Origin of the sequence: Hydrotalea lipotrueae (assembly GCF_019249625.1) — a bacterium.
GTDB lineage: Bacteria > Bacteroidota > Bacteroidia > Chitinophagales > Chitinophagaceae > Hydrotalea > Hydrotalea flava.
The window spans coordinates 1-115,343 of the sequence record NZ_JAESDL010000006.1 but is presented as its reverse complement, the minus strand read 5'-3'; the positions used below and the strand labels follow the sequence as shown (position 1 = coordinate 115,343).

General features: G+C 40.1%; 111 protein-coding genes (1 of these 111 running past the window's edge). 63 read left to right on the top strand and 48 right to left on the bottom strand.

The window, feature by feature from the left end:
* The 6 genes from mnmG to JK139_RS05890 all read left to right on the top strand — a co-directional run.
* Nucleotides 1-1,066, top strand: partial view of a tRNA uridine-5-carboxymethylaminomethyl(34) synthesis enzyme MnmG gene (gene mnmG, locus JK139_RS05915; RefSeq protein WP_218330800.1) — the 3' portion only. Its footprint begins 803 nt before the window's first position; only the last 1,066 of its 1,869 coding nucleotides appear in the window; its start codon lies beyond the left edge, outside the window; it ends in the stop codon at nt 1,064-1,066.
* A 37-nt stretch (nt 1,067-1,103) separates the two neighbouring features.
* Entirely contained in the window at nt 1,104-2,144 is a 1,041-nt protein-coding gene (locus tag JK139_RS05910; protein WP_074420922.1) for a proline iminopeptidase-family hydrolase, read from the top strand.
* Between the two features lie 159 nt (nt 2,145-2,303).
* Nucleotides 2,304-5,378, top strand: a complete 3,075-nt coding sequence (locus JK139_RS05905; RefSeq protein ID WP_218330799.1) for an amidohydrolase family protein — start codon at nt 2,304-2,306, stop codon at nt 5,376-5,378.
* Nucleotides 5,379-5,429: 51 nt separating this feature from the next.
* Nucleotides 5,430-6,749, top strand: a complete 1,320-nt coding sequence (locus JK139_RS05900) for an amidohydrolase family protein (RefSeq protein ID WP_218330798.1) — start codon at nt 5,430-5,432, stop codon at nt 6,747-6,749.
* Between the two features lie 99 nt (nt 6,750-6,848).
* Entirely contained in the window at nt 6,849-9,677 is a 2,829-nt protein-coding gene (gene polA, locus JK139_RS05895; protein ID WP_218330797.1) for a DNA polymerase I, read from the top strand.
* Between the two features lie 46 nt (nt 9,678-9,723).
* Nucleotides 9,724-10,371 carry a peptidylprolyl isomerase gene (locus JK139_RS05890; RefSeq protein ID WP_228733138.1) on the top strand — a complete coding sequence of 216 codons (648 nt, stop codon included), beginning with the start codon at nt 9,724-9,726 and terminating at the stop codon, nt 10,369-10,371.
* A gap of 51 nt (nt 10,372-10,422) precedes the next feature.
* On the opposite strand, the gene JK139_RS05885 is transcribed toward JK139_RS05890, so the two are convergent.
* The 5 genes from JK139_RS05885 to glk all read right to left on the bottom strand — a co-directional run bounded on the left by JK139_RS05885 (nt 10,423) and on the right by glk (nt 15,708).
* Nucleotides 10,423-10,821: a lipocalin-like domain-containing protein gene (locus JK139_RS05885; RefSeq protein WP_218330796.1), complete on the bottom strand. Its 399-nt coding sequence runs from the start codon at nt 10,819-10,821 to the stop codon at nt 10,423-10,425.
* An 11-nt stretch (nt 10,822-10,832) separates the two neighbouring features.
* A complete protein-coding gene (locus tag JK139_RS05880) occupies nt 10,833-11,339 on the bottom strand; it encodes a DUF2480 family protein (RefSeq protein WP_218330795.1) in 507 nt (168 codons plus the stop codon).
* 124 nt (nt 11,340-11,463) lie between these two features.
* Complete coding sequence (locus tag JK139_RS05875; RefSeq protein ID WP_218330794.1) at nt 11,464-13,563, bottom strand: peptidylprolyl isomerase; 2,100 nt, start codon at nt 13,561-13,563, stop codon at nt 11,464-11,466.
* A 211-nt stretch (nt 13,564-13,774) separates the two neighbouring features.
* On the bottom strand, nt 13,775-14,557 hold the full coding sequence (locus JK139_RS05870; RefSeq protein ID WP_141676770.1) for a murein L,D-transpeptidase catalytic domain family protein: 783 nt from the start codon (nt 14,555-14,557) through the stop codon (nt 13,775-13,777).
* A 107-nt stretch (nt 14,558-14,664) separates the two neighbouring features.
* Nucleotides 14,665-15,708, bottom strand: coding sequence for a glucokinase (gene glk / locus JK139_RS05865; RefSeq protein ID WP_074418085.1), 1,044 nt, complete (start codon nt 15,706-15,708; stop codon nt 14,665-14,667).
* Between the two features lie 208 nt (nt 15,709-15,916).
* Here glk and JK139_RS05860 point away from each other — a divergent pair, with 208 nt between their 5' ends.
* Together JK139_RS05860 and JK139_RS05855 are read left to right on the top strand one after the other, a co-directional pair.
* Nucleotides 15,917-18,289 (top strand): ATP-dependent helicase, encoded by a 2,373-nt coding sequence (locus tag JK139_RS05860; protein WP_228733137.1) that lies wholly within the window; start codon nt 15,917-15,919, stop codon nt 18,287-18,289.
* A 223-nt stretch (nt 18,290-18,512) separates the two neighbouring features.
* Nucleotides 18,513-19,112, top strand: coding sequence for a NifU family protein (locus tag JK139_RS05855; protein ID WP_218330793.1), 600 nt, complete (start codon nt 18,513-18,515; stop codon nt 19,110-19,112).
* A gap of 56 nt (nt 19,113-19,168) precedes the next feature.
* Here the strand turns inward: JK139_RS05855 and JK139_RS05850 are convergent, their stop codons facing one another.
* Nucleotides 19,169-20,074: a hypothetical protein gene (locus JK139_RS05850; protein WP_218330792.1), complete on the bottom strand. Its 906-nt coding sequence runs from the start codon at nt 20,072-20,074 to the stop codon at nt 19,169-19,171.
* A 75-nt stretch (nt 20,075-20,149) separates the two neighbouring features.
* Complete coding sequence (locus JK139_RS05845; RefSeq protein ID WP_074419275.1) at nt 20,150-21,289, bottom strand: AI-2E family transporter; 1,140 nt, start codon at nt 21,287-21,289, stop codon at nt 20,150-20,152.
* A gap of 547 nt (nt 21,290-21,836) precedes the next feature.
* Between JK139_RS05845 and JK139_RS05840 the strand changes: the two genes are divergently transcribed.
* The 6 genes from JK139_RS05840 to JK139_RS15845 all read left to right on the top strand — a co-directional run bounded on the left by JK139_RS05840 (nt 21,837) and on the right by JK139_RS15845 (nt 24,229).
* A complete protein-coding gene (locus tag JK139_RS05840; RefSeq protein WP_218330791.1) occupies nt 21,837-22,244 on the top strand; it encodes an IS110 family transposase in 408 nt (135 codons plus the stop codon).
* Between the two features lie 29 nt (nt 22,245-22,273).
* A complete protein-coding gene (locus JK139_RS15635; RefSeq protein WP_262900168.1) occupies nt 22,274-22,408 on the top strand; it encodes a hypothetical protein in 135 nt (44 codons plus the stop codon).
* A gap of 189 nt (nt 22,409-22,597) precedes the next feature.
* The gene (locus tag JK139_RS05835) at nt 22,598-23,170 is read left to right on the top strand and encodes a transposase (RefSeq protein ID WP_218330790.1); all 573 of its coding nucleotides are present in this window, start codon (nt 22,598-22,600) and stop codon (nt 23,168-23,170) included.
* Nucleotides 23,171-23,230: 60 nt separating this feature from the next.
* Complete coding sequence (locus JK139_RS05830) at nt 23,231-23,602, top strand: iron chaperone (protein WP_218330789.1); 372 nt, start codon at nt 23,231-23,233, stop codon at nt 23,600-23,602.
* A complete protein-coding gene (locus JK139_RS05825; RefSeq protein WP_218330788.1) occupies nt 23,599-23,886 on the top strand; it encodes a YdeI/OmpD-associated family protein in 288 nt (95 codons plus the stop codon). Before JK139_RS05830 ends, JK139_RS05825 begins: the two co-directional genes overlap by 4 nt.
* A gap of 172 nt (nt 23,887-24,058) precedes the next feature.
* Nucleotides 24,059-24,229: a DUF2200 family protein gene (locus tag JK139_RS15845; RefSeq protein WP_218330787.1), complete on the top strand. Its 171-nt coding sequence runs from the start codon at nt 24,059-24,061 to the stop codon at nt 24,227-24,229.
* A gap of 129 nt (nt 24,230-24,358) precedes the next feature.
* Here JK139_RS15845 and JK139_RS05815 read toward each other — a convergent pair whose 3' ends face one another.
* On the bottom strand, nt 24,359-25,255 hold the full coding sequence (locus JK139_RS05815) for a helix-turn-helix domain-containing protein (protein ID WP_218330786.1): 897 nt from the start codon (nt 25,253-25,255) through the stop codon (nt 24,359-24,361).
* Between the two features lie 157 nt (nt 25,256-25,412).
* Here JK139_RS05815 and JK139_RS05810 point away from each other — a divergent pair, with 157 nt between their 5' ends.
* Genes JK139_RS05810 through JK139_RS05800 form a run of 3 tightly spaced genes read left to right on the top strand, consistent with a single transcriptional unit; the run spans nt 25,413 to nt 28,234 of the window.
* Nucleotides 25,413-26,318 (top strand): MBL fold metallo-hydrolase, encoded by a 906-nt coding sequence (locus tag JK139_RS05810; RefSeq protein WP_218330785.1) that lies wholly within the window; start codon nt 25,413-25,415, stop codon nt 26,316-26,318.
* 4 nt (nt 26,319-26,322) lie between these two features.
* Nucleotides 26,323-27,186 carry a carboxymuconolactone decarboxylase family protein gene (locus JK139_RS05805; protein WP_218330784.1) on the top strand — a complete coding sequence of 288 codons (864 nt, stop codon included), beginning with the start codon at nt 26,323-26,325 and terminating at the stop codon, nt 27,184-27,186.
* Between the two features lie 37 nt (nt 27,187-27,223).
* Complete coding sequence (locus tag JK139_RS05800) at nt 27,224-28,234, top strand: aldo/keto reductase (RefSeq protein ID WP_228733136.1); 1,011 nt, start codon at nt 27,224-27,226, stop codon at nt 28,232-28,234.
* Between the two features lie 214 nt (nt 28,235-28,448).
* Here the strand turns inward: JK139_RS05800 and JK139_RS05795 are convergent, their stop codons facing one another.
* The gene (locus tag JK139_RS05795) at nt 28,449-29,420 is read right to left on the bottom strand and encodes a phytanoyl-CoA dioxygenase family protein (protein ID WP_218330783.1); all 972 of its coding nucleotides are present in this window, start codon (nt 29,418-29,420) and stop codon (nt 28,449-28,451) included.
* A gap of 199 nt (nt 29,421-29,619) precedes the next feature.
* Between JK139_RS05795 and JK139_RS05790 the strand changes: the two genes are divergently transcribed.
* Complete coding sequence (locus tag JK139_RS05790) at nt 29,620-30,468, top strand: helix-turn-helix domain-containing protein (RefSeq protein WP_218330782.1); 849 nt, start codon at nt 29,620-29,622, stop codon at nt 30,466-30,468.
* A gap of 36 nt (nt 30,469-30,504) precedes the next feature.
* Here JK139_RS05790 and moaCB read toward each other — a convergent pair whose 3' ends face one another.
* From moaCB to JK139_RS05730, 12 genes are all read right to left on the bottom strand, one after another.
* Nucleotides 30,505-31,413, bottom strand: coding sequence for a bifunctional molybdenum cofactor biosynthesis protein MoaC/MoaB (gene moaCB / locus JK139_RS05785; protein WP_074420308.1), 909 nt, complete (start codon nt 31,411-31,413; stop codon nt 30,505-30,507).
* 1 nt (nt 31,414) lies between these two features.
* Nucleotides 31,415-31,858 carry a molybdenum cofactor biosynthesis protein MoaE gene (locus tag JK139_RS05780; protein WP_074419272.1) on the bottom strand — a complete coding sequence of 148 codons (444 nt, stop codon included), beginning with the start codon at nt 31,856-31,858 and terminating at the stop codon, nt 31,415-31,417.
* Between the two features lie 3 nt (nt 31,859-31,861).
* Entirely contained in the window at nt 31,862-32,947 is a 1,086-nt protein-coding gene (locus JK139_RS05775; protein WP_074419271.1) for a HesA/MoeB/ThiF family protein, read from the bottom strand.
* A gap of 2 nt (nt 32,948-32,949) precedes the next feature.
* Nucleotides 32,950-33,177, bottom strand: a complete 228-nt coding sequence (locus JK139_RS05770) for a MoaD/ThiS family protein (RefSeq protein WP_074419270.1) — start codon at nt 33,175-33,177, stop codon at nt 32,950-32,952.
* A gap of 15 nt (nt 33,178-33,192) precedes the next feature.
* The gene (locus tag JK139_RS05765; protein WP_218330781.1) at nt 33,193-33,918 is read right to left on the bottom strand and encodes a sulfite exporter TauE/SafE family protein; all 726 of its coding nucleotides are present in this window, start codon (nt 33,916-33,918) and stop codon (nt 33,193-33,195) included.
* Between the two features lie 12 nt (nt 33,919-33,930).
* The gene (locus tag JK139_RS05760; protein WP_218330780.1) at nt 33,931-35,106 is read right to left on the bottom strand and encodes a molybdopterin molybdotransferase MoeA; all 1,176 of its coding nucleotides are present in this window, start codon (nt 35,104-35,106) and stop codon (nt 33,931-33,933) included.
* 11 nt (nt 35,107-35,117) lie between these two features.
* Nucleotides 35,118-36,107 (bottom strand): GTP 3',8-cyclase MoaA, encoded by a 990-nt coding sequence (gene moaA, locus JK139_RS05755; protein WP_228733135.1) that lies wholly within the window; start codon nt 36,105-36,107, stop codon nt 35,118-35,120.
* Nucleotides 36,088-36,699 (bottom strand): nucleotidyltransferase family protein, encoded by a 612-nt coding sequence (locus JK139_RS05750; protein ID WP_074419280.1) that lies wholly within the window; start codon nt 36,697-36,699, stop codon nt 36,088-36,090. The genes moaA and JK139_RS05750 overlap by 20 nt, the downstream gene beginning before the upstream one ends.
* Nucleotides 36,696-37,799 (bottom strand): XdhC family protein, encoded by a 1,104-nt coding sequence (locus JK139_RS05745; RefSeq protein ID WP_074418473.1) that lies wholly within the window; start codon nt 37,797-37,799, stop codon nt 36,696-36,698. Before JK139_RS05745 ends, JK139_RS05750 begins: the two co-directional genes overlap by 4 nt.
* 20 nt (nt 37,800-37,819) lie before the next feature.
* Nucleotides 37,820-38,230 carry a c-type cytochrome gene (locus tag JK139_RS05740; RefSeq protein WP_218330779.1) on the bottom strand — a complete coding sequence of 137 codons (411 nt, stop codon included), beginning with the start codon at nt 38,228-38,230 and terminating at the stop codon, nt 37,820-37,822.
* A gap of 111 nt (nt 38,231-38,341) precedes the next feature.
* Nucleotides 38,342-40,549 (bottom strand): xanthine dehydrogenase family protein molybdopterin-binding subunit, encoded by a 2,208-nt coding sequence (locus JK139_RS05735; RefSeq protein WP_218330778.1) that lies wholly within the window; start codon nt 40,547-40,549, stop codon nt 38,342-38,344.
* Nucleotides 40,550-40,568: 19 nt separating this feature from the next.
* The gene (locus tag JK139_RS05730) at nt 40,569-41,030 is read right to left on the bottom strand and encodes a (2Fe-2S)-binding protein (RefSeq protein ID WP_074418470.1); all 462 of its coding nucleotides are present in this window, start codon (nt 41,028-41,030) and stop codon (nt 40,569-40,571) included.
* 1,308 nt (nt 41,031-42,338) lie between these two features.
* On the opposite strand from JK139_RS05730, the gene JK139_RS05725 reads away from it, so the two are divergent.
* Entirely contained in the window at nt 42,339-43,022 is a 684-nt protein-coding gene (locus JK139_RS05725) for an IS982 family transposase (RefSeq protein ID WP_218330777.1), read from the top strand.
* Between the two features lie 666 nt (nt 43,023-43,688).
* On the opposite strand, the gene JK139_RS05720 is transcribed toward JK139_RS05725, so the two are convergent.
* Nucleotides 43,689-44,438 carry a hypothetical protein gene (locus JK139_RS05720; protein ID WP_157444949.1) on the bottom strand — a complete coding sequence of 250 codons (750 nt, stop codon included), beginning with the start codon at nt 44,436-44,438 and terminating at the stop codon, nt 43,689-43,691.
* Between the two features lie 4 nt (nt 44,439-44,442).
* Nucleotides 44,443-45,552, bottom strand: coding sequence for a hypothetical protein (locus tag JK139_RS05715; RefSeq protein ID WP_157444948.1), 1,110 nt, complete (start codon nt 45,550-45,552; stop codon nt 44,443-44,445).
* Nucleotides 45,553-45,738: 186 nt separating this feature from the next.
* Between JK139_RS05715 and JK139_RS05710 the strand changes: the two genes are divergently transcribed.
* Complete coding sequence (locus tag JK139_RS05710; RefSeq protein WP_054282584.1) at nt 45,739-46,287, top strand: hypothetical protein; 549 nt, start codon at nt 45,739-45,741, stop codon at nt 46,285-46,287.
* A 60-nt stretch (nt 46,288-46,347) separates the two neighbouring features.
* Nucleotides 46,348-46,752 (top strand): hypothetical protein, encoded by a 405-nt coding sequence (locus JK139_RS05705; RefSeq protein WP_157444947.1) that lies wholly within the window; start codon nt 46,348-46,350, stop codon nt 46,750-46,752.
* 236 nt (nt 46,753-46,988) lie between these two features.
* Here the strand turns inward: JK139_RS05705 and JK139_RS05700 are convergent, their stop codons facing one another.
* The 17 genes from JK139_RS05700 to JK139_RS05620 form a co-directional block, all read right to left on the bottom strand.
* Nucleotides 46,989-47,879: a PRTRC system ThiF family protein gene (locus JK139_RS05700; RefSeq protein ID WP_228733134.1), complete on the bottom strand. Its 891-nt coding sequence runs from the start codon at nt 47,877-47,879 to the stop codon at nt 46,989-46,991.
* Nucleotides 47,792-48,508 (bottom strand): PRTRC system protein B, encoded by a 717-nt coding sequence (locus JK139_RS05695; RefSeq protein ID WP_054282581.1) that lies wholly within the window; start codon nt 48,506-48,508, stop codon nt 47,792-47,794. Before JK139_RS05695 ends, JK139_RS05700 begins: the two co-directional genes overlap by 88 nt.
* Before the next feature lie 10 nt (nt 48,509-48,518).
* Entirely contained in the window at nt 48,519-49,673 is a 1,155-nt protein-coding gene (locus JK139_RS05690; protein ID WP_218330776.1) for a hypothetical protein, read from the bottom strand.
* Between the two features lie 17 nt (nt 49,674-49,690).
* A complete protein-coding gene (locus JK139_RS05685) occupies nt 49,691-49,909 on the bottom strand; it encodes a PRTRC system protein C (RefSeq protein ID WP_054282579.1) in 219 nt (72 codons plus the stop codon).
* An 18-nt stretch (nt 49,910-49,927) separates the two neighbouring features.
* Nucleotides 49,928-50,521, bottom strand: a complete 594-nt coding sequence (locus tag JK139_RS05680) for a hypothetical protein (RefSeq protein ID WP_054282578.1) — start codon at nt 50,519-50,521, stop codon at nt 49,928-49,930.
* Nucleotides 50,522-50,585: 64 nt separating this feature from the next.
* The gene (locus JK139_RS05675) at nt 50,586-50,819 is read right to left on the bottom strand and encodes a hypothetical protein (RefSeq protein ID WP_054282577.1); all 234 of its coding nucleotides are present in this window, start codon (nt 50,817-50,819) and stop codon (nt 50,586-50,588) included.
* Nucleotides 50,820-50,830: 11 nt separating this feature from the next.
* Nucleotides 50,831-51,208: a hypothetical protein gene (locus JK139_RS05670; protein WP_054282576.1), complete on the bottom strand. Its 378-nt coding sequence runs from the start codon at nt 51,206-51,208 to the stop codon at nt 50,831-50,833.
* 56 nt (nt 51,209-51,264) lie between these two features.
* Nucleotides 51,265-52,338 (bottom strand): DUF932 domain-containing protein, encoded by a 1,074-nt coding sequence (locus JK139_RS05665; RefSeq protein WP_218330775.1) that lies wholly within the window; start codon nt 52,336-52,338, stop codon nt 51,265-51,267.
* A 39-nt stretch (nt 52,339-52,377) separates the two neighbouring features.
* On the bottom strand, nt 52,378-52,767 hold the full coding sequence (locus JK139_RS05660; protein WP_054282895.1) for a single-stranded DNA-binding protein: 390 nt from the start codon (nt 52,765-52,767) through the stop codon (nt 52,378-52,380).
* Between the two features lie 451 nt (nt 52,768-53,218).
* A complete protein-coding gene (locus JK139_RS05655; protein WP_218330774.1) occupies nt 53,219-57,073 on the bottom strand; it encodes a YecA family protein in 3,855 nt (1,284 codons plus the stop codon).
* A complete protein-coding gene (locus JK139_RS05650; protein WP_218330773.1) occupies nt 57,066-59,477 on the bottom strand; it encodes an HD domain-containing protein in 2,412 nt (803 codons plus the stop codon). Before JK139_RS05650 ends, JK139_RS05655 begins: the two co-directional genes overlap by 8 nt.
* A gap of 28 nt (nt 59,478-59,505) precedes the next feature.
* A complete protein-coding gene (locus tag JK139_RS05645; RefSeq protein ID WP_218330772.1) occupies nt 59,506-62,235 on the bottom strand; it encodes a TrlF family AAA-like ATPase in 2,730 nt (909 codons plus the stop codon).
* Between the two features lie 10 nt (nt 62,236-62,245).
* Nucleotides 62,246-62,443 carry a helix-turn-helix domain-containing protein gene (locus JK139_RS05640; RefSeq protein ID WP_218330771.1) on the bottom strand — a complete coding sequence of 66 codons (198 nt, stop codon included), beginning with the start codon at nt 62,441-62,443 and terminating at the stop codon, nt 62,246-62,248.
* Nucleotides 62,444-62,532: 89 nt separating this feature from the next.
* Nucleotides 62,533-64,530 (bottom strand): conjugal transfer protein MobC, encoded by a 1,998-nt coding sequence (gene mobC, locus JK139_RS05635; RefSeq protein ID WP_218330770.1) that lies wholly within the window; start codon nt 64,528-64,530, stop codon nt 62,533-62,535.
* 11 nt (nt 64,531-64,541) lie between these two features.
* On the bottom strand, nt 64,542-65,819 hold the full coding sequence (locus tag JK139_RS05630; RefSeq protein ID WP_228733141.1) for a relaxase/mobilization nuclease domain-containing protein: 1,278 nt from the start codon (nt 65,817-65,819) through the stop codon (nt 64,542-64,544).
* Nucleotides 65,820-65,836: 17 nt separating this feature from the next.
* A complete protein-coding gene (locus tag JK139_RS05625) occupies nt 65,837-66,226 on the bottom strand; it encodes a plasmid mobilization protein (RefSeq protein WP_095836242.1) in 390 nt (129 codons plus the stop codon).
* 236 nt (nt 66,227-66,462) lie between these two features.
* Nucleotides 66,463-67,365, bottom strand: coding sequence for a toprim domain-containing protein (locus JK139_RS05620; protein WP_218330768.1), 903 nt, complete (start codon nt 67,363-67,365; stop codon nt 66,463-66,465).
* A gap of 156 nt (nt 67,366-67,521) precedes the next feature.
* Here JK139_RS05620 and JK139_RS05615 point away from each other — a divergent pair, with 156 nt between their 5' ends.
* Complete coding sequence (locus tag JK139_RS05615; protein WP_218330767.1) at nt 67,522-67,809, top strand: hypothetical protein; 288 nt, start codon at nt 67,522-67,524, stop codon at nt 67,807-67,809.
* A 387-nt stretch (nt 67,810-68,196) separates the two neighbouring features.
* Here JK139_RS05615 and JK139_RS05610 read toward each other — a convergent pair whose 3' ends face one another.
* Both JK139_RS05610 and JK139_RS05605 read right to left on the bottom strand, forming a co-directional pair.
* Nucleotides 68,197-68,862, bottom strand: coding sequence for a HEPN domain-containing protein (locus tag JK139_RS05610; RefSeq protein ID WP_218330766.1), 666 nt, complete (start codon nt 68,860-68,862; stop codon nt 68,197-68,199).
* Nucleotides 68,863-69,149: 287 nt separating this feature from the next.
* Entirely contained in the window at nt 69,150-69,596 is a 447-nt protein-coding gene (locus JK139_RS05605; RefSeq protein WP_218330765.1) for a hypothetical protein, read from the bottom strand.
* Nucleotides 69,597-69,780: 184 nt separating this feature from the next.
* Between JK139_RS05605 and JK139_RS05600 the strand changes: the two genes are divergently transcribed.
* Nucleotides 69,781-70,020, top strand: a complete 240-nt coding sequence (locus tag JK139_RS05600) for a helix-turn-helix domain-containing protein (RefSeq protein ID WP_218330764.1) — start codon at nt 69,781-69,783, stop codon at nt 70,018-70,020.
* A gap of 55 nt (nt 70,021-70,075) precedes the next feature.
* On the opposite strand, the gene JK139_RS05595 is transcribed toward JK139_RS05600, so the two are convergent.
* Nucleotides 70,076-70,291, bottom strand: a complete 216-nt coding sequence (locus tag JK139_RS05595) for a hypothetical protein (protein ID WP_218330763.1) — start codon at nt 70,289-70,291, stop codon at nt 70,076-70,078.
* Between the two features lie 509 nt (nt 70,292-70,800).
* On the opposite strand from JK139_RS05595, the gene JK139_RS05590 reads away from it, so the two are divergent.
* From JK139_RS05590 to JK139_RS05555, 10 genes are all read left to right on the top strand, one after another.
* Nucleotides 70,801-71,247 carry an HYC_CC_PP family protein gene (locus tag JK139_RS05590; protein ID WP_218330762.1) on the top strand — a complete coding sequence of 149 codons (447 nt, stop codon included), beginning with the start codon at nt 70,801-70,803 and terminating at the stop codon, nt 71,245-71,247.
* Between the two features lie 77 nt (nt 71,248-71,324).
* Nucleotides 71,325-71,798: a DUF3347 domain-containing protein gene (locus tag JK139_RS05585; protein ID WP_218330761.1), complete on the top strand. Its 474-nt coding sequence runs from the start codon at nt 71,325-71,327 to the stop codon at nt 71,796-71,798.
* A 67-nt stretch (nt 71,799-71,865) separates the two neighbouring features.
* Nucleotides 71,866-72,486, top strand: coding sequence for a DUF3347 domain-containing protein (locus tag JK139_RS05580; protein WP_218330760.1), 621 nt, complete (start codon nt 71,866-71,868; stop codon nt 72,484-72,486).
* 2 nt (nt 72,487-72,488) lie between these two features.
* Nucleotides 72,489-72,953: a heme-binding domain-containing protein gene (locus tag JK139_RS05575; protein ID WP_218330759.1), complete on the top strand. Its 465-nt coding sequence runs from the start codon at nt 72,489-72,491 to the stop codon at nt 72,951-72,953.
* A gap of 106 nt (nt 72,954-73,059) precedes the next feature.
* Nucleotides 73,060-73,185 (top strand): hypothetical protein, encoded by a 126-nt coding sequence (locus tag JK139_RS15630; protein WP_262900166.1) that lies wholly within the window; start codon nt 73,060-73,062, stop codon nt 73,183-73,185.
* Nucleotides 73,172-73,549 carry a DUF305 domain-containing protein gene (locus JK139_RS05570; RefSeq protein ID WP_218330758.1) on the top strand — a complete coding sequence of 126 codons (378 nt, stop codon included), beginning with the start codon at nt 73,172-73,174 and terminating at the stop codon, nt 73,547-73,549. Before JK139_RS15630 ends, JK139_RS05570 begins: the two co-directional genes overlap by 14 nt.
* A 35-nt stretch (nt 73,550-73,584) precedes the next feature.
* Nucleotides 73,585-75,846 carry a multicopper oxidase domain-containing protein gene (locus tag JK139_RS05565; protein ID WP_228733133.1) on the top strand — a complete coding sequence of 754 codons (2,262 nt, stop codon included), beginning with the start codon at nt 73,585-73,587 and terminating at the stop codon, nt 75,844-75,846.
* 39 nt (nt 75,847-75,885) lie between these two features.
* Nucleotides 75,886-76,224, top strand: coding sequence for a hypothetical protein (locus JK139_RS15465; RefSeq protein ID WP_228733132.1), 339 nt, complete (start codon nt 75,886-75,888; stop codon nt 76,222-76,224).
* 153 nt (nt 76,225-76,377) lie between these two features.
* Complete coding sequence (locus JK139_RS05560) at nt 76,378-76,932, top strand: hypothetical protein (RefSeq protein ID WP_218330757.1); 555 nt, start codon at nt 76,378-76,380, stop codon at nt 76,930-76,932.
* Nucleotides 76,933-77,394: 462 nt separating this feature from the next.
* Nucleotides 77,395-77,643 carry a hypothetical protein gene (locus tag JK139_RS05555; RefSeq protein WP_218330756.1) on the top strand — a complete coding sequence of 83 codons (249 nt, stop codon included), beginning with the start codon at nt 77,395-77,397 and terminating at the stop codon, nt 77,641-77,643.
* Nucleotides 77,644-77,661: 18 nt separating this feature from the next.
* Here JK139_RS05555 and JK139_RS15750 read toward each other — a convergent pair whose 3' ends face one another.
* From JK139_RS15750 to JK139_RS15745, 4 genes are all read right to left on the bottom strand, one after another.
* Complete coding sequence (locus JK139_RS15750; RefSeq protein ID WP_317196294.1) at nt 77,662-77,877, bottom strand: GDCCVxC domain-containing (seleno)protein; 216 nt, start codon at nt 77,875-77,877, stop codon at nt 77,662-77,664.
* Between the two features lie 6 nt (nt 77,878-77,883).
* Nucleotides 77,884-79,158, bottom strand: coding sequence for a mercuric transport protein MerTP (gene merTP / locus JK139_RS05550; protein WP_218330755.1), 1,275 nt, complete (start codon nt 79,156-79,158; stop codon nt 77,884-77,886).
* Nucleotides 79,155-79,532, bottom strand: coding sequence for an ArsR/SmtB family transcription factor (locus JK139_RS05545; protein ID WP_218330754.1), 378 nt, complete (start codon nt 79,530-79,532; stop codon nt 79,155-79,157). Before JK139_RS05545 ends, merTP begins: the two co-directional genes overlap by 4 nt.
* 61 nt (nt 79,533-79,593) lie before the next feature.
* Nucleotides 79,594-80,247, bottom strand: a complete 654-nt coding sequence (locus JK139_RS15745; protein ID WP_218330753.1) for a metal-dependent transcriptional regulator — start codon at nt 80,245-80,247, stop codon at nt 79,594-79,596.
* A gap of 141 nt (nt 80,248-80,388) precedes the next feature.
* On the opposite strand from JK139_RS15745, the gene JK139_RS05535 reads away from it, so the two are divergent.
* The 16 genes from JK139_RS05535 (at nt 80,389) to JK139_RS05460 (ending at nt 99,130) form a co-directional block, all read left to right on the top strand.
* Nucleotides 80,389-81,567 (top strand): di-heme oxidoredictase family protein, encoded by a 1,179-nt coding sequence (locus JK139_RS05535; RefSeq protein WP_228733131.1) that lies wholly within the window; start codon nt 80,389-80,391, stop codon nt 81,565-81,567.
* A 14-nt stretch (nt 81,568-81,581) separates the two neighbouring features.
* Entirely contained in the window at nt 81,582-82,031 is a 450-nt protein-coding gene (locus tag JK139_RS05530) for a QcrA and Rieske domain-containing protein (RefSeq protein WP_218330752.1), read from the top strand.
* On the top strand, nt 82,028-83,254 hold the full coding sequence (locus tag JK139_RS05525; protein ID WP_218330751.1) for a hypothetical protein: 1,227 nt from the start codon (nt 82,028-82,030) through the stop codon (nt 83,252-83,254). Before JK139_RS05530 ends, JK139_RS05525 begins: the two co-directional genes overlap by 4 nt.
* 280 nt (nt 83,255-83,534) lie before the next feature.
* Entirely contained in the window at nt 83,535-83,849 is a 315-nt protein-coding gene (locus JK139_RS05520) for a DUF6660 family protein (protein WP_218330750.1), read from the top strand.
* A 78-nt stretch (nt 83,850-83,927) separates the two neighbouring features.
* On the top strand, nt 83,928-84,083 hold the full coding sequence (locus JK139_RS05515; protein ID WP_218330749.1) for a hypothetical protein: 156 nt from the start codon (nt 83,928-83,930) through the stop codon (nt 84,081-84,083).
* A 13-nt stretch (nt 84,084-84,096) separates the two neighbouring features.
* Nucleotides 84,097-88,464, top strand: coding sequence for a CusA/CzcA family heavy metal efflux RND transporter (locus JK139_RS05510; protein WP_218330748.1), 4,368 nt, complete (start codon nt 84,097-84,099; stop codon nt 88,462-88,464).
* A gap of 20 nt (nt 88,465-88,484) precedes the next feature.
* The gene (locus JK139_RS05505; protein WP_218330747.1) at nt 88,485-89,696 is read left to right on the top strand and encodes an efflux RND transporter periplasmic adaptor subunit; all 1,212 of its coding nucleotides are present in this window, start codon (nt 88,485-88,487) and stop codon (nt 89,694-89,696) included.
* Nucleotides 89,697-89,791: 95 nt separating this feature from the next.
* Nucleotides 89,792-90,256, top strand: coding sequence for an MgtC/SapB family protein (locus JK139_RS05500; protein WP_218330746.1), 465 nt, complete (start codon nt 89,792-89,794; stop codon nt 90,254-90,256).
* A 28-nt stretch (nt 90,257-90,284) separates the two neighbouring features.
* A complete protein-coding gene (locus JK139_RS05495) occupies nt 90,285-90,698 on the top strand; it encodes a Fur family transcriptional regulator (protein WP_218330745.1) in 414 nt (137 codons plus the stop codon).
* 86 nt (nt 90,699-90,784) lie between these two features.
* Nucleotides 90,785-91,156, top strand: coding sequence for a four-helix bundle copper-binding protein (locus tag JK139_RS05490; RefSeq protein ID WP_218330744.1), 372 nt, complete (start codon nt 90,785-90,787; stop codon nt 91,154-91,156).
* A gap of 190 nt (nt 91,157-91,346) precedes the next feature.
* On the top strand, nt 91,347-92,228 hold the full coding sequence (locus JK139_RS05485; protein WP_218330743.1) for a cation diffusion facilitator family transporter: 882 nt from the start codon (nt 91,347-91,349) through the stop codon (nt 92,226-92,228).
* Nucleotides 92,229-92,296: 68 nt separating this feature from the next.
* Nucleotides 92,297-92,911: a hypothetical protein gene (locus tag JK139_RS05480; RefSeq protein WP_218330742.1), complete on the top strand. Its 615-nt coding sequence runs from the start codon at nt 92,297-92,299 to the stop codon at nt 92,909-92,911.
* Nucleotides 92,912-92,921: 10 nt separating this feature from the next.
* Nucleotides 92,922-94,940 carry a heavy metal translocating P-type ATPase gene (locus JK139_RS05475; RefSeq protein WP_218330741.1) on the top strand — a complete coding sequence of 673 codons (2,019 nt, stop codon included), beginning with the start codon at nt 92,922-92,924 and terminating at the stop codon, nt 94,938-94,940.
* A gap of 86 nt (nt 94,941-95,026) precedes the next feature.
* Nucleotides 95,027-95,602 (top strand): GNAT family N-acetyltransferase, encoded by a 576-nt coding sequence (locus JK139_RS05470; RefSeq protein ID WP_218330740.1) that lies wholly within the window; start codon nt 95,027-95,029, stop codon nt 95,600-95,602.
* Nucleotides 95,603-95,609: 7 nt separating this feature from the next.
* Nucleotides 95,610-97,814: an ATP-binding response regulator gene (locus tag JK139_RS05465; protein ID WP_218330739.1), complete on the top strand. Its 2,205-nt coding sequence runs from the start codon at nt 95,610-95,612 to the stop codon at nt 97,812-97,814.
* Nucleotides 97,815-97,936: 122 nt separating this feature from the next.
* Entirely contained in the window at nt 97,937-99,130 is a 1,194-nt protein-coding gene (locus JK139_RS05460; RefSeq protein ID WP_218330738.1) for a hypothetical protein, read from the top strand.
* 4 nt (nt 99,131-99,134) lie between these two features.
* On the opposite strand, the gene JK139_RS05455 is transcribed toward JK139_RS05460, so the two are convergent.
* Nucleotides 99,135-99,656, bottom strand: coding sequence for a hypothetical protein (locus JK139_RS05455; RefSeq protein WP_218330737.1), 522 nt, complete (start codon nt 99,654-99,656; stop codon nt 99,135-99,137).
* A 253-nt stretch (nt 99,657-99,909) separates the two neighbouring features.
* Here JK139_RS05455 and JK139_RS05450 point away from each other — a divergent pair, with 253 nt between their 5' ends.
* The 14 genes from JK139_RS05450 to JK139_RS05385 all read left to right on the top strand — a co-directional run bounded on the left by JK139_RS05450 (nt 99,910) and on the right by JK139_RS05385 (nt 115,299).
* A complete protein-coding gene (locus tag JK139_RS05450; RefSeq protein ID WP_054282511.1) occupies nt 99,910-100,386 on the top strand; it encodes a hypothetical protein in 477 nt (158 codons plus the stop codon).
* Nucleotides 100,387-100,574: 188 nt separating this feature from the next.
* The gene (locus tag JK139_RS05445; RefSeq protein ID WP_198315080.1) at nt 100,575-100,862 is read left to right on the top strand and encodes a DUF4134 domain-containing protein; all 288 of its coding nucleotides are present in this window, start codon (nt 100,575-100,577) and stop codon (nt 100,860-100,862) included.
* A 12-nt stretch (nt 100,863-100,874) separates the two neighbouring features.
* Nucleotides 100,875-101,303: a DUF1896 family protein gene (locus JK139_RS05440; RefSeq protein ID WP_054282509.1), complete on the top strand. Its 429-nt coding sequence runs from the start codon at nt 100,875-100,877 to the stop codon at nt 101,301-101,303.
* 35 nt (nt 101,304-101,338) lie between these two features.
* Complete coding sequence (locus tag JK139_RS05435; protein WP_218330736.1) at nt 101,339-106,879, top strand: helicase-related protein; 5,541 nt, start codon at nt 101,339-101,341, stop codon at nt 106,877-106,879.
* A 20-nt stretch (nt 106,880-106,899) separates the two neighbouring features.
* Entirely contained in the window at nt 106,900-107,229 is a 330-nt protein-coding gene (locus tag JK139_RS05430; RefSeq protein WP_054282507.1) for a DUF4133 domain-containing protein, read from the top strand.
* Nucleotides 107,226-108,041 (top strand): hypothetical protein, encoded by an 816-nt coding sequence (locus JK139_RS05425; RefSeq protein ID WP_054282506.1) that lies wholly within the window; start codon nt 107,226-107,228, stop codon nt 108,039-108,041. Before JK139_RS05430 ends, JK139_RS05425 begins: the two co-directional genes overlap by 4 nt.
* A gap of 50 nt (nt 108,042-108,091) precedes the next feature.
* Nucleotides 108,092-110,560 (top strand): TraG family conjugative transposon ATPase, encoded by a 2,469-nt coding sequence (locus JK139_RS05420; protein WP_054282505.1) that lies wholly within the window; start codon nt 108,092-108,094, stop codon nt 110,558-110,560.
* 11 nt (nt 110,561-110,571) lie between these two features.
* Entirely contained in the window at nt 110,572-110,961 is a 390-nt protein-coding gene (locus tag JK139_RS05415) for a hypothetical protein (protein WP_054282504.1), read from the top strand.
* Nucleotides 110,962-110,964: 3 nt separating this feature from the next.
* Nucleotides 110,965-111,639 carry a hypothetical protein gene (locus tag JK139_RS05410; protein WP_054282503.1) on the top strand — a complete coding sequence of 225 codons (675 nt, stop codon included), beginning with the start codon at nt 110,965-110,967 and terminating at the stop codon, nt 111,637-111,639.
* Nucleotides 111,640-111,649: 10 nt separating this feature from the next.
* A complete protein-coding gene (locus JK139_RS05405) occupies nt 111,650-112,300 on the top strand; it encodes a hypothetical protein (protein WP_218330735.1) in 651 nt (216 codons plus the stop codon).
* 143 nt (nt 112,301-112,443) lie between these two features.
* Nucleotides 112,444-112,941 carry a TerB family tellurite resistance protein gene (locus JK139_RS05400; RefSeq protein WP_228733130.1) on the top strand — a complete coding sequence of 166 codons (498 nt, stop codon included), beginning with the start codon at nt 112,444-112,446 and terminating at the stop codon, nt 112,939-112,941.
* 10 nt (nt 112,942-112,951) lie between these two features.
* Nucleotides 112,952-114,163 carry a conjugative transposon protein TraJ gene (gene traJ, locus JK139_RS05395; RefSeq protein WP_054282501.1) on the top strand — a complete coding sequence of 404 codons (1,212 nt, stop codon included), beginning with the start codon at nt 112,952-112,954 and terminating at the stop codon, nt 114,161-114,163.
* Between the two features lie 18 nt (nt 114,164-114,181).
* The gene (gene traK / locus JK139_RS05390; RefSeq protein ID WP_218330733.1) at nt 114,182-114,805 is read left to right on the top strand and encodes a conjugative transposon protein TraK; all 624 of its coding nucleotides are present in this window, start codon (nt 114,182-114,184) and stop codon (nt 114,803-114,805) included.
* 11 nt (nt 114,806-114,816) lie between these two features.
* Nucleotides 114,817-115,299, top strand: coding sequence for a hypothetical protein (locus JK139_RS05385; RefSeq protein WP_054282499.1), 483 nt, complete (start codon nt 114,817-114,819; stop codon nt 115,297-115,299).
* Nucleotides 115,300-115,343: the final 44 nt, after the last annotated feature.

Here is a 115,343-nt window from a genome sequence, read left to right as displayed (position 1 = left end):
TGAAGGTATAGGCCCAAGATATTGCCCCAGTATTGAAGACAAAATTAACCGATTTGCAGAGCGCGACAGGCACCAGCTATTTGTAGAACCCGAAGGATGGCATACGGTAGAGATCTACGTAAATGGTTTTTCTACTTCTTTACCTGAAGAAGTACAAATACAGGCACTAAAGCAGGTTCCCGGATTTGAAAACTGTAAAATATTCCGCCCAGGTTATGCCATTGAATATGATTTCTTCCCCCCTACTCAATTAACCCATTCATTAGAAACCAAAACCATACAAAACCTGTTTTTTGCCGGCCAGATCAATGGTACCACCGGTTACGAAGAAGCCGCCTGCCAGGGTATTATGGCCGGTATCAATGCCCACTTAAAAACCAAAGCCGAAGCGCCATTTATTTTAAAAAGAAGCGAAGCCTATATTGGGGTGTTAATTGATGATTTAATTAGTAAGGGCACCGAAGAACCCTACCGCATGTTTACCAGCCGCGCCGAATTTAGAACACTGCTGCGGCAGGACAATGCTGACCTGCGCCTTACCGAAATAAGTTACCGCATGGGCCTGGCTGGTCAGGAAAGAATGGACCGGGTACAACAGAAAAGAATTGCTGTAGCTCAAATTACTGAACAACTGCAACAATACAATGTAGAACCAGATACGATAAATGATTATTTAGAAAGCGTTGCCTCTGCCCCATTGAATGAAAAACAAAAAGCGGCTAAATTATTATTGCGCCCTTCGGTTAATCTTTCAGCAATGTTACAAAGCTTGCCTGAACTACAGGCTGTTTTCAACAACAAAGATGCCGACCATTTAGAGCAGGCAGAAATTCAAATAAAGTACGAACGTTATATTGCTAAAGAACAAGAACTGGTAGAAAAAATGAGCCAAATGGAAGATTTAATCATTCCGGATAGTTTTGATTACGATAGGCTGCAAGCCCTTTCCTCTGAAGCCAGACAGAAATTTAAAAAAGTAAAACCACGAACCATTGGGCAGGCCGGTAGAATTAGTGGCGTAAATCCCAGCGATATTCAAATACTCATGGTGTATATGGGCCGATAATTCCTTAATTTTAAGGTATTCATCTAAACAAACACTTATGCACAAGAAAATTTGGTTACCTGCATTATTGCTAATGCTGATGGCCGCCGGTGGTTTAATGGCCTGTCATACATCGCCTAAATCTGTTACCGTACAAGAATACTTTGCACCACAAGATTCCGGGGTACAAACCGCCGGAATTAAAATGATCCCTATTCAAACCCCTGTGGGCACTTTTCGGGTATGGACCAAACGGATTGGTAACAATTCCACCATTAAAGTATTATTGTTACATGGCGGTCCGGCTATGACGCATGAATACTTAGAATGTTTTGAAAGCTTTTTTCCCAAAGAGGGATTTGAAATGATTGAATACGATCAGTTAGGCTCTTATTACAGCGACCAGCCCACCGATAGCAGTTTATGGACACTGCCCCGCTTTGTGGAAGAAGTAGAACAGGTTAGAAAGGCATTGGGATTGAATAAAGATAATTTTTATTTGCTGGGTAATTCTTGGGGCGGCATTCTGGCTATGCAATATGCCCTGAAATACCAGCAAAACCTGAAGGGATTGATTATTTGTAACATGATGAGCAGTTGTCCGGATTACGGCAAATATGCCGATCAGGTACTGGCCAAACAAATGGATCCAAAAGTATTGGATACCATTCGTGCCATAGAAGCCCGCGGCGATTATAAAAATCCCAAATACATGCAACTGCTGTTACCCAATTTCTACAAACAGCACCTGTGCCGTTTAGCCGAATGGCCCGATCCGGTAAACCGCGCCTTTAAACATGTAAATGAAACCATTTATACCATGATGCAGGGCCCTTCAGAATTTGGCATTGCAGGCCGCTTAGCCAATTGGGATATCAAAGACCGCCTGAAAGAAATTGTCGTACCTACTTTGGTGGTAGGCGCCAAATACGATACAATGGACCCCGACCACATGAGCTGGATGAGCAAACAGGTACAACATGGCCGCTATTTGTATTGCCCCGAAGGCAGCCATTTAGCCATGTGGGATGACCAGCAACATTTTTATCCCGGCGTTATCAGCTTTATTAAAGAGGTGGACAATGGCAATCTTAAATAATATAATATTTTAATATAATTAAAAGCGAAGAGTTTTTCCCTCGCTTTTTTTATGGCGTTAACTGTAAAAATCAGGTTTATCACCGAAAAAATGATGAGCGGTTTTATTCCTAAATCAAAAATAGTAGCTTTAAACATCCTTACTTCAAAACCAAAGATTATGAGAAAAGTACAACTTCTGCTACTGGGGCTTATTATTGGCCTACTGGTACATGCACAGGAAACCTTTCCGGTAAACGGGGTAGCAGACCCCCGAACCCGAGCGTATGCGTTTATTAATGCCACCATTGTTAAAGATGCGCAAACCACCCTTAACAATGCCACTTTATTGATAAAAGAGGGCAAGATACTGGCAGTTGGCAATGCAGTAACCATACCTGATGATGCGGTAGTAGTAGATTGCAAGAACAAATACCTTTACCCTTCGTTTATAGATGTCTATACCGATTATGGCGTAACCGAACCCATCCGTCCTTCCGGCGGCTTTAATTATATGGCTCCCACCCAGTTTACTTCGAATATCAAAGGCGCTTATGGCTGGAACCAGGCCATTAAGCCACAGGTAAATGCCATTGATCAGTTTAATGCCGACGATAAAAAAGCCGAATCCTATCGGATGATGGGTTTTGGTACCGTATTAACCCATGTAAAAGATGGGATAGCCCGCGGAACCGGTACAGTGGTTACTTTAGCCAATGAGGCCGATAATTTTGTGGTAGTGAAAGAAAAAGCATCTGCCCATTATTCCTTCAGCAAAGGCAGTTCCACCCAAAGCTACCCTACCAGTTTAATGGGTTCCATAGCATTATTGCGCCAAACCTATTTAGATGCCAAATGGTATAAAAATAAACCGGCCACTGAAGGTACCAATTTGTCTTTAGAAGCCTGGAATAATATTCAGTCGTTACCACAAATATTTGAAGCAGACGATAAATGGAACGATTTACGTGCCGATAGAATTGGGGATGAATTTGGAGTACAATATATTATTAAAGGTGGTGGTAATGAATATCAGCGCATGCCCGAAATAATTGCTTCTAAAGCAACGTATATTTTACCGCTTAATTTTCCCCAGGCATTGGATGTAGAAGACCCCAACGATGCCCGCTTTGTGTCGCTGGCCGATATGAAAAACTGGGAACTGGCTCCCACCAATCCCGCTGCTTTTGAAAAAGCCAATGTGCTTTTTTGTTTAACCACCAGCGATTTAAAAGATGTAAAACAATTTATGCCCAACTTACGGAAAGCCATTGCCGATGGTCTTTCTGAAAAAACCGCATTGGAAGCATTAACCAAAATACCCGCTACCCTGCTGAATGTGTACGATAAAGTAGGCAGCTTAGATGCAGGTAAATTAGCCAACTTTATTATTACCACTGGTCCGGTATTTGATGAGAATACCAAAATAGTTGAAAACTGGATCCAGGGAAAAAACTATGCCATTAACCCTGCAGAATGGAACACCGTTAGTGGAGAATATACTTTGACGATTCATACACCCAAGGGAACACAGCAATACAATTTGTTGGTAAAAAATAGCACTACTGCACAAATACTACAAGCCGATACCGTTGGTGTGAAATTGAGCTATGATGGTAAAGCAGTAAAAATGCAATTTGCTTTGGAAGGCAATAAAAAAGCTGAAGGCGAACGCCCACACCGAACCGGACAATATTTATTAAGCGGCCTGGCACTGAAAGAAAACTGGAGTGGTACCGGAAAAGATGATATGGGCAATGCCTTTACCTGGACAGCCACCTATACCAAACCATTACCTGCAGAAACAGCCAATAACAGAAAAAGAATGCAAAGCAGACCAATGGCAAAAGTAACCTATCCGTTTGATGGTTATGGCTTTGAAGAAATGCCGAAACAACAAACCCTGCTCATTAAAAATGGTACGGTATGGACCAACGAAAAAGAAGGGGTAGTTACCAATACCGATATATTAATTAAAAATGGCAAAATATCCAAAGTGGGTAAAAATTTAAGCGACCCCTCAGCCAAAGTAATTGATGCAACCGGTATGCACGTAACACCGGGCATCATCGATGAACACTCGCATATTGCTGCTGCCTCAATTAATGAAGGCGCACAATCTGTTACTTCTGAAGTAAGAATTGGCGACAACCTGAATCCTGACGATATTAATATTTACCGCCAGTTAAGTGGTGGCGTAACTACCTCGCATATATTACATGGATCGGCCAATACCATTGGCGGCCAAACCCAATTAATTAAATTACGGTGGGGCGCCGATGATGAGCAGTTGAAGTTTGCAGGCGCTGATCCCTTTATCAAATTTGCATTGGGCGAAAACGTTAAACGCACCACATCGCCTGCCAATAACCGTTTCCCTGATACACGTATGGGGGTAGAACAGGTATTGGTAGATGCCTTTACCCGTGCATTGGATTATGAAGCTGCCATGAAAAAAGATCCTGCAGGTACCCGGAGAGATTTGGAATTAGATGCATTGGTCGAAATTCTCAATAAAAAACGATTTATCACCTGCCATTCCTATGTACAAAGCGAAATTACTTCGGCAATGCGGGTAGCAGAACGTTTTGGTTTTCGTTTCAACACCTTCACCCATATTTTAGAAGGATATAAAGTGGCCGATAAAATGAAAGCACATGGTGCCAACGCTTCTACCTTCTCTGATTGGTGGGCGTATAAAAATGAAGTAAAAGATGCCATTGCATACAATGCTTCTATTATGCATAAAGTAGGATTGAATGTTTGTATCAATTCAGATGATGCAGAAATGGCACGCCGTTTAAATCAGGAAGCAGCCAAATCAATTAAATATGGCGGCATGAGCGAAGAAGATGCTTTGAAAATGGTAACCATTAATCCCGCCAAAGCTTTACATGTAGATAACAAAGTGGGCAGTATTAAAGAAGGCAAAGATGCAGATATAGTAATTTGGTCAGCAAATCCGTTGAGCATTTATGCTTCGGCACAAAAAACCATTGTGGATGGTATTGTTTATTTTGACAGGGAAAGAGATGCACAATTGCGAAAAAAAATTCTGGAAGAGCGCAACCGCCTTATTCAGAAAATGATTGGTGAAAAAAGAAACGGCACTCCGGTAATACCGGCACAACCCAGTTGGCAATATGTATTAAGTTGTGGTGATCACGACCATCATGATGGCATGATAACAATTGATATTAGCGAAGATGATGGTATTTCATCCGCCACTTTAGAAACCATTTCTCAAAACAAATAAATCAATTCATTCCAATCATAGAATGAACCTTACATCAAAAAATTAGGAATCATGAAAAATATTAAAATAACCCTCATACTTGCAGCCTTGTTCCTGATGAACGCTGCCGCCTTTGCGCAAGATGATGTTTTGCCTGCAAAACCCTATATGGGTCGGTTGTTTATTACCAATGGTACCGTACATGTTGGCAATGGCAGTGTAATCGATAAAGCTACTATTGAAGTAAACAATGGAAAAATAGTGGCAATACATACCACAGAAGTTACCATACCTGCCGATGCCAAAAAAGTAGATGCTACCGGCAAACAGGTATATCCCGGCTTAATTTTATCCAATACCGATTTAGGTTTAAAAGAAATAGCCAATGGCGTACGTGGCAGTAATGACTATTTAGAATTGGGCGACCTGAATCCGAATGTACGGTCTATAGTAGCTTATAATACCGATTCAAAAATCATTAATACACTTAAAGCCAACGGTATACTATTGGCGAGTGTAACACCCGAAGGCGGCAGCATTAGCGGCTCCTCTTCTGTTGTACAATTAGATGCCTGGAATTGGGAAGATGCCGCTTATAAAATGGACAATAATATTCACATGAATATGCCCAGCTTTATTCGTCGCCCCGGTAGAAGATTTGGTGCCGTAAACCCAGTTAATATGACCGACCCCGCTAAAGCTGCCTACGAAAAAATAGAAGAATTGAAAAACTTTTTTCGTCAGGCTAAAGCTTATTTGGCAGAAAGCAAACATGCACAAACCAATTTAAAGTTTGAAGCCGTAAAAGGCTTGTTCAATCAAAGTAAACATTTGTTCGTTCATGCTGATCAGGTAAAACAAATGCTGGCTGCCATTGATTTTGCAAAAGAATTTGGATTTAAAGTAACCATTGTAGGCGCCAGCGATAGCTACCAGATTGCCGATTTATTGAAAGCCAATGATATTTCAGTAATTTTAAATCAGGAACACGCCTTGCCTACAACAGAAGATGATGATGTAGACCAGCCCTATAAAACCCCCGGCGAATTGCAAAAAGCCGGCGTTTTATTTGCTTTGAACGATGCATTTGATGAAGCCCGATACCGCAACCTGATGTTTAATGCCGGAACGGCAGCTACTTATGGATTAACCAAAGAACAGGCTTTACAAGCCATTACCCTAAACAGCGCCAAAATTTTAGGCATTGATGACAAAACCGGTTCTATTGAAGCAGGAAAAGATGCCAATATTGTTGTAAGTGATGGAGATATATTAGATATGCATTCCAGCATCATCCGCCATGCCTTTATTCAGGGTAGAGAAGTGAGTTTAGAAAACAAACAAACCGAACTGAACAGAAAATATTTAACCAAATATGGTTTAACGCAGTAGTGGAGCCCAATATGCACAAAAACCAAAAAGAGGTTGCCACACCACAAATGGCAGCCTCTTTTCTTTTTCGCCTCCGCGCATTTCTATACCTTAGCTGTTATGCAGAAAAAATTGTTTTTATTAGATGCGTTTGCGCTCATTTTTCGCGCTTATTATGCATTGATACGCAGCCCCAGAATAACCAGCAAAGGCAAAAATACCAATGCGCAGTTTGGATTTACCAATACATTAATTGAGTTAATGAACAAGGAAAAGCCTACCCATTTGGCCGTATGCTTTGACATGGAAGGGCCTACCGAGCGGCACACCGATTTTGCAGATTATAAAGCCAACCGTCAGGAAACTCCGGAAGATTTACTGGCTGCCATTCCTGATATAAAAAAAATTATACAAGCCTTCAACATTCCCGTTATCGGTATTCCCGGTTATGAAGCAGATGATGTAATTGGTACACTGGCCTGGGAAGCACACGATGCAGGCTATGAAGTATTTATGGTAACCCCCGATAAAGATTATGGCCAGTTGGTACGCGATGGCATTACGATTTATAAACCGGCCTACCAGGGGGGTAATGTAGAATTGATGGGCCCGAAAGAAGTTTGTGAAAAATGGAATATCGATAGCATTAGTCAGGTAGTTGATATGTTAGGTTTAATGGGCGATGCAGTAGACAATATTCCCGGTATACCCGGAATTGGCGAAAAAACAGCCGCCAAATTATTAAAAGAATATGGCACGCTGGAAAATGTATTGGACAACGCCGACAATATTAAAGGAGCACTGGGTGAGAAAATCAGAGCCGGGAAAGAAAGCGCCATCATCAGTAAAAAATTGGCTACCATTATTACCAATGTGCCGGTTAGCTTTCATGAAGAAAATTTTCGATTAAAGCCATTCGATAAAGAAAAACTAATTGAAGTATTTACCGATTTAGAATTTAAAACCTTAGGCAAAAGAGTATTGGGAGAAGATTTGCCCGCATTTACCACTGCGCCGCAGGCCATACAAACCGATTTGTTTGGTGCACCGGTGGCTACTCAAACAAACAATGGTAGCAAACCGACCACCTACGTCAGCCCTACACCGTCAGTTGAAAATTTTGGAATAAAAGACAGCAGCAATACAGAACACACTTATCATTTAGTGAACACACCTGCTGCTATTCACAATTTAGTGGGAACCTTATTGCAGCAAAAAGAAATAGCATTTGATACCGAAACAACAGGCTTAGATGCAAATCTGGCGCAAATGGTAGGTATGAGTTTTGCCTATCGCCCACACGAAGCCTTTTACGTACCGGTGTCCAAAGAAAAAATAGCCGCCGCTGCATTGTTACAACAGTTCCTGCCACTATTTAATCATGAAGCTGTTTTGTGGATAGGCCAAAATATTAAATACGATTTATTGGTTTTAAAATGGCAGGGTATTGAGTTAAAAGGTAAAATTTTAGATACCATGTTGGCTCATTATGTAATTGAGCCCGATGGCAAACACAATATGAATGGATTGAGCGAACAGTATTTACATTATCAACCCATTTCTATAGAAACACTGATTGGCAAAAAGGGTAAAGGGCAAGGCAATATGCAGGATGTAGAATTGGAAAAGATAAAAGAATATGCGGCAGAGGATGCTGATATAACCCTGCAATTAAAACAGGTTTTGTTGCCGTTGGTAAAAGAAAAACAAGTGCAGCAGGTATTGGACCAGATAGAAAATCCGCTGGTGCCCGTACTTACCCGGATGGAATATGAAGGCGTAGCCGTTGATGTTGATTTTTTAAATGCTTACAGTAAAACCTTAGCCACCGAAGCCAAAGCGGCAGAAGAAAGCGTGTACCAACAAGCCGGCGTTCGGTTTAACCTCGCCTCACCCAAACAATTGGGCGAAGTGTTATTTGATAAACTGCAATTAGACCCATCTGCCAAAAAAACAAAAACCGGCCAATACCAAACAGGTGAAGATGTATTGACCAAGCTGGCGGCAAAGGGCCATAAAATTGTAGAAGATATTCTGGCATTCCGGGAGCTCACCAAACTGAATTCTACCTATGTAGAGGCGCTGCCTGCATTAATTCACCCCATCACCGGGCGGGTACATACCTCCTATGCACAGGCCGTAGCTGTAACCGGGCGGTTAAGTAGCAACAATCCCAATTTGCAAAATATACCCATCCGCAGTGATCGGGGCCGGGAAATCAGAAAAGCTTTTATTCCCCGTGAAAAGAACCGATTTATAGTAAGTGCCGACTACTCACAAATTGAATTACGCATTGTAGCTGCCATTAGCGGCGATACCAATATGTGTACTGCCTTTAAAGCCGGAAAAGACATTCATACCGCAACGGCAGCGAAAGTATATGGCATTGATGAAACAGCCGTAACCAAAGAAATGCGCTACAAAGCCAAAAGTGTAAATTTTGGCATTATTTATGGTCAGGGTGCTTTTGGTTTAGCCGATAATCTGGGCATTTCCCGTACCGAAGCCAAAGAAATTATCGACAATTATAAAAAAGAATTTCCGGGCATTACGGCCTATATGGAAAATACCATTGCCTTTGCACAAAAGCATGGTTATGTAGAAACACTGATGGGCAGAAAGCGCTGGTTAAAAGACATTAATTCCGCCAACTTTACCGTTCGCGGATATGCAGAACGCAATGCCATTAACTCGCCTATACAGGGAACGGCAGCAGATATGATTAAATTGGCCATGATAAAAATAGATGCCGCCCTGCGCAAAGAAAAATTTAAGTCGGTGATGATTTTACAGGTACACGATGAGTTGGTTTTTGATGTGGTACCCGAAGAATTGGAAATGATTCAGCCCCTTATTTTAAACAACATGCGGGAAGCATTGATATTGCCCAACAAAATACCCATTGAAGCAGAAATAGGCATTGGTAAAAACTGGTTAGAAGCACATTGATGGATGGTGTATGGCAAACAAATATGGAATAACAGAATTTAAAACAATGGAACAGAAAGGCATGTCCGTAAATGGCAAAACCATGAATCAACAAGGGAAAGCCGGAATATGGTTAGGGTTATTGTTAGGAATGATTACAACCTTCTGGGGCTGTAAACCTGAAAAACATTATACCCATCCGCACGTACAAATTGAAACAACTTTAGGATATATTGAATTAGAATTATACCCCGAAAAAGCACCTAAAACAGTAGCAGCTTTTTTGAGTTATGTAGACTCCGGTTACTACAAAAGAGCCAGTTTTTATCGTGTGTTGAACGATTTAAACCAACCCATGAATGCGCCCAAAACCGAACTGGTACAGGGTGGAATCTGGAAAACCAATAATCAATTGGCCACTTCGGTACCCGGTATACCGCACGAAAGTACCAAAGCAACCGGTTTGCGGCATGAAGCAGGTACCGTATCCTTAGCCAGAATGGCGCCGGGCACGGCAGGCACAGAATTTTTTATTTGTATGGAACGAGAGCCCGGACTGGATTATGGCGGCGCCAATATGGATGACAAACAGGGCTTTGCAGCTTTTGGTAAAGTGGTGAAGGGGATGGATATTGTTGAAAAAATTTACAATGGGAGCGATTATAACCAGTACCTCGATCCGCCGATCGTAATTTTTAATATTCGGCGCTTATAAAAATGCGCACTTTAGCAATAGCAGCGTATTTGGTATTTAAATAAGCCAACCTTATTGTTTTTTCAATTCCATTTTTTGAATATTACCTTGACCGTCGGTAGTTTTCCAAACCTGGTATTTGGCTTTATTGGTAACGATAATCCATGATTTTGGGAACTGTGCATTATCGCTGTTCAATGTAATGTTTTGTCCGTTAATTGTCCAGGTAAAAGGTTTTTGATCGTTGGTTTGGTTACCCAAAATAGAATAACTCAGCGATTTTATACCGCTGCCATCTTTCTTAAACTGAATGGTACCCACATTACTGGCTTCTGCATTCTGCTGATTGATATTGGTTTCCTGAAATTTTACAATATTCCAGGTTCCGGTTAATCGTTGTTGTAAACTGCAGGAATTTAGTAATAATGTGGCTACCACAATTGTACTGAGGGTTTTTATTTGTTTTTTCATAATAAAAAATTTTATTTTTTCTTAAAAACAGGCACAGTACTGCAAGGTTCACCGTACATGATGCTTTTTACTACCGGCCGTAATTGTTGTGTGATGGCTACATACATGGCTTCGGGTATGGGGGTTTCTCCACAACCTTTAATTACTACCCGTTTATTGGTGTATTCAGAAACGGGTATGGCTTTAATTTTCTGCAGCCAGGCCCATTCCAAAGCTTTATCGGTTGTTCCCCAAAAAATATCTTTTGCTACCGGCGTTAAATAAGCACTTACCAGCATGTAGGCCCACATGGGAATGATGGCATCGGCACTGCAATGAATGGCTACAATGGCGCCGGTATATTGTTCCCAGTTTACTGCTTGTAAGTTGGTTCTGAAATCTTTTTCTTTTAAAATCAGCCCCATGAAAAGATACTCTTTCAAATCGAAAGAGCGTAGCGGTTCGCTGGGCGAAAAACCGGCTAAATCCAAAGTAATTAATCCGCTTTCAGCTACCTTATTAACAATGGGTTTTTCCATATTTTAATGTTATTATCATCACAAAGATACAATTTGTTATGGGGGTGGTTTTTCGTAATACGATAAAAAAAGGCTTCCGGAAACAACCGGAAACCTTTTGAAGTATTTGATAAAAAAGAATGAACTAATAAAACTTGCTGCGGTAATCTTTTACTACGGCCGATTTGCGTAGGGCATCCATACCTCTGTAAATAGCCATTCGTAATGATTGTAACAGGGTTTGCTGAATGGTTTGTGCTTCTTCAGGTGTTGAAGGTTTGCTATTAAGAGCATCTACCTGTAATGCAAAAACACCATTACTGCCGGCAACGGGCGGCGTAACTTTATTGAGATAAGATTTGTTAAAAGAAGCACCGGTAAATTTAGCATCGTTACCAATGCCGGTAATAAACGGACTGCTAAAAGAAACGCTATCTGCTTTTTGAACAGAACTACCGGTGGCGGTTGCATACACATTTAAATCAGCCCCTGCTTTAAACTTGGTGTCTAATAATATTTTCGCTTTCTTTTCATTGCGTACTATGGGCTCAATCAGCGGTCTTAAAACGGCTGCTGGCGGTAAGCCCGGTTTAATGTCTGCAATAACAATAGGAACCACATAATTATTGCCAATTCTTACCGGTTCTTCTTCTACATTACCTACACTATGGTCATAAATCCAGCGTACTAACTGGCGGCTATCACCCAAATTGGGAATATTGTAATCGTTCTCTTTAATGTCTTCAGCCGTTAAAATAGGTTTATTCATTTTAGCAGCAGTAGCATCAAAATCTTTTTTGTTTTTGCTGAGAGAGGCAAACTGAGCTGCTGCATTTACGGCTGCGGCATCGGTTTCATTGCTAACGATAATGGGTTTAGCATAATAAGCAATTTTGTAGGCAGGAGAAGAACCTTTTTGTCCCAATACTTCTACATAATGTAAGCCATATTCGGTGGTAATAACCCCTTTGCTACCCACGGGTTTTTCAAAACTAAAATCATTGAAGGTAGGAACCATGCGTCCGGTAGTAAAATAATCGTATACACCGCCGGTGCTTTTGTTACCATCATCAGAATATTTTAAGGCAACAGAATCAAATGGAACACCAGCCTTTAGCTGCATTTCAACGGTGTCCATAATTTTACGGGCGGCGCTATCTTCTCTCACTCTTTGTAATACACCTGATTGCGGGTCTTGCTGGTGGGTGGCCACTAAAATATGGCGCACTTTTGCAGAATCAGGTAATTGTTTAACAGCAATTAGTTTAGCAATTACATATTCATTCCCATCTAAATAAGGACCATACACACCATTAACAGGTAATTTAGCAATAGAGTCAATGCTTTTTTGTTTGATTTGATTTTTAGAAATAAAGCCATCATAAAAAGGCAAATCAGATGTGTTTTGTGCAAAGAAGGTGTTGATGTTGGTATTGGTAGCCAAATCTGCTTTTTTGGCCAGCACTTGTTGAAAGGCTGCCATTGAATCGGTCGCACTTGGGTTGGCATCAAAGGTTACATAAGCAATACTGCGGGTTTCTTCATCGTGTTTGTATTCATCTTTATGTTTGCTGGCATAAGCCATAATTTCATCGTCACTTACTTTAACAGAAGAGTCGGGTATGGCACTATAAGGCGTATATACATAAGAAACGTTGGAGATTAGATTGTTATCGGATGCGGTTTTGGTAACCAACCATTTAGGAACATACATGGCTTGTTGCAACAAAGCCTGATATTTGGCCTGTAAAGCCTGTTGAATGGCCGGCTTAATATAAGCCTCTTCTACCTGCGCCATTTGTTGTGTATTCTTCGATTTTTTCAATTGTTCAAAAGCTGATTTAGCTTCATCCACCATAAACATACCGGTTTTAGGGTCAGTAAATTCCCGTTTTAACGGCGAGGTCATGGGGTTAAATAAAATATCGCTCACTTCTTTTGCCGTTACAGTAAGTCCTAGTTTTTTGTATTGCTGATCCATAATAATGGAAGCCACTTCATTATTCCATAACTGGGCAATGGTTTGTTCGCGATTGGCGCCACGGCCACCATACATACTTACTTTTTCTTCAAAGTCGGCACGCTCAATACTTTGGCCATTTACTTTACCGATAACCGTAGTATTGGAAAAGAAATTTCCCCTGCGAAATGAACCATCCTGCAGAATAAACGCCAGTAATGCCAGTGCAATAATGCCAAAAACAAACCAGGCTCCTTTGTCGCGTATGCGTTGAATAACAGACATAACTATAATTGTTAGTAATAAATTTTATAAGGATGGCAAAAATAGGGGATTAAGTTTATTGCACAAATTGTGGAAAAATTACCAAAAGGCAATGTGGTTGTCTAAAACGGGTCACTACAACAATCTCATCCCAGTTTTTGGAAAATCGTTGTTTCGGGAAGGTTTAGGTGCTTTGTTCTGCAACAGAAACAGAGTACCCTAGTACCCTGTTTTATAAACTAAAGTTGGCTGCTGTGGAAAAATTGCCGGAAAGCGAATCGGGTAATTGGCTGATGATAGCAGATGCTGTCAGATAATGTTCACTGGGGCTGTAAGCAAAAATACAAGACCCGTTTTTAATGGTTTGAATAATAGCCGGTGCCAGTTTGGGAGGCAGTGCAGGGCAGCCCTCGCTGCGGCCCAGATAGCCTTGTGCTTTTATAAACTTTTCACTGGCATAAGGTGCTGAATGTATTACGATACCTCTTTTGTAGGCATTGTCATTAATACCCGGTTCTAAACCATTTAACCGTAGTGCAAAACCATGTTTGCCGCGATAAGTGTTTTCAGTAACATAAAAACCTAAGCTGCTTTTATAACTATTGGCCCTGTTAGAGAATTGGGTGGCCATTAGTTTGCCGGAATTTTTTCCATGTGCCACATAGGTATTGTACAACAATGCCCCATGCAACAAGTCAATTACAAATAATCTTTTTTGTGAAGAAGGTAAACTAAAATCAATAATGGTTAAAACAGCATCGTTTTGAATTTTACCTGCTTGTAATAATTCCTGCATTCCGGCCAATGCCATTTTGTAGGCTGTAAAGGATAGACCTTTGTAGGCTAAAGCCAATTGTTGGTAAAGGGATAAATGGGTAGACGGGGCAATATTTTTGAGCGGAATATGACGATTTTGAGGACTATACGCAAAGTTTGGCGCAAAACTAAACATCGCCGGAAGGGCAATGATACATAGGATAAATTGGACTGTTTTTTTACCTTTCAACAACATCATGCTGCACAAATAAATTTCAAGAAGAATGCAAACTACTTGAAATAGCGAAAAAGTAGCCCCATAGGCAATATTTATTAAACTTTCTTTAACAAAGCAAACACACCAAATTAATGCATTCCCAACCATGCATAGTAGCCGGCGCCCAATAAAGGCGCTTGTTGATTCAGTACCACATGAACGCTTACTTCTGCCAATAGCTGACGCATTCTGCCGCTGTTTTGAAACGTTTCATCCCAAACTGTAGCATTTAATAAAGGCAACACTTTTGGTGCAATACCCCCGGCCAGATAAAGTCCACCGGTAGCTTTGTATTTCAGAATTATATTAGCCGCCTCAATAGAAAGGTATCGGTTAAACAATTGCAAGGTTTCCAAGCAAACCGGGCAGGAGCGATCCTTTGCCGCTTTGCTGATGGCCGCAGCCTTATCGGCTGCTGTTTGAATACCCGATAAAATTGGATCCGGACATTTCTTTGCCTCTTTTAGTACTAAAAAATCCCAGATGTTTTCAATGCCACCACCACTAAGCAGTCGTTCCCAGCTAACATGCGGATATTTTTCCATTAAAAAATGCATCAAGGCAATATCTTGGTGGGTGCGGGGGGCAAAATCGCAGTGCCCGCCTTCTGTGGCAAAGGGATGGTAAGCAGTTCCATCAAAGTACATTCCCGCTTCGCCCAAGCCAGTACCTGCCGCCAATATGCCAATATTGCCCGGTGTTTCATTTTTTCCCTTGTGTAATATGTGCAGCTCATTGGGAGCAACGGCTGCAAGACCATAAGCTGTGGCTTCCAGATCATTTAAAATGGCCACCGGACAGTTATGCATCAATCGGCTGATATCTTTTCCATTAATTTCCCAGCTTAAATTGGTAAACTTTACCGATCCTTCTATAATAGGGCCGGCTACTGAGAGGCAAATGCGCTCCGGCACGAGCTGATCTTTTAAAAAATCGGTCAGAATTTCATGAAAGGAATGATAGTCTTTACTGGTATACCGTTTTTCTTTTATAGAAGTAAATCCCTGGCCATTCACTTTAAACAAAGCAATGTTGGCTTTTGTACCACCAATATCGCCTGCTAATACCAAAATATTATCGGGTGCTGCCTGCAAATGAGGGAAAGCAATCGGAAGATGTAAAGATGGATTCATAATAAGCGGCAAGTTAGTATAAATGATTTATTTGTACCGCCAATAGCCTGTTGAAATTTTTGCCCGAAAGAATATGCACATACTGTTTGAATACCGGGCATAGCTGTTATCTTGCAGCGCAGAAAATGGTGGAAATATACGCCGGTGATCAGCAAAAAGAATTATATTGAATTTACTATAATCAGGTTCCATCAACAGAGCCGAATGAATGAGAATGACACAGCCCAATTACTTAAACGGATTAAATGAACCCCAGAGGGAAGCGGTAACCACCATCAAGGGTCCTTTGTTAATTATTGCCGGAGCCGGTAGTGGAAAAACAAAAGTATTAACTACCCGGATTGCGCATTTAATGGCCAATGGGGTAGATGCCTTTAATATTTTAGCATTAACTTTTACCAATAAGGCAGCGCAGGAAATGAAAGAGCGGGTAGAAAGGATTTTGGGCAATCATGATGCACGAAACTTGTATATCGGCACTTTTCACAGTGTATTTGCTCGTATTCTCAGGGGCGAAGCACATCGGTTGGGCTACCCCAGTAATTTCACTATATATGATACAGATGACAGCCGTTCTGTTTTAAAAACCGTGATTAATGAATTGAATTTAGATGATAAGCACTACAAGCCCAACATTGTACATAACAGAATTTCATCGGCTAAAAATGCATTGGTTGGTCCGGCTGAATATGCCACAGATTATTACATTCAACAGGAAGATATGCGTGCCAACCGCCCCGCTATTGCACAGGTGTATGCAGCCTATGCGGCTCGCTGTTTTAAAAACGGGGCGATGGATTTTGATGATTTATTGTTCAAAATGTATGAGTTGCTGAAAACCCATAATGAGGCGCTGTATAAATATCAAAACAAGTTTAAATATATTTTGATTGATGAGTACCAGGATACCAATCCGGTACAATATCAAATTACCAAACTGCTGGCGGCCATTCATGAAAATATTTGTGTGGTGGGCGATGATGCCCAGAGTATTTACAGCTTTCGCGGAGCCACCATCGAAAATATATTGCAGTTCCAAAAAGATTATGATGATGTAAAGCTGGTAAAATTAGAGCAAAACTACCGCAGTACCGATACCATTATTAAAGTAGCCAACGAAGTAATTAAAAACAACAAGGGACAAATACCCAAATTATTATGGACCGAAAATGCGACCGGCGAAAAAATTAAGCTGGTACGCACCATGACCGATAATGAAGAAGGAAAGTTTGTAGCCGATACCATTCAGGAACAAAAACTGCGCAACCATTACGATAATAAAGATTTTGCTATTTTATACCGCACCAATGCCCAAAGCCGTTCGTTTGAAGAAAGCCTGCGCCGCATGGGCATACCGTATAAAATTTATGGCGGCCTCAGCTTTTACCAACGGAAAGAAGTGAAAGATTATATTGCTTACTTACGGGTAATTGTAAATACCAGAGATGAGGAAGCGCTGAAAAGAATTATTAACTATCCTGTTCGGGGTATTGGCAAAACAACTATTGAAAAAGCAGTGATTATTGCCAATGAAACAAACACTACATTATACGAAGTGTTGCAATCGGCCGCAGCCCATGGGTTTAAAGGCGCTACGCTGGAATCCATTCAAAATTTTGTAACCATGATTCGCTACTTTCAAACATTGATGGCAGGTAATAATGCGTATGAAGTAGCGGTTCAGGTGGGCAAACATACCAATTTGGTGAAAGAGTTGTTTAATGACAAAACTACAGAAGGCCTGGCCCGTTATGAAAACGTGCAGGAACTCATGAACTCAATAAAAGAGTGGACAGAGATGCCCGATAATGAAGAGGGCGAAATGGTAGATAAATCGCTTGGCAGTTATTTACAGCAAATAACCTTATTAACAGATGCAGATAAAGATACTGACCCCGATGCAGATTCAGTAAAACTAATGACCATTCATGCCGCCAAAGGGCTTGAATTTAAATGTGTGTTTGTGGGCGGTATTGAAGAAACGCTGTTCCCCAATGCCATGAGCATTAATTCAAGAGAAGAATTGGAAGAAGAGCGCCGCTTGTTTTATGTAGCAGTAACACGTGCCAAAGAAAAGCTGTGGTTAAGCTATGCCAATGCACGCTATCGTTTTGGAAGCCTTGTTCAAAATGAACCCAGTCGCTTTTTGGAAGAAATGCCCGAATCATTGTTAGATAAAAGTTATGCCGGAGGCGGCGCAAGAAACAATGCCGGAAATGGGTACAATAACGGTAATGCCTTTCAGCGCATGCAAAGGGGTATGGGTTATTCCGATACAAACGCTGCAGAAAAACAATATGGCTCCCCTCCTTCCAAGAAACAGCCTTCCAAACCCGCTTATATGCCTGTTACCCCACCACCACCTAAAGTAACGGTTCATGTACCCTCTCCCGATTTTGAACCCGGTGATCCCTCTGATATGGAAGCCGGCCAAACGGTTGAACATCAGAAATTTGGTTTTGGAAAAATTATTAAAATAGAAGGTGGTGCACACAATCCTATTGCTACCATTCAGTTTGAGCACAATGGCGAAAAGAAAATTATGCTGAATTATGCAAAAATCAGGATAGTACAGAAATAATTAGGATCCCATTCCTGCTTTGCCGGACTTTATTTGTTGTTGGCAACCTGCCCTACAACAGCGCAAATTAACCTTAGTAAACTTGCGGTTACCGCTATTTTTTGAAACAAATGGCACCGGTATTGCTTTCGATTCCCGAAAAAAACAGCATGTAACAGGCATTCGGGTGCCCCTTTCGCTGCTATTTGATTAATTTTGCGGTTGAAGCAATAAATCATTCGTTATGATAAAAACAGGCAACACCATTGTAAGTATTTATACAGAAATGACGCCCAATCCGGAAACAATGAAGTTTGTGGCCAATAAGCTACTGTATCCCGGAAAAAGTATTGACTTTCAGGATGAACGCAGTGCTGGGCCTTCTCCATTGGCAAAAGAATTGTTTAGTTTTCCGTTCATTAAAAGTGTATTTATTGCCAGCAATTTTGTAACCTTAACCAAAACACCGGATACTGGCGACTGGCAGGATGTGATTCCAACCATCAAACAATTTTTGAAAGATTATTTAGAAAATGGCGGACCTGTTATTAATGAAGAAGAAGTAGCGCAAATGAAACAGGAATCAGGCAATGTGGTAGCGGCCGATGATGATGATGTGGTAAAACGCATCAAAGAATTGTTGGAAAATTATGTAAAACCGGCGGTAGAAATGGATGGTGGTGCCATTCAGTTTCGTAGTTATAAAGAGGGAATTGTTAACCTGATGTTACAAGGCAGTTGCAGCGGTTGTCCATCTTCCATGATTACTCTAAAAGCAGGTATTGAAGGCATGATGAAGCGCATGATTCCCGAAGTGAAAGAAGTAGTTGCTGAAGCAGAATAGTTTTTCATTTTTTATAGTTTTCCCTTCTCTGAAAAAACAGAGAAGGGTTTTTATGTTTAGAACTTGAAATAGATCGTGAGTTCGGCAAAGAATGAATTTGCTAGATGCTTTTCTGAAGCCGGTGTGGTATTATTGGTAATGGTATAAGTGGTTCTGTTTTTTAAAGTGTAGGTAGTGGTAGTGGTGGTTTCAATTTTGTTCATGGGAATGGCATAGGTGGGTGTAAATGCAATGCCCCATTTTTTGGCATCGTACATAAGCGGTAATGAGGCCTCATAATCTAATAGCGTAATACCGGGATTAGGAACAAGGGTGGTGGATTTTACTGAAACCACATTTGGGTTTATTTTCTTTATAGCTTTACCCACTCTACGATTGGTGTATCCTTCATAAAAATATAAACTGCTGAAATTAGCAGCTAAAGTAGGTGTTATACTCCATTGCCTGTTTTCGGTGCCCCAGCTAAAAGCATGGGCAATGTTGGTATTAAAAGCAATATCTGTTTTGTTATCAAAAATTACATCAGCACTTATACCTGCTTGCAAAAAATTAAAATCATAGCTTAAGTCGGCTCCTATTCCACCCTTTATATCACTTTTAATTGCGGTACTTTGTGCATTGTAAAAGGCTTTATTGGCCCTTACATCGCCACTGAAATTTTGGATGGAGAAATTATATCCCGCATCCAACGAAAAATAATCAATTCTGTTTTCATTGGCTACTGCTGCATAAGCAACACTGGCACTAAAATATAGCCCGCTTTTGTGGTAATAACCAATTATAGGGGTAATATAAGGCAATACAGCAGAGTCTTTTCTGCCATTATACACAGCATTGCTTAAATAATCTACTGAAGCTTTCCAGTATGAGTGCGTACTATCTGAACTACTTTGCGCAAACGTTCTGGAGAGGCATAAAAACGAAATAAAAACGAAGAAGGTAAATATTTTAAGTTGTTGCATATGGAATGGTTACTCATTATGAAACCATGAGACCAAGTCAGCAGACATTCGTTTAAAAACCCAACACAATAAAATTTATGCATTATGATTTTTGCTGTTCTTTGAGCCGGTATTTTTTTTGAATAAATGCATTAAAATATTTTTTCTTTTTTTATGAACATGTTCTGAATTATCGCTATCATCACCCAACAAGTAACCCCAGGCTTGTAAGTGCTCTACAGAATCAAAAATAATTTTTAAAATAGCCAGTATGGGTAAGGCCAAAAACATACCGGGTATGCCCCAAAGCAGGCTGCCAACAACAACGCCTAAAATAGTAGCCAGTGCATTGATTTTAACTTTTGAACCTACAACTTTTGGCAATAAAATATTGCTGTCTATTAAATGCACTACAATCATTACAATGGCCACTCCCAATACAGCAGTAGGGGTATTATTGGTATATGTAATTAACATACTTAGCAACGTGGCGGTATATATGCCAAGATAAGGAATGAGGTTTAATATGGCTGCCACCACGGCCAATAAAATAGCATATTGTACACCCAAAATTAACAGGCCAATATAGTTGAGAACCGCTACGATCAATAATTCAATTAACAAACCAAAAACATAATCTTTTATGATCATCCTAATTTTATGTAAAACATCAATTACGGTTAACGCATGGGCATTGCCGAAGCTTTTTACAAAAAATCCCATCACAATATGTCGGTACAATAAGAGTAAAAAAGTATAAATAGGAATGAGCACCAAATACACCAATACATTGGATAAAGTAGAGAATGTGCTTCCCACAATAGCCGATGTGCTGGTCATAGATTGTGTAGTAACCGAGTCAATCAGTTTTTTAAAATGTTGGTCACTAATGTGAAAGTGTTGTTGTGCCCAGTTTTCTAAATCGGAGATGGCAATATACAGTTGTTGCCCTACTTTAGGTAAATCGCTTTTAAAGCCAATAATTTGCGATGAAATAAAATAAAAAACAATCAGCACCAATATAATGGCTAATAATACAGCCAACAATGCACTGATGCCGCGGGAAATACCCCATTTTTCAAAAGCATTGGCAGGGCTAATTAACAACAAAGTAAACAAAGCCGCAAAAGCAACCGGAATAAAAAAGGATTGTGCATGGTATAGCAACAAAATAATCAGGCAAATACTAATCAACGTATAAGCCAGTTTTTGTAAAAAAGTGAGCGATGCTTTCAAGTGGCATGTTTTTGATCTGTGTAAAAATAGGAAAACTAAATGTAGAAAGCAGGATAAAGCATAAATAACGAAGGCAATGTAAGCTTCTAAAAAATTGTTGTGGTAAATAACAAAATAGATGGTTAATTGAACAGGAAAAATGAAACGTTTGATACCAGTTCTTTTGGTTTCCTATTCGTTACAGGCACACAGTCTAAAAACCATTGTTTTATTTAAATGCCGATAGTAGTCGGTTTATATTAACTGGCGCAAGCGCTGCACATTTGGCTGCCTTACCCTTACGTTGCATACAATCCACCTATTAGGGTTTCCCAATTAATTACCTCGGCTAACGGGCTTATATTCGCAGCTCTCTATGTAAGGCCGATTTAAGCATTGGTGCATCATAGCCCGTGTGCAATCCTGCTTGAAATGTAAATGTCCAGATTGTCAACATCAGGACTTGTTATAATTACATTGGTGGTGCCGACTTGTCGGCAACCCCGTTCAGAATAATTACAGCACGAAAATAGATTTCTTAAAGTTTTTTCACTTAAAAATCTTTTTTATGGTAAAGAAAAAAACTTCCTTGGAAATCATCCAACCCCACGCTGCCGGTATTGATGTAGGCAGCCGTTCCCATTTTGTGGCCATCGGACAAAATGCGGAAGATGTAAAAGAATTTGGTGTGTATAATGAAGACCTGCATGCCCTCACCGAGTGGCTCCTGCAAAACAAAATTAATTCTATAGCGATGGAAAGCACCGGTACGTACTGGCAAAGTCTGTTCAGCAATTTGCATCAGGCCGGGATGCAGGTTATCCTCTGCAATGGAAAGTTTACCAAAAACATCAAAGGGGAAAAATCCGATGTGCAGGATTGTCAATGGATTCAAAAACTTCATCCGCTCGGTTTATTATCCGGAAGTTTTTTACCCAATACCTGCGTAAGTACGACCGCCACTGAACCAACCTGATTGACAACAGCGCCGCCACCACCCGAAAAATGCAGAAGTATCTGCGCCTGCTTAACCTGCGGCTGGATGCAGTGGTCAATGACATCACCGGTCTTGCCATCATTGATGCCATTTGCAAAGGTGAAAAAAAATCCCGAAACCCTGGCCGCCCTCAGAAACGGTAATTGTAGAAAATCAGCAACCGAAACCGCCAAAGCCTTGCACAGTAATGGAAGAACCGATTATCTCTTTGCCCTGCACTGCACCAAGAATATGATATTTACAAATCCATTCAACAAAAAATACAACAGTGTGGTGCCTCCATTGAAGAACTCATCAAGAGTTTTATCAACGCCGATGAAAATAAAAAAAAGTTGAAAACCGATGCTAAGCCGCATAAAAGAGTAAACAAAAATGCACCCCAAAATTTTGACCTCAACCAGATCGCTTATCAATACTTTAATGGCGTTGACCTGATGGCTGTGGAAGGCGTGGGGCACAGTACCATCATAGCATTAATGAGTGAAGTGGGAGTTGACGGACTTAAAAAATTTGATACGGCAAAATGGTTTGCCAGATGGCTGCGCCTCTCCCCCAACAACAGAGTATCGGGTGGCAAAGTACTCAGCCATAAAATACCCAAAGGAAGCAACCGGCTGAAAATAGCGCTGCGAAATGCCGCCAATGCCATCGGCAATCTCAAAGACACACACCTCTCCAATTTCTTTAAGCGGATTGCTTTTCGGAGGGGAAGGGCTGCCGCCATTTCTGCCACGGCCCGAAAACTGGCCATCATCATCCGGGACATGGTGGTAAAAGCAATCCCCTATTCCTCGCCCGCCCAATACGAATTTCTTGACCAGAAAAGAAAGAGAAAAGTCTTAGAAATGAAACGCCTTATTCATAAATTTAACATCACAACCCATGACCTCGGTTTACAACTTTAAATCAAGAAGTTGGAAAACGTTAGTCAGAATGTTATACGACCTCACGAAACAAGTTGACATATGAACAAAAGTAACTTAAAGTTTAATGACATAGACGAATATCACGCATCGCAATCTGCCGGTATTCGGAAAGTTCTTGAACAACTGCGACAGGGAATAAAGCAGGTTGCACCACAGGCAACGGATACCATCAGCTACGGTATGCCCGCTTTCAAACAGAACAAAGTGTTGGTTTATTATGCGGTTCACAAAGCGCATATCGGCTTTTATCCCACGTCCAATCCGATTGTTCATTTCAAAAAGGAATTAGAGAAATATAGTACCTCAAAAGGAGCAATTCAGTTTCCCATAGGCAAACCATTACCAATGGCATTGATAAAAAAGATAGTGAAGTTTCGTGTGGAAGAAGACGCTAAAAAACAAAAAAAATGAATAGTAAAATTTCCAATGGTATCCTGCATGAAGTGCCGAGTGATATGCAAAAAGCATTGTCATCTGATGCCGACATTCTTGTGAAATGGAATAATCTTACGCCTATTCAGCGCAACGAATGGATTTGCTGGGTTACCATCGTCAAAAAAAAAGAAACGAGAGCAGAGCATATTGAACGTATGGCTGAAGAATTGAAAGAAGGGAAACGGCAACCCTGTTGTTGGCCCGGATGTCCACATCGCAGACCAAATGCAAAAAAATGGTTTAAAAAACTTGAAATATGAAAGCAACACCTGAAAACGATAAACGAGTTGTAAAGATGGTATTTGCATCCGTATATATATATTATATTATATAACAAAAGTTGAGAGTAAATGCAGAACAAAGAAAGAATTGTATTTGGTGATAAAATGGTTGCCGGCTTAGACGACAAAAATTAAAAGAATTGATTAGAAAGTGACTTTTGAAACATTCTTCAGGGAAGCAACATTGAACCCTAACGCACATCTCATAATCGATATAATTTGCGGCTATCGGATAAAAGAAATTGAAAATCCTCTGTCAAGGCAATCTACTGACCAGTCGCTATTCCCAGCCCATCGCAAAGCCGCCCAACGTTGTGTGTAACCCTGTTTGGACACCCCCGCAATTCACAAAGGGACAACTATAAATTCTAAAATAACCATCGCACAAACCCAACCTGCAAAAGACCTGCAATAGCCAACGCACCGCATTGAGTGCTCAATTGGAAAATACTTAATTTAACGTTCTATATTCAACCGGAGATTGACCAACCTTTTGTTTAAATAAACGGGTAAAATGTGAAGGATATTTAAATCCAAGCTCATAAGCAATTTCACTTACTGATTTGCTTGTATCAAAAATTTTTTCTTTTGCAATATCTATTAATTTCAATTGTATAAACTCTTGTGCCGACTTTCCTGTTTCTTTTTTTATTACATCTCCAAAATACTTTGCCGATAAATTAAGTTCACCTGCACAATAACTAACAGAAGGCAATCCTAAAGTTTGCGGTTTGTCAGAATTAAAATAATCGTTTAACAAACTTTCAAAACCAACTAATATATTCTTATGAGGATGTTCTCTCGTTACAAATTGCCTGTCGTAAAAACGTACACAATAATTTAAAAACAGTTCAATATTAGTCACAACTAAAGTTCTGCTGTGTTTATCAATGGCATGTGTTAGTTCATAACTAATTTTATTAAAACACTCTAACACAATTTGTCTTTCGGCATCTGAAAGATGAAGCGCCTCATTTGCATCATAGGTAAAAAAGCTATAATCAGTAATGTGTTTACCAAGATGTGTTCCCCGGATTAAATCAGGATGAAAAACCAATGCCCATCCTGTTGGCTGCACCATTTTTCCATTTTCCTCAAAACCAAATACCTGACCGGGGGCTATGAAAAGAAGCGTTCCATCTTCATAATCATAATGACTGCGACCATATTTTAATTCTCCGCACTTCAAATCTTTTAAAAAAATAATGTACAACTCCGAAATATAACGTGCTTCTACTACTGGTTTGGAAAATGATTGGTCAAGAACACTTACTAATGGATGCAGTGTCTTCTGCCCCCTGTCTTTGTTGAATTGTGCAACGCTTTCTATTTTGATTATTTTTTCCATGAATAACTCATTATTAAAATTAAAATTAGGATAAGTATTCTATAGCTTTTGCATTCGCCTTTACAACCGGAAATATTGGTAAGTAAAACAGGAATTCGTATAACTATTTAGCGCGAAAGTATAAAGAACTTTGCTTTTCAAAACGCAACAAATAGAAATGGTAAAGACAAAATACATATTCTTATTGCTAATGATTGTTATAACCTCAGCTTCTACCTCACAGGTACAATCAGGCACCGATAGCACTGCAAAGAAATTTCAGGCAAAAGCACCAGCAACTCAACCTTTCAGCGCTGAAGCATTTGCATCATCAAATAATACAACAATACGGTGGTTGGGCATGGCAGGATTTTTTATCAATAGCCACGGCACAACGTTTATGATTGACCCGCTGATGGAAGGTTACGACATGCCTTTATTAATGGATTTTCCCATTAAGCCAAAAAGCGTTCCGCACCTTGATGCAGTGCTTGCAACACATAGCGATAACGACCATTACAGCGTTGAAACCTTTCATGACCTTGCTTCTGTAACAAAAGAATTCCATTCTACTATTTATGTAGATTCTTTAATGAAAAATGAAGGCTTTCATTCTTTTGGACATTACATAGGAGATACGTTTCATTTTGGAAAAGTAACCGCTAGGCTAACCCTTGCAGACCATGCCTGGCAGAACGATTTTCCAAAACCCGGTCAGCGCTATTATTCGCCGGGAGATGCCTGCGGCTTTTGGTTCAACACGCCGGATGGCTCCATCTGGGCTCCCGGTGATTCAAGATTTATGCAGGAACAACTGCACATGCCTAAACCTGATGCAATCCTGTTTAACTACTCCGAGGATGCTGCTTTTCATTCAGGATTGGAAGGTGCTGTAAAAATTGCAAATGCTTATCCAAACACACCGATTATACTCAGTCATTGGGGATTTGTTGATGCTCCGGATTTTTCACCTTTCAATGGCGACCCAAAACACCTGATTGACAAAGTTGTCAATCCAGAACGGATAAATGTTTTGGCACCGGGTGAGCCTTTTATATTGAAACGGTTAAAAAATAAAAACTGAAATTATGAAACATATACTCCTCGCATTTACAATTATTGTATGCTCATTGTCGCAGTCAATGTCGCAAAATACCATCAAACAATCTAATAAAAAAGATACTATGAACAGAATAGAAAAATCAAAACAGAAATTTGAAGAACTTTTCAAACAAGTTCAATCTGTATCAAATTCTGACGACCCTGAATTAATGAACATTTTACAACGCTTCATTTTCGGCGAAGTATTTTATATAGGCAATCTCAGCGACACCACCCGTGAACTCATCACGATTACAGCTCTTGCAACAAATCAGACGCTGCCACAATTGAAAGCACATACAAACGCTGCATTGAACATCGGTGTAAAGCCGATTGAAATCAGGGAAATAATTTATCAGTTAGCTCCATTCATAGGCTATCCCAAAGTATTAAATGCGTTAGATACTATAAACAGTGTTTTCAAAGACAGAGGAATAAAACTGCCTTTGGAAAATGAAGCAACAATAGCTGACAGTGAAAGATTTAATAAGGGAAAAGAAATTCAAACACCGATTTATGGAGAAGGAATGAAACAAAACATGAAAGATTTGCCCGGCGAATTTGCGGAAGCAGTTCCGAGAATATTGACCGAATCATGTTTTGGTGATTTTTATACGAGAAATGGGCTCAATCTAAAAACAAGAGAGCTTATGATATTTTGTGCCCTGGCTACTTTAGGAGGTGCTGACAAGCAAATGGGTTCTCATGCCGTTGGTAATATGAAAGTAGGTAACGATAAAGAAACCCTTCTTTCTGCTTTAATACAATTATATCCATACATTGGCTTTCCACGCATTGCAAATGCTATTTATGCAATTAAAGAGGCTAAAATTGAAAAAGATGTTCATTAGAAAACAACACAATTTCATCAAAGAAAATATTAGAAAAATGAAAACAATACAAAAAAGAAAATTGGGCAATACCGGGCTTGAAGTGTCTGCGCTTGGGCTTGGATGTATGGGAATGAGTTGGTCTTATGGTGCAGCGAAAGATAAACAGGAAATGATTCAGCTCATTCGTTCGGCAGTTGAGCTTGGTATAACATTTTTTGACACGGCAGAAGTGTATGGTCCATTTACAAATGAAGAATTGGTTGGTGAAGCGTTAGAACCATTTAAAGGTAAAGTAGCCATTGCAACAAAGTTCGGATGGGCGGCTGCAAATGAAAATGAGGCAAATGCAAGATGGAATGCACTAAATAGCCGACCTGAACATATAAAAAAAGTGGTGGAAGGTTCCCTTAAAAGATTAAGAATAGAAGCCATTGATTTGTACTATCAACATCGCGTTGATACCAATGTTCCGATTGAAGATGTGGCGGGAACAGTAAAGCAATTAATTGAGCAAGGCAAAGTAAAATATTGGGGATTATCAGAAGCCGGCGCACAAACCATTCGCAAAGCACATGCAGTGCAGCCGGTTACTGCATTGCAAAGCGAATACTCTCTCTGGACAAGAGAACCTGAAAAAGAAATCATTCCAACATTGGAAGAATTAGGAATTGGTTTTGTTCCATTCAGTCCTTTAGGCAAAGGATTTCTTACAGGAAAAATTGATGAAACCACAAAATTAGATAGTGACGATTTTCGCAATACAGTTCCTCGGTTCAGCCCCGAAAACAGAAAAGCAAACCAGGCTCTGGTTGATTTATTAAACAAAGTTGCACAGGAAAAAAATGCAACACCTGCACAAATTGCACTAGCATGGCTGCTGGCGCAAAAGTCGTGGATAGTTCCTATTCCCGGCACAACAAAACTGGAACGTTTAGAAGAAAATTTGGGAGCGATTGACGTTGCACTTACAAACGATGATTTAAAAGAAATAGAAGAAGCGGCCTCTCACATTACCGTTCAGGGCAATCGTTATTCAGATTTTCATGAAAGCTTGACGGGACGTTAAATGCTTAAATGCTTTGTTGTATTAAACAATAGTCCGTTAAGAATTTGATGTGGAAAAGTTGGATACTAATACTTAATACTATAGTGTGAAGGTTCTTATAAAAAAGTGTATCATTTCCGAACACTTTGTATATATCATAAAAAAACAGCCCAACAATTTGTTGCGCTGATGTGGGGGATAAAAAGAACAATTTATATTCAGTTAGAAACGCATACTACCATTTTTCTAAACCCAATAATTTTTTTCCCAATGCATTTAATTGTGCTGTTCCATAACGGGTTTGTTCCCATTTTCGCGGATCTCCTGGAAAAGCATACCCCTCCGGAGCAATGCGATTTTTCCAGGAATCAACACGCCAGTTTTTTAATGCTTTATTTTCTTCTTCGGCAGGCATCATGGAAATATATTGTGCAATGCGCACTTTATTTTTACTATTATTGGGCCTGATGCCATGCGGTTGCAAGCTGTTAAAGATGAGCAAATCACCTGCCCCCATTTTTACCTTCACCAATTCAAATCCCATTATATCCGGTTTAAAATGATCACGATTGGCTGGTTGTGTGGTTTTCCAGGCATCATAGGTTCTAAATAATTCCGGAACACATTGAAAACCACCCATATCTTCATCTTTTTGATCGGCCAATGCCAGTACACCCTGCACATTTACCGGTTTTGTTTCCGGATCATAATCCCAATGAATAAAGCCTTTGTATTCAAAACCTGGCCTAATGGGGAAATTTAAATTCGCCCGATCAATGGTTACCCATAATTTTTCCGTTCCCCAAATATCTACAAATGCATCGTATACACGCTGTGTCATACGGTTATTCCATAAATGTTGGTGGTTATATACTTCCACCATACCGGTATTAATCAGTTCTTTCATTTGCATGTCGGCGCGTGGTGCCGAATACCAGGTTGCAGGGTTATTGGGATCTTTTTCTTCAAACTCCCATAAAAACTGAGCCGTTGCTAAAGCCTGTTCTCGCGGTACGGCATTTTTAATAACAATATAACCATTGGTTATCCAAAACTGCCAGTCTTCCTCACTAAGTACGCGTAATGATTTACCATTACTTCTGTCGTTCAGTTTATGTTGACTTGATTTTGTTACAGAAGGGTTCCCGGGAATATCTTTATGTGCGTTTGTGGGCACCATCACTGCTGCCATTGTTTTTTCCTGCATACGCTAAAATTATTACAATGAATGAATCGTTTTTTAAGTGAATAAACGGTATAAAGTATTAAACCCCATAGCAACCGTTATTTTCATGCAATAAAAGTACAAGTATAGAAGTAGGGTTACAAATAGCCCATTGACCAATTTATATGCTGTATTGATAATTTTTTTCGATAAATTACAGTTTGTTTACAAATACAGCACCATGCGGGCTAAAAGAGAAAACTGCGAAACCGGCCCTGACAGTTCATTGCGGATTTTGCAGAATCCTAATTTAAATGATATTTTTTACTGGCATTTTCATCCAGAATATGAAATTGTATATGTAGAATCACCTAAGGGTTTAAGGCATATTGGTAATCATATTTCCAATTATGAAGGCAGTGATCTGGCATTGATTGGTCCTAATATACCACACCTCAATTTTGATTATGGAGTTAAAAACAAAGTAGAAACCGTTGTTATTCAAATGCGGGAAGATTTTTTGGGGGATGGAATAATTTCTATTTCGGAATTTGGTGCTATTAGAACCCTGCTTGAACTGGCAAAGGAAGGTCTGGTTTTTTATGGCGATACAAAATTGAAGGCAGGAACGCTTCTAAAAGAAATACGAACATTACCACATTTTGAAAAATTAATCCGGTTATTGCAGGTACTTCAACTTTTAGCAAATAGTGATGAAAAAGAAACGCTGCATGTAAAACCCGTATCTGTTTCAGTATTACAAAAAGAAAATCAACGCTTGCAGCAGGTTTATCAATTTATTGAATTACACTATCAGCAATCGATTGACGTAAAGGATGTAGCCAGGCTATGTAGTTTAACTACTGCAGCGTTTTGCAGATATTTTAAAAAAGCAACACATTTCACTTTTACTGAATTTCTTAACCAATACCGCATCAATCAGGCAAAAAAATTATTACTGTATCATCAAAACATTACCAATGTTTGTTTTGAGTGTGGCTTTGGCAATATTTCACATTTCAATAAAACCTTCAAAGCAGTTACCGGAGTAACCCCTTCTGTTTTCAGAAAGCATTATTTAAACAACTAACATTAAAGCAAACGCTACATTCCATAATGCTGCAAACTAATGTGGCTGATTGTTTTTTATTTCCAAAGCATGCAATACTGCCGGAAACAAAGCTTCCAAGTATTCTGTAGCACCTCTGGTAGAGCCTGGTAGGGTTAATACCAAAGTGTTTTTAATAAAACCGGCAACGCTTCTCGACAGCATGGCATAAGGCATTCGTTCCTGACCGTAACGGCGGGCTTCTTCCATAATGCCCGGCAGTTCCATATCTAATAATGGGCGAACAGCATCCGGTGTTATATCTCTTTCTGAAACACCGGTGCCTCCAACAAAAAACAATAATTGAATTTCATCAATGGCATACCGTTGTATTTGTTCCTGAATGTATGAACGCTCATCGGGAATAACAGCATAATGCGCCGTTTGTATTTGAAATGATTTGAGTTTTTCTATTACGGCTAAGCCGGCCTTGTCTGTTACCTTTTGATTATAAATACTGTCGGAACAAACAATCACTACCGCCTGAAGCTTTTTCGTATTCAACATTTTACGATCGGTTTTTCCGCCTGATTTTGATAACAGACGAATATGCTGAATTTCTATTTGCGGATCAATGGGTTTCAACATATCATACAAGGTTAATGCAGCAACAGCAGCGCCATGCATGGCCTCTACTTCTACACCGGTTTTATAAATGGTATGCACTTCAACAATGATTTCTACCGATAATTCCCGGATAGTAAACCGAACATCGGCAAATTCAACTGGTAATGGATGGCAATCCGGAATTACCTCGCTGGTTTTTTTGATAGCAAATAATGCGGCTACTTTTGCGAATGAAAACACATCTCCCTTGGGCACTTTTTTTTCCTGAATGGCTACTATGGTTTCAAGAGCAGATGTTTTTACGTTTACAACAGCAATGGCTTTACGTAAGCTGTTTGATTTATGGGTGATGTTGACCATATTAATGATTTTCTTTCCAAACAGTATTTTGATTATTCAAAATTTCTTTACCCCAAATAGGTAATTGAAATTTAATGGCTTCAACCAATTCTTCACAGGCTGCAATAGATGCTTTACGATGTGTTGATGAAACAAATACAAATAAACTGATTTTGCCTGCCGGAACTATGCCTAAACTGTGATACACGTGCATACATGTAAGTTCGTATTTTTGAAATAAATCTTCTCTTATATCATGCATTTGCTGCAGAGCCATTTCTTTGTAAGTGGTATATTCTATTGCTTGCACCCTTCCTCCTTCTTTTTCATCGGCCCGTACCTGGCCTAAAAATATGCTGTGTGCGCCAATATTTTTTTGGGTGGCGTGTTGTGCAATGCTATTGGCAATTTTTTGCGGAGCAATGGCGCCTTCCACAAATATATTTTTAATACTTTTTGTTTTCATATACTACTGATTAAAATAGGCAGTTAATCCACCTTTTAAACTATATACTTTTTGTTGGGTGTGCTGTTGTAACTGCGCTGCTGCATACACGCTTCTAATTCCATGCTGACAAATTACACAAATATCTTTATTGCCGGGTAATTCGTTATTAAAAGCAGAGAGTTCTGAAGCAGGTACATGCAGATCTGCAAAATCAATGGTGGGATATTCATGGTATTCACGAACATCAATTACAAAAAATTGATTTTTTTTTTGCCTTTTTTTAAATTCAGGAATACTGATTTCAGGAATAGCTGTTTCAGTGGCACAATGCAATTCATAATCCATGGCTTCAAAAGTAGAACGGTCAATTGCAGTAAGCGCCTTATTTTTCAATAATTCAATTTCATAAACCACAGCATTCAAAACATGGTAGGTAAATAATCTGCCATCTAACAAACGGCCTAATCCTGTTATTAATTTAACAGCTTCTGTAGCCTGCATGGTACCAATCATTCCCGGCAACATACCCAGTACTCCGGCTTCTTCGCAGGATTTAATTTCATCTGCTGCCGGTGGCACAGGAAAAACATCCCGATACTGAATATCTCTTCCATTATTTTTTGTGTAATTGAAAACCGTCAACTGCCCTTCATACACGGAAACAGCACCGTATATCAAAGGAATATTTAAAAGAGCACAGGCATCATTCAACATATATTTTGCAGAAAAATTATCGGTAGCATCTATCACTATATCATACCCTGTCAGGATTTGTAGTGCATTGTGATTATTGATGTGAAAGGGGTATACCGTTATGTGTGTTTCAGGGTTCAATGCCTGCATTTTTGCTGCTGCAACGGTTACCTTTTTTTCACCCACTTCAGAAGTATTAAATAAAGTTTGGCGATGCAGATTATGCAATTGTATGGTATCCCCATCTATGATACCTATTTCTCCAACACCTGCGCCCACTAGATATTGCAAGGCAGGACAACCCAGTGCACCGATTCCCACAATCAAGATTTTTGCCTGATACAGCTTTTGTTGTGCTGCCAAGCCAAAACCAGGCAATATCATTTGCCTGCTATATCGTTTTTGTTCAAACATATTTATCCTCCTGAAAATGGTGGCATCAATGCCACCGTATCTCCCTTGTTTAAAATTGTATTTTCCTGCACCATTTTACCATTTACCGCTATAAAATATTTTGCTGTTTGCAATGGCTGGTATTTTTTTTCCAGCAACTGTTTTAATGCTGCTGTATCAGCAACGCCCTCTATCAATTCTTTAGGCTGCCGGGTAATATCGATGAGATTTCCAAAAAATAGTATTTCCATTTTTTAATCTATTGATTATACAAATAACAGTTTGATGGAAGCCATGATTAAAACTACGGCCAGCATGTACTTCATATTTTTTTCATTGAGTTTTTTTGAACCAGTATAAGCGCCCACCCACCCACCTAATAATACAATGATAACAATATAAATGATTTGTGTACTGAGCGGAAATCCTGTTTTAATTTGACCTGCCATGCCAGATAAAGAATTTAAAAATATAAAGATAGCACAGATTGCGGCTGTTTGTTTTTGTGTAGACCATCCCATCAGCAATAAAACCGGAGCCAATAATATTCCTCCGCCCATGCCAATCATTCCGGAAACCAACCCGATAATGGCACCTATTACAAACAATACATACCATTTGGGCGACGGATTTAAAGGCTTTTCAGAATTTTGATACAAAAGCCGAATAATAGAAATGAGTAATACTACCCCTAATAGCTTTTTATAAATTGAATCTGAAACTGGCATTATACTGCCAATAAACGCAAATGGAATAGAGGCTGCTATTAATGGCCATAACAATTTAGATTTGAAATGACCGGCTCGATAAAATGAAACAAAAGCAATGAAAGATACCAATGTGTTGAGCAATAAAGATGTGGGCTTCATTACAGCCGGACTAAAACTTAACAAGGCCATTACAGCCAAATAACCACTGGCACCACCATGCCCAATACTGGAATAAAAAAACGCTACCAAAAAAAACAAAATGTACAACCAAATTTCATGCATACAATGATAGTTCTAAATAAATAAATATATTTTTACTTCCTGCTGTGCGGCAATGAATGTCCACTCTTCTTCCAGCTCTATCCAACAGTTCGCCTTTCCCAATGCACTTAACTGATAAGAAGCCTGTGCCGGCAAAACAGTTACTTCTCCTGATTCATAGTATCCTTTCAGGAATTGTGTAAGCGGAATTGTTTTTTTAAATGGTGCTTTTAAATGGGCAGTAGTTGTTTGAATAGTATGGGTTCCACACAATTGATCGATGGCGGGCAATACATACTGATACAAACAGGATAAAACTGCACCCGGATTTCCCGGCAAACCAAATACCAGCCGGTTTTGCTGTGTCCCAAAAAACAATGGTTTCCCGGGTCGTTGCTTCACTTTATGAAAGTGCTGTTCTATACCCGCTTTGATACAGGCGGCAGGAACAAAATCATAATCTCCCGCACTTACGCCACCGGTCAGTAATATCAAATCATATTCTTGTACCGCAGCATTAATGTTTGCAATGGTATCATTCAGGTCATCTTTTAAATAATGCACTGCAATATTTTCAATACCGGCTTGTTTTAAATGTGCCTGAATGGCGAATGCATTAGAGTCGAACACCTGCCCAAATTGTAAGGATTGGCCCGGCTGTACCAATTCGTTTCCGGTAAGTAAAATAGCAACAGATGGTTTTTGAATAACAGGCACGTTTGTAATACCGGCACTGGCCAACAAACCAATATGTGCCGGACGCAGAACAGTTCCTGCTTCAATTAAAACTGTATTTTTTTCTATATCGGAGCCTTTTTCCCGAATGTGATCGCCCAACTGAACTATACGATCGGATTGTATTTGAATAGATTGGTTAATTAGATTTACATATTCTTTTTGTACAACGCAATCGGCACCATCCGGTATAGGGCCTCCGGTATAAACGCGAATGGCCATTCCGTTTTCTAACGTTAATTGTTGTGAAGTTCCGGCAGGTAATGCATCCTGAATGAGCAATGTTTTTTCTTTTTCAACATAATAAATAGCATAACCATCCATAGAGGATTGACGAAATGCAGGAAACTGAATAGGACTTACGATGGTTTGTGCCAATGCATAGCCTGGTGCTTGAAGAATAGGACGTTCTATTGTTGGCAATGTTTTAGAATGACTGTTGATAATTTGTTTTGCTGTTGCTACTGAAATCATATTGCTACTTATTAACCGCCAATGGCAATCATACTTCTGTTGTGTAATGAATTGGCATCAATTAAATTAAATTGCTTGGAAAATTGTCCGCCCAGCGCTTTGTGTTTGGTTAAAAGATTCTGCCGTATAAGCGGTAACACATCCTGATGGTTGCGAAGTGGTGTTAATAAATCTGTTTCCTGTTCTGCAAACAAACAGTTTTTCATTTTGCCATCTGCAGTTAAACGAATACGATTACATCCTTCACAGAATGGTGCGCTCATGGTGCTAATTACGGCAAAAGTACCGGCATAATTTTCAATACGGTATTGTTTACTGGTATCGTGTACATCATTTTGTATGGAGATGGTGGTATGCTTTTTTTGAATGGTTTCCAGCATTTGTGCCCAGGTAACCAATTTATCGCTTTTCCATTGATTTCCATCAAAAGGCATAAACTCTATAAATCGAACGTCAATGGGGGTATGTTGTGTCCATGCCACAAAATCCAATAGCTCATTGTCATTTACTCCTTTTACCACTACTGCATTTACTTTTACTTTAAAGTTGTGCTGTAACAATGCATCAATATTTGCTTTTACCCGTTTAAATTCATCGCGGCGGGTAAGTTGTTGAAATTTTTCTTTTTGCAAAGTATCTAAACTAATGTTTACAGATGAAATGCCAGCCGCTTTAAAACTTTCTATAAATTCATGTACCCGAACACCATTGGTAGTAATGGTTAATGTTGCCGGCAGGCTGCTCAGTAATTCAATAATTTTTGGAGCATCTTTCCGAACCAGTGGTTCGCCACCCGTTAATCTTATTTTGGTGATGCCTTCATTCACAAAAATTTTGGCCAGTTCTAAAATTTCATTCGGCTGCATTAATTTGGCCGATGGCATAAAAGTATAATCAGCCGCCGGCATACAATAAAAACAACGAAGGTTGCAATTATCGGTCAGTGAAATACGTAAATAAGTATGTTTACGTTGATGGGTATCATTTAGCATTGCTTTCATTATTAAGGAGGCAAAATTTTTCATAATCCTCCGGTGTATCAATATCAAATTTCCCTAAAGGAAAAGCAATAGTAGCCACATCTTTTCGGTATTGATGTACTATTTTTCTGGCACCCACATCTCCTTTCAGTTCTAATAACTTTGCAAAATATTGTTCTGCAAATAAAACTGGCGTGCCAATAATGCCATCATATTCTGCTGCTACAATGCCTTTTTGTGTATGTTGTTGCAAGGTTAACATGTTTTGTAAAAGGGTACTATTCAAAAAAGGCTGATCACTTACCAGCAAAAACAAATGTGTGACGGGTAATGGTTTTTGCATAACGTACTCAATCCCTTTTTGAATAGAAGTAGCCATCCCCTTTTGCCAGTTTTCATTGTACACAATATCCACATCCTTTTGCCAATTCATTTGTTCCAGAATAAGTTGGTGATAAAAGCCGGTAACAATCAGCAAATGTTGCGGCTGTATTTGTTTCACCTCCTGAACCAAATGCAGTAACAGGTTGGTAGATTGATACGGCAGTAACATTTTTGCTCGTCCTATTCGGGTTGCTGCCCCTGCCGCCAGTATGATTACACCGGTACTCATATTGTGGCAGCATGAATGGGTAATGACTTCTCTCTTAAATGAATGGGTGATTGTTGATGCATCACCGACATAATTTCTGCAGCAATGGAGAGTGCAATTTCTGCTGCAGTTTCTGCACCTAAATCCAGCCCCGTTGGTCCATAAATAGTTTGTAGCTGCTTTTCGTTGTAGTGAATACCCTGCAGTTCTAAATCATGTAACATTCTGTTTCTTTTTGTGACTGGCCCCAATAAACCAATATAAGGTAATGGTGTGGATTGCAAGGTTGAGAGCACAGCCAAATCATAATTATAATTATGCGTCATTAAAGCAACGGCAGTTTTGGCATCTGCCTGTAATTTTCCTGCTACTTCTTCAGGTTTACTTATCAAGATTCGATTTGCCATAGGGAAGCGTTGATGGGTTGCATGTGTTTTTCTTCCATCAGCTATTACCACATCCCATCCCAGCGTTGCTGCTATCTGCGCCAATGGCATCACGTCATTGCCAGCACCCACAATTACCAACTGAATGGAAGGCTGCACCCATTGAATAAAAAATTGGTGTTTTTTCCCCTCCCAAGCAACCATCACATGATCCGATTTTTCTGTTGCAATAACCGAGGCAATCGGTTCTGCTAACTGTTGTTGTAATGAAAGTGGTAGAAATTCAGCAGTAGTAGTACCGAAATGCTGATCATCTTCCAGTGCATAACCGCATATCAGTTGTGCAGGTTTTCTGTCGGCCACGGCTTTGCGTAATAGCTGAATAGGGGCATGTTCATTGGTATCGTTGATGCATAAGGGTTCAAACAATATTGAAACAATGCCATTACAACCTAATTGAATACCCAGTTTAGCATCATCTTCATCGGTAGTATCATACACCACTATTTTCTTTTTATCCTGATGCATGGCCAACAATGCTTTTTTCAAAGCATCACCTTCCAAACATCCGCCGCTGATGGCACCGGTTAATTCGCCCGTTTCATTCACCAACATTCTGGCACCGGGCCTTCTGTAAGAAGAACCATCCACATGCACCACAGTGGCCAATGCTGTTTGTTGTTGTAAACGGCAAGCCGCATCATACGCTGCAATAATATCTTTTATTTCTTTCATGCCGCTTCATGTTCTGCTGCTTATTCACGCAAGTGATTCACCTGTTCCGGAGTAACCATTCCCTTTAAGCGGTTGCCCCAGCTATTTCTGGTATAATTTAAAATATCCGCAATTTGTTCGCTGGTTAAATAATCCTGTGCCGGCATAATATTGTTAAACGATACCCCATTCACAGTAATTGCACCGGTTTGCCCTTTTAATACCACATTAATTAATTCAGCTATCGGCTTTTGCATAAAATCTGATTTGGCCAAAGGCGGAAAAACGCCCTCCTGTCCCTTGCCATCTTCCATGTGGCAATTTTGGCAATACATGCCGTATGCTTCCTTACCTCTTGCTATGCTTTCTTTCAATAATGCCTTGTCCTGTTGAAAAGAAACAGCCAAAACGCCAAGCGTTAACAATGCCATGCTACTGATTAGTTTTTTCATGTGTACATTTTATGTTTCCATTGGTCTTATGAAATAGCAGAATGATTCGTCCGGTTAGTTTGTAACATTCCACGGGGCTATTTCATGCACAATTCATTTATACTTGAATGGTTAAACAATATGGTTGATATCAAAAGGCAATTTGCGAATTCTTTTTCCGGTGGCTGCATAAATAGCATTACAGAGTGCCGGAGCAAAAGGTGGCAAACCCGGTTCGCCCACGCCTTTTATTTTAGGACCGCCATTGGCAATAATGTGCACTTCAACCGGTGGCATTTCATTGATGCGTACCAATGGATTGTTGTTGAAATTACTTTGAACCGTTTGACCATTGTTGAAGGTAATGCCATTTTTAATGGCGGCAGTTAAAGCCATAACGGCAGCTCCCTGCACCTGCGCTTCTACCGTATCGGGATTTACCACCGTTCCCAAATCAATTACAGCGTATGCTTTTTCTATTTGAATGCCATTACCTTTTTTTGAAACCTCTACCACATAACCGGCCAATCCTGCAAAAAACTCCCATTGTGCAACACCCCTGCCCCATCCTGCCGGTAAAGGTGTTTCCCATTTAGATACTTCTTTTAGTTTTTGCATAAGGGTTTTGGTGTCAGTATCTTTTGCAAGCATATCTAACCGAAATGCCATGGGGTCTTTTTTAGCTGCTACCGCCATTTCATCTATAAAACTTTCATGCGAAAAAGCCAGTGTAGTACTGGTAACCGCTCGCCATGCAGCCAATGGAACCGGCATATAATGAAACACGTACAAATTTTTCATATTCGGAATTTCGTATTTCTGTTCACTAATACCTTCCGTCATAGTGCCATTCGACTTTGTTTTATCGTAATTTTTATTGCCATCTAAGGTTGGTGCAATTACTTTGTGTTGAAAGGCTAACGGGTTACCATTTGCGTCTAATGCACCTTTAAATGCCGAAAAAGTCATGGGGCGGAAGGGACCCATTTTGGTATCATCCTCTCTTGTCCATAATGATTTAACGGGTTTGCCAATTTTTTTACTGAGCTCAATTGCTTCTTCTACATAGTCGGGATACAATCTTCTTCCAAAACCACCTCCGCTAAATAATACATGAATGGTGATGTTTTCTTCAGGAATATTATACTTTTTAGTGAACTGATCCATAATTCTACCCGGTACTTGCGTAGATGCCCAAATTTCAATTTTATTGCCATCATACCAATTACAAACACAATTCATAGGCTCTATGGGCGAATGTGAAACCACAGGTGTTTCATAAAAGGCTTCTAATTTAACCGGCGCTTCGGCAAAGGCTTTATCAAAATCACCTGATTGATGGTCGATAGCCCCTTCTTCTTTAGCCGATTGGCGTAAGCTTTCAGCAAAATCTTTTGAATTAAAGGATTCATTCCCATCATAATCCCAGGTAACTTTCAATGCTTTTCTTCCCTGCAGGGCTGCCCAGTAATTTTCAGCCAGTACTGCAACACCCACGGAATGATGGCCATTAATATCGCGTTCACAGGTTTCAACTCCAATTACGCCTTTCACTTTTTTTGCGGCTGTATCATCATACCTCACCAATTTTCCGCCAAACACCGGGCAACGCTCAATAGAGGCATATACCATACCGGGCACTTTTACATCAATACCAAACATTGCTTTGCCGGTTGATTTTAGAGGAACATCTGGCCGTGGATACCGTTTACCTAGTATTTTAAAGTTTTTTGGATCTTTTAATGTTGGATTTTTAGGCACTTCCAATTTTGCGGCAGCAGCAGCTACATCGCCATATCCCAAAGTTTTGCCTGATGGACGATGCATAATTTTTGCATTATCGGCATAACATTCACTTACTGGTACACCCCATTGCTGCGCAGCAGCCATCACTAACATTTCTTTGGCGGCAGCACCAATTTGGCGCATTTGCATATAACTGGTTCTTACCGATGCACTACCTCCGGAAAACTGGCCATTGCCATATTTTTTTTGCCCTCCGGTTTGTTGAATGGTAACGCCTTCTAATGGTACTTCTAATTCTTCTGCAATTAATGACGGTACAGATTGATAAACCCCCTGACCAATTTCGGGACGGGGATTCATGAGGGTTATTTGTCCGGTAGGTTCTATGATTACAAAAGGCGATAAATCATACCTTGAACCGGCTCCTGTTAGCTTCTGTAGTGCTTTCTGTTTTTCCAGGTAAGACTGGGTAATTTTTTCAATTACAGATTCTCCATTTGCTTTTAATGATAGGCCAATCATAAGGCCGGTGCCTGTAAATCCTGATAATTTCAGGAAATTACGACGATTTATGGTTGAAGTAGACTCCGACATATTTTGATATTTTTATGGATTAAGCGTTCATGATTTCTGAGGCACGATGAATGGCAGAACGGATGCGCTGATAAGTGCCACACCTGCATAAATTTCCCTGCATGGCAGCGTCAATATCGGCATCAGTAGGTTTGGGCTTGTTTTTTAGCAGTGCTGTAGCACTCATAATTTGACCCGATTGGCAGTAGCCACATTGTGGTACTTGCAATTCAATCCAGGCTTTTTGAACGGCCTGACCAGCTTTGTTTTCATCTAACCCTTCAATGGTGGTAATATTTTTACCTGCGGCAGCAGCAACCGGAAAACTACACGACCTAACGGGAGTGCCATTTACATGTACGGTACAGGCACCACATTGTGCAATACCGCAGCCAAATTTGGTGCCTGTTAAATCAACATAATCTCTAATAGCCCATAACAGAGGCATTTCAGGTGCCACATCAATTGTATAGGTTTTATTGTTTACGGTTAAAGTAATCATGATTTACTTTTTTTATAGATTGAAATATTTTTTTTACAGAACAGTAGCTTTGAAACGATTTCATAAAACTTGGAATGCTATAATCTCCAAACAAAACGAACATACCGACCATGCAACAATCAAAGTTTAAATTTAAGCAAAACAATAGCGCAAACAAAACATTTGTACTGATGTTTAAATTTTAACAGAAAAATTAGACTGAGATAAATTTTTATATACTGCTTCGAGGATGACGCCAAACCGCCGTTATTGGATATAACGATTTTTGCATGAAAGGTTACAGCATTTGCTGAATTTTTTCTTTCACAGGTACCCGCCAAAAACGGGTTTCAACCGATACCATACACTTAGTTTTTCAACACCCGTTTTCTTCGTAATTGCTTTAGGGTATTTTATATGTAACATCATTTTGAAGCTGTTTCTTTGCAGGGTAAAATTTTGTACCCTAAACCCACTGGCAAATTGAGGACAGGGGGCATAATTGAAGCAATATTTAATATTATATTAAATTATATGTTTTATTTTCTGTCTTAAAATTATAAATTTTAGACGATAATTTTAATAATTAATTATTTTTTTGAGAATTTTATCAAAAAATAGAATAAAAAATTAAATATTTATTTTAATAATTTATTTTGGACATCACGTTAAAATATTCATAAGTAATTGATTATAATATAGTTATAATTATTTTTTTACTTTGGATATCATAAATTGATATAAATTATTGTTTGTTCATAATAAAAGAAACTTGCACTTTTACATTGCACAGGGGAACAAGAGAGAAAATATTTTTAAGATTTTTCATATGGCAAGCAATCGTTAGAGGCTATTCTGTTTCTACAGAATGGCCCTTTTTTCCCCTAATTAAATGTAAAGCCTACTTGCAAATTTCCACCAACTGAAGCAGGTGCATTGTTACCAAAACGCGTTGGAAATGATATCGAAAACCAATAATCTACATCCTTTGTTTGTAAATACACTTTATTGAATACAGGGGTAAAACCATACCTGCCCTGAGTTTCAAATGCTAACCTTGGTACAAAATTAAACCCATGGTTCCCCCTAAAAATTATACCGGGATCAAAAAGTAAATTATTGGTCTTGCTGAATGGGGCACTGCCTTCGCTTTTATACCATTGTACTAAGGGCGTAATTTCATAACTAATACCAAATCGTTGATTATAGTATTAGTATATAATTCAAGTTTCCTAAAATAGAAGCATTTGAAACAGAATAATTTTGAGTTGCGAAAACAAAATTTCTATTCAAATGCTTTAGGACAAAGTTATTAGTATTTACTGTTTAGTGGATGATATACTCAAAGGTATCCATCATGTCGAACACAAGGAGCGTAAAGTAAGTGACAGTGAGATTATCAGCACGGCATTAGTGTCCGCTCTTTCTTTTAAAGGGAACCAGTTCCATGCCATCAATTATATGCGGACACATAATATGGTGCCGGCAATGATTGGCAAGAGTGGTTTCAATAAGCGGCTCCATAAGGTGGCCACGCTGTTGATGTGGCTGTTTTTGCATATTGGCAGGCTGTTTAAGTATATGTGTGCAGAGCTGGAATGCATTATTGATTCATTTCCTTTGAAAGCCTGTGATAACATACGTATTAGCCGCAGTAAACTATTGAAGGGTGAGCAATGGTGGGGTTTTAATGCCAGTAAACAGGAATACTTTTATGGTGTAAAAGTACAGTTGATTACAACCAAAGACGGCATAGCGGTTGAACTTTGCTTTTCGCCTGGCAGCGAACATGATGTGAATGCCCTGCAAAAAATGTTTATGGATTTGCCGCCCGAAAGTACTTTATTTGGAGACAGTGCCTACACGGCATACCAACTGGAAGGAAGAGCTATACAAAGAAACAGAATTGATAGAGCTGAAGATATGCAGGAAGGCAAACAGCAAAGGAGCAGACAAACCTTATCAGAGGTTTATAAAGAATATCATGAGAAAACGCATAGAAACCACCATTAGCGAAATTGTAGAACTGACATCTCAGTCAATTCATGCAGTTACAAAGGGTGGATTCTTGCTTAAAATATTACTATTCGTTTTTGCTTTTCAAGTAAAGGCAATTATTTAAAACAGGAAACCTGGATTAAGTATTATTTATCCAGACAGAATACCTTTTGAATTTATAAAAATGATGCCTTTATTAAAGCAAGAACGAAGCAATGGCGATGTGACATCAACATTACTTTTAAAAAAAGTTGGCCGGGCATCGAGCCCGACCAATTTTAGCAAGAACTTTGCTACTGGCTCTGTTCTATCAATATATTATTACACAGTTTATTTTACACTCCCTAAGCGGACCGATAAAATCATCCAAAACAAAAAAGTTATTACATTGAATGCATAATGCTTTTAAAATATAATTAGCGTATAACCTTATTCAGCCAAAAAATAAAACCAGCTTCATCATAACATTAGTTACCCGATCAGGACTCGAACCTGAACTATCAGAGCCAGAATCTGAAGTACTGCCATTATACGATCGGGTAAATTAAAATCGTGAACCCTGTGGTACAAAACTCGAACCACTTTTTAGCGGATTTAAAGCTGTTGTGCGAACTTTAAATAAAAAATACACTCAAAATACTACAATACAATATACTGATTTTCAATATTTAAGATACGGCACTATAGCATACCAGTTTGCAGTGCGTAGTCTAATAATTCCTTACACTTTTGAATCGGGAACCCATAAATAATCCTGGTACCAGTGTGTACTGCGCAGGCAAGAGCCACAATTCTGCATTGACTATCTAAAATAGGCGCACCACTGCATCCTTCATAATCCTCGCTATCGGATATTATCTGGGGAGCCAAGAACATATAAAATTCTCCTTTAGTGCGATGGAACTTTAAACTATGTTTCAAGGTTGGTATCATGGAAAGTTGTATTCCATTATAGCTATGCCTAACTTTTCCAAAGAAGCCATACCGTTCGTCTTTGGTTGGCATAGCAGCATCCTCCATAAACAACGGCAACTTTGTTGATGCTTCCACCTTAAATGCTTTAAAATCCATTTCAGGTTGCAGCAGCTCTATATTATGTTTAATTTCAGCAAACGCAATATCCAATCTTTTGCCTTGCTGTAATACCGATTCAAAGTCCTCCAGAGACATGTCTTTCGTTACCTTTATCTGATCGAAGTAACAAATACCTCCTATGGGTTGAATGATTGGCCCCCTCTTATCAAATGGTTGATTAGTCTCTAAAAAAGTGGTGTATCCTTCTGCATCAGTAACGTGCGAAACTGAAATAAAAAACCTTCGGTTTTCGTAAACGATTACACAGCAAGAACCAAAACCTTCTGGCTTGGGGTAATCTGCTTTTGCCAGAAAAACTTGAATGGATGCTCTAACCATCAATTCGGCGTCTGTCATAGAATCAGATTTTAGATGACATTGGGTAATCAAGAGGGATGCTCAACAATTCCTGCACCGGCTTGTCAATTACCATATAGGTCGGAAACTGTGCAAATGGGTTGTGTCGGAATGCGTGATCTACAGTTGTGGCTAAATTAGCCGTATTGGCGTTGGTAATATATACTCCTGACACTCTTGTAAACTTGGGATTATTTTTTGAACCAAAAAAACCATTTCCTGAAAGCTCTAATCTTTCATCCCGGTTGTCAGGAATATCACGCCAAGAAATTTGCAATGAGCCGTATAGCGCCTCCTGCACTTCTATAATATCAAGAGAAATGCTCTGCTTATTTAGACAAATAATGTACGGAGCATTTAATGCTCCATAGCGCGTAGCTTTTGATTCCAAAGCAGTAATTATATCCTCGCTATCATTACCTATTTGGGTAACGATCGGATGAGTGCCAATGGAACGGGAATTAGTTCCACGATGTAATGGCGATTTTGGAATTAACTGCAACTCTATTTTGACTTTATCATCATCATATACAATTTTAGGCATTGCCTGAAATCCACGTTGACTTAAAAGGTCTGTATATATATCAGGATCATACGATGAAATGGCTTGGTTAAAATAACGGACGATCATTTTTCCACTTGGCTGGCTGTTATCTTTGAAAACTATTTCATCCAGTTTCAACAAAAAATTCGATGCATCAATTTTATCCAACGAATCGAGAAGTGTATTCTTTTTCCTTTCAAGCGACCGCTCATCTTGGGATAGCATTGTCATGTGTTTTACCTCGATATAAAGAAACTCCCCATCTTTTGTAGCAAGATAATCCGGACGTTTTAATGTGCCGGGAATATCAGGGTGTATTGATAATGAAAATCCCAGTTTCGTGAATAGTGTATAAATATATAACTCATAAAATGCGGCATCAAATGAGGCTTGAAATCGTGTCTTTAGGTCTTGCTTTTCATCATCGGGATAATGCGAAAACCATTTTTCAAGTAGCTGTCTTATGACTTCCATGTCTTGCCTGGCACTATCGTTATAATACTGATAGGTATCTACGTTGTATTTAGCAGGCCCATCTAATGTTCTTTCTTTCTTTTCAAAAAGTGACATATCATTCATCAGACAATTTCTTTACAGGGTTTGAATAGACTGTTGCAAAATATAATATTTTGTTCTAAATAATTAATTCACTCTACCATTACCAAGTGCCGACGAAATTCTCGGATTTCCAGAACAGAATCTTACAACATTGGAGTGAATTACCGTAGATTTGAAAGCATCAAATTAATCTAAAATATGCTATCACCAGATCAACAGGATTTTTATAACAGGTGGCTTCAGAAAGCCGATAATATAGTAGATGGGGATGTTGCCAGCCTTATTGATAAATACGTAACCTTATTTATCAACTATAACTTCCTGTACAATATTGTTCCGATAAAAAAAGCTCAGGAAACTGGTAATGCGAGAGAACAAGTTGGTGACAGAGCGGGAGCTACTACTTTTACAATTGATTTTCTTGGAGCTGCTGCTATTGCCCATTATTTAACACAGCAAGGACTTGACAACCAAATCCAGGCATTATATCAGGCGATGCCTCATTTTAATATTGACCTGAATAGAGGAACACCGCAGCCCAACCGCGACCAACAACTTATCAATGGATTGCAATCAGCAGCACCTGCGACAAAAATCCTTGCTTTAATGAAAACGCTTTATTCAATCCGGTGTAACATTGTTCACGGAGAAAAGGGACTGCATCAATATCAGGAAATACTTTTGTCACCGGCAATTCAATTATTACGAGGAATAGTACCGCTGGTGTATGCCAGAGTAAATGCTTAGATAAAGCTCCCGGACGCATAAATATAATCTCTGACAATCGTAATGATTTAAAAGTATAACATGGACGAGAACAAATTACTTGAGGTTTGCTTTATGTTAGCGGAAGACTTAATGTGGGATAAGGATTCGGCTCCTATTGAAAGGCTTCCAGAAGATATTTCTGAATTAAATGAAATGACCAATAAGTTTATTGAAATCGCAAATCAAAATTATTATCAAGTGGAGGGTTTGCCGGATGGTGATGAGATACTTATTGGTGCTATCAGGTATTTGAATGTGCAAGCAATTCCTCCACTTAGAGGAAATTATGCCTGGTTTGCTAATTCTTTAAGCACTCTTCTTGAGATTTGCAATCCCAATAGCATAGTGAGAAGCGATGGAATACCTTTCCTTTTGAGCCTACAAAAAGGTATAATAAAACATCTGGAATGGGCTACAAAATCAGATGAAGAAGAGGAATCTTAGATGCTCATAGAAAGCAAGAACTGAAGAATTTACAAATTCATAATTGCAGCCTCAAATAAGGAAGACCATCTCCAGTAATATAGATGATTAATAATGCCGCAGCCTGTTATGCGGAAACGGATGAACGGACTAAAAAGGTAGTGAGGACGGTTTTGCATAAGTGGCTGCACCGCTTCTCCGCGCAGCGGTGTTCCGCCTACGGGGAAAGGAATGCCGATGCGCCGCCTGGGAGGTCTTTAGGCGACCTTTATCGGCTGGGTGGTAAAGTTGGCAAGGTTATGAAAGAAGCCCTTATTTTCTGTCATTCCGTTACGGAAAAGGCCCCATAGCAGGGAGCAACCCATTTGTGCAAGGGAGGGATTGATATACAGGTCTTGCTTGTCCAGAGCTTCTGCAAGTGAGCAGCTTGGTGTATTATCGTTTTCTTCGGATTGTTTCAGCAGTTCCCCATACTCATCCGTAACGAATGGCAGGTTTGCAACCGCCTCATATTTTTCAGATTGTGGTTGCCTAATACTTCCAATAGTGGACAATAGCACCTGCCCTGTGGACTGGCTATTGCCGAAATCCATCCAATATTTGGCTTGATTGCGGTATGCACTGTAATTATTCAGGCCTTTAAGTATTTCAGCTATTTCAAATCGTGCCTTTACACTGTCAACGCAGGAAATGTAAATACTTGCCTGTGCATGATCCGGCATCCTGTCTAAGCCATCCCTCTCAAACTTCGTAGTTTCTGCTTTCCAATATGTTCCAGCCCATCTGTTGGAACGGTTTATCAGGGCAACGGACTTATATAACCCTACCTCACATTCAGCAAACCTTTGTCTGCCTAAATTGGCATCCGTTACAATATCATCATCCCAAAGCCTAACCGCTAACCCTGCATGTCCCAATTCATTCAGGCTGTAATTCATTTCCAACAATGCTGTAAGCACCTTTGAACCCGTACCTCCAGCCCCTATCAGATTTACCTCGATGGGATTGGTGGGAGCAATCAGGTCATTGTCTGTAAAGTGTACTTTTATTTTATCCGTTTTCATCGTAGTATATTTTTTATTGTTCTGTCTGTCTTTTTCAATACCTCTTTTGGAAATGGCTCTCCAGTCTTCCGCAGTTTCTTCCATAGACTCACACAGTTACCGTGTATGGGGTTATGATTTTGCATCAGGTGGCTGAAATAGCTGTTAAAGAAATAGGCTTCCCATGCGGTTGTAAATTCCTCCAATGATGCAGACTTCCTGATATTGACATCCACCGTACCCATACATACGCTTCCTTCTGCATAGACATTGAAAAAAGGAGCATGATAAAGCGGTGTGTTTTCAGTTGGTTTCCTGACGCTTTTCAGGGCATAGATATGCAGCTTGTCTTTGTTGGCTATCCAAAGTAATGCGGGTACACTCGCATTACCGTTTGAAATGCCTAAACCTTCAACGAAAAAGAGATTTTTACAGGTCGCCTTTGTAAACCACATCACAAAACCGTTTTCCGAAGGGTCTGTGTAAAGGACATTTGAAGCGATGATGCCTTTGGGTTTCAGAAAAGCCTTACTGCCTTCTCTTGTAGTATCCAACGCCTTCGACAAACGCTGTGCTTCCTTGATGGTCAAAGGATGGGCATTGATAGGACTGCCGTTCTTATCCATATCAAAATATTCCACATACACTTCTTTACTCGTTCCTTTCGCTTCATAAAAAACCAAAGCCGTTTTAGGATGGTAAAGCGTTCCGATATTTTCCAGTACATCTTTCATAATAATTCGTTTAATCGTTATTCAACAGGTAACATAAATCGCCTATCAATGGGAATAGCCTGTTTTCAAATTCAAGACTGTAATCGGTGATTGCTGTACCATTGAACTCTTTTACTATGGTAGGTTCTTCTGTTGTACCACATTCATTGAACTCATTGTTTACACTTTCAGCAATCGTTTCATAGAGCCATCCCTTTGCATCTGCTATAAAGGATATATACTTTCGCATTGCAATTACTTCGTCCTCCTGTTCTTCATCATCCTGTATATATTTTGCGTTTTGGAAAACCGTTGTTGTAGGATAGACAGTATAAAGCGCAAACATTTCTTTCGCTACATGCAGACATTCACGTTCAAAGTTGTTCTTAGGCTTGAATGCCTTTATCCGTTCTGCAAACAAATCAAGATTTTTTCGGTTGAAAATTTTTTGCTCTATCTTTTCACCGCACCATTGAGCAATTTTTAATTCTTCTTTACGGCTGTCCAATTCTGCTTCATCGTCCTGCTCTATCCAATCTGAAATCATTTCGTATTGCCAATAGAGGTAAGCATCTTCCTGCCTGTAATAAGGTATATCCGCTACATGATACAGGTAAGCAAATACGGATAATAATAATCGGGCTGCTCTTTTTGTCTTCGATTCTTTGAGCATTTTATATAACGGTATAACGGGAATATAAAACAAGGTTGTTCCAGTATTATATTGTTCCTCGCTTATAAAAAAGGTCTTTCCCTTATCGTCCTGTACCAAACGCAAACAATTCCAGTTTTTAGTGTTCCGTTTTAAATGGTTCTCCACTTCCCATACCGAAAGGGCGATATTGTAGGGATAGTCAAACGTCCTTGTATCCATAGGCTCGAAGCCGTTGTAATGCCTGGCAACTGCACACAGGGAACAATAAAAATCAGTTTCTATTTTCTCCACTTCCGTAGCAGGTTGTACCGTTTTCATCGCCTCCAGTTTAGGCAGGAAAGTGGTTCTTAAAAAACCATTGGCAACATTTGTTGTGGTACTGACTTCCGTTTGTCCTTGCTTATTTCGTGTGCATCTTTTGTCCTTTGTACCCATGTTGTGAACTCGCCCAACTGCTTGTATAGTTTTTTTTGCCTTTGCTTTTGGTGCATTTGGATGATGCCCGATATAATATTGTGTTGCATATTCCATTGCTTTAAATTTTAAGATTAACCTTTTGTTCCCATGACGCTTTCAAAACGATACTGTACCGTATCATCTTCAATTCGTGGTGCGGATATTTTGGCAGTGGTGAGTATAGGATAGGTATTTGCATAGAAGTTCATCACCGCTTCCAAGCTCCATGAAGGTTCAGGGTCTGTAAGCCTTATATCCGTTCCGTTTTCTTTGAGCAGGAAAATCCTGTCTAAATGTTTTGCTATTAACATGACTTTTCGTTTTACAGGTTATTGATTTGTTTCTTCTTCCTCAACATTCGCTTCATCGCTTTGTGGCTGTTCATCAGTTACGGGTGTTGCAGTTGCACCAAACAAGTCAGGGGCAAATTTTGAGGATAAGGATGATTTTCGTTTGCGTATGGCTTCTGCCTGTTCCGGATATTCTGAAGGGTCAGGTACTTTCATCCATGCGTCCCTGTGCTTTCCTTCTTTTTCCAGTTCATCTACTTCTTGCATCGCCTCCCTGTATTTCTTCTCTTTGGCTTCTTTTTCTTTTCGCTCCCTGTCTGTCTTTTCCTTTTCCATAGCAGATTGCTTTTTCACTTCTTCCAACTGTTTCATAAAGCCTTCCATGTCCACCATTAAACCTGAAACGGTCTGTATGGGTGTTGTTATTCGTTCAAAGAAACCGTTGTCCAGTTCTTCGGCACTTCCTCTTAGATTGAGGGGCGGTATCAGTTTCCTTGCATCGTCCCCGCACTGCTCATTGTTGAGCATAACCGATACTATCCAGTTACTTTCTGCTCCTTTCCGTATCGTTACTTGCAGGTCGCCTGTTATATTCAATGCAGCTATGCTGCTGAAAAAATTTGTAGTTTCCATTGTCAAATGTTTTTTTGTTAAAAGAATTTCTGTACAGTCCTGTATAGTTTTATTCTATGCTGCGTTATCTAAACAGCCATCCCCACAGTCCCCAAATCAAAAGGGCTAATGCTGCCCACTTCAGCACCCATTCTATCGCAAGTGTGATTAAACCCACGAAATAGTTATTGAAATGCTGCAATCCCCCTAAGCCCCTGCGGTTGAATTGTCGCATACCGACAAAGAGCCTGATTGCCAAACCAACAAAAACCATAGTCGGGTAAGACATTGCCTGTAATAGTTTTATCAACGCTTCCATAACCTTGTATTTTATGAGTTAAATAATAGGTCTATGGCTAATGTAAACTTGGGATTGCTATGCTTCCTTACAGTAGTATATAAGGTCATACAATGCACCATATACAATGCGACATAGCCATCAAAAAGCTGGTCTGCAAATAAGCGGCTGTGCGTATGCAGACGTTTTCCATACTTATTTATCTTGTTCCTGACTTCCTCAACAAAGGATAGCCAGGCTTCTACTGTTAGCAACCCGTTTTCCCACTGGCTGCGTATCAACTGTTCGTCCTCCTGTATGGTAAGGCACATATTGTCGGTGTATTCCAGTAAGGCAGGAATTTCCTGCGGAAATAGTTCGTGCAGCAATTTTGCCTTCTCTACGTTTATCAAATTATTTAACGGTTTCATATACCTGTTTTTGTAAGTGGATAATAAGGACAGGCATTGCTGCCTGTCCTGTTACTTTAGTTCAGCGCAAGCACGTCTGCTCCGTCTTTTGCAAACTGGCTGCACAACTCAAATGCTCGTTGTGCTTTAGCCTGTGCTGTGCCTCCCATTACAATGGATTGCAGTTTGCTTTCATCATCCTTGTAATTGCGTACATTCTGATAGTAACCTGTCACCGCATTGTATGCCCCGAACACTGTTCCTTTGGTAGTATTCAACTGTTGTGTATCTGCCATCATTGCATAAGCAAAGGCATCTTCCACCGTATTTTTAAAAACGGTTGACAGTTCATCCTCTGCACCTTTTTTAAGTGCGTCCAATGTTTCCTTATTGGGGCAAAGTGCCAGTTGGATAAGTTTCTTTACTTCTTCATCACAGATACGCACCTTTGTCCATTGGTTGAATATTCCCTCCAGTTGTACACTTAGCTGATTAGCCAATCCCATTACTTTATGGGCGTTTTCCAAACGTTGTTTCGCACCTGATGTATGGCGAATGCGTACCACGTTAGACATATTGCCTAATGCTGCATTGAGGGTGTTTTGACAAACGACACGCACAGGTGTAAACGCTGCGGTAATACTTCCCGTGCCATCATGAGAGGTGGTCAGGAAGATGTATTTTTCGGTAATGTCATCACCGTTACCTACACGGATATAATCAGGAAGTTTAGCCGTAATAAATATGCGTTCTCCGTTGCCTAATGCTCCTGCGGTTTCGTATAGAATACCATCATCACCACCCACAATAGCATCGAAAAATGCAAAGGCGTCTGCATTCTGTACTATCTGATAATCCTTTCCCACTACGCCAAAAACCGTATTTGTATCAGTACGCATGGTTGCGAAATTGTCGGGCAGTAAGATGTTGCCACCTTCTTTTATTTCACCGTCATTGCTTATGCTTATGCCTGTGCCACGAGTATATAAGGGAGATTTGATAACCTCGAAATCAAGCCCTGCGTATTTGATAGCTTCGGCACTGGTGGGATATTGCTCTATTATCTGTCCCAAATTGTGCCATGCTTTCTGCTGTACGCTAAAGAAGCTGTATTTGCCTGTACGTTCGTTATAATTAAGATTATGTGCCATGATTGTAATTTTTAAAAGTTGATAAATGAAAATGAATGATTAAAAAGGCAAATCGTCTGTGCCATTGTTAGCAGGTACTGCGGAGTCGTTTCTGTTACCACCTGCTACGGTTTCAGACCGTTTACCACCTCCATACAATTTGATTTTTGATGTATGGAAATTGAGTGCTGCGTGCGCCTCACCATCTCCACCAATCCATGCTCTTGCACTCACCCTGCCATTGAGTTCTACCAATGTTCCTTTGGTGAGTACCTTTGCTACATTTGTTGAAATCCAGTAGGCGCAGTTGAAATACTCGGTGTGTTCCACTCGTTCGCCCTGTTTGTTACGGTAGCTGTCATTCACTGCTACGGAAAAATTCACTACCTGTTTGTCGCTCGGCAAGGTGCTGATTTGTGCGTCCCTCGTTAATCTGCCAATGATGTTCATGATTTTTAATTTTAATTGTGAAACCATTTTGTTTACTTTTTTTTTCACCCGCCTGCCCTAAAAGCATTTTTCCAAAAGAAAAAACGGGAAAAAAGAAAGCAGCGACAGAGTGGAGACGGAGGCGCGGAGAGCTATAAGTCCCGAAGGGTGCAAGCGCAGCGCAGCATTATGCGCTCGTAGCAACGAAGGCGTAACTATCTTAGCTGCCTTTTTACCCGTTTCGTTGGAAAATGCCAGAACAGGTTGGTTGCTATCTCAACCAATCAGGACTTGTTATTCACTTGTATAGTAAAGCATGAGGGGGATGTAAGGCGGTGAGGTACGAGCCGGTCCCGATGAAAGAGGGACGGAAGCGAAGCGTACCCTGGAATGACCCGACCCAAAGGGACATGCCCAAAAAAAGCCGAAGACAAAATCTTCGGCTAATGGACTTAGCTTATTTTGTTATCTACTATAAGTCTAATAAATAAGACAACCCATTCTTTCGCAGAAAGGAGAATGATTTTACTGGCAACGGAAGGTCGTCTTTCTTAAGATAACCGAGTGGAATCTCGTCTGCTGTTAAAATAAATGATTTGATAGTATAATTTTCGGCATTGGGAACCAGATCTTCCAATGCTTCTTTGTGAGAGTTCAGCCAATCATTGCGTTCGACATGCTTACGCATTTTTGCTTTTTTATCCTTGCCATCCCTCCCAAGATAGTCATCCATTTCAACTTTCATTTCGTGTACATTTCGACCGCCATGAATGTTTTTACATTCAATTGGATAAATGATTCGGTGCTCATGGTCAATCACAAACAAATCAATATCGCCATAATGTTTGTCAGCCTGTATATGACCTTTAGGAGCATCTTTGTCAATGTGGACTTCATGCGGTATAATTTGATATTCCGAGTTATCTTCAAACCATTTTTTAACGGCTTCCCTGAACGGATTACCCTTATCGCCTGATGCGGCTGCAAGCCAGCTTTTCATCTCTTCCGACTTTGCAGATGGAAGCTTGCTTGAAAATAGCAGAAAAAAAAGGTTATCAATGAACTGCATAAGATGCCTATATCCAAAGTAATAATGGACTACTCCGTTATTTGCCAATTTAACAAGGGGGCGTCGTATATACGATATCGAGCGGTTATATCTCCAGGGGAAAATATCAAGCGGAGTATATCCATCCGGGGGTGTCCCAATGCTCTTCCTTTTGAGCAAGGTTAATATGTCCAATGCTGTATTAATATCAGCACCAGTGATCCCTTCAATCTTTGAAAGCAGATCTTTCAGTTCAGCTTCTTCTATTATCATGCAGGATTGAGCCTTGACAAAACCTTCGTTTACTAAAGTGCCGATGATCTTGGAAAGCATAGTCAGTGTGATGCCAAACTCTGCGCTGAAGGCAGCATCGAGGGTCTTCGATTCCTCAGTTTCAATTGCTTCACCTGTTTTCCTTACTGCTACATAATTGTTTTCAAAATCCTCTATATTTTTAAATACTGCGCTTTCAGTTTTTGCAACGGCATAGGGTTTAAACGCTTCACGCTCTACGGTTTTATCTGTACCTATTCTTCCTGATGGCAGCAATCCCATTTTAGGATCATCTATTCCCATGCGCATAGCCTCGCTCAAAGCTCCCCACTCTGTGAGTTGGTTGGTGAGAGCTAACAGTTCATCAATGTCATCGAAATTGGGCCATACTTGTCCTGTAGGTATATCGGTTGCAACAAATTCAATCAAAGTTCTAGTTGCATGGGCAGTAGTTACGAGATTGCGTTCGCTATCCATCAATTCGTCTACTTCCGCCTTAAAATCGCTAAAGCAGGCTATCTTGGCAGGAATAAGTATTTCGCGAAACTCTCTTAGTTGAATACATTTCTCGTTCAGTTTGATTAACCAATTTAGAAGTCCAGCACCATCAAATTTGGCTATCCTATTAGTAATTTGTTCAATTAGGGCAGAAACAATATCATCACACAGTTTGATTTTGTCTTTTTTGTCGGCAATTTCTTCAGGGATAACGTAACCAGGTGGCAAGTAACTCACAAGATTGTCAAGAATATAGGAAACATCCGTATCGCTTACGTAGCGCACTGGAGGGACGTTTCGGTCGTCCATTTTAATATTTGCGGAGGCATCACTAAACAATAGCATCTTAGCACCAGCAGGACGTAAGGTTTGCTCTACCATAGTCGCAATCAGATCTTCGGTCAAAGTAGTGCTATTCCCAGAGGCCTTAATGTACTTTAAGACCCCCTGTAACGCCGCTGTGATCAATATTTTGTCAGCCCGATTATCGGGAAGCATGACAACATACAGGTAGTCAAAAGGAATAGAAATACGTATTCGTGGTGCGTCAATTTCAATCCCCAGTTCAACCTGGGCTATATCAACTTCCTTTATCTCAAACTGCTCGGCATTGAGTAATTCGTTTGCTGCGATTATTTCAATTTCAAACTGAATCAACTTCTGCTCATTAACGTACGGTGATAATAGTGGTTCCATTTTATTAAGCCAGAACGCCACTGCTTCACATGCGTAGGTAGCCCAGCTTTCCTTACTGGATTTCGTTTGCGGGCTGGTTATCCAAATTGGCATTCTGAAATTTTCTATTACTATGCGGTGGTACTTGCTGATCTCTTTTTCTATATATATAGGTGCATAGTTCTTAAAACGGGAAACTTTCGCATAAGCCAATTGCCCTTCATAAAAGATAGGCACAGCATGCTCATGCTGCTGTTTCTGTACTTCTCGCCTAAAATCATCCGAACTTCCGTTTACAATCATCATCATTCCTCCCATTGGATTGGCATCGTCAGAATGGAGCAGGCTTCCATGATTTCTTCGGTAAATAGCATAAGCATCCATTGTTCCGCCCATTGCCATTAGTCTTGTCAGTTCGTTTGTCCTACTATAGCACTTGGCAAATTTCCAGAGTGAGAGAGCATTGATCTTTGGAGAATGTGTAATGGTCCAGAGTTCCCGGTATTTCAATGCCAGCGACTGATTGCCGATTGAAGGTTTGCTCCACATGAAATAGTAGTCGTTCGCAGTTTCCCCAATGATATATAAACAGAACACACCGAAGGGCTGTTTTGAGTCAATTGTACTCAAAAACTGTACAACCTCTTTGGTTCTTTCCTCAAACGGATCGCCGGCCTTCTTCGTTTTCGGTAACATTTCTTTAGATGCTAACTGGCCTGTTTTAATATAGCATACATAGGCCAGCTTTTGGTTGTCAAACTGAAAAACAGCTTCCTTAACTGGTAGGTTAACGGGAGGCACTGGAAGCTGAATATCCGTTGCCAGCCAGCCGGTATTTGCCAATGCAACACAGGCAAGATGGAACTGCCGGTCATACAACAATTCCATAAGTTCATCGTAGCAACCATATTCGTTAGCCTTTTGGTAAACATAACCTATTAGCGCATTAGGAACGCCTGTAGGCATATAAAGCAAAACATCGTTATTAATTTCAACAAGAGGTTTATAGTTGACCACATTTTTCTCGGGGTCATCTTCCTCCAGTTCTTCTGAACCTGATTGTACCAGAAAGTCGTTGAGCACGCCAATATCGAATCGGGCTTTATCGCATAACTCTTGCAGGAAATCTTTAGAGAAATATATTGCATCGGTGAATTTCACTGCATTATCATACTGTGGAAATTCAATATTTCTTCTGCCTTCTGAATAGATATAAGGTAAGTGCCCTGCATCGTTGGCTACACTATTGCTCAAAAAAAGAAGTAGACCAATAGCATCGCGTACTGTTTTTACAAAGTCTTCATTGAGATTATGCTTATGTAAAAATATACACTCGGTTAGATGGTTTAATATATCGGTGAATCCGTCATAGATACCCGGATATACTATGTAATTACCCGATTCAAAAACAGCGATTTCGGTGAAAGCATTAGACAATGGATCTTCCATCATCGCACCATCTGTATAGTTTTCGATAACTTCTTTCAACTGCTCCCAGGTAGCTAAAGGTCGCTTATCATTTGGATTAAAGTTTCGCAGAGTTAAAAGACACAATTGTTCAAACCGAAAGTTCCTTCCATGATTGACTGAATGAAGCTGTAAGGCTCCTAACAAGCCCAGGAGCTGAACTGAATTATAATTTATTAAGAGGTCACTGAACGATATCTTCGTGATTGCCTTAGAGTTTGCGGTCGTACTTACCGCAATATTCTCCTGTTTCAGATGACAATGTTTATATTTTTTTCCACTCCCGCAGGGGCAGGGATCATTTCTTCCGATTTTGCCCATAGCAATATTAAATATGGATAAACAATAGCTTTGCAGTTTATTCATTATTAGACCTGATAAGACCTGAAGTAAAATTCTCAGATTCACTTTTCTCTTGCAATATTGGAAAGAGATGCTGCCAATACTTTTCTGCTAACTTCTTTTTTAAACCTTTGCAAATAATATAGGCCAACGTCTCTTCAAATCTGTTCCATTTGTCATTATATATTATTTCATTCCGAGCAGAATTTAAATCCAATCCATTTTCTCCCTGTACATCAAAAATAATCAGTATTGGTAACGGCCATTTTAGAGTTGATTTCTTTTCTCTATTGTAATACTCAGGAAATAGATTACCTGCATAATTTATGCCGTGTAAAGAGAATCTGGATTTAGATTTTGCGAGTGTACTATAATGTGAGCTTGATTTAATATTTCCTTCGTCATCAACGTCGATTGTCGAACTACTTTTATCAATCTCATTTATGCCTATCCTAATTTCCATGTTCAACTCAAAAGTTTCTTCGTCAATTACCACTTCTTTGGAGAGCTTATTAATAATCTTAACTGGAAGATTATCTTTTTCTAAGATTGCGACAACTGCGTTACCATAAAAACCATATTCATCTATTGTGATTTCTATCTCTTTTATATTTTCTTCTTCCTTCCATGAATAATCTTTTAATTCAGCAGCATTCAGGTTTTTGAAGTCGTTCTGCGTATAGGAAATTTTTTCTTTATCAGTCTCAATGTTTACTGTGAAAGGTGGATTAGGGAAAACATTCTGAACTGAATGGATGAATTGCGTTTCCGTCATTTTCTTCCAGGGATTCTTCTCCCTAAGCAATAATTTCGTGGCCGTCCCCGGTACTTTTTTATCACTTTTCAGAATGGTAAAAATGCTGTCATGGCCTTCTATTATTAACTTTAGTGGCCTATCATAATCAAATTGTTCCTTCAATCTTTTTGTTTCTACCTCTATCGTATCGGCAATCATAAAACAAGACAAAATACCTATACCAAATTCGGAAACCGGCGTAAAATTTAAATCAGATTTTGCTTTCAATTCATAAAAGTCCCTCGACTTGTAGAATGATGAGCCGATCTTTGAATAGTATTTTTCGATAATTTCTTTATTCATTCCTATGCCATTATCTATCACTTCAAGGAAATCATCGTCTCCTTCTGTATAGTATTTGACTGTTATTTCAGGAATATAAGGAACACCCCATTTTTCATGCAAAGCCATACTTAATTTGCAAGCGTCTCTTGAGTTTTGTAAAAGTTCCCTCAATGCTACTTCTGGGTTTCCATAAAGCTTGGTTCCCATAAGTAATTCTATTACTTGATTTTTATTAAGCTCAAAAGATGTGTTTTCATAATAATAGATAGGTTCACCTGTAATAATGTCCTTTTCTGCTTCAATCTTGTCCCGTGTTACCCTTACAGGCAACGAAATCTTGTAAGGATTCGGGGCTGTTCCAATTAGTTCAGGCATTTTAGCAAGAATAATTCCGCAATTTTTAAGTTCATCATCAATGTAGTCACAGAATTTTCTAATGCTCGCTTCAATAGCTGGATGATTGCATTTGGCCGAGAAAGTAATATCATCTCTGGTGATTTTCCATGCCTGCACTGCCCTGTGTTTTTGCCATTCTGTTAATGATACAGGATTGCGTACAGTTAAGTGAGAAAACAATACAGAAGGTGTTCTTTTCGCATCAAAGTCTAATAAATCAGCAAGTCTTAAAATGAGGCCAACAAATTGAACATTTGTGATAACATCTTCTGCACATAGATATGAGGTATCCATTTTTAAAAGAGCCATCGAGTCTTCATTATGACTAAAACATATTTGAGCGAGCACCTGAGTCAAATCTGTGTCCCCATACTTGACACGGTTTTTCCATTCCTTTGCAATAATTATTTTAGCTCGTTGTGCATGCGTTGTTCTTATGTATTCTGATATTAAAAAGTCTTCTAACAATCTCGCTTTTGCATCTTGCTTCTTCTCTTTAAATCGTACAATCTCTTCTAATTTCTCCGGATATGTTTTAGCAAATCTTTCATATTCCAGATACAGTGATTGTTCTTCCTCGTCAGGGGTTACATTTTTCCAATCTTGTTTCCAAGCTCTAATTTCATACTCATAAGGAGCCATGCCTAAGTCATGAAAGAAAGCCGACAGAATTAGAAGCATTAAGTCGGGGATAGACAAATCTGCAATTTTCTCTTCAGGAAGTAGTTTTTCCATATTATACAAAACGCGGAAGAGGTGTGCTCCATCGTGTAATGTATATTCGGGCATATATTTGATGATCAACTTAGATTTTTCGTAGGCATCTTTAACTCCATCCAAAACGATAGACGTGACCTGTGCCTCGACAATATTACCTTGCTTCAATGCTTTGTCCTTAAAGACCTGAAAAAGTTTGCTTTTTATGAGTAGAGCCTCAACTTCTGTTGTCATGTTTCTTGCTTAACGACTACGTATTTAATTATTTCAATGCTTTAGAGATTCTGTAATAACGCCTATACAATGCCTCCTTGCCACCTTCCATCACATTGCATACAGCAAGTCTTATATCTTTATTTTGAAGAGCGTCATTCCCATCAACTATGATTTGACCTGAATTGAAGTTCATATGAACTATACTATCAGAGTTTGCATTTACTGCAATATTGGGATTGTGAGTCACGAGCAAAAGCTGCCTTTTTTGTTTTAAGGCTTTAAAGCCAGGCACAACAAAAGAAGAAATAAGTCTTGTGTCCAAATCATCCTCCGGCTGGTCAATAATCAAAGGGATATTATTAAGGGCTAATAATAAACCTAACATCCCAGCCGTTCTTTCGCCAGCGGAACCTGTTTGAATGTCTTCTTCACGTCCTTGTTTTTTAAATTTAAGGACGAGCTTGTCTTCAGGAATCCAAACCAGCAAGCGATCTATATCTTCTGGTGTATTCTGGGAGAGCCAATTTATATGCCTTGCCAATCTCAAATCAAGTCCTTTCGTATCAGTCTCAGTAGCAGAAACAAAATCTTTAACTACCTCTAATCTTTTTGCCCACCTTGTGTCCTCGGGTTCGTTAATTATTGTTCCGATCAAGCCTGAGCTATTCCCAGCTTCTTCGTCATGCGAATAAATATAGCCTGAAAACTCAGCTCCTTCTTTTCGCAAAAGTTTTCGGAAAGTTACATTTGCATTATCAGCATCAGACATTGGCTGTAACTCAATTATAAGAAACGGGTTTTCAGCATTGTCAAACTCTTTCCATCTGCTAATAATAGCCTTACGTTTAAATCTTAACTCTTTTTCCTTGTCAATTATGGATGTATAAATCGTCTGCAATTCTGATCGTAAAGTTTGAAGCTGTTGTTTTTGAGAGTCAATTTGCGCAAGCCTCACTGTCAAAGAATTTTTCCGCTGGATTAGTGTTTCATAAGTTTCGCTACCGAGTTCTTGAATTTTATCTAAAATAGCTTCATAGGCACTTTTTGCGGCCTCATATTCACTAAACCACGGCAAACTATTAAACTGAATTTGCAAACCTTCTTTGTAAGGAGTTAACAAGGCTAATGATTCGGAAATTTTTTGCGCTGCCTCTGACAAAGCATTTTGTACTGTATGAAGAAATTGATTTGATTCACGCGTAAGTGCATTTGCTACGTTTTCGGCTGCTTCGATTTTCGGAACTTTGGCGCTTATTTCTTCCACGTCATTAATGAACTGTGAAACTTTTTCCGTCGCACTTAGAAAAAACTCATTTGTAGCAGATAATTTATTGAAATTACCAAGGGTGTCTTTGTATTCAGAGCTTTCATAAAGTTGTATCTTATTGTTTGTGGAATCGAGTTGGGCTTTAAGATTATGTTCTTCTGAAATAGCAGACTGAAGTTGTCTTCCTTTTGCCCTATCGGCAAGCCATTTTTCTACTAATCTTTCTTTTTCTTCAAGCCATCCTTGTTTGTCAAACTGTGAGTCAATTAGCTCGATTAGTTTAGATGGGTTACCCGTCAGTGCATATAATTCCTTTTGACTAAATATTTGAATTGGAAATAACTCATTAATGTTAGAAACAACTGTTCCCACACCCCAATCGCCTAAATTTTCTTCCCACGCATGAAGAGTATAATTTTGTTGGTTCCATATTATTAAGTGCAACTTGCCGTCTTTAAAAATTTCTACTCTAATAATTGTTGAATCTCTTAACATTCCCGGCACACTCTTTCTTCCAATCTGATTAAACTTATTGAACTCTGACTGTATTTCATCGGGCATTTCTACCGTCCTATCAAGAGCTATACGCAGATAATTCAATATAGTAGATTTTCCTGATCCCCTGCCTCCAATAACAGAAGATAACCAAGGGCTTAACTTTGCTTCTAATGGTGTTCCGTTTCCTGCTTTAAAGCCGTTTGAAACTGAAATTGATTTAATAAAATATCTATTGCTAATTAAGTTTGGATCGTGAAAACATTCATCTTTCCTTATTATACCGTCTTCGCAATCGTGTAAGGCGAGTCTTAGAGCATCCAAAGAGGGGTTACTCATTTTTACCCACGTATAATTACTTCCAACTTGTGCAGCAATATGGCTATCAGAACCAAGAACCTCTGCTAATGACAGCTTCGATTGCCTATACAACTCAGGCTTTTCCAAAGTTTTATTGATCACTTCAATAGCAAGTAATTCTTCCGCTTTCAGAGCTTGAGAAAAGGTGTGTCCGGTAAGTTTAAATAGTCCGCACGCCTCATCAACGTGAGCAGGTATAGCAATTGCTCCTTTCTTGTGAATTTCCGCTATTATCTCTTCTACACTTTTTGGACTTACGGCATCAGAAGTTCCAAAATGTTCAGCGGGAAAATTAATCCCTCCCAATAGAGCGTTGATTTCCTTTGTTCCGGCGGCAGGGTCAAACAACGCAAGAATATGTATGTTACCCGATGCAGTTATCTCAACGCCAGGAAATAGAAATAGTTTTCGGTATCCAGCAGGTTTTGAGTCATCCAAAGACTGCAATGCCAATTTTAATTTATCTATCCATTCTCCAGAGTTATGGTCAGTGATAGCAACGCAATCAATTCCAGCCTGCATATACATTAATAACCAATTTTCAGGCGTAATGGACATATGTATTCCATCACCTTTGCCAAAATCATCAGATGCAGGTGTATGGTTATGAAAATCGAATTTCCACCATCGTGCGCCATGTATATGTTTTATCATTCTAATTCATTTAATCTTTTTTTGTTGCAACCAATAAATCCCTAACGTCCACATTCAATACTTTTGCTATTTGGCTTAGTGTTTCAATGCTTGGTTGTCTTCTGTTCTGAACGTAAGCATTGACCATGTTATAACTCTTATCAAGCTTTTCTGCCAACCATTTTTGCTTAATACCTTTTTCATCCAAAACTTCTTTGATGCGATTCATTTTGCTTCAAAAGTTAAGACATAAATGTAACTTTTTTGGGATAAAATATATCATTCTATGAGATGTTTTTTATTGCGTGTTGACTGAGGTTATTGCTTCCTAACCACCAAATGCGCTAATCCTGGATCGTTCAATAACCTTTCCATTTCAGACTGAATAATATCCTGTATATCCTGTTTAATCTGGAAATAATTACGTTGCACCATACTGCTATCCAGCTTGCGGATTATCTCAATCTCTTTATAACTTTCTTCCTCTCTTTTTAACGCCTCGTGGTCATTGATGATTTCACAATGGAAGGCTTTTAAATCAATTTTGTTATCCGGGTCGTCAGCTACCATTCCCACAAATTCGCCGGAACTTAGCGCAGATATTTTTGAAGGCGGTATAGCGGTTTCCAGTTGCTTTGAGCGGCTGATAGAGGTATCACCGCTATTGATAGAATAACTTTCCCTATCCTGCATGATTTTTCCGAAGCGTTCGGAAAGTTGCTTGGCTGTATCACCTGTAACTTGCCCGGCTACAATGTTGCCCGTGATATTCATAATTACATCTGCCTGCTCCCTGCCGTAATCTTTACGAAGCTGGCTGAAATCCTGAATACCTAAGCAAGTGGAAACCTTGTTGCTCCTTGCTGTGGCTATAAGGCTATCCATGTTGTTCAAATAGATAGTTGGGAACTCGTCAAAAACCAAACTGCTTTTCAATTTTCCTTTCTTATTGACCTGCTTTACAAGACGGGTTACATAAAGAGAAAGCACCGCTCCATAGATCTGTATCTTTTGCGGATTATTTCCCATGCACACTACTTTTGGATCGTCAGGATTATTTACATCGAGATTAAAGTCATTACCGGATAAAACATAATACAATTGTGGTGAGGAAAGCCTTGCCATAGCCACTTTAGCAGATGCTATCTGTCCTTCTAATTGCTCCATCACATCATTCAGGTAGGCATTCAAAAACGGATTGATCAATACCTCGCATTCTTTAGCCGCTTCTGTCCTGAACAGCGTAAAAAGGCTGTCATAATCTGCCTGCATCAGTTCTATGACGTGTGGCAACGTGCAAAATTCTCCGTCCTTATATTTCTTCAGATACCATATCACAGCCGTCAGGAAGTTAATTGGCGATTCCACGAAAAAATCGCCCTGACGCTTTATCCACTCTCTATTTAATCCCATTAAAATGGTGCGGGCTGATTCCGCAGCATCAGTAATATCGGTCATGGCTGATGGCTCCAAAGGATTGCACCGATGGCTTCTTGTTAAGTCGTCAAAATTGATCACAAAAAATCGCGGAGGCTTGGCGTACCTATGCTTGTTTTTCAACCAGGAATTGTAGGCAATCCTTGAAAGATCGTCGAACTTAAAGTCGTACACAAACATGGTAAACCCCTTACGGATATGTTGGGTAATGACGTGCCTGATTACGAAATAGGATTTACCTGCTCCGGGAGTACCTAATACCATTATCGCCCTGAAAGGATTAATGATATTTATCCAGCTATTGCGAACCTTGTTTTTAAGCCGGTAGCGTGCCGGCAGGTTGATGGAAAATTCATTTTCCAGTAAACGTTCTTCCTGCGGGAACGTCTCGTTTTCCTTGTTAAAAATATCCTTGTTGTTGAACTTGCTTTTAATGATCCGGGAAAGCAATGTGCCTCCAGAAAGTATCAGTAAAAAACCTATTGCGGTAATGCTTATATAAACAATTGTCTTCTCCTGTGCAGGCAACTGAAGCATCAAGGAAAGGTAGCTGGCAAAATAGAGCAACAGCCCCGTTATGAGGTAGGCGAAAGCTGTTTTATAATTCAGTTTCTCATCCTTTCGGCCTTTGGCTCCGAGCAACGAAATCGCCAGAAAGCCTAAAGCAATCAGCTTGCTTTTAACAAAGTTGCTGAAGATACCTGTTCGGTAAATATTACCTAAAATGCGGTCGCTGAAAGTGCTGCTCAACTCCCATTCCTGAAAGGCAGCATAGCAATAATAATAGAAGTGTATCACTAAAATAACGATACTGATCAACCTGGTCATGTCCAGAATTTTCCTCAGCGCCTGTTCGTTCTCACCTGTCTGTACAGCCATTGTTTTACGTTTTATTGGTTATTGGAAATGTTCTTGTTTCTTTTTCTCTTCTTGCCTTTTTTCTTTAGCTGACCGGGTATATAATCAGCTACCTGGTCGGGTTGTATCAAGGCATCCAGTGCATTGCCAACAGGGATGCTAATTGGAGCTGGCGTATGATCCTGGGGAAGCGTTTTAACGTCGCGGTCGGTCACTTGCGCAGGCTGGGTAGCTTTGCCTGCTTTTTGAGCTGTCTGTGGTAATAACTCTGACTTCATCACTTCTTTCAAGCCGCATCGTTCCTGTATGGCTTTGGCACTGTATTGCTTACCCAATGCACTTCCGTTGAAGACAGTTTTGGTCTGATGATCCACGTAGGTTATGCCATATATCAACCCGGCATCATTTTGACGCAAGGCAACGTGTATGCCCTTTCTTTCGAGTTGATTTACCAGTTCGTCCAATGTTGGCGTTTTACTAATAAACAACCTGTCTATTTCATTTTTTACGCGGCTTTTAAATGGTTGTCGTTTGGCATCATTCGGGTTAAATTTTTCTTCCAGAAATTTCAGAGTAGGCTTATTATAAAAGTCGCTGGCCTTAATGGGTACGCCTACAGGCTTTCCATCCTCATCCAGTATGCGGTAAACCAATCCGCCACCCTGAAAAATTCTTGAATGTTCACTGCCCCGATCCGCCAGTACATTGTACTGTTTCAATACTGCATTCAGCTCCGGCAGACTGGTGTAGTGATATTTAAACAGTACCGAATCGAGTACATTGGTGATGGCTCTTTTTGTTTCCGTACGCCCGTATTGTACCTTCTTTGCATCAATAGGTTTTAACCTGAATGCCTGCCTTCTTGCATGGGCATCGGCGACTACAAGACCAAACATTTTTTCAATCTCTTTTCTTGCAGGTTCTGACTTGCGAATGCCGAGGTGATGCAGGTCAATGCGATTGCCGTTAGACTGGATATTAGTAGTAACTATATGAATATGCGGGTGACCTGCGTCATGGTGCTGATAAACAAGATAGGGCTGCTCGCCAAAGCCTAATTTCTGCATATAGGCGTTGGCAATTCCCACCAACTTTTCCTTGCTCAAATGCGTTTCCGAAGGGCCAAAATTTAGGGAAATATGTACGCTGTTTCGTTTAATATTCTCTCTCAGTTCTGTCCTTTTCAGCAGATAGCCTAACTTAATCTTAAGGCTCATTTCATCAGCATTCAGCGGAAAATTTTCTGCTCCGATGCACTCTGCTACACCTTCTTTAACTTTGTTCTCATTGTAGTTGAAAATACGGTGCATAGAGTGGCCAGGCTTGATCACTGCAACCATATTTCCAGTATTTTTTTTACGTTTATTCTGACCTCATCTACCTTATTGCTAAGGATATTTTTCTCCACTTCATATGCTATCAACCAGCTTTTAAATTCAGCGATCTGGCTGAGTGTATGGAGCTTTTTAACGGCCTGATTGAAGTTGTTTCCGACTGCATTTAGCTCGCTGCGAAGCCGGGTAAGTTCTGCCATTAAGTCATCCTGGGAGCTGTTACGGTAGGTCGTTACAACGGGTTTGTCGAATAGGCTTCGACGTACATAATCGCTTAGCTTTCGACAGGTAGAAGCCTTCCACTTCTTTTCAATTTTAGCATACTCATCGGGTGTCAGACGCAGCCCGATAATGCGTGTCCTGTTTGAATTTTGTTCTTTCATCACTGATCATTTTCACATTTTCAAACTCATTTTTACCTTTCAGACGCCCTGCCCACGAGTTCCGAGTGATGGGCAGCCAGATCCGGTTGTTTAACAACCGTTCATCTGGCCGATTGCGAGAAAGTTGCAATCTTTCAGCTTTTAGAACCTCTTTCAGACATTGAAAGGCTCTAAAGCATATAAGAGGCTAAAGCACTTTAAAGAAGCTAAAGCGGCTCTTATAGTTCTGTTATCACTTATTTCAACTTCTGTTTTTGATGTTTCCTTTGTGGCTTGCCGAAATTCACTATCCAGTCGTTGAAGTCCTTGTGGTTTTGATACAGGCTGCTTTCGTCCTTGTATTTACTGCTCAGGGAAAGTGCATACCGGCTGCAATTTTGTCCGGTAGTATCTCTGTCCAGATAGAGCCTGATGGTATTGTGATTTTCCAAAAAAGGGCGTGCAGTTTCAAAGAAGGATACAGAGTTCAGCACTACAAAATCAAAGCGGTCTTCGGGGTCTTGTTGCTGGATAGCCTTGAAGGAAAGGAAGTCAGTAAAGCCTTCAAAAACGATGACCTCACTGGCACTGTTATCAATGGTCGTGATGCCTTTTGGCGAGCTGCTGGCTTTGAAGTAAGGATTGCGTATTTCAAAGCCTCCCAGGTTATTTTTAAAGCCGATACCATAATAAACTTTTCCATTGAGTTCGTACCGAACCTCCCGGCAATAGCGGTCAGCTATATCAACAGGTATGCGGCGTTGCTGCAAGTAGCTTAGAAGGGCTGTCGAGGAAAGTATGAAGTCTCCCAAAATCTTTATTTGGTTCTCAGGTTCAGGTCTGGTAATAGACTGCTGAAGTGAGGGCTTTTGAAGGGAAAGATTACCGCTTAAGTTCTGTAGAAATTCAGAAACGGTGCAGCCGTGATAAAGGATAGCAAAATCAACCAGGTTACCACCTTTACCGAGGCCATGATCATACCAGCGGTTCAGCTTGCGATTAACTTTGAAGGAAGGCGTTTTTTCATCCCGAAGTGGTGAAAAATACCAATAATCGTTGTTCCTAATTTTTGATGGTTCATAACCTAAGTCAGCAAGGAAATGAACTATGTCTATTTCTTTGGCTTCACTAACGGAAAGCCTTTTATTTCTGAAATTCATAACCACACATTTTCAAACACACATTCAGTTCTACTATGCGAAGTTAAACAGGCGATATTGTATTAACCTATCCTCATCATATTTTGATGAGGATGCAAAAACCTTTGTCATTTACTTTTGTGCAGTGAGTATTGTTTAAATTAAAACCGTGTGATTATGCTAACAACGAGTGATGTAGCCAAAGTGTATGATACTATTCTCAGTATCCCTGGCATGAGTGAAACAGTTAAGATTGACATGAGGATTTCCCGCAAGAACGTATTGTTGTTGCATAGTGTCCTCAAGCGTGGGTTGATGGCTAAAGACGATGACAAATCGTCCGCTTTGCTGGAAAGTATTCCAAAGGAAGCATTGGACGAATTACATCTAATTGCTGATGATTATTTAACCAAAACAGGTTTGACCGAACTCAGTGAAAAACTGAAGGCGCTTAGTTCTAAGTAGTCTGTAGCGTAGCAAAGTCATTTGGAGGGAAACAGATGTTCACAGATATAGCAAAACCATCCCTTCAAATGGCTTTTTTTCTTTATTACTCATATGGGGGATTGATTAGGCAATGCAGATGTCAATATGATACCAGACGTCCATACTTCGATTAGCCTATAAAGTTGATCTACAAAGTCAATTAGGTCTTTCCTTGATGCCCCTTCATCATAGCGCTTTGCTCGTTCACAAGGGCTATATGCAGCCATAATTTCAGACCTCCGTTGAAATCATCCAAGTGAAAATTGGTGATATTTGAGATAGAGATCCTCAATCAATTCTCCTGGTTTTCGTTTTGTAAGTGATAAGACTTGTAAAATCGTTTTCATACTAAAATCTCTTTTTCCACTATGATAAGGTTGATCTCATTGAAGATAAAATTTGTTTTCCCACCTCTGATACGATTGTAATAATCTGCTGAGCTTTTTCTGTTAATTGCAAAAGATCATCATTAGCTATCCGGTAATCTTCTTTGTATCGAGGATCTATATAAGCCTTTTGCAGAAGACAGAATAGGCGCTTTTCAATTTCAGTGTTCTGAGGAAACACGTCGGGTAGTTGATATGATACTAAACCAGTATAGCGAATTAACCTGTCAATACTATGTGTATTGGCGTGATAGCCAGTCCCAATTTTCAGGATTGTACGTAATGATTGTTCAACACATTGATGCAACATAAACGCAGCCATAGCATGTTGCTTCCTGATCCTGAATAGCTCAGACCCGGCATAAAACTCCTTTGATTTTATTAGCCCATCAAGATGGAACTTTTCGAGCGATTTAATCTGTTCTTCATTGTTTGAAAGAATGCAATTTGGAAGATCAAATTTTCCCGATTTGTAAATAACTGGCGCAGTCTGTTGCACACTTGTGGCGAAGGGGTGGCCATTATTTAACCATTCTTCAAAGGATGATTTTTGCAGTACAATAATGGTAACAGGCATCAACGCTTTGCAGTTATTTTCTAACTTATCTTGCCAGTCGTGTGTTTCTTTGTTGGCGAGGTCTTGCATTAGAATAAAGAGAAAGCAACTGGATATTTGATGCGAAGACGGGGCAGATTGTTGAAATATGCTTTCGGTTCTACGCCTGCTGATCGAAGCTCCCAATAGATATATAAGATTAGGGGCTGCTTCCTTAACAATTATATTCACCAAAGATTGTTGAACCGACAGGAATGAGTTGTAAAAGAGATGGTATATGGTAAAAGGCTTCATCCGTTATTGGATAATTTGAATGTCAAATTTGAAATTGCTTTTGTTATCTCAACTCGGCGTGTGAGATTATAAGCGAAGGCGTGTTAGTTTTGAAGTTTTCGCCTGGGTTTTCTAAACCACTTTTTGAACCAGTATTTATAATGTTTGTCACGCCAATCTGCATACTTGTCAATTAGTTTACTGTTCCCATTCTTCGGAAATAACAATCCCAAAGCGTCCATTTCCCTGAAAATTTCACGAATATCAGCTTCACTATAGTGATGCTGGCCATACCCATGTTCGATAAAATAATTGATGATATGTTCTTTTATTTTATCTCGTCCTTCTCTTTTCCAACTACCACACGATAAGTTCTCTGTGAAGTCACGCACAATATCTTCCGGTGTTACATCCATCAACTTGCATAACAAAAGAAACTGATAGGGCAAATGATAACTAAATTGTGCATGTCGATCATACTTGCCTGTTTGCCATTTTAATTCTGGCTTTGGCTTTTGTGATGTTGCTTTCTTTGATTTGGTTTTTCTCATGGTGAACGAGTTTTAAACATAATTAATTGGCACTCGAGGTTCGTGAGGTCGGTTAAATTTGTCAATAGTATAGAAAAACATAACTAAAGTAATGAAAAACATACCAAAATGCCAAACATAGGTATGTTTTTTCTCTCTTTTATATCTTTAAGGCTCACATAAGTATAGAAAAAGCTAATAATCAATGACAAAACTCGGTTTATACCTGGCGCAGAAATCTGTAAACAAAGCAGAGGTTGCCAGGAAAACGGGATTAACAAAAGCTCGGATGAATGAGCTGACGCTAAATGAGCGTAGCCATTTGAGGGCGGAGGAACTTTACCTTATTGCATTGGCAATAGGCGTAAGCCCCTGCGAATTATTGGAGGCGTTCTATGGAAATATTGAGTTGCCAGATCCAATTAGCAAATCGAAAAAACGCTAATTAAACTATAGTTAGAGAAAGCAGCGCTGGAACTACAGAACATAGTGTCGGGTTTTTATGCTTTTTTAGTTATGACCCATCCGTCCTCTGATCTGATATTCTGTATTTTATTTTTCTCCAGCCACTTTTGAAACGCTGGTACATCTTTGGGGGTAAAATGTATGATTTCACCAGTTTTTAGCATGATGGTGAAAAAATCACTCGCAGCAAGAAACTTGGACAATTGTCCTGCAGTGTAAGCAAAATCCGGGAAGTGCTCGGCTGAAGTCATTCTACGTTACTTTTAATGTTTTCGTTTGACTTGTCGCCTGTAAAAAAATAGCGCAGGCAACAGCTTACCGCACTGAGGTCTTAGGAAACCTGGTAACGAATAAGTGCGCCCACGCCGTAGCATGAGCGTTTTCCACTTATGTCCCGTTACCTTTGAAAGTTCCTAAGTTTCAGTGCAGGACTTAAAGCAAAAACGCTTCAAGAATATCTTGTTACAAAGGTATCATTTTGGAATCAGATCCAAGACTTGTACGAGAAATTTTCGATCTTGGGCGGTAAATATTGCCGTGTTTGCAATGCCTCTGCCCGAAGTGCATAGATGATCATATAAGGCTGCCCTGCTAATGCAGTGGAACTACAGCACAACTCAATAATTTTTGTCTGACCGTTTTGTCAAGAAATATGTAGATATTTTACATATTATGTAATTTCAGCTAAACAGACTACGTTACTTTTTGTTATTGAATTACAACAGTCTTTTAAATAACAGTATCTTTGTATCAGTAATAAATGAGTAAAAAAATTTCTATACAACTAAAAGCAGCCTTCCTGCTAATCATATTCAGCTTCAATATGGTGGTAGGCTTTGCATGTGCAGTTGGCGTAGATATGGGCTTTAATACTACTCACCATCACGATGAAGAAGCAACAGAAGTGCATGTTCATGCAGATGGCAAAAAACATCATCACGAAAAGAAGGAACACAAGCATACTGACAAAGACAAAAAAGATGATTGCTGTAATGACAAAGTGCTGAAAATTTCACAGACAGATAAAGCAGTTCCGCAAGCAGCCAAATTAGTAAGCCCCGTATTTTTTACAGCATTTGTTGCTACTTACTATAACATAAACATTGCCTACCCATCACAGGTAAATACTTCGTCCAAATACTTTGTTCGACAGCATCACCCGCCCATACCCGATATACGCATAGCCATACAGAGTTTTCAAATATGATTTGATTTTATGTTTTTCAGCATAACAGGAATTGTTATGCCTCTAACTATTGTTTTCAACATAAAAATTAAATCAAAATGAAAAAGATATTTTTAATGCTTGCATTACTCGCAACAGCATTCACTCAAAAAAGCTTTGCACAAGATAGTACAAAAACACAACCTACACAATTACTCAATGCTTACTATAAACTCAAAGATGCTTTAGTAAGCAGCAACGCAACATTGGCTGCCGCCAATGCAGGTGAATTGGTAAAAGCCATCAACGGCACAGATAAACAAACCGTAAATGATGATGCCAGGTCAAGCCTGTTAAAAGATGCAAATACTATTTCCCAATCAAAAGACATCAAACTACAAAGGGAAGAATTTGCAACCTTATCAAACAATATGTTTGAGTTGGCAAAAACAGTAAAGCTTTCTGCCGAACCTGTATACCAGCAATATTGTCCCATGAAAAAAGCATCATGGTTAAGCAGTGATAAGGCAATCAAAAACCCTTATTACGGCAATGCCATGCTTACCTGCGGCAGCGTAAAAACAACTTTATAATTTATTCACCTGCTCACAGCTTTTCAGTACATGAAGGGCTAAAGGCATTATTTTAAAAAATACAAAAATGAAAAATATATTAATAGGCATTGCAATAGCAGCCGCCACTTTAGCAGCTTGCAACAATAGTAGCAACAATACTACCGATACAAAACAGGCAGATGCAAAAAATGATACAGCAATGGCAGGCCATCAGCAAACAACTACCGATACAGTTGCTTCGCAAACTGCATCAGCAAGCAATACCGCAGCATTTCCTGCAAAAGAAATAATTGCCGGTTATCTGCAATTAAAAAATGCTTTGGCAAAAGACAATGGTAAAGATGCAGCCACAGCAGGCAATGTTTTAGTATCAACATTGGCAAAAGTGGACATGAAAAGTTTATCGGAAGCGCAAATGAAAAGCTACATGGATATAGCAGATGATTTGAAAGAACATGCAGAACATATAGGGACCAATGCAGGCAAGATAGACCACCAAAGAGAGCATTTTGAACTATTGAGTAAAGATATAGCCGACCTTATAAAAACGTTTGGCAACGGCGGGCAAACCTTATACAAAGATTTTTGCCCGATGGCAAACGATGGCAAAGGAGCAATATGGATTAGTGAAGTAAAAGAAATAAAGAACCCCTATTTAGGCAGCAAAATGCCTGATTGCGGTACAATAAAAGAAACCATCAAATAACCATGAGCCGGGCAAAGAAAATACTATTGGCTTTATTGGTTGTATTCATTGCCATTCAGTTTATACAGCCTGCACATAACAAAACTGTGCAGGTGTTGCCAACAGATTTTGCAAAGGTTTTTGTTGTGCCAAATAATGTTCAGTCGGTTTTACAAATCGCTTGTTACGATTGCCACAGCAACAATACCAACTATCCCTGGTATTCCAACATTCAGCCAATGGCATGGATGATGGCAAGGCATATTAATAACGGCAAAAACGAATTAAACTTTAGTGATTTTGGAAGCTATACCGACCGCAGGCAAATAAGTAAGTTAAAAGGCATTGCCAACCAAATTAAAGACGATGAAATGCCAATAGCATCTTACAAAATGATGCACAAAAATGCAAGGCTTTCAAAAGAGCAAAAAGATTTGATTATGGATTGGATGAACAAAACAGCAGATAGCCTTTCAGCAAATTACTAAACAGTCATGCGTAAACTAAAGCAAATATTAATCAGCATTTTCAAAGCAATTTTTATTCACAAAAAAGATTGCTGCAAATAATTAATAACATTTAAAACTTCAAATCATGGAAATGAAACACGAAGCACATCAGCATTCAAAACAAATGGGTGCTGCAATGTACAAGAAGCTGGCGCTTATGATAGTGCTGTCTTTTATTGCCATGTACATACTCATGTATGCAATTAGATAAACTGGCCAATGTAGTGCCCAACATCAACCAATTCTACATGGCAGGCTTAATGACAATGCTAATGCTAATAATTGAATTGTTGATAATGGGCAGTATGTACATGAAGAAGAAACTAAACATCATTTTATTAAGTGCAGGCGTTGCAGGTATAGTTATATTTTTTCTCTGCATTCAGCAGCAGGCAGGCGTAAAAGATAAGCAGTTTTTAAGATCAATGATACCACACCATGCCGCAGCAGTATTAATGGTAGAAAAAGCATCTTTAACCGACCCCGAAATAAAAGAGTTGGCAAATAAAATCATTACAAGCCAGCAGGCAGAAATACAGCAGATGAAGGGCAAGCTAAAGGAACTGGACAAATAAAGGTCAGGTATTATTCAAACAGTAAAAAGATAATAATGAAAAAACTAACAATATTAATACTCATTCTTACCGGCTTTTCTTTTGCACAGGCGCAGGATATGAAAGGCATGGACATGAGTAAGAAAGAAGCGCAGCAAAAAAAGCAACAGGTTACTTATACCTGCCCCATGCACCCGGAGATACATGCAACAAAACCGGGCAACTGCCCGAAGTGCGGTATGAAGCTGGTAAAAGAGAAACCAAAGCAGGTAAAGCAGCAGCCTGTGCAAAAGCATGATAATAAGCCCATGCCTAAAGACACCGTTAAGAAAAAAACTACGGACATGCACAATATGCCTATGGATAATAAGAATGTAAAAAAAGATACTGCCAAAGACAAAGCAACGGATATGGACAATATGCAGATGGATAACATGCACAACATGCCTATGCCCAAAGCCGATTTAGGTAAAATAAAAACCATTGTAAACCATACACCACCACATACTGTACATTACGATTTATACATTAACGATACTACTGTAACATTTGGTAAGAAAAGAAAAAGAGCCATAGCAGTAAACGGGCAAATACCAATGCCCACACTCACATTTACGGAAGGTGATACGGCAGAAATTGTAGTGCATAATTTGATGAACGAAAGTACATCGCTGCACTGGCATGGCTTATTTCTGCCCAATAAAGAAGATGGCGTACCATACCTCACACAAATGCCAATAAAACCACATTCAACCTATACTTACAGGTTTCCCATTGTGCAGCATGGTACACACTGGTATCACAGCCATAGCGAACTACAGGAACAAATTGGAATGTATGGTGCATTTATTATGAACAAAAGAGAAGAATGGGATATACCAACCATTCCTTTAATCATTAGTGAATGGACAGATATGAACCCCAAAGAAGTACAACGCAGCTTACATGCAGCTACAGACTGGTTTGCTATTCAAAAAGGGAGTACACAAAGTTATGCAGAAGCCATAAAAAAAGGAGCTTTCAAAACAAAAGTTACCAACGAATGGAAGCGAATGAATGCAATGGACTTGACAGACATATACTATGATAACTTTTTATTGAATGGAAAAAACCAGAATGAGCAACCACAATTTAAAGCAGGCGACAAAGTAAGATTAAGAATTGCCAATGCAGGTGCATCGGATTACTTCTGGCTTTCCTACGCAGGGGGTAAAATTGCAGTAGTAGCAAGCGATGGAAACGATGTTGAACCCGTTGAAGTAGATAGATTAATAATAGCCGTTTCCGAAACTTATGATGTTATTGTTACAATTCCCGAAAATAAAAGCTATGAATTTTTAGTAACACCCGAAGACCGTACAAAACATGCTTCGCTATGGTTGGGCAGTGGCGAAAAAGTTGCTGCCGTTAAAATGCAGCGACCCAAATACTTTGCAGGCATGAAGATGATGAACGACATGATGGACATGAAAGGCAATATGATAGAAATGGAAGGAATGAAAATGCAAAACCAAATCATGGATATGAACACGGTAATGTACCCTGAAATAACAGGTGCAGAAAATCCCGAAGACACCGCACAATCAAAAAGCATGAGCAAGGATAAAATGCAAATGAACCACACAGGTCATGATATGATGAATATGGCCATGGAAGGCAGTACAGATATTGTTACGCTTAACTATGATATGCTACGGGCAACAAAGAAAACAACACTACCCAATGCACAATGGAAAGAACTAAAATTTGATTTGACAGGCAATATGAACCGTTATGTTTGGAGCCTTGATAACAAAGTAGTATCAGAAGCCGACAGGATATTAATTAAGAAAGGAGAGAATGTAAGGATAATACTTTTTAACAACAGCATGATGCGCCACCCAATGCACCTGCACGGGCATGATTTCAGAATTGTGAATGCCCAGGGAGATTATGCACCGCTAAAAAATATACTGGACATTATGCCGATGGAAAGAGATACCATAGAGTTTGCCGCAAGTGAAAAAGGCGGGGACTGGTTTTTTCATTGCCACATCTTGTACCACATGATGAGCGGCATGGGCAGAGTGTTTCGATATGATAATAACCTGCCTAACCCTGCCATACCAGACCCTAAGCTGGCACAACGAAAACTGTTTGCAGATGACAGGATGTTTCACCTGATGGGAAGTGCGGCGTTAGAAAGCAACGGTAGTGACGGACAGTTAATGTTAGCTAATACAAGATGGAAGGCAACTACACTATGGCATTTAGGTTATAACGACCATCATGGTTATGAGAATGAAACAATGATAGGCAGGTATTTGGGTCGTATGTAATGGTGGTTTCCTTATGTGGGTTTTGATTATCATTATAAAATGGAAGGCGGTCCTAAAAACATTTTTGGAAGCGAAGAAAAAAACTGGTTTGGACAAACAAGCAACAAACTAAATCGCAAAACAGTAATAGCAGGTATTGCTTACACATTGCCTATGTTATTTGTTGCAGATATGAGAGTAGATGGCGACGGCAAATTGCGTTTTCAATTAAGCAGGGAAGATGTGCCCGTAACAAACCGGTTGCGTTTCAATATGATGATAAATACAGATAAAGAATACATGGCAGGCTTTCGTTACATACTGACAAAATATATCAGCCTATCATCACATTATGATAGCGATATGGGCTTGGGAGCCGGGCTTACAGTAACTTACTAAATGAAAGGACATAAACTGCCAATAAAATTTTTGGCTGAGTATTGGATTAGCACCTGGTGTGAAAGTATTGTGCTCATACTACGTGCTATCTGAATGCGGTGAGAATACAAGAAATGAAATTTAATTTATAAATGTTCACACAAATAATTGACTATGAAAAAACAACGGTCAACCATTGTCTTTGCATTGCTGTTTTCCCTGATGATACCAATAGTCGGTTATTTCTACACAGGATGGTTAATTGCGTTTCTATTTCTTATAGGCTATCTAACAGGATTTTTCTTATGGCTCATTAACCCGGCAAAAGTTCCATTTGCCGCTATAAAAGCTCCTTACTGGGTGACTCTTCTGGTATTTATCTTCCTGCATAAAGTGGAAGAAAACCGTATGAAGTTTTTTGAAGTTGTTGGAGATAAAATCACCGGTGTTCCTGTTCCGGAAATTACTCCCCTTTTGGTGATCTCGCTGTTGATTCTGCCGATTGGTGCATGGCTTCTTATACCATTCCTTGTTAAGCGCGGCTACGATTTCGGCTACTACCTGGCATGGACATTTTTTACTTCGACCGGTATTATTGAATTGGCACACTTTGTTTTTCCCCTCCTCACGGATGAGCCATACGGATACTTTCCGGGTATGGTTACCGCTCTACCTTTAGCCGCAGCTGGGTGGTGGGGCATGTGGAGGCTTTCTCACAAAAACAGTTAATTCGCCTTTAAGTTATTATTTCGTAAAATGTAAGCAGATTTCTGTAGTTATCTACGGCAGGAAATTCACTGTGACCCCAATACTGTTCTTGAACTACCGTATGAACTGTATAAGACACCTTGTTTTTTGTACTGTTCAAAAAGTTCATCTATACCTTGCACCTGTATTCTGCAACTTGCTGTACCTGGGTTTAGTGCTAAAAAAATGCTTCTCCATTTCCAGGATTTATCACATGACTGCCAGAGATGAATTTCAATATCATCACGAACTGCAATAGCAAATGTTTCCTCCTGGTGGCGAATAGTAACCTAACCTGTTTGTATAATACGCACATGAAACTTTAGTATCCTGAACCGGAAGGGTAGGAATAGTTTTATTCATTTTCATACTCTTATTGCTTAATACTTTTATGCCTCGTTAATTCAACTATATAAGCTATAGTAGTTATCAAAAAAAATAGGGATGTCTACATATACCTGTGGTTCTTTCTGTATGGGTAAAGCAAAACAAAACATAGCACAATTAATTGCATTTGTTATTATTGCTATCCATTTTGTGAACCTTGAACCGCCTCTGTCTATTGCAAGAAGGTTAAGTAGTCCTGAAAAAATAATTGCCATACCTGCGCCTACAAACCAGAGTGTATCGGTATTCATGTATAGAGGAAAAGCAAAACTAATATGCACTATTCCGAGAAGAATAATGATATAAAAAACTATTTTAATAACCCTATGCACAACAAGATTTATTCATCTGTATGGGTGGACAAGCTACTGTGCCGTAACTGCAAAACACACAACAATCTCCCTGCTTTGGTTTTAATATTGTTTCGCAGTTTGTACACTTATAGAAGTATTGACAGGCATCCGTAGGCATGGTTTCAACTTTTTGAAAACCGCATTCGGGGCAAGTAATAGTAGATTGTAGCGTTAGTGTTTTCTCCATTCTTTATTAGTTTTTATCGCAGCAAGATTTACCGTTTCCTGGTGAACATGATTTATCTTTTTCACAACTTTCTTCAGATGCAATACAAAGTTCTACATGAAGCATTTTGCCTTTGCCTACATATTTTTCCCCGGCTTGTTGTATCTGGCCCTCTACTTTATTGTATGCCTCTGTCGTTAAATCTTTGTACGAAGAAATTGAAAGAAAGAGATCAGTATAAATCTTTTCAATATCTGCCTGGAACTCCTTTTCAAATGATGGCTTTATTAATTTCTTTTCTTTATAACTGGCAATAGTATTCTTTGCAATAATGCCAGCTTCTTCTTTACTTAATTTATCAACTTCCTTGCCCTTATACCATTCACTACTACTTGGAAATGTATTAGCATAATCAGTTGCTTCTGTTTGGGCTAAAGTAGTAAGCTCAATATTGTGATTGGTACTAACTGTTTTAATGATATCAACCTTTTTATTTTCATCTGTTTTAGTATTCCACTTAACAGCTACGACTGTTCCAGTCTTGTTTAACCATGCTCCTTCTACTGCATCAGTATACTTCTCCAAATCAACTAACAGAAACTTTGCTTTACTACCGCAGCCAATTGATGGTGCTGCATGACAAACTAATGGGGCTTCATAGAATGAAACGCCTGTATTATCTGCATTCATAAAATCATAGCTTTTTACTTTGTATCCTGTTTTATTAATGGCTGCCTCAATTGTTTTTTCATCAACTTTTGATTTATCAAAAGTGACGATACTGCTCCGGGAGGCATAAGAAGTTTTATAATCTAATACTCCATTTACTTTAGACAGTTCGTTATTTACATGCTCTTCACAAGCCTCGCAGGTCATACCTTGTATGGTGAACTTCACCTGTTGTTTATTATCAACTACTGAAAGTGTTGTTGCCTGTACTTTTGCTTTTGGATATAACACTTTTGCATACAATGGGAAAGTCATCATCAGTATAGCAAAAACAGTTACAATTCCCAAAAAAGTCTTGGACTGAAGGAATGAAGCCTTCTTAGTTGTTTCGCAATTACAATCCATATCGTTTGTTTTAGCTGGTTTTAATTTAAGATACCATGCAAATGCTAATACCCCAACTGATAAGCATATCAAATAAGGTCTTGCTGGCTCTATCCATGAAAAATTTGCTGCAATGCTACTGCTACCTGCAAGCAGTGCAATAACAGGTGTGATACAACAAAGCGAAGCTGCAATAGCAGTAAGAACACCTGCACCGGTAAATGTGCCTGTTGATTTTATACTTATCATACTGTTTCCAGTTTTTGAGTTTGTACATTAATATGTTTGAAGAAAGGTTTTAAAATCTTTAGATTTTCCTGTGTAAGTGAATAATAAATTGTTTGCCCCTCTTTCCTGGTTTCAACAATATTCCCATCCTTCAATTTCCTTAGATGCTGTGATACGGCTGGAATACTCATGCCTAAAATATCAGCAAGGTCACAAGGGCACAATTCTTTTTCAACTTCCAATAAGTAAATAATTTTCAGCCTTACCTCATTACCGGCTAAAGCTAAAATATTGGATAGCTGACTAAACGACCGTTGGGCAGTCTTCAACTTGCTTTTACAATTGTTTATTTGTTCATGGTCTGCAAATAATCTGATACAGGTATTATTATCCATGTCGCAAAGATAGTGAGAAACAGTATTTAAGCAAATTCTTAAATACAAACTGGTTTAGAAGTTATACATTAACCAGCAAAAAGTTGGCAGCTTCATTACTTAGGCTGAATGAGCTTTTCTTATGCAGTACAGTAACGGACTTATCGAAGTCCTCAATTTCTGATACTTCTATAGTATCTCCGATAGTTATACCAATCTTGTCGAGATACCGTAAAAATTCATCGGAAGAATTACCTAAAGCTATTATAGTAACCTTTTTCTTGAGGGGAGCAGAGGTAAGCGGTTGGGTTTTTACCTTTTTCAGCTTTCCGTTTTCATCCGGTATCGGATCGCCATGCGGATCTGCTTTGGGATAACCCAGATAGGCATCCAGTTTGTTCACCAATAGCTCGCTTTGAATGTGTTCCAGTTCTTCGGCAATATTATGCACTTCATCCCATCGGAATCCCAACTTATCTACCAAAAAAACTTCCCAAAGACGATGCTTTCGGACAATTCCAACAGCAACCTGCCTTCCTTTTTCAGTGAGTTTAAACCCTTTGGATTTCTGATAGATCACCAGTTTTTTAGAGGCCATCCTTTTTAGCATATCGGTCACTGAGGGAGAATGGACCCCCATTACCTGTGCTAAGGCAGAAGTAGCCACTACTTCCCCATTGGTTTCCTGTAGTTTATAAATAGCTTTTAGATAATTTTCTTCTGTAAATGAATGCACGATTTTAAGGTATTTCGATGCAATTTAGCTAAACCTATATAAATAATAAATTAGGATAGCCTAATTTATTATTTTTGCTACTCTAATTTATGTATTATTGTGACTTTAATATTTGCAACTGTTATGAAGAAAATAAAAGCCATGAGCCTCATTATACTGTTAATTGCCGGAGCAATGGCTTGTGAAAAGATATTACCCAAAGCTCCGCCTGACGATGAATTACTGGATGGGCCGATTGAGGGTTTAACCAACGAGCAAAATGCAATATTTCTGAGAGGCGACATAGCTTTCAATGATGAAATATTTACCCCGAAAACGGGGTTAGGCCCTTTGTTCGTAGCGACATCATGCGGTACTTGCCATGCCGGGGATGGAAAAGGTCACCCGTTTACTATGCTTACCCGCTTCGGTCAAACTGACAGCACTGGCAATCAGTTCCTGAACTCTGGCGGCCCGCAATTGCAGCATCGGGCAATTCCTGGTTTTCAATTCGAGCAAATTCCCGCAGGAGCCACTTTCTCCCGGTTTATGCCACCAGCAAATACCGGGCTTGGCTTTTTAGATGCTGTGACAGATGCCGCCCTACTTGCCCTGGCAGATGAAAACGATTCAAATGGTGATGGCATATCGGGCCGCCCTAACTGGATAACCGCACCAGTTTACACCACACTAAGACCTGGCACAATAGAACAGAACGGTAAATACATCGGCAGGTTTGGTAAAAAAGCTGCCGTTTATGATCTGATGCAACAAACAGCCAATGCTTATAACCAGGATATGGGCATTAATTCAACGTATGAGCATTATGATACTTATACATACCAGGAAGTTGATCCCGAAGTTTCCAATCAAACTGTATTGGCTGTTATTTTTTACCTCAAGACCCTGAAAGCGCCGATTCAACGAAATCAAAATGATGCAGATGTAAATGCCGGTAAACAGACTTTTATAAATATAAGTTGCGGTAAATGCCATACGCCAACATTGACAACTGGCGTATCATCCATTGCAGCATTATCCAATAAAACATTTCATCCCTACACGGATCTGTTGTTACACGACATGGGTAGCGGCCTGAATGATGGCTATACGGAAGGTTCTGCAACAACACCTGAATGGCGTACTCCACCCTTATGGGGTTTGGGACTTTCAAAAAACTCACAAGGTGGTCAGTATTTTCTTTTGCACGATGGCAGAGCCAGAAGCATCGAGGAAGCAATACTATTACATGGCGGGGAAGCACAACAAAGTAAAAACAGCTTTCAGCAACTATCACCAGCAGACAAGGCAAAAATCATCAAATTCCTGGAATCATTGTAAAGTTTCACTATAACATGACGAGAAAAGATTTTATTGTAAATGCTTGTACAGCTTGTTTATCAGCCACAGCGATTTCATCTTTAATATCATCTTGCACAACTACACGATATATTTCGGGAAATCTTGGTAAAGATGGCTTGACGGTAAGTAAGGATGAATTTAAGATCAGGCAAAAAGGAAGCACAGCTTATAGAACATTTATTATTGTAAGAAACGATGCTTTACAATATCCGATTTGTGTATATCGGTTCAGCGATGAACAATATTCAGCCTTGTGGATGCAGTGCACTCACCAGGGAACGGAGTTGCAGGCTTCTGGCGATGTTTTACAATGTCCTGCACATGGCAGCGAATTTAATAACAAGGGACAGGTTACTAATGGCCCTGCGGATAGTAGTTTGCGAACATTCCCCATTACTGTTACTAATTATGAATTATTCATAGACCTCAGAAAGCAATCATGAAAAAAATAGGCTTACTGCTTCCATTAGTTTTATTACTGAATACTGTTTTTGGGCAGATTGACCCTGCACTCCTGAGAAAACCTTCAAAAGACACATCGGGTCTGCAATTAAATATGGATGCAGTATATAACCGGCCATTTATCCAGGTTGGAAAGCTGCCAGTTGCTTTAGGCGGCTACGTGGAAGCGAACTATCAGTATTTGAGTGAAGATGGAGTTATAGAAGGTCACCAATTCCAGATGCGCAGGTTAACCTTATTCGTATCCTCCTCTATTGCAAAAAGAATAAAATTTTTATCCGAAATAGAATTTGAAGATGGAACCAAAGAAATCAATATTGAATTTGCGTCTGTTGATTTTGAATTTGCACCTTTATTAAATTTTCGAGGTGGTGTAGTCATGAATCCTATCGGTGCATTCAATCAAAATCACGACGGCCCCAAATGGGAGTTTGTGGACAGACCTATTTCCGCTACGCAAATGCTGCCGGCAACCTGGAGTAATGTGGGTTTTGGGGTATTTGGAAAGAAGTTTACCAACAATTGGGTGATTGGCTATGAAGCATACCTGACCAATGGTTTTGATGATAAGATTATCGCCAATTCCGAGAATAAAACCTTTTTACCTGCAAGCAAAGAAAATAAGGATCGTTTTGAGGAAAGTTTTAATGGTAGTCCTTTACTGACAGGAAAAATTGCTTTACGGAATAGCAAAGTCGGTGAATTGGGATTATCCTACATGGGTGGTATCTACAATAAGTTTAAAGAAGATGGATTGATATTAGATAAGAAAAGACGGGTAAATGTATTTGCAGTAGATTTCAATACAATGCTTCCGAAAATTAAAACCTATATTAACGGAGAATGGGCATGGGTAACTGTGGATGTACCTGAAACCTATACAGAGCAATTTGGGCAAAAACAGCAAGGCGGCTTCATTGATTTTGTGCAGCCTGTTTTGCAAAGAAGTATGTTTGGATTTGAGAAAGCCGTATTAAATGTTGCACTTCGCCTGGAATATCTTGACTGGAATAAGGGCACGTTTAAATCAACAGGTGGTAATATTTCAGATGATGTGTTTTCCATAGTTCCGGCCATTAGCTGGCGGCCAACAGCGCAAACGGTTATTCGCTTCAATTATCGTCATAATTGGCAGCAGGATATTTTAGGAAATCCCCCGGTAAAGTTATCAGGCTTTCAGTTTGGGATCTCGACGTATTTCTAAGAAATGGCTATCGGAAAAAGTTTCAACATTGGTTCTATATTCTATAGTCAGGAGTTTACACCTATGTGTTTTACTTTGCAGTGACCTAAGTGTGGTTAGCGCTAACGTTATATCTGCCTGCTATTACTTATCTTGTCTGTGGCATTGAAATTAACGCCCAGTACTCTCGGGGCAGAGGTTACAAAACAATGCTTTCCATACGCTTATGGCTTAAACTTATGCAACAATGCTACATTTTTAGATTTGCATTTTAAAAATATTGTACATAGATTTGCCGAACTTGAAAATTATTGCCTTCATATTATCCATTATTGTTTTAGTACTAAGCTGTATGCCTTGTACAGATGGTGCTAATGCAATGGGCAACGCAAAACAAGTAGTAGTAAAACAATCTCATCAGCAGGATAATCATTCTAAAACAGATAGTTGTTCTCCTTTTTGTAGTTGTTCCTGTTGCTCAGGTACTCCTATCCCACAAACTTTAGGAAAATTAGTTTTATTTAAGCCTGAATCAACAAAAAAATATAATCCCTTCTATTCATCCTTTATCGAAGGCGTTTCGTTGTCCATCTGGCAACCTCCTCAACTGGCATAGTTCCTCTTTAACTTATTTCAGCTTACTTATTATTTCCTTAAATAGGTATTTCTGTTTTGTCTTCAATACACGCCAGTTTTGACAACAAAATCCGGTAAAAAGAAACGCAAAGTTTCTAAACGTCCACAGTTCAGGGTTATTAGAACCATTTCTATAATTATCCTGTCCATTTTAATGATAGGCGCCATCATAGCCATTGTCATTAGATACTATCGTTTGGTTACCGGATATTAACCTTCTTTAAAAAATGTTAAATAGAATTATTGATTTTTCCATCAAGAACAAGCTCATCATAGGCATTTTTACAGTTGCCCTTATTATTTGGGGTGCCTGGAGTGCGTCAAAACTGCCTATAGATGCGATACCTGACATTACCAACAATCAGGTTCAAATCATTACCGTAAGTCCTTCCCTCGCGGCTCAGGAAGTAGAACAATTTATATCTTTTCCAGTAGAGCAAACAATGGCAACCATTCCGGAAATTGAAGAAGTTCGTTCTATTTCCCGTTTTGGACTTTCCGTAGTTACCGTAGTATTTCATGATGATGCCAATATATACTGGGCACGCCAACAAGTGTCGGAACGGATAACCGAAGCAAAAAATTCCATAGCGCCGGGTTTGGGTCAGCCTGAAATGGCACCTATTTCAACAGGATTGGGTGAGATATACCAATATGTAGTATATGCCAAAAAGGGATATGAAAAAAAATATGATGCAATGGATTTGCGTACCATTCAGGACTGGATTGTGCGAAGACAATTATTAGGCACTCCCGGTGTTGCAGAGGTGAACAGCTTTGGCGGTTTTTTGAAACAATATGAGATTGCCTTAAACATTGATCGCCTTAGAAGCTATAATATTTCTATATCCGACATCTTTTCAGCCCTTGAAAAGAATAATCAAAACACAGGTGGCTCTTATATTGATAAGAAACCCAACGCCTACTTTATTCGCAGCGAAGGTTTAATTACTGACCTGGGGGATATTGAAAGAATTGTAGTAAAAAACACAGAAAGTGGTGTTCCGGTTACCATACGCGATGTAGCTACCGTACGATTTGGTGCCGCCAACCGTTACGGTGCTTTAACCCGAAACGATAAAGAAGCCGTGGGTGGTATAGTAATGCTGCTAAAGGGAAGCAATGCCAATGAGGTGGTTAACAGGGTGAAAGAAAAAATGGCACAAATTCAAAAGTCATTGCCCGAAGGGGTTGCAATAGAACCCTTTATAGACAGGAGTGCATTTGTGGGCCGGGCTATTGATACAGTGGAAAAAAACCTGATGGAAGGTGCGCTCATCGTAATTTTTGTGCTGGTTATTTTTCTTGGAAACATACGGTCAGGATTAATAGTCGCATCTGTAATTCCCTTGGCTATGCTATTTGCCATATCACTGATGAAAGTATTTGGCGTAACCGGAAACTTAATGAGCCTCGGAGCAATAGATTTTGGATTAATAGTAGATGGAGCGGTGATTATCGTAGAAGCGACCATGCACCATATAGCGCACCGAAAAGGCATGAAACTGACCCAGCCGGAAATGGATGCAGAAGTAGGAGGCGCCGCCAAAAAAATGATGAACTCTGCGGCTTTTGGTCAAATCATCATCCTTATCGTTTACCTGCCTATTCTTGCTTTAGTGGGTGTAGAAGGAAAAATGTTCCGCCCAATGGCTGAAACCGTTTCCTTTGCTATTCTCGGTGCGTTAATCTTATCACTCACCTACGTGCCTATGGTCAGCTCTTTACTGTTAAGTAAAAAGATTAGCCATAAAAAGAATATATCAGATAAGATGATGGATCGTATTCAGCGATGGTACGAGCCGCTCATAAAAGGTGCATTACGAATGAAACTATTGGTAGTAGGTCTGGCTGTGGGTTTACTGGCGGTTTCGATAGTTATCTTCTCTTCATTAGGCGGTGAGTTTATACCCACGTTGGATGAAGGCGATTTTGCCATTGAAACACGGCTGCTTACCGGCAGTTCCTTAAACCAAACCATTGATAAAGTAACACAGGCTTCCGATATTTTAATGAAAAAATTTCCGGAAGTAAAGGAAGTAATTGGAAAAATTGGATCCTCCGAAATACCCACTGACCCCATGCCCATTGAAGCAGCCGACGTTACCGTTATATTAAAACCAAAATCAGAATGGACAAGTGCTACGGGACGTGAGGAACTGGCAGAAAAAATGCAGAAAAGCCTGGAAGCTATCCCCGGTGTTACGTTTGGCTTCTCTCAGCCAATTCAGCTTCGCTCCAATGAATTATTATCAGGTGTTAAACAGGATGTTGGTATTAAAATTTTTGGCGAAGACCTTCAGGTATTAACAGAGTTATCCAAAAAAATTGGCGCTATTGTGCCTACCGTACCAGGCGCTGAAGATTTATATCTGGAACAGTTAATCGGATTACCACAAATCTCGATAAAACTAAATAGAGATAAAATAGCACAATACGGATTAAATGTTTCAGACATTAACCAGGCAATTAATTCAGCTTTTGCCGGTGGCGTTGCGGGTACAGTGTTTGAGGGAGAAAGGCGGTTTGATTTGGTAGTACGCCTGCAGGAAGCCGAACGGCAAAGCATTGAAGACGTGAAAAGGCTCTACGTTACTACTAAAGACGGGGAAAATATTCCGTTGGAACAAGTAGCAGATATAAGCTATCAATTAGGACCTAACCAAATACAGAGAGAAGACGCAAAAAGAAGGATTATTGTAGGATTTAACGTTCGGGGAAGGGATATTGCTTCTGTAGTAAAAGAGATACAACAAAAAATTGATGCGAAAATAAAATTGCCGCCAGGTTATTACATTACTTATGGCGGTCAGTTTAAAAACCTGGAAGAAGCAAATAAACGTTTATCCGTTGCTGTTCCTGTTGCCTTAGGCTTAATCCTGCTATTGCTTTACTTCACTTTTGGATCCATCAAGTATTCTTTATTAATTTTTACAGCTATCCCTATGTCTGCTATAGGCGGCATATTCGCTTTATGGTTGAGGGGAATGCCTTTTAGTATTTCTGCAGGCATCGGTTTTATTGCCTTGTTCGGTGTAGCCGTGTTGAATGGCATCGTACTGATAAGTGAGTTTAACCAGCTAAAAAAGAATGGTATGAGGGATTTAAACAAGATTATCTTTACGGGTACAGCCATACGATTACGACCGGTACTTATGACCGCCACCGTTGCTTCTTTAGGCTTTTTCCCAATGGCATTATCACATGGGTCTGGTGCAGAAGTTCAAAAACCTTTGGCTACGGTTGTAATTGGTGGGTTGATTACTGCTACTTTTTTAACGCTCATTGTACTGCCGGTACTTTATACTTTGTTTGAAAAAATTCAAATCAAAAAAAGGAGAACGAAAATACCTCCAGCAATAGCAATATTTATTTTTTTATTAGGTAGCAGCACCTTGTCCTATGCACAGGCTCCTGTTGGCAATAGAGTGAATTTACAAACAGCAATAAGCAGTTCGTTGGGCGTAAACCCAAATATGAGAGTTGGAAACTTGGGCGTTCAGTACCAACAGGCATTAAAAGGAGCCGCCAGGGATATTGGTAAAACAAACATTAATCTTACTTATGGTCAATACAATAGTCCTGTACCTTATGATAACAATATCACGGTTACGCAGAACATTCCTAACCCGGTATATCTAAAAAGACTGTCAGAACTGGCGGACGCTTCTATTGATGCCAGTCGTTTTCAACTAAAGATATACCAAAGCCAAATAGCCTACCAGGTAAAAAATGTTTATTATCAATTACTTTACCGGAATGAGCAACGAAGGCTGGCAGACAGTTTAATAAGCTTATATGAACGTGTGCTGAGAGCGGCGGATGTCCGTTTCAAAACGGGTGAAACCAACATTCTGGAGAAATACAATGCCAACACGCAATTGCAGGAAGCTATCGCCCAACAAAAGCAGGTTACCGAATACATCAATACTAACTTAAGGCTGTTAGGGAAGTTTATGAATGATACCACCGTTAGGGGTATTGAAGATACCGTGTTGCAGGAAAAAACCATTGCTTTAGGTTTGGATAGCTCTGTACTAAGCAATAACCCGCAATTGCAAGCTTTGCGCAGCCAGATAGCAGTGGCGGCAAAGGAAATTCGTGTTGAAAAAAGCAAACTTTTACCTGATTTCAGTATAGGGTATTTTAACCAGTCGTTGGTTGGAACCTACGAGGTAGATGGCGGGCAGAAGAAATATGGTGTGGGCAAACGCTTTCAGGGCATTGAAGCTGGAATTAGCATCCCGATTTTTGCAAAACCACAAAAAGCAAGAATACGGGCAGCAGAGATAAACATGCAAACACGGCAGGCAGAAGTAGATGCCTTTTATTTCGAACTTTCACAAAGAGGCACTTTACTCCTCTCGGACCTTCGGAGATTGCAAATCCAAATTGCTTATTACCGCAATACCGCTTTACCACAGGCAGAGTTACTTATCCGCACCTCTCAAAGAGCATTTGAAGCAGGAGAAATTGATTATTACCAATTATCTCAATCCTTAAATAATGCCAACAACGTTCGCCGCCAATACATCGAAATCATCAATCAATATAACCAATCAGCTATAGAACTGGAGCTTATTTCTGGTCTGTAAAAATTAAATAAAAAATTAGTATGTATAAAACAATGTATAAAAGCTTGCTCGCAATTACCCTATTATTTGCAGCCTGTACTTCCAAAGAAACCAAAGTGGAAACAGCGGTAGCAGATGTACACGATCCTAATCTCGTAGCCTTTACACAAGACCAATATAACGCAGCAAATGTTCAATTAGGCAAGGTAACAATAACGAACCTGGGCAGCTATATAAAAGCTTCCGGAACCATTGATGTTCCGCCCAGCCAATCCATAAGTATTACTTCACCTTATGGCGGCACTATTAAAAGCACATCCGTTATTGAGGGCAAATACATAAACAAGGGGCAGGTGATTGCTACTATAGAAAATCCGGAGTTTTTGCAAATGCAGCAGGATTATTTGGAAAGCAGCAGCCAGTTAGCATTTTTAAAACAGGATCTGGCACGCCAGGAAGAACTGGTAAAAGAAAATATTGCTGCACGTAAATCATTGCAAAAAGCCAGCAGCGAATATAACAGCATGGTAGCCCGTGTAGAAGGTTTAAAATCAAAGCTAAGGCTTGCCAATATTAACCCTGCGAATATCAGACCTGGGAATTTTACACCAAGAGTTAGTATTCATGCTCCTATCAGCGGATATGTAACACACGTTTATGCCAATGTAGGAAAATATGTAGGACCTAATGAAGTATTGGCGGATATGGCAAGTACCAAGAACATATTTGCCAAAATAAGAGTGTTTGAGAAAGACCTGCCCAAGATAAAAATGGGGCAAACGGTGCGCTTCAAAGCTACCGGCGACAGTATGGAGCGCAATGCCAAAGTTTTTTTAATAGGTAAGGATATAGATGCGGACAGAACCATACAGGTAAGTGCCAGGATATTAGACCCTTCGCCAAACCTTATACCCGGCATGTTTATTAACGCCATTGTAGAAGTTGGCGCTGCAGAAACCACCGCTCTGCCACAGCAGGCAGTAGTACAGGCAGGTGGAACCAACTACATTTTTGTATTAGAAGAGAACAGTGCTGATACAGTGGCTGCTGCCAACAAAAAAAATGAAAACAGCAAAGATGCGGCTGAAGAAAGCGCTGTTAAATTCAGACGAGTTGAGGTGGGTGCGGGTGTTACAGAGAATGGATTTACGGCTGTAACACTTCCTGCCAAGTTTAATATGGAAAGCAAAGTGGTTATAAAAGGCGCTTATGACTTGCTGTCTAAAATGAATAATACAGAAGAGGAAGAATAAATGATACGGGTCGGAACCCTGCTTTGTTCTTACCCTATGGAAGAACGATTACAGTCAGCAGGGCCTCCTGACCCACCAATGCAAACAATATTGAAATGAGTATAAGTGTTGAATTGATTATCGTATTAAAACTGGCAGTCTCTTTTTTGTTAGGCGGTTTTATTGGCTACGACAGAGAGAAGTACAAGCGGGATGCTGGTATTAGAACGTATGCAGCCGTCTGTATCGGCTCAACATTATTTACTGCCATTGCTGAACATCTTGGAGAAGCTACAGCCGGAGGGCGGGTGATAGCAGGCATTGTTGCAGGTATTGGTTTTTTAGGTGCCGGAGTTATCTATAAAAGTAATGATACCCATACAACTACCGGATTAACTACAGCCGCCACTATGTGGTGTACCGCTGCCGTTGGCGTAGCTGTTGGTCTCGACCTGTTTCTTATTGCCATCTTCGGAGCATTAGCATTGTACTTCCTTCTCGTATTGGAGCGGCAGAAATGGTACATAGGATGGAAGAAAAAAATGACAAATAACAAAGGAGATTTAGATAGTTCAGATTAAACCATCAACAAACAAGCAGGCAAGCAAAATGAATAAAGAATTAGAAAATATGCTTATTGCCAAGCAAATTAAACCAACCGCCATGCGTTTACTGGTGCTGGAATATTTATTAAAACAAACTGCAGCTATTAGCCTGGGTAATCTCGAAACGGAATTTGAACGTTCAGACAGGATAACGCTTTATAGAACGCTAAAAACTTTTGAAGAAAAAGGTATAATACATATTATTAAAGATGGTGCAGAAGTAGCAAAGTATGCCTTATGCCAAAACGAATGTAATAATGGATTGCATTCTGACACGCATCTTCATTTTTATTGCACGGCTTGTAAAGAACTGTATTGTTTACCCAAAGTGCAAATTCCTGAAATAAGTCTTCCTGATAAGTTCAAACTGGCGGAACTAAGTTTAGTAGCGAGAGGCGTTTGTAACAATTGTTTATAAAGAATGCAATTGAGTTGCATTGTGGCTTTGATAGCTTTACATAACTATAAATAGATAGGATTTTTCACTCTTAAAAACCAAATAGTATGGAACATCAACAAAGTGGTCATCACCATTCAGGGCACAAACACGAAGCCCTCATTCAGCAGCTTTTAGCATGTGCTACAGCCTGCGAAAATTGCGCGGCATCCTGCCTTGATGAACAGGATGTAACGTCAATGGCACATTGCATTGAACTCGACCGAGATTGTGCGGAAGTGTGCTTTCTCGGTGCAAAGCTTTTAGTCAGAGACAGCGAGTTTTCTCATGAGTTTTTGGCTATCTGTGAAAAAGTTTGCCGCCAGTGCGCTGAAGAATCCGGAAAGCATGAGCATGAACATTGCAAAAGATGTGCGGAAGAATGTCGCAAATGCGCAGACGCTTGTCATGCCCATCACGGCAACGTTCAGGTGAGCTAAAACAAGGTAAGGCATGTGCAGCTTCCCGAAGCTGCACATGCCTTATTTACTTCTTTATTAATCATTAAAATAAATAGTATGAAGCTTAATTGTTGGAAATGCGTGATACTGCTTTCACCACTATTCACTTTGTTGCAAGCCATTTAATTGAATGGATGATTAGGCATTCCTTATCATAAAATTATTTCAGATGGAAGTTGTATCCACATCGTATCAAAATAAAGGGAAACTAAAGCTGGTATTAGGTTTAACGCTTACTTATCTTGCTGCTGAAGTAATAGGTGGAATTCTTACCAAAAGCCTGGCATTACTTGCAGATGCAGGACATATGCTAACCGACGTCGGGGGCCTTGCTCTTGCTTTGTTCGCTATTAATATCACGCAACGTTCTGTTACAGAAAAGCGCACTTATGGCTATTACAGGGCGGAAATCCTTGCGGCATTAGCGAATGCTGTTGTACTCATTTTCATATCACTTTACATTTTGTACGAGGCTTGGCAAAGGTTTAAATCGCCACCGGAAGTTTCAAGCAGAGATATGCTCATTGTTGCAGCCATTGGGCTTGCCGTAAATATTACTGGTATGCTTATCCTGCGTAAAGGTTCAAAAGAAAGCCTAAACATGAAAGGAGCATATTTTGAAGTGTTGTCAGACATGCTAACTTCCATTGGCGTAATCGCGGCTGCCATTATCATGATGACTACAGGTTGGTATTATGCTGATCCTATTATATCAGCAGGTATTGGACTTTTCATTTTACCACGAACATGGGTGCTGTTAAAAGATGCGGTAGGCGTTCTGCTGGAAGGAACGCCTTCTAATATTAATCTCGCAGATGTTAAGGCAACACTTAATTCAATACGTGGTGTAATATCTATACATGATTTACATGTTTGGTCACTTACATCTGGAATGAATGCAATGAGTGTACACGTATTAGTTATGGAAAATGTAAGTCCCAAAGAGGTGTTGACAGCCATTAATACTAAGATGAGAGACGAATTCAAAATAACACACACAACCATTCAAACAGAGGAAGAAGGTTTTATTGAGGAACAGATTAAGATATAAACCTGTCAAACCGGAAAATTATTAAGTAGAGGAAGTGAGGGTATGGAGAAACAATCGTATAAAGTATTATGATAAGCATCATTATAGGAAGTTTACTATTGAGTTTATTACATGCTGTGATACCCAATCACTGGCTGCCGGTAATTGCTATTGGCAGGAAAGAAAACTGGACGATTGAAGAAGTAAAAAAGGTAACTCTTGTCTCCGCTATTGCTCATGCGCTAAGCACTATTTTGATAGGCGTTATTTTAGGTGTATTAGGCTCTGAACTATCCATTCATGTGGAGCAGTTCACACATTTAATTGCTCCATGTATTTTAATAGCGTTGGGCTTCATTTTTATTTACCGCCATCATCATCACAAGCATTTTCATATTAATAACGATATTAAAAAGAAGGCATCCAAAAATAGCATTATCACTGCACTCGTTATTGCGATGTTCTTTTCACCTTGCCTGGAAATTGAAGCTTATTTCCTGTTAGCCGGAGCACATAGTAAATGGCTTATCTGGTTTATTGCACTGATGTATTTAGCCATTACTACAACAGGTATGGTGCTGTTGGTAAGATTTGCATATAAGGGATTGTTGAAAGCCAACTGGCACTCGCTGGAGCACAATGCAGGAGTAATAACCGGAATAACGTTAGTTGCTACAGGCATTATAACATACTTTATTTATTAATTCAATTTTCATGAAAAATAATAACGATCAAAAAATTGACAACGGCTTGAGGTTAGTTCATCCAACAAAAGTTACTGATAAAAAGCCTGAACATAGACATTCCGATGATGAAGAGGAGCATGACCACGACAACCATGACGATCATGATCACGACTCGGAAGTAACGCCTGATAAACCCCAATGGCTGGAGCATTGGAACCTTTTAATAGCGTTATTTATTCTTACCGTATTGCTGATAATGGAATATGGTTTTAAAATAACGCTTCCCAAGACCATAGCTTTTGTTATAAACGCCACAGCCTATTTGCTTGCCGGATGGAATGTATTGCGTATGGCTTTCCGTAAAGCCAAACGAGGTGATATTTTTAATGAGTTCGTCTTAATGAGTGTTGCTACCATCGGCGCATTTGCCATAGGAGAATATGAGGAAGGTGTGGCGGTGATGGTGTTTTACACTATTGGCGAATGGTTTCAGGATGCGGCGGTACGAAGAGCCAAAGCAAGCATTAAAGCGTTGCTTGACATCCGTCCTGACGAAGTAGCAGTGGTGCGCAATGGCAACACTCAGGTCATAGATCCGAAGGAAGTGCAATTAGGAGAAACCATACAAATAAAGCCCGGTGAAAAAGTAGCCCTTGATGGTGAGCTTGTTGCCGAAAAGGCATCGTTCAATACCGCTGCCCTTACAGGCGAAAGCAGGCCGGATACAAAGTATAAAGGGGAACAAGTATTAGCTGGTATGATTAACCTAAACACTGTTTCTGAAGTAAAAGTAACAGCGCTATTTAAAGATAGTAAGCTAAGCAAAATATTGGAAATGGTGCAGGACGCTACCGCACGAAAATCACAAACGCAGTTATTTATTTCCCGGTTCGCCAAAGTATATACGCCTATCGTTTTCTTCCTTGCCTTGGCCGTAGTGGTTGTTCCCTACTTTTTTGTAGATAATTATATTTTTAATGATTGGCTATATCGCGGCTTAGTTTTCCTTGTTATTAGTTGCCCTTGCGCCTTAGTTGTCTCTATTCCATTAGGATATTTTGGCGGCATTGGATTAGCATCAAAGAACGGTATTCTATTTAAAGGCGGAAACTTTCTTGATGTAATGACAAAAGTGGATACAGTTGTGATGGACAAAACTGGAACACTTACCAAAGGTGTTTTCAAAGTACAAAAAGTTGTTGCGAATGGAATGGATGAAAAAGAACTTGTAAAACTTACTGCCGCTCTTGAAAAAAACTCAACCCACCCTGTAGGCAAGGCTGTAGTTGATTATGCGGGGGATACCATCGGCAATACAACTGCAACAAATGTAGAAGAAATAGCCGGGCATGGTTTAAAAGGCACTATCGAAGGGAAAGAAATATTGGCAGGTAACTTAAAACTGATGAAAAAATATAACATTAGTTATCCTCCTGAAATAGAAAGCCTGGTAGATACCGTTGTCGTTACAGCAGTCAGTAATAAATATGGCGGTTATATAACTATTGCCGATGAAATAAAAGAAGACGCAGCTACTGCTATTGAAGAAATGCACAAGCTCAATATAAGAACTGTGATGCTTTCAGGTGATAAACAGGCTGTAGTAGATAATATAGCAAAAAAATTAAGCATTGATGAAGCTTATGGTGATTTGCTTCCGGAAGACAAGGTCTCAAGAGTTCAAAAGATAAAGGCTGAAGGAAGACATATTGCCTTTGTAGGCGATGGCGTAAACGATGCGCCAGTAGTTGCTTTAGCTGATGCAGGCATTGCAATGGGTGGATTAGGGAGCGATGCCACAATTGAAACGGCGGATGTTGTAATACAGAATGACCAGCCTTCCAAAATTGTTTCTGCAATTAAGATTGGTAAGATTACAAGAAGCATCGTTTGGCAAAATATCATACTGGCAATGGTGGTGAAATTGATTGTACTAATCCTGGGCGCAGGTGGGGTCGCTAATCTATGGGAAGCTGTTATAGCTGATGTAGGAGTTGCATTGTTAGCTATTCTGAATGCAGTTCGTATTCAGAAAATAAAACTGTAAATAAAACTGCTGCAGCCCAAGAAGGATTGATACGATAATATGATGGCCATAAAAATAAAAATTACTATTCACAAAATATTCAAACTATGAAAAAGGCACAGCGGGATGATAAGAATTTGGTGGTTGATATACTAACCAAATCTTTTGATACTAATTTAAGTGTGAACTATATAATTAAACAAGACTCTAAAAGAGAAAGAAGAATACAGGCTTTAATGGATTACTCTTTTGAAATCTGTACCGCTTTTGGTGATGTGTTTATTTCAGACGATAATAATGCCTGCGCACTCATTGTTTATCCCGACAAAAAGAAGGCTACCTTAAGATCAACAATGTTGGATATAAAACTTATCCTGCAAGCTGTTGGCTTCGGAAATATAAGTAAAACCTTAAAAAGAGAAAAGCTCATAAGCAGCATTCAGCCTAAAATTCAGATGGCGTATCTGTGGTTCATCGGCGTTGATCCTGGTGCTCAAGGCAAGGGAATCGGCAGTAAACTGCTTCAGGAAATTATTGATTACAGTAACAACAATAACCGCCCTATTTACCTGGAAACTTCGACCGTTAAGAATTTACCCTGGTATGAAAAATTTGGATTTGAAATTTACAACGAACAGGATTTGACATACCATTTGTATTTCTTCAAGAGGGATGTAAAATAGTACGACAATGTTGGTATTTGGAACACAAATGCACATTGTCACATTTTTTTTTGTGAGCATAGAAATAGTTATCTTTTTCTATCTGGCAATAATTCGCTTAGCGCGGCCAGATGATAAGACTACTACACTTAACCTGATCCTTATTTTTCTCCTCCTTACCTATAATATTACGGGAGGGCTGCTTCCCGATCCGAAACTGCCCGGATCATTTTTCTTACAGGAAGTGATTGCATATGCTACGGGCTTCATTACACCCTGCTACTTCCCATACTATGTATATAAAGCCTTCGGCCTAACAAAGCTGAAATTTCACGCCTATAAAGGCATCTATCTATTCCTGATTTTGCCATACTGCATTTTTGTCCTTGTTTTTTGGCTTACCGCGGCTTTGAAAGATGCACAAAACCTTCTTATTATTCCGGTATTGTATGCAATTTGGGTGATAATCTCTCTGGCTAAAGCCATTGGGTATAAATCCAACAATGATTTTTCCACCATTGAGGCCCGGCAGGAATTGGTTGTGTTGCTCTTTAGTTTAACACCATGGGTCGGTCTGCCGATAATCACTTATTTTAATTTTGGTCAGGCAGTTGAGGCGTTAATCACGAACATCGGCTTCCTGCTATTGTTCGGCTTGCAGGTAAACAGGCATATCAGGGAATTGAGATCTGAGCACGAAAAACTGATGGAGTCAGAGCAGCGATTAAGGAGTTGGAATGCTGATCTTAAAGACGAAGTTAGTAAGCGTACTAAGGAACTGGAAAAGATTAATGAACAAAGAACAAATAACTTTATCAACCTTGTTCATGAAACCAAAACACCCCTAACACTTATAAAAAATTACTTGGATGAGTATATCAGCAAATATGGTACTGTTCAAGAATTAGATGTTATAAAAGGTGGTGTAGATAAACTGACTGCTGATGTAATTAACTTGTTCGATATCGAACGTTTTTCAAAGGGAATCGATACATATAAGCATAACCAGGTTTCTGATTTTAGTGGTATCCTACGGGACAGCCTTCCATTGTTCGAGCATTATTGTGTGAAACATAAGATTGAGTGCTCCACGTGCATAGATGAAAATATTTTTGTTACAGCAGATCCCAACGCCATTCACCGGATAGTAAATAATATTGTTGAGAATGCTATTAAATTCACCGATCCAGATGGTGAAGTGCTCATTTCATTGACAAGTCAGGATAATGAGATCATTTTTTCAGTAGTGGACACAGGGATTGGTATTCCAGAAGAGTTGCAAAAAAAAGTTTTTGAGCCGTATTATCAAATAGGGCATAAAAACACCAACCTTCAAGGAATGGGGCTTGGTTTGCCAATTGTAAAGAAAGTAGTTGAAGGAATTGGCGGCACCGTTATTGTCGAGAGTAATCCAGATAAGATGCGTGGTACAAAAATTATTGTTACTCTTCCCCTATATAAGCCAACCGAAAAGGATGAACCCGTGAAGGAAGTGGACACGTTAAACAAGCTCAATTATAGTTTCAATTACGATGAGGTAAAAGATAGTGATTATGATCCGCAAAGAAGGACCATATTGCTGGTAGAGGATAACATAGCAATGATTAACTTCCTCTCAAACAAACTCCGTGTTAACTACAATGTATTTGGTGCGCACAATGGCTCCGAAGCATTAAAGAAGTTGTTTGAAATGCCAATAATACCTGATTTGATACTTTCTGATGTCATGATGGACAAGATGGATGGTTACGCTTTCGCCAAAACTCTTTCAGGGCAAGATAAGTATAGTCACATTCCTATTATTTTTTTGACAGCCAAATCCACACCTACCGACCGTTTGAAGGGCCTGCGGCTTGGGGCAATAGATTTTATTTCAAAGCCATTTTCATATGAGGAATTAAGTCAGAAAATTGAAACCATACTTGATAATATAGTAAGGCAGCAAAAGGCAATAATCAGCACGTCTATTGCCGCCCTAAAAAACAGCAAGAATATGGAAACTGACAATATGGCTCACTCTTCCCCCTCAAAATTCGAGCAGAGCTGTAAGCTATTTCATTTTACCGCACGGGAAACTGAAATAGCTCGCCTTATATCTAAAGGGAAAACATACAAGGATATAGCAAAAGAGCTATTTATTTCAGAAAAGACCGTAACAAAGCATATCCAAAACATCTTTGCGAAAGCCGAGGTTTCCAATAAGGTAGAGCTTATAAATAAACTCACAAAATAGGCTACAAGTAACTGATTTACTATTATTTGAGTACGGAAATAGTAGAAATGCCGTATAGGTTTCCCTTGTTCGCGATCCTACCTTTGTAATGGCGAATAGTCGCTAAAACTAAAGTAGAGGGTATGTGTGAAGGTTACGTATTGGAATGGCTGGATACTTTGGTTACCGTAACATTGAATCCGGCAAAAAGCAAGATTGATGTTGCCGTACCTGTTGATATTGCAAAAATCAAGGATCAGGTAATATGTCAAAAGAACAAGGTTCAAACTGCCATTAAGTCCACCGTATTTAATCTGAATGACGAAGCAAAAATCCGATGCCTGATAAAGAAATATCATTCAAGCCTTATTACGTTATTAGATCAGGCATTGGAAGACCTTGCCCTTATTAAAAATAGCAAGCCTTTAAGAGAGGTATTAGACACCATAATTGCCTGCATTGATGAGCTACTCTCTTTGATTGAGCACAGATTTACAAGTTATCTAAGCATAGATGAAAGAGTGCCTGCTACATATCTTGCTGTTCTTAAAAAAGAACTGATAAAGCGGCTATTGTCGGTGGATAAGAGTCTGCGTGATTATGAGACTTACCTCCCGTCCTTTAAAATACTGAAGCAGGAATTGGAAAGATTTCTAATTCAGCCTTCCGATAAGCATACATATATTTTTCAGGAAATATTTTATGTAAAAGACCTGGTTTTAGAATTGGAACATCTCGAACCTATGGATGAGGCTGCTGTTTACTCCAGGCTTGATGAATTGCTCATCAATATGAACTTTAACAGTAAAACTTACATTTATAACCTGACACAAAGATTAGCCGCCAGCATTAATGATCTTGAACAACCCGGTGAAAAATTGGACAGGTTGCTGTTTTATCTTAAACTGTTTAAACAATATCACAAAAAGCCGGGGATAATTTTTAATCGAAAAGATGCTGACCTGCACAAGCAAGTCTCAAATTGGTTTACGCAGGAAGTATTCTATTTGGAAAAGCAGGTACATTATTCGATAATTCCCCTAAAAGGAGTTGAAGTTTCCAAAGAAGTTGTACAAAAGGAAAAGACAAAACTCTTATCCGTCCTCTCCGTTGACCAAATGGCATTGATATTAAGAGCGGCGGACGACCTGAAAATTGTCATGGCACGTTCTCTGAATAGCGTATTCAAAAATATCGTTCCGTATCTATCCACTCCCTATCAGGAAAACATATCGTATGACAGCATGAGGAGCAAGTCCTATTCAGCAGAAATGAGAGATAAGGAAATCGTGATAGAAACCCTTCAGCAGATGATTAAGAAAATAAATGAATATTGAAGTCTCAACGCTGTTTATCCAGCTTCCAGCCAGTATCGAAATGGGATAGGTTTGCATGTTCCGTTTTCTTTTCGGAAAGGTCACGTTTCATCAGTTTGGCAAAAGGCGAGATATTCTTGTAGGCAACCGTATATTCTACTGTTGCACTTTTATTGTCTTCCTGTAATTGGATGCCTGTAATTTCTGCTACGTCCATATCTGCCACTTTTACCACCTGTACATTATCGTACTTCTCATCTATGCGAATAAGGTACGGCTTTGCTTTCTCCGTAAAATGAACAATAGGTTGTCCGGCATCTTTTAGTTTCTGTGTCTTGTCAATAGTTATCAATCCCTCCGCCTCCATTCCCGCATCCAATAGCTTTCTGGCGCTTGCCGGATCAGTTATGTTGATTTCATACTCATAAACTTTGGGATAATTCTTCGCAGTACGGATTGCTGATGCCGCTTCTTCTTTCTCCAGTTTGAGCTGAGTGCAAGATGTCAGGAACAATACAACAAACCCAAATACACTTACTGTTTTCATAACAATGCTTTTTAGCTATCCAACAATAACGGTCAATCAAAATTCCGACTACAAATTTAAAAAAAATATTTCGGTTCTCAGCACTCTGGAATAGCTGATAATCATAGGGGTACAAGGGGTACAACTTTAAATAGATAAGAAGTTGGACTTGAAACGCCTTGCTCGTCTTCGTTCTTTTGCTATCAGAAACAACAGAATACAAACGGCTTTTAAAGGGTCGGATTGAAAACTGTTAAACGAAAAAAGTAAGCGTATGTTAAAGAACATTTCATGGAGTGACTACATTATTGCAGTTGCCATACTATTAGCCATTTACTACCTGTTTGTAGGTGTAAGGTATTTTTCTGCTGAAATCAAAGATCTGCTTTCAGGGAAACGTAAACCGAAACTCAGAACAATATCTTCTGATAACAACGGCATGTCTGATCCTGGCGATGAACCGGGGCAGCAAGAAATGAGCAGCTTTGAAAAAACAACGGATGATGAGTTTACAGAAGTGGAACATCTCATTGAACGTCTCAAAGCTGTTGTGGCTGATGCCTCCCGCAGAAAGCTAATCCCACAGGAATTTAAACAATATCTGAGCATGGTACTGAAGGAATACCCTTCCGTGCGATACTCGCCCATTCGGTCGTCAGTCAATGAACTGATTGTAACCGAGTGTCAAAAATATGGTGCTGTTACACTCAAGGAAGATGAAGTGGAACTGTTGTGGAAAGAAGCAGTGTAGCAGTCCATTAACGGAGCGTGCTTCCCTGTCCCTCCTGGTGCGTAAGGGCAAAGTGTGGTAGGAATAACAGGTTGTGTGACGGCGAAGCCGCTCTGTTTTTTAGAAGAGTTGATTTCAAATTTTAATAAACGTGTGTTATGGAAATGTGCAGCAGGAAAACAAAAGGAAATAACCGCAAAAAGGTTATCATGATCTGTGTCGCTCTGGCACTATTGGCCATCCACTATGGGGCATTCGCCCAGGATGGCATTCAGGGTATCAATGAAGCCAATACTAAAGTACGCAGCTACTTCTCCGCAGGAACCAACCTTATGTATGCGGTGGGTGCATTGCTGGGTTTGATTGGCGCAGTTAAAGTTTACCAGAAATGGAATGCGGGTGATCAGGATACTGGAAAAGTTGCCGCCGCCTGGTTTGGTAGCTGCATTTTTCTGGTGGTGGTTGCAACCGTTATTCAATCCTTCTTCGGTGTTTAAAAATCAGGAAGTATGCAAAGTGTGCTAACAGAAAAGTTGTGGGCGTATATCGTCCACAACAATCCTGATCTCATGATCAGCTTGCAGGAAGACTACTCAGTCACCAGGTATCTGGAAGAAAAGGTGAACGCTGTATTGCCGATGGTTGAGCAGCTTCTTGGCGAAGGAAGACCACCCTACATCATCGAAGAACTATGCCTCAATGCAATGACAGAAGAATTGCAGCCATCTCGCTATCAGTATATACGCTCGGTTATAGAAGAAGAATTTAATGGGGACTACGAGCGGATGAAGGAAAACGGAACACTCACCTACGAAGTCGTAAATCTCATCGAAACATGCAAAGGCATCTTTAGTGATTTTGATTTTAACAGTGAAAATGAAACAAACAGGCATTTGAGATATGCCATCATTGGGCAGGTACATGATTACCTGGCCTGAGCCAAAAGAAAAGTGAAGAAAGAAAATGTGTGATTATGGCTTACAATGTTTCCCAAAAGCTGAATGATAACCTTCGTGCTATCCGTACAGCGTTGGATTATCAGAACGGTCGTCCGCTTACTGCGGAAGATGTCGCCAGCCTGAAAAAATATGCAGGTTTTGGCGGCATCAAGGCCGTTTTATATCCTTATGGATCACTGGAAGATTGGCAGGCTAATGGTGCTACAAAAGAGGATTTGAAGCATCACGCGGAAATGATGCAAATACACGACCTGCTCAAAGAAAACTACCCGGAAACAGCTTACAAGGAAATCATTGCTTCATTACGTAATAGTGTTCTCACCGCATTTTATACACCGGAAGTAGTACCCCAAACCCTGTACAGCGTACTCTCAGCACAGGGCATTCAGCCTAAAAGATTGTATGAGCCTTCAGCCGGTTCAGGTGTGTTCATCAGCGAAGCGGTTACATCATTCCCTCAACTGGAACAGATTACCGCAGTGGAAAAGGACAGGTTAACCGGATTAGTGCTTTCAGCCATCAACAGTACGCTTCCTGTAAAAACAGCGACGCATATTACAGGCTTTGAAGAAGCACCTGTAAAAGATAATGGCACTTATGACCTGGTAGTGAGCAATATTCCTTTTGGGAATTTCTCGGTATATGATGAAGCCTTTCCCAATAAAGAAATATCGGGTAAAATACACAATTACTTTTTCGCCAAAGGTCTGGACAAACTGGTTGAAGGTGGGTTGATGGCTTTCATTACAACAGATGCTTTCCTGAACAGTCCATCTAATCATACAGCAAGAGAATATCTTTTTCAGCGGGCAGATTTTGTGGGCCTTGCGGTGATGCCTGATAATCTTATGAAAGATACCGGCAATACCGAAGCGCCGAACCATTTGTTGATTGTTCAAAAGAATACGGGAAAGGAAAAGATAAGCTGGGAAGAAGATTGGCTGAATGAAGTAAGGGAAAGAGAAAATGAATTTGGTCGCTTTCCCTATAACTATTTTATCTCTACTCACGATCATGATGTGGTCATGGGCAATGTGCGTAAGCCAGGCAAAAACCAATATGGCAGAGCTACAGAAGTAATTTGGCAGGATGGCGACATCAACCAGATCCGGGAAAGCCTTCATGCCAGTCTGATCAATCAATTTCAAAATCGCTTTAACACTGAATTATATCAGAAGGCGCAAACGGTACTATTACCTGTTCCTGAAAATGAGGGTAAAAAACTCACGTACCTGCCGATGCCGGAAAACCCAACGGAAAGCACTTCGGTACAATTGGGATTGTTTGATACAGCCCCGGCAGAGCAGATCAACCGGGCAATGGCATATATCAATCCACTCGATGAAACGGTTGTGCAAAAAGCATCAGCACGCATCATCGGCACGATACGCACCACCGATAAGCCAAGTCATGAGAATGTTGTATTGCTTACCGCGAAGCAGCACAAAAGCAATCGTTTTTTATATAAGCTTTATTCTAATGTCAAAGAAGTAGATCATCTGTCAGCAAACTGGATGGATGCCCGTTTATTGGGTCATGAGCTGACGGATATTTCCAATTATCTTAAACAATTTGACCATAGTTTCAGGTACGAGGGCGACCAGACACTGGAAGGCTTTTTCCGGTTTGAACAAAAAGTTCCGCTTCCATTTATCGGGCTAAAGCCTTACTACCAGGAAGGAACGCTGGTGGTACACATGGGCAGTGTCGGCACAATTGGCAACCCCGATCCTGAATACAAGCAGGCCGTGTTCCAGCCCCTGGGTCTTCAGGGAAATATTCATTTCTATGAAAACTATGCGGCACTTCGTGACGCTTATCTCGAATTAGCAGCCAAAGAAGTATCAGGGGAAACAATCAACAATGCAGACAGGGATCAGCTCAACAGCAAGTACGAACATTTTGTTGTTGAATATGGTCTTTTGAACAACCCTGATAACCGCAGGCGTATTCTGGAAGATACCGCATTCGGAGTTATTGCATTGTCCTCGCTCGAACGCAGAGAGGGAGAACGGTTTGTTAAAGCAGATATATTAACTCATTCCATTCATCAGGTTAAGGAGCGGTTTATAACCGATGATCCCATTGAAGCCCTTGCTCATAGCCTCAACGATACTGGAAAGGTAGATACAGGCTTCATCAGTGCAGCAATGGGGTTAGATGAAAACGAAGTCATCAATCGCCTCGGTAATCATGTGTACATGAATCCTGCCAGCAATGAGTGGGAAACAGCAGACCAGTATTTGAGCGGTAATGTAGTTGAAAAGCTGCGGCAGGCACAACACCTGTACGGTCAGTTCCCGGATAACCTGCACTATAAAAGAAGTGCGGAAGCCATCGCAAAGGTGCAGCCGGAGCGTATTCCGTTTGAATTACTGGATTTCAATTTAGGAGAACGCTGGATACCTAATTCATACTACGAGCGATTTGCTACATCGCTATTCGAGCTGGACACTACCATCAATTATTTTCCGTCGCTGGATGCCTTCAAGGTAAACACAGGAATGAATATCAAAGTATCCAGAGAGTTCGCTGTTACACCGAAAAGCGGACGTACTACCTACGGATACACTTTGCTGGAACATGCACTGGAGAATACAACCCCTTTCTTTACTTATGAAGTGAAAGGCCCTAATAATACAACCATCAGGGTCCCCGATAATGAAGCCATACAACTGGCACACCAAAAGATCGAGCAGATAAGGAGTGGTTTCATTAACTGGCTGAATGAAATACCGGATGATGAGAAAAAGAACTTGGAAAACCTGTACAATGATACGTTCAACTGCTATGTATTGCGGGAGTTCAACGGCAACCACCTCAATTTTCCCGGCTTAGATAAAAAAGCATTAGGCATTGAGGATTTATATAGCTCACAAAAGAACGCAGCCTGGCGAATCATACAGAACCGTGGGGCATTGGTTGATCATGAAGTAGGATTGGGCAAAACCCTTACCATGATCGTCTCCGCACAGGAGATGAAAAGATTAGGTATTGTGCATAAGCCTATGATTGTTGCGCTAAAGGCAAACGTTAACCAGATAGCAGAAACCTATAAAAAAGCCTATCCTAAAGCTCGCATCCTGTTTCCGGGGCAAAATGATTTTACACCCGCACAACGGTTGCGGCTTTTCCATGAAATAAAGAACAACAATTGGGATTGTATCATACTTACCCATGATCAATTCGGAAAGATACCGCAGTCACCGGAGATACAAAGAGAGATATTTCAAACGGAACTGGACAATGTTGAACGTGACCTGGAAACTGTCAAAGATCTTGGCGGCGACATCTCTAAGAAAATGCTCAAAGGGCTGGAGATACGCAAGAACAACCTTGAGGGAAAACTGAAATCTATCCTGAAAGAGATCGAGGAAAAGAAAGACACAGGTATCAATTTCAAAGAAATGGGTATTGATCACTTATTTGTGGACGAATCCCATAAGTACAAAAATCTCACTTTCACTACCCGTCATAACAGGGTCGCTGGTTTGGGTAATACAGAAGGTAGCCAGAAGGCGCTGAATATGTTATTCGCTGTTCGCGAACTGCAAACACGTTTTAATTCCGATTTATGTGTCACGTTCCTTTCCGGCACACCTATATCCAACAGCCTCACCGAAATGTATCTGTTGTTTAAATACCTGCGTCCGAAAGAAATGGAACGCCAGCATATTGAAAATTTTGATGGTTGGGCTGCTGTATTTGCACGTAAAACAACAGACTTTGAATTTTCAGTGACCAACGAGATCATTGCCAAAGAACGCTTCAGGCATTTTATTAAAGTACCGGAGCTTGCTTTGTTCTATAACGAGATCACCGACTACAAAACGGCAAAACATATAAACCTTGACAAGCCCGAATTGAGTGAAACGCTGGTGAACATAAAGCCAACGCCTGAACAAAGTGAGTTCATTAAAAACCTGATGCGCTTCGCTAAAACAGGTAATGGTGAATTGATTGGTCGTGGCAGGTTGACGCCAGAGGAAGACAAAGGCAGAATGCTGATCGCAACCAACTACGCTAAGAAAATGTCGGCGGATATGCGATTGATCAACGAGTGGAAGTATAGTGATCATCCCGACAACAAAGTAAATGTCAGTGCCCGCAAGATTGCAGAGATCTATAAAGAAACTACCGAGCATAAGGGTACACAGATTATCTTCTCAGACATTGGTACACCCAAGCCTGTTGAATTTAATATCTACGATGCAGTTAAAGAAAAACTGATCAGGGACTTTAATATTCCCGAACGGGAAATCACTTTTATTCACGACTGGACAGATACAAAAAAGCCCGAACTGTTCCGTAAGATGAACAGAGGTGAGATTCGCATTTTATTGGGCAGCACAGAGAAAGCCGGAACCGGCCTAAATGTGCAGCAACGTGTAGTGGCCATGCACCACCTTGATATTCCCTGGAAACCGTCAGAGCTGGAACAACGTAATGGCCGTGGCGCACGCCAGGGCAATCTTATTGCCAAAGAATATTACGGCAACAAAGTTCAGAACTATATCTACGCAGTAGAACAGTCATTGGATAATTACAAATTCAACCTTCTGAAGAATAAACAGACGTTCATTTCGCAAATGAAAAATTGTGAGTTGAACGTGCGTACCATTGATGAAGGTGCGATTGACGAAAAAAGCGGGATGAATTTTTCCGAATATATAGCCATTCTGTCCGGCGACACTTCATTATTGGAAAAATCAAAACTGGAAAAGAAGATAGCTGTAATGGAAAGCCTGAAAGTTTCTCACTTCAGAGAAATCGCACGCAATAAATACCAATTGGAAAATCTGCAAAATGAACAGGCATCCACCGTTAAAACGCTCGATAAACTTGCAGCAGATGAAAAAGTGTACAAGGCCGGCCTTCAACTGGATAAGGACGGTGTAAAAGTTAACCCTATCAAACTGGATACTATCAGTTCAACGGACAGTGAAGCCATTGGTAAACACATCATCAAGCTGTACCAGGACTGGAAGCCTGCTGTTGCAGATGAGCATACAGCGCAGATAGGTACACTCTACGGTTTCAGCCTGTATATCCGCAGGCAGCAGGAAGCCTATGAGGAAAACGGAGTTTTTGAATACCGCTATTCCAATAGCTTTTATGCGCAGCGAAGCAGTGACGGTATTAAGTACACTTACAACAACGGGCTTCCGAATACAGACAATCCTAAGCTGGCGGCAAGACATTTCCTTAATGCGATTGACCGGGTGGAAAGCCTGAAAGAAAAGTATGAGCATACTTTGAACGAACTGAAAACAGAGATACCCAAACTGGAGCAGCTTACTACCAAACCATTTTTACAGGAAGCGGAATTACAACAAATGAAAAATGAACTGGCTAATCTGGAAAGGCAGATAGCCATCAAGATACAGGAAAACCAGTTGAAGCAGCAACAGGTAGCGGAAACCGAACCGGAAGAAGTTATTGATACTCCTGTCATTCAACTGTCCGAAAAAGTGAACGGGCATACTGTTCCAAAAGAAGTGATACTCGCCTCGCAGCAGGTAGCAGAACGTTCCCGTAGCAGGATGCGATTATAAAATAATTAAAAGGAAATATTATGGCAAATAGTGTTTATCAAATTAATAAAGGAATTAACCAGAGCATCGAGTTCAAAGGCTTGAAGGCACAATATATCTGGTATTTAGGCGGTGGTGTCGTGGCGCTGCTCATTGTCTTTGCCGGAATGTATATCATCGGTCTTCCTACTTACCTGTGCATCGGTATCATTCTGACCGCAGGAACATTCCTGGTTATGAAGATTTACGGCATGAGCAACAAATACGGCGAACATGGGTTGATGAAAGCCCTTGCCCGGAAGCAGGTTCCTAAGCTGATCAAGTCCAGGAGCAGAAAAATCTTTATAGGCATTAAAGACAAACAATCATGAAAAGAGAATTGCCGGTGTACAACATCGAAGGAACCGATTTTGTTGTGGACGTTGCCAGCTTGCAACTCTGTGAGAAAGCAAACCCGGAGAACGTAATCCCCCTGTTTGACATGCGGGATGTTGGTGATGGATATGTATTTGATTATAGTCCTAAAGAGAAAAACATACCGAGGTTGTTTAGCGACGATACGGATGTTACCACAGTAAAGATACCAGAGTTGGTGCAGCTTGATCCTGTGGGGATGGCAGAGAAATACGGTTGCTCCGTTCACGAGGTGCAGGGAAAAACAGATTTCGCTTTAATGGTAGATCAGCAGGCGCTTGGAAGGAGGCTGATGGGGCAATTGCCTACCGTGGACATAGCCGGTCACACTTTCTATGTAGATATAACAATGGATATGCTGCGTCCTAAAGATGATTTCGCTTCCAACGGCATCGTCTTCAGACAGATTGACCATTACTACGATGATGACAAAGAGGCTTACGTGATACCATACAATCCAAAGAAACATGAGTTTCAGGAATTGGACTATGAAAACATCACCTCCATTCCTAAAGACCTTATTGTTATTTCCTTCCCGCACGAAATAGTATTAGACCCGGTAGGCTTCAATAGAAAAGGAGGGTGGGACGAAACAGACGGGTTGAAGCTAAAGAACATCAAATCTCATTTTGAGGCGAAGATTATTGACTGGAAAGAAACCGGCATTGAACAAACTATAAAAGAGAATATAAAAAAACAGCAGCAATCCAAACAAGCAGATGAAAGCCGGAAGACCGGCCAGCGGCAGCGTAGAGGCCCAAAGCTATGAGGTAACAATGCCATGAGTGCATTGAAGTGATAACAGGTAAAAAAAGTGAGATGGAAAAAGTGTTGGATGATATTTTACCAATAATGGATGTAGAGCATGACTGCATCCTAAGCAAGCAAGGCGACATGACGGTTGTCTTTAAAGCAGACCTGCCGGAAATCTTTTCGCTTTCCGATCAGGAATACGAAGCCTTTCACCAGGCATGGATAAAAGCAATCAAGCTACTGCCCAAATACAGCGTATTCCACAAGCAGGATTGGTTTTTGGATAGCAGCCATAAGCCGGACTTTACAAAGGAAGATACCAGCTTCCTTAGTCGGGCCAGTGAGCGGTTCTTCAACGAGCGTCCCTTCCTGGCGCATAGCTGCTACATCATGCTCACCAAAAAGCCTGAAGGACGTAAAACAGCCAGCTCCATGTTTTCAAGCCTCCTGCGCAAATCCATAGTGCCGGAAGAAACTTTAAAGCCGCAACTGTTGCAGGACTTTCTGGACAGTGCGGGTCAGTTCAAGCGCATTATGGAAGACAGCGGTTTCGTGAAGCTGACAAGGCTTAAAGAAAAAGAGCTGCGGAGCCATAGCCGTAAGATGGGTTTGATAGAGCAGTATTGCTATCTGTCCGAGCGAAACGATAGTTTCCTGATGGCTGACATCAGTTTTGATGAAGGAATGCGTGTGGGTGACAAGTATTGTCAGCTCTATACGCTGGGAGATGCCGCAGATCTTCCTGCACTGTGCGGTAGCCGTATCAATTACGACAAATACAGTACCGATAAAACAAAGTTCAGCGTTGGCTTTGCTTCTACGTTAGGACAACTTCTACCCTGCAATCACATCTATAATCAATATCTCTTTATTGAAGATGCGCAAAAAACCATTCAAAAGCTGGAAAGCAAAAGATTACGCCTGCAATCCCTTTCGGCGTACAGCAGGGAGAATTTGATTGCAAGGGACGCTACCAATGATTTCCTGAACGAAGCAATCAGCCAACAGCGCCTTCCGGTTAAATCGCATTTCAATGTACTGGTATGGACAGATAACAAGGAAGAACTGAAGGACCTGAAGAATATGGTGTCCTCTGCATTGGCACAGATGGATGCAGTAGCGAAACAGGAAACTATCGGCGCACCGCAGATATTCTGGGCGGGTATTCCCGGTAACGCCGCAGACTTTCCCATGAACGACACCTTCGACACGTTTGCGGAACAGGCTACCTGCTTTCTGAACCTGGAAACGGGGTATCGTTCTTCAGTAAGCCCCGTAGGTATTCGCATGGGTGACAGGCTCACCGGCAAACCTGTTCATGTGGACATCAGCGATGAGCCTATGAAAATGGGCATTTGCACAAACAGGAATAAATTCATACTTGGCCCCAGTGGTTCCGGTAAGAGCTTTTTTACCAACCACATGGTACGCAGCTATTACGAGCAGGGCACGCATATCGTGCTGGTGGACGTAGGGCACAGCTACAAGGGACTGTGCGATATGGTGAATGGCTACTATTTTACCTATAGTGAAGACAATCCCATCCGCTTCAATCCCTTTTATATAGGCGAAGGCGATAGCCTTGATACCGAAAAAAAGGAAAGCATTAAAACCCTGCTCCTGGCATTATGGAAAAAAGATGATGAGGAATTTAAGCGCAGTGAGTATGTAGCCCTGTCCAATGCTATCGGAGGTTATTACAGCTATCTGGAAAAGAATACCAAAGTGTTTCCCTGCTTCAACAGCTTTTACGCTTTTCTGAGGGACGAGTACACGCAGGTGCTGGAAGGCGACCGGGTGAAAGAAAAGGATTTTGATATAAATAACTTCCTCTACGTGCTTCGCCCTTACTATGAAGGTGGCGAATTTGATTATCTCCTCAACGCAACCGAAAACCTGAACTTATTACAGGAACGGTTTATCGTATTCGAGCTGGACAATATCAAGGATCACCCGATTTTATTTCCTGTCGTAACGATCATCATCATGGAAGTCTTCATCAACAAAATGAGGAAGATGAAGGGCATCCGGAAAATGATATTGATTGAAGAAGCCTGGAAAGCTCTCATGAAAGAAGGCTTTGCCGAATACATAAAATACTTATTCAAAACCGTAAGGAAATTTTTCGGAGAAGCGATAGTGGTAACGCAGGAAGTGGAAGATATTATTTCTTCTCCGGTGGTAAAGCAGGCCATCATTAACAACAGCGATTGCAAGATACTGCTTGACCAAAGTAAATATCAGAACAAGTTTGACCAGATACAGGAATTGTTGGGACTAACAGAAAAGGAAAAGGCGTTGGTGCTGTCCGTTAACAAGGCCAATGATCCCGCCAAGAAATACAAGGAGGTTTTCATCAGCCTCGGAGGTATGCTAAGCAAAGTGTACCGTACAGAAGTAAGCCTGGAGGAATATCTCGCCTATACTACCGAGCAAACAGAAAAGGTAAAACTGATGGAATATGCTGCAAAGTTTGATGGCGACATCCGCAAAGGCATTGCGGCAATGGCAGAAGAAATAAGAAATAAAAGCTAAACACCTACTCAATGAAACTGAATAAACTGATATATGACCTACACGTAGCCGTTAAAATGATACTTCACTTCGCGAGGCAGCACCATGCTACGCTCTCTATGATGGAAGGCATATATGTAAGACAGCCGCCGCAAAATGAAAAGATTGCAGGAGTAGATGCCACCCTTACCATAAAGCCCTGTGGCAGCTTCTACCAGGTTACTCGAACAGAATATATAAGTAACACTCCTGAATCTGAAGAAACATGGTTGGCTACCTATGGTTGGCATTCCAACGGCCACCTCATTGAAATAGGCGGAGATCGGTATTGCGTTTTCGAGACAGTTTCAAAATCACTGTACCTCGAAGCACTGACGGAGCAGGGAAAGACAACGATTGAATTATTTATTAAAAATCTATAAGGCATGAAAAAGATATGGTTCATCACAATGTTAGCTACCATGTTACTGGTGGTAGCACCTACGCAACAAAGCCACGCAGTGGTTTGGGTTGTAGTAAAAGCTGCCGTCAAAAAAGTGATCAAGGCAATTGATTTGCAAATTCAGCGATTGCAGAATAAAACGATATGGCTGCAAAACGCTCAGAAAACCTTAGAGAATACTTTATCCAAATTAAAACTGGATGAGATTTCGGACTGGACGGAAAAGCAAAAAGAGCAATACCGGAAATACTATGAGGAACTGGCTAAAGTTAAATCCATTATATCCTACTACCAGCGCATCCGGGATATTACAAAGAAACAATTACGCCTTGTAGATGAATACAAACGCTCATGGTCGCTGATCCGGCAGGACAGTCATTTTACTGTAGAGGAAATTTTTTACATGGAAAAAGTGTATTCAGGCATTCTTGACGAAAGCCTGAAGAACATTGACCAGATCAGCCTCATCATAAAATCCTTCACGACGAAAATGAGCGATGCCAAAAGGCTGGAGCTGATTAACAACGCAGCCGACCAGGTAGATGTCAATTATTCGGATCTGGTGCAGTTCAACAGGCAGAATACTTTACTAAGCCTTCAGCGTGCTAAAACCGAAACCGAAGTGCAGGCAGTAAAAAAATTATATGGACTTCCTTAAATCAGAACGTATGAAAAAGATACTCTTGTTTCTATTGCTGGTTGTGTCGGCAGGGAGTAACCTGCAAGCACAAACTTTTGCAGAATGGTTTCAGCAAAAGAAGACACAAAAGAAATACCTGCTTCAGCAAATTGCTGCGCTCCAGGTGTATATCGGCTATGCTAAAAAGGGCTACAACATAGCCAAAGATGGGTTGAACACTATCGGCGGCTTCACCAGGGGAGAATTTAACCTGCACACGGATTACCTAAATTCTTTGAAGTCCGTGAACCCGGAAATCAGGCGTTATCCAAAGGTTGCGGATATAATCGCCTTACAGGTAAAAATTGTACAAAACTACAACCGCACTTACGGCAGGCTTAACAGCAGCGACGCCTTTAGCAACGATGAGCTGGCCTACATCAGAAGGGTCTTTGGTCGGTTGCTGGACGACTGCGATAAAAGTCTTGACGAGCTGATTACGATTACAACAGATAGCAAACTGGAAATGAAGGACGATGAGCGCATTGCAAGGATTGATAAGTTGTATCTGGACATGCAGGACAAATACACTTTCTCGCAAAGTTTTTCCAACGATGCAAAATCGCTTGCTGCATCCAGAATCAAAGAAAAAACAGATGTACAAACCAGCCGTGTATTACAGGGCATTAAAAACGAGTAACTATGAAAAAGCTGATCATACTGATATCGCTATCCTTCCTGGGCATATTGCCTGCCTTTCGTGCATCTGCGCAGGCAGATGAGATAGCGCAGCTCATACTCAATATTGAGAAACTGGCGCAATTCAAGCAAATACTTAGCGACATGAAGAAAGGCTACGAAATTCTTAGCGGAGGATATAACACTATCAAGAATATTTCAGAAGGCAACTTCAGTTTGCATAAGGCTTTTCTTGATGGCTTGATGGAGGTAAGTCCGGCGGTACGCAATTACCGGCGTGTGGCAGACATTACCAATTACCAGATCATTCTGGTTAAAGAATACCGTAAGGCTTATGATCGCTTCCGGCAGGACAACAATTTCAATGCAGATGAGCTGGCTTATTTGGGTCGTGTATATGATAATCTGTTTAAAGAAAGTCTGCGCAACCTCGATGAGTTGCTTACGGTAATCACGGCAGGCAAAGCTCGTATGAGCGATGATGAACGCTTGCAGGCCATTGACCGGATATATGCAGACATGCAGGATAAACTGATGTTCCTACGGCATTTTAATAACAATACTACAATACTGGCAGTGCAAAGGGCGAAGGAGCGCAACGACGCACAGACCATCCGAAAAATCTATGGGTTAAACAATTAAACAGATAAATATGGCAAAGTGTAGAAAGGCCGCCTGGCTGGCGGCAGTGGGTTTGATATTGCCTTTTATAAGCCATGCGCAGGGAATAGCTGATGAAATGAAAGGCTTGCATGGTGTACTGGAGCAACTGTATGATGAGATGATGCCTCTGTGCAGCCAGTTAATCGGCGTAGGACAAGGATTAGCAGGCTTTGCAGCTATGTGGTATATCGCCTCCCGTGTATGGGGACACCTGTCAAGAGCAGAGCCTATTGACTTCTATCCGCTCTTTCGTCCCTTCGTGATTGGCTTCTGCGTGTTATTTTTTCCAACCGTCGTTCTTGGTGTGATTAACGGTGTGATGAAGCCTACGGTAACTGCAACCGCTGCTATGGTGGAAGGTTCCGATAAGGCTATTGCAGTTCTCTTGCAGAAAAAAGAAGAAGCCATCAAGAAAACAGATGTATGGCAAATGTATGTGGGCGAAAGTGGCAGCGGCGACAGGGATAAATGGTATAAGTACACGCACGATAATGAAGACCCTTCAGACGAAGGTTTTTTCGAGAGCATTGGCAATGACATCAAGTTTGCCATGTCCAAAGCCTCTTACAATTTCCGCAACTCCGTAAAAGAATGGATGAGCGAAGTGCTGAGGGTACTCTTTGAAGCGGCATCACTGTGTATAGATACGCTACGAACGTTTCAGCTAATCGTGCTGGCCATCTTAGGCCCTTTGGTGTTCGGGATTGCAGTATTCGACGGTTTTCAGCATACGCTCACGGTCTGGATAGCAAGATATATCAACATCTTTTTATGGTTGCCCGTAGCAAACATCTTCGGAAGCATTATCGGCAAAATACAGGAAAAGATGCTGGAGCTGGATATATCACAGGTACAGGATTATGGCGATACATTCTTCAGCAGAACGGATATGGCCTACCTGGTCTTCATGATTATTGGCATCATCGGATACTTTACCGTTCCCTCCGTGGCTAATTATATCGTTCACGCTGGTGGCGGTGGCGCATTAGGTCATAAGGTCACCAGTTTATTCGGCAGTTCTTCCAGAACTGTGGTCAACACTGCATCTGCGGGTGCAGGCATGGCTGTGGATGCTATGGGCAGTGCAGCAAACCGCATGTCGCAAAGTATGGCAAGCAGTGGTGCATCTAACCCCTATTTCGGCGATAGCAGTAGCGGAAACTCTGGTTACATGAACGATAAACTAAAGGGCAATTCATAATAATCTAAAGGAGGATATATGTTCAAAAAGATGAAAAATATTGATACGGCATTCCGGCACGTCAGGAGCTTTACCCTGGTTGTGATCATCGGCTGTGTATTGATCTGCTGTTTTGCATTGTACAAAAGTTTCAGTCTGGTATCGCAGATGCAAAGCAAAATATACATTCTCGCTAACGGCAAGGCACTGGAAGCCTACGCTTCGGAGCGAAAAGATAACATACCTGTTGAGGCAAAGGATCACGTAAAAACATTTCACAAGCTGTTCTTCACACTTGACCCTGACGACAAAGCCATTACCGCAAATATCACTAAAGCATTATACCTGGCCGATGGAAGTGCGAAACGTGCTTACGATGATCTGAAAGAAAATGGCTATTACGCCGGGCTTATTTCCGGAAATGTCAATCAGACTATTGTGGTGGATAGTGTTGCGGTAGATATAAACGAGTATCCCTACAAATTCCGGTGCTACGCTACACAAAGCATTGTACGCCCTACCAGCGTTACAACCCGCAGCCTGGTAACCGATGGGGCGTTGCGAAATGTATCACGGAGTGATAATAACCCGCATGGCTTTCTAATTGAACGATGGAGTACGATTGACAACAGGGATTTAAAAACAGTAAGCAGGCGCCAATAAAAATAAAGATCATGAAACTATTTCCTAAAAGAAGAAAAGGCAATACCGAAGCTAAGTCCAATGCGATTAGCAAAGGCATGGAGGCAGGCTATAAGCGTTTGCAGGGTGGCTGGGCAAACTGGATGATGAAGCGTACGGAGAAATTCTCACGTCGTACATGGCTCGTGCTGCTTGCGCTCTTTGTGATGTTCACCAGTTCATACAGTGTTTATCTGGCGGTGAACGCTTTTACGGGCAAAAAAGGCAATTCAATCACTATAACGCCGATTAAAAAGCCGAAGCACGCTACTGAAACAGGAGAAACAAAAACAGACGCTGCCGAGGTATCGGAGGCAGAATACAGCCGCATCAAAAACTTCAGGGTGTATATGGATAGCCTGGCGCGAAGTCCTTCTGGAAAAGCCCTGTACGACAGCATCAATAACCATCGTCCGGGGCTGATGGATAGTGTGAGGTTTATTGAAAATTATTATCAACAATTAAAACAAAAATAGAAATGGAAAAGCAAGTGAAAACTCCGAAAATGATTAGGCAGCGC

Coding starts and splice junctions, on each gene's coding strand:
- JK139_RS05910 (WP_074420922.1), top strand. CDS start 1,104: ATGCACAAGAAAATTTGGTTACCTGCATTATTGCTAATGCTGATGGCC.
- JK139_RS05905 (WP_218330799.1), top strand. CDS start 2,304: ATGAGAAAAGTACAACTTCTGCTACTGGGGCTTATTATTGGCCTACTG.
- JK139_RS05900 (WP_218330798.1), top strand. CDS start 5,430: ATGAAAAATATTAAAATAACCCTCATACTTGCAGCCTTGTTCCTGATG.
- polA (WP_218330797.1), top strand. CDS start 6,849: ATGCAGAAAAAATTGTTTTTATTAGATGCGTTTGCGCTCATTTTTCGC.
- JK139_RS05890 (WP_228733138.1), top strand. CDS start 9,724: ATGGAACAGAAAGGCATGTCCGTAAATGGCAAAACCATGAATCAACAA.
- JK139_RS05885 (WP_218330796.1), bottom strand. CDS start 10,821: ATGAAAAAACAAATAAAAACCCTCAGTACAATTGTGGTAGCCACATTA.
- JK139_RS05880 (WP_218330795.1), bottom strand. CDS start 11,339: ATGGAAAAACCCATTGTTAATAAGGTAGCTGAAAGCGGATTAATTACT.
- JK139_RS05875 (WP_218330794.1), bottom strand. CDS start 13,563: ATGTCTGTTATTCAACGCATACGCGACAAAGGAGCCTGGTTTGTTTTT.
- JK139_RS05870 (WP_141676770.1), bottom strand. CDS start 14,557: ATGATGTTGTTGAAAGGTAAAAAAACAGTCCAATTTATCCTATGTATC.
- glk (WP_074418085.1), bottom strand. CDS start 15,708: ATGAATCCATCTTTACATCTTCCGATTGCTTTCCCTCATTTGCAGGCA.
- JK139_RS05860 (WP_228733137.1), top strand. CDS start 15,917: ATGAGAATGACACAGCCCAATTACTTAAACGGATTAAATGAACCCCAG.
- JK139_RS05855 (WP_218330793.1), top strand. CDS start 18,513: ATGATAAAAACAGGCAACACCATTGTAAGTATTTATACAGAAATGACG.
- JK139_RS05850 (WP_218330792.1), bottom strand. CDS start 20,074: ATGCAACAACTTAAAATATTTACCTTCTTCGTTTTTATTTCGTTTTTA.
- JK139_RS05840 (WP_218330791.1), top strand. CDS start 21,837: ATGGTAAAGAAAAAAACTTCCTTGGAAATCATCCAACCCCACGCTGCC.
- JK139_RS15635 (WP_262900168.1), top strand. CDS start 22,274: ATGCAGAAGTATCTGCGCCTGCTTAACCTGCGGCTGGATGCAGTGGTC.
- JK139_RS05830 (WP_218330789.1), top strand. CDS start 23,231: ATGAACAAAAGTAACTTAAAGTTTAATGACATAGACGAATATCACGCA.
- JK139_RS05825 (WP_218330788.1), top strand. CDS start 23,599: ATGAATAGTAAAATTTCCAATGGTATCCTGCATGAAGTGCCGAGTGAT.
- JK139_RS05815 (WP_218330786.1), bottom strand. CDS start 25,255: ATGGAAAAAATAATCAAAATAGAAAGCGTTGCACAATTCAACAAAGAC.
- JK139_RS05810 (WP_218330785.1), top strand. CDS start 25,413: ATGGTAAAGACAAAATACATATTCTTATTGCTAATGATTGTTATAACC.
- JK139_RS05805 (WP_218330784.1), top strand. CDS start 26,323: ATGAAACATATACTCCTCGCATTTACAATTATTGTATGCTCATTGTCG.
- JK139_RS05800 (WP_228733136.1), top strand. CDS start 27,224: ATGAAAACAATACAAAAAAGAAAATTGGGCAATACCGGGCTTGAAGTG.
- JK139_RS05795 (WP_218330783.1), bottom strand. CDS start 29,420: ATGCAGGAAAAAACAATGGCAGCAGTGATGGTGCCCACAAACGCACAT.
- JK139_RS05790 (WP_218330782.1), top strand. CDS start 29,620: ATGCGGGCTAAAAGAGAAAACTGCGAAACCGGCCCTGACAGTTCATTG.
- moaCB (WP_074420308.1), bottom strand. CDS start 31,413: ATGGTCAACATCACCCATAAATCAAACAGCTTACGTAAAGCCATTGCT.
- JK139_RS05780 (WP_074419272.1), bottom strand. CDS start 31,858: ATGAAAACAAAAAGTATTAAAAATATATTTGTGGAAGGCGCCATTGCT.
- JK139_RS05775 (WP_074419271.1), bottom strand. CDS start 32,947: ATGTTTGAACAAAAACGATATAGCAGGCAAATGATATTGCCTGGTTTT.
- JK139_RS05770 (WP_074419270.1), bottom strand. CDS start 33,177: ATGGAAATACTATTTTTTGGAAATCTCATCGATATTACCCGGCAGCCT.
- JK139_RS05765 (WP_218330781.1), bottom strand. CDS start 33,918: ATGCATGAAATTTGGTTGTACATTTTGTTTTTTTTGGTAGCGTTTTTT.
- JK139_RS05760 (WP_218330780.1), bottom strand. CDS start 35,106: ATGATTTCAGTAGCAACAGCAAAACAAATTATCAACAGTCATTCTAAA.
- moaA (WP_228733135.1), bottom strand. CDS start 36,107: ATGAAAGCAATGCTAAATGATACCCATCAACGTAAACATACTTATTTA.
- JK139_RS05750 (WP_074419280.1), bottom strand. CDS start 36,699: ATGAGTACCGGTGTAATCATACTGGCGGCAGGGGCAGCAACCCGAATA.
- JK139_RS05745 (WP_074418473.1), bottom strand. CDS start 37,799: ATGAAAGAAATAAAAGATATTATTGCAGCGTATGATGCGGCTTGCCGT.
- JK139_RS05740 (WP_218330779.1), bottom strand. CDS start 38,230: ATGAAAAAACTAATCAGTAGCATGGCATTGTTAACGCTTGGCGTTTTG.
- JK139_RS05735 (WP_218330778.1), bottom strand. CDS start 40,549: ATGTCGGAGTCTACTTCAACCATAAATCGTCGTAATTTCCTGAAATTA.
- JK139_RS05730 (WP_074418470.1), bottom strand. CDS start 41,030: ATGATTACTTTAACCGTAAACAATAAAACCTATACAATTGATGTGGCA.
- JK139_RS05720 (WP_157444949.1), bottom strand. CDS start 44,438: ATGACAGACGCCGAATTGATGGTTAGAGCATCCATTCAAGTTTTTCTG.
- JK139_RS05715 (WP_157444948.1), bottom strand. CDS start 45,552: ATGTCACTTTTTGAAAAGAAAGAAAGAACATTAGATGGGCCTGCTAAA.
- JK139_RS05710 (WP_054282584.1), top strand. CDS start 45,739: ATGCTATCACCAGATCAACAGGATTTTTATAACAGGTGGCTTCAGAAA.
- JK139_RS05705 (WP_157444947.1), top strand. CDS start 46,348: ATGGACGAGAACAAATTACTTGAGGTTTGCTTTATGTTAGCGGAAGAC.
- JK139_RS05700 (WP_228733134.1), bottom strand. CDS start 47,879: ATGGAAGAAACTGCGGAAGACTGGAGAGCCATTTCCAAAAGAGGTATT.
- JK139_RS05695 (WP_054282581.1), bottom strand. CDS start 48,508: ATGAAAGATGTACTGGAAAATATCGGAACGCTTTACCATCCTAAAACG.
- JK139_RS05690 (WP_218330776.1), bottom strand. CDS start 49,673: ATGGAATATGCAACACAATATTATATCGGGCATCATCCAAATGCACCA.
- JK139_RS05685 (WP_054282579.1), bottom strand. CDS start 49,909: ATGTTAATAGCAAAACATTTAGACAGGATTTTCCTGCTCAAAGAAAAC.
- JK139_RS05680 (WP_054282578.1), bottom strand. CDS start 50,521: ATGGAAACTACAAATTTTTTCAGCAGCATAGCTGCATTGAATATAACA.
- JK139_RS05675 (WP_054282577.1), bottom strand. CDS start 50,819: ATGGAAGCGTTGATAAAACTATTACAGGCAATGTCTTACCCGACTATG.
- JK139_RS05670 (WP_054282576.1), bottom strand. CDS start 51,208: ATGAAACCGTTAAATAATTTGATAAACGTAGAGAAGGCAAAATTGCTG.
- JK139_RS05665 (WP_218330775.1), bottom strand. CDS start 52,338: ATGGCACATAATCTTAATTATAACGAACGTACAGGCAAATACAGCTTC.
- JK139_RS05660 (WP_054282895.1), bottom strand. CDS start 52,767: ATGAACATCATTGGCAGATTAACGAGGGACGCACAAATCAGCACCTTG.
- JK139_RS05655 (WP_218330774.1), bottom strand. CDS start 57,073: ATGAATAAACTGCAAAGCTATTGTTTATCCATATTTAATATTGCTATG.
- JK139_RS05650 (WP_218330773.1), bottom strand. CDS start 59,477: ATGACAACAGAAGTTGAGGCTCTACTCATAAAAAGCAAACTTTTTCAG.
- JK139_RS05645 (WP_218330772.1), bottom strand. CDS start 62,235: ATGATAAAACATATACATGGCGCACGATGGTGGAAATTCGATTTTCAT.
- JK139_RS05640 (WP_218330771.1), bottom strand. CDS start 62,443: ATGAATCGCATCAAAGAAGTTTTGGATGAAAAAGGTATTAAGCAAAAA.
- mobC (WP_218330770.1), bottom strand. CDS start 64,530: ATGGCTGTACAGACAGGTGAGAACGAACAGGCGCTGAGGAAAATTCTG.
- JK139_RS05630 (WP_228733141.1), bottom strand. CDS start 65,819: ATGCACCGTATTTTCAACTACAATGAGAACAAAGTTAAAGAAGGTGTA.
- JK139_RS05625 (WP_095836242.1), bottom strand. CDS start 66,226: ATGAAAGAACAAAATTCAAACAGGACACGCATTATCGGGCTGCGTCTG.
- JK139_RS05620 (WP_218330768.1), bottom strand. CDS start 67,365: ATGAATTTCAGAAATAAAAGGCTTTCCGTTAGTGAAGCCAAAGAAATA.
- JK139_RS05615 (WP_218330767.1), top strand. CDS start 67,522: ATGCTAACAACGAGTGATGTAGCCAAAGTGTATGATACTATTCTCAGT.
- JK139_RS05610 (WP_218330766.1), bottom strand. CDS start 68,862: ATGCAAGACCTCGCCAACAAAGAAACACACGACTGGCAAGATAAGTTA.
- JK139_RS05605 (WP_218330765.1), bottom strand. CDS start 69,596: ATGAGAAAAACCAAATCAAAGAAAGCAACATCACAAAAGCCAAAGCCA.
- JK139_RS05600 (WP_218330764.1), top strand. CDS start 69,781: ATGACAAAACTCGGTTTATACCTGGCGCAGAAATCTGTAAACAAAGCA.
- JK139_RS05595 (WP_218330763.1), bottom strand. CDS start 70,291: ATGACTTCAGCCGAGCACTTCCCGGATTTTGCTTACACTGCAGGACAA.
- JK139_RS05590 (WP_218330762.1), top strand. CDS start 70,801: ATGAGTAAAAAAATTTCTATACAACTAAAAGCAGCCTTCCTGCTAATC.
- JK139_RS05585 (WP_218330761.1), top strand. CDS start 71,325: ATGAAAAAGATATTTTTAATGCTTGCATTACTCGCAACAGCATTCACT.
- JK139_RS05580 (WP_218330760.1), top strand. CDS start 71,866: ATGAAAAATATATTAATAGGCATTGCAATAGCAGCCGCCACTTTAGCA.
- JK139_RS05575 (WP_218330759.1), top strand. CDS start 72,489: ATGAGCCGGGCAAAGAAAATACTATTGGCTTTATTGGTTGTATTCATT.
- JK139_RS15630 (WP_262900166.1), top strand. CDS start 73,060: ATGGAAATGAAACACGAAGCACATCAGCATTCAAAACAAATGGGTGCT.
- JK139_RS05570 (WP_218330758.1), top strand. CDS start 73,172: ATGCAATTAGATAAACTGGCCAATGTAGTGCCCAACATCAACCAATTC.
- JK139_RS05565 (WP_228733133.1), top strand. CDS start 73,585: ATGAAAAAACTAACAATATTAATACTCATTCTTACCGGCTTTTCTTTT.
- JK139_RS15465 (WP_228733132.1), top strand. CDS start 75,886: ATGGAAGGCGGTCCTAAAAACATTTTTGGAAGCGAAGAAAAAAACTGG.
- JK139_RS05560 (WP_218330757.1), top strand. CDS start 76,378: ATGAAAAAACAACGGTCAACCATTGTCTTTGCATTGCTGTTTTCCCTG.
- JK139_RS05555 (WP_218330756.1), top strand. CDS start 77,395: ATGTCTACATATACCTGTGGTTCTTTCTGTATGGGTAAAGCAAAACAA.
- JK139_RS15750 (WP_317196294.1), bottom strand. CDS start 77,877: ATGGAGAAAACACTAACGCTACAATCTACTATTACTTGCCCCGAATGC.
- merTP (WP_218330755.1), bottom strand. CDS start 79,158: ATGATAAGTATAAAATCAACAGGCACATTTACCGGTGCAGGTGTTCTT.
- JK139_RS05545 (WP_218330754.1), bottom strand. CDS start 79,532: ATGGATAATAATACCTGTATCAGATTATTTGCAGACCATGAACAAATA.
- JK139_RS05535 (WP_228733131.1), top strand. CDS start 80,389: ATGAGCCTCATTATACTGTTAATTGCCGGAGCAATGGCTTGTGAAAAG.
- JK139_RS05530 (WP_218330752.1), top strand. CDS start 81,582: ATGACGAGAAAAGATTTTATTGTAAATGCTTGTACAGCTTGTTTATCA.
- JK139_RS05525 (WP_218330751.1), top strand. CDS start 82,028: ATGAAAAAAATAGGCTTACTGCTTCCATTAGTTTTATTACTGAATACT.
- JK139_RS05510 (WP_218330748.1), top strand. CDS start 84,097: ATGTTAAATAGAATTATTGATTTTTCCATCAAGAACAAGCTCATCATA.
- JK139_RS05505 (WP_218330747.1), top strand. CDS start 88,485: ATGTATAAAACAATGTATAAAAGCTTGCTCGCAATTACCCTATTATTT.
- JK139_RS05500 (WP_218330746.1), top strand. CDS start 89,792: ATGAGTATAAGTGTTGAATTGATTATCGTATTAAAACTGGCAGTCTCT.
- JK139_RS05495 (WP_218330745.1), top strand. CDS start 90,285: ATGAATAAAGAATTAGAAAATATGCTTATTGCCAAGCAAATTAAACCA.
- JK139_RS05490 (WP_218330744.1), top strand. CDS start 90,785: ATGGAACATCAACAAAGTGGTCATCACCATTCAGGGCACAAACACGAA.
- JK139_RS05485 (WP_218330743.1), top strand. CDS start 91,347: ATGGAAGTTGTATCCACATCGTATCAAAATAAAGGGAAACTAAAGCTG.
- JK139_RS05480 (WP_218330742.1), top strand. CDS start 92,297: ATGATAAGCATCATTATAGGAAGTTTACTATTGAGTTTATTACATGCT.
- JK139_RS05475 (WP_218330741.1), top strand. CDS start 92,922: ATGAAAAATAATAACGATCAAAAAATTGACAACGGCTTGAGGTTAGTT.
- JK139_RS05470 (WP_218330740.1), top strand. CDS start 95,027: ATGAAAAAGGCACAGCGGGATGATAAGAATTTGGTGGTTGATATACTA.
- JK139_RS05465 (WP_218330739.1), top strand. CDS start 95,610: ATGTTGGTATTTGGAACACAAATGCACATTGTCACATTTTTTTTTGTG.
- JK139_RS05460 (WP_218330738.1), top strand. CDS start 97,937: ATGTGTGAAGGTTACGTATTGGAATGGCTGGATACTTTGGTTACCGTA.
- JK139_RS05455 (WP_218330737.1), bottom strand. CDS start 99,656: ATGAAAACAGTAAGTGTATTTGGGTTTGTTGTATTGTTCCTGACATCT.
- JK139_RS05450 (WP_054282511.1), top strand. CDS start 99,910: ATGTTAAAGAACATTTCATGGAGTGACTACATTATTGCAGTTGCCATA.
- JK139_RS05445 (WP_198315080.1), top strand. CDS start 100,575: ATGATCTGTGTCGCTCTGGCACTATTGGCCATCCACTATGGGGCATTC.
- JK139_RS05440 (WP_054282509.1), top strand. CDS start 100,875: ATGCAAAGTGTGCTAACAGAAAAGTTGTGGGCGTATATCGTCCACAAC.
- JK139_RS05435 (WP_218330736.1), top strand. CDS start 101,339: ATGGCTTACAATGTTTCCCAAAAGCTGAATGATAACCTTCGTGCTATC.
- JK139_RS05430 (WP_054282507.1), top strand. CDS start 106,900: ATGGCAAATAGTGTTTATCAAATTAATAAAGGAATTAACCAGAGCATC.
- JK139_RS05425 (WP_054282506.1), top strand. CDS start 107,226: ATGAAAAGAGAATTGCCGGTGTACAACATCGAAGGAACCGATTTTGTT.
- JK139_RS05420 (WP_054282505.1), top strand. CDS start 108,092: ATGGAAAAAGTGTTGGATGATATTTTACCAATAATGGATGTAGAGCAT.
- JK139_RS05415 (WP_054282504.1), top strand. CDS start 110,572: ATGAAACTGAATAAACTGATATATGACCTACACGTAGCCGTTAAAATG.
- JK139_RS05410 (WP_054282503.1), top strand. CDS start 110,965: ATGAAAAAGATATGGTTCATCACAATGTTAGCTACCATGTTACTGGTG.
- JK139_RS05405 (WP_218330735.1), top strand. CDS start 111,650: ATGAAAAAGATACTCTTGTTTCTATTGCTGGTTGTGTCGGCAGGGAGT.
- JK139_RS05400 (WP_228733130.1), top strand. CDS start 112,444: ATGAAGAAAGGCTACGAAATTCTTAGCGGAGGATATAACACTATCAAG.
- traJ (WP_054282501.1), top strand. CDS start 112,952: ATGGCAAAGTGTAGAAAGGCCGCCTGGCTGGCGGCAGTGGGTTTGATA.
- traK (WP_218330733.1), top strand. CDS start 114,182: ATGTTCAAAAAGATGAAAAATATTGATACGGCATTCCGGCACGTCAGG.
- JK139_RS05385 (WP_054282499.1), top strand. CDS start 114,817: ATGAAACTATTTCCTAAAAGAAGAAAAGGCAATACCGAAGCTAAGTCC.